Below are 115,343 nucleotides of genomic sequence, written 5' to 3'. Positions count from 1 at the left end.
GATGCCGCACCGGTAACCGCACCGGCAGCGCCTGCCGCCGCCGCAGCGCCAAGCAGTGCACCGAAGTACCTCAAGCCCAGCCGGGGCAGCGTCGCGGTGATGATCGTGGTGGCGTTGATCGGCATCGCGCTGATCCTGCGCGCCTGGTCATTGTGGCCGTTCAACAGCAGCTGGGTAAGCACCGACAACGCCTATGTGCGCGGCCAGATCACCGTGCTGGCGCCGCAGGTCAACGGCTATGTCACCGACGTGCTGGTAAAGGACTTCCAGCACGTCAGGCAGGGTGAACCGCTGCTGCGCATCGACGACCGCATCTACAAGGAAAAGGTGGCGCAGGCGCAGGCGAACCTGGACAGCGCGGTGGCCGCCTTGGCCAACTCCGACCAGGCGCAGGCACAGAACCGCGCGCAGATCGGCGCGGCCCAGGCGGCACTGTCGGCCGGCCAATCGGAACTGGCCCGCTCGCGCACCGAACTCAAGCGCTATGAAGAACTGGCCGACCAGCAGCTGGTGGCGCTGAACGACCGCGACAAGTTCCGCACCAGCGCGCAGGCCGCGCAATCCTCGGTGCAGCAGTCGCAGGCGCAGATCCGCATTGCCGAAGAGACACTGACCTCCACCCAGGTAGCGCGCAAAGGCCTGGAAGCCGGCGTGGAAACGGCCAAGGCGCAGCTCGAGCTCGCGCGGATCGATCTGGCCAACACGGTCATCCACGCCCCGCGCGACGGACAGGTCAGTGAAGCGTCGGTGCGCCTGGGCCAGTACGTCACCGCCGGTTCGCAGCTGCTGTTCCTGGTGCCGGACACGCTGTGGGTGGTGGCCAATTTCAAGGAAGGCCAGACCTGGAAGATGCGCATCGGCCAACCGGCCACTTTCGCGGTGGATGCCTTTGACGGGGAACGGTTGAGCGGCCACATCGAGCAGATCGCGCCGGCCACGGGCTCGGAATTCAGCGTGTTGCGCCCGGACAACGCCAGCGGCAATTTCACCAAGGTGGTGCAGCGTCTGCCGGTGCGGATCGCGATCGACCCGGATCAGGCGCTTGCTCCACGCCTGCGTCCGGGCATGTCGGTGGTCGTAAGAGTCGATACCGCCGCCGAGCCCAGAAGGTAGGGGCGGTTCCCGAACGACCGCCGACCCCGTTGATCGGCACTTGGACGCATGACCCCGGGCCGGAGCCGCGCCTTCGTTGCAGGTCATGCGTTACCGGACCCTGCACCTTTATCGGTGGTCGTTCGGAAACCGACCCTACCGTCAGCGCAGCGTCTTCACATTACCGGCGCGACCGGCGCCGTACTGCCGATCAACCCGCAGGCGGGTGCGTCATCCTGCGCAGCGGGCGCACAGGCCGTGCACTTCCAGGGTCTGCGCCTGCGGCTGGAAGCCCAGCTCCTTGGCGCGTTTTTCCAGCTGGCTGACGATGTCGCGGTCTTCCAGTTCCACCGCGCTGTGGCAGCTGTTGCAGATCAGGAACGGCACCGAGTGCTGCGCGCTGCTGGGGTGGTGGCAGGCCACGAAGGCATTCACCGATTCCAGCTTGTGCACGAAACCATTCGCCATCAGGAAATCGAGCGCGCGGTACACGGTGGGCGGGGCATCGGCGCCCACGCCCTTGCCGCTGCGCACCCACTCCAGCAGCTCATACGCCTTGACCGGCTTGCCGGCCTCGGCAATCAACCGCAGCACGTTGGCGCGGATCGGCGTCAGCCGCAGTCCGCGCTCCGTGCACACGCGCTCCACCACCTTCACGAAGTCCGAAGCGTCGTGAACGTGATGGTGTGGGGCGGTACAAGCGGTCTTGGCGGACATGCGGTCTCCTGTGGTCAGGCCGTCGGTACTTTAGTGAGTGCGACGTCGATGCGTTTCAAGGCCTCTTCACGCCCGGCCAGGAACACGGTCTGGGAAATGTCCGGGCTGACCTGGGTGCCGGTGATGGCCACGCGCAGCGGCTGGGCGACCTTGCCCATGCCGATCTCCAGCGCGGTGGCGGTATCGTGCAGCGCCACCGACACGCTTTCCGCGGTCCACTCGCTGGCCGCAGCCAGCAGCTCGCGGGCCTTGCCCAGCGCCAGTTCCGCGCCCGGCTTGAAGTGCTTGGCCACCGCCGCCTCGTCGTATTCGACCAGCGGCTGGTACCAGACCACGGCCTTCTCCGCCATTTCCTTCAGGGTCTGCACGCGGTCGCGCAGCGCCACCACCACGTCGGCCGGCGCCGGGCCGGCGCCCAGGTCCAGGCCCAGCTTGTTCAGCTGGTAGACCAGGTGCGGGGCGATGTCGGCCGGGTTTTCAGTCTTCAGGAAGTGCTGGTTGACCCAGCCCAGCTTGGCCATGTCCAGGCGCGATGCCTTGGAATTGCAGTTGGTCACGTCGAACAGGTCGATCAGCTCCTGGCGGCTGAACAGCTCCTGGTCGCCATGCGACCAGCCCAGCCGGGCCAGGTAACTCAGCAGCGCGTCGGGCAGGTAGCCGGCGTCCTTGTACTGCATCACGTCGGCCGCACCGGTGCGCTTGGACAGCTTGGCGCCCTGCTCGTCCAGGATCATCGGCATGTGACCGAACTTCGGCACCGGGGCGCCGATGCCCTCGTACAGGTTGATCTGGCGCGGGGTGTTGTTGATGTGGTCGTCGCCGCGGATGACCTCGGAGATGCGCATGTCCCAGTCGTCCACCACCACCGCGAAGTTGTAGGTGGGGAAGCCGTCCGGACGGAAGATCACCATGTCATCCAGCTCGCTGTTGGCGATCTCGATGCGGCCCTTGATCAGGTCGTCGAACACGACGGTGCCTTCCAGCGGGTTCTTGAAGCGGATCACCCGGTTCGGATCGTCGCGGTAAGGCAGGTTCAACTCACGCGCAGCGCCGTTGTAGCGCGGCTTTTCCTGCTTGGCCATGGCCGCCTCACGCATCGCATCGAGCTCCTCGCGGGTCTCGTAGGCGTAATAGGCCTTGCCGTCGGCAATCAGCTGCTCGGCCACTTCCTTGTAGCGGGCCACGCGCTGGGTCTGGTAGATCGGGCCTTCGTCGTAGTTCAGGCCCAGCCACTCCATCGCTTCCAGGATCGCGTCGATGGCGCCCTGGGTGCTGCGTTCACGGTCGGTATCCTCGATGCGCAGCACGAATTCCCCGCCACGGTGGCGCGCCTCCAGCCAGCAGTACAGCGCCGTGCGGGCGCCGCCGATGTGCAGGTAGCCGGTGGGACTAGGGGCGAAACGGGTGCGGCAGGTCATGGGGGGCTCGGGAGAACGGGAATCGGGACGATTTTACCTGCCCCGGCCAGCATTGGGGGCCGGGGCGTTCACGTTCCCCCACCCGCCGGCCCGACGTGCTCGTACAGCGCGGTCCAGCCGCGCGCGGCAGCCTGTTCCTGCATCCGTGCCGGGTGGATCTGGCGCAGGTGGAACTGCATCCGCTGGCTGCCCGGGGTCGGGATCGCCCCGTACATTTCAGCCAGCGTCTCGGCGTTGGCGTCGCCCAGGGTCCGCGACGACAGCCGGCTGAAATAGCGCGACCCGAACAGGTTGTTCACCCACTGGTTGAAGCGCGAGAGTTTCTTGAACACCATCAGCCCGAAGTTGGGATCGTAGAGCAGGTATTCGCGCCGCCCGTTGTCCAGCACGTTCACGCCGCAGGCCATGCTGTGCTGCGTGCCGCTGAAGACGAAATGGCTGCTGCGCGCGGTGTTGGCAAGGAAATCCGCCAGTGCATCGACGTGGATCAACGATGCCGCTGACATTGAACCGGGCTGCAGGGCCGCGCCCTGCGCGTCGCGGATCAGCGCACGCAGCGCGACCGCATGCCGGCTTTCGGGCTCGCGGATCGCCTGGCGCAGGTGCTCCAGCACGTGCAGCTCTTCGCCCTGCCCCATCGCCGTGGCCATGATCCGCGACAGCCCGGTGCACATGCCCGCCGCGGACAGTCCGTTGCCTTCGGCCAGCAGGCCCTGGGAGGCCTGGATGAACTGGCCGCCGGCGATGTAGACCGAGTCGTGCACCACCTCGTTGACCACGGTGTAGCGCTCGGCACGCAATGTATTGTCCAGCCGCTCGATGATCACCGACAGTGCGCCCTGCTGCACCGGGTCGAGATGGCCCGACACGAACAGCTCCTTCATCTGCTCCAGTGAGGCGCTGTCGCGCGCCTGTTCCGGCGTCATCACCCGCTCCCAGTGATTCACGCCCCACTGGAAATCCTGCGAGCTGCTGTCCACCGAATGGGAGTGGGTGCGTTCGACCAGGGAATTCAGGGAACCGCGATAGCTGCGTTCCACCGACTGCCTGCGCTTGCTGGATCGGCTGATCGGTGCGCCGCCGCGCAGGCCGACATCGCTGTGGGGTTCCCACGCCCCGTCGCCATTCAGCCGTACCGGCTGGTGGTAGAAGCTGCCCGGCTGCGGATTCTGCAGCCGCCAGGTGCCATGGGCACGGTCGAAGGCCACCTCGTAGGCGTGCCCGCCCTGGCTGATGTATCGCCGGCCAAGGTAGTCGTGGACGCCATTGTCGGCGGCGCGCGATCCGGACAGCGCCACCGGCCGGGCGTAGCGCTCGGCCAGCTGCGCCAGTGGATCATCCACCTGCTCCCACGCCGGCGTCTGTATCGCCGGTTGCAGTCGTGAACCATCGCGCGCGGCCACCGCCGCCAGCCGCGCCGTACCCAGCGGCGCCGACAACGCCAGCCCAAGGGCACCGCCTGCTGCCGTGCCAAGGCCAGCACGGCGTTGCCCGGGCGTATCGCCGTCGATCGTCTGCTCCACGCCCACCCCAAGCTGCAGCGCCGACAGTACCGCCACCACGGGCAGCGTTTCCGGCAGCACCAACGCGACCAGCCCCATTGCCTGCTCACAGCGCTCCAGACGCGGCATCCACCGGCGCCGGAAAGCCTCCCACTCCGAGGTCATCAGCGTCTGCGCATCGCGGCGCGCGCGTTGCCGCAGCCGCGCGAGCAGTGCCTGCGACGCCTCGCCGCTGATCGGCACCACCGCACCCCCGTGTCCGAAGATCGCCTGGGTGCCGGCACCGAGCGCGGTATGCACGCCGTTGGACATCCAGCCGTCCTGCAGGTCGGCCAGGTCGAATGCGGTCTCCAGCCATTGCCGCCCGGCGTCGGTGGCTGCGGCGCGCTCGATCCAACCCATCATGTCGGCCTCGCTGGCAAACTCGTGGAAGCGATTGCGGTCGTTGGGGAAGTACAGCAGTACCTCCGGCCCCACCTCGTCGCCAACGTGCAGCACGGTCGAGGCGATGCCATGGACCTGCAGCCAGCCGGTGCGCACACCGGCACGGGCAACCGGTCGGTAGGCGGGATCCTGCGACTCGGCCGCGGTCATCGTGCCGAACACACCGAGGGCCAGCTGCATGCCGCGTGCGGACAACGATCCGTCGGCATGCTGTTGCGCGCAGCCGTACAGGTAGCCGCCGCGCAGCGTGGTCAACACGGCCGGCGCGTGCGCCTGCCAGAACTGATCCAGCGCGCGCAGGTAGTCGCCCTGCACATCCAGCTCGCGCGCCATCGAGAGCAGCTGCGATGCGTCCAGTCCCACTACCTCGCTGTTCTCGTCGAACGCCGCGCTGTCGCTGCTGGTGTACAGGCCCAGCAGGCGCGCGGGCGTATCCTCGAAACCGGCCGCGCGGGTCATGGCACAGTCGGCGAAGCTGGCCGCCGCCTGCTTCTGCGCCCGGTTGTGGACCCACCCGCTTGGCGTCTGGTGGCTTGGATACCCGTCCCTGAAGGACACGATGTAACAACAGCTGCTGTCGAACGCGGTGCGGTAACGGCGCATGATTTCGTCATCCAGGCGCTGTTGCACGAACGGCACCAGCAGGGGATAGGCGTGCTCTACCAGGCTGCGGCCGGCACTCAGCGCGTGCAGCCAGCGCGCGCCGTCCATGCCGGCATTGCGCAGCGCACCCGGTGTGCCGGCCGGAAAGCGCGCCGTCCAGTGCGCCGCGCTGCGCGCGTTCAGACCGTCCATGTCCAGCGCGGCCAGCTCGCCTGCCGCGGCCAACACCGGCACGGGAACCGGCAGGTACGGCAGGGCCAGCGCCGAATCGAGCGCATTGAAGGCCTCGCGGATGCGCGAAGGCGATGACAGGCCGGCGGCGCGCAGCTGCGCATGCCGCAGCTCCAGCGCCTGCATGAACAAGGCCCAGCGGAAGTCGCCGTCGATCCCATAGGCCTTCACCACCGGCAGCGCGCCCTGCTGCCAGCGCGCGTGCTCGTTGACGGCCACCCGCACCGGCAACTGGTGGCGCACCTCGTTGGCAAGCTGCTGCAGCGCGGCGTCACTGCTGTTGAATGCCTCGATCAACGGAATCCGGGTGCTGCTGATCACCAGCGTGATCGGCGCCTGCAGCGACGCCGCCGGTTGCGCGGTGACCAGCAGCACGCCGTGCAGCGGTACCGCATGGCCACGGTCGTTGGCCGCCAGTGCATGCACGTCGATCTGCCAGCCCGGCAGGGCCAGCGCGCGGCCGTTGGCCGCTTCGGCAAGATCGAAACGCGACGGGAAGTCGGTCAATACCTTGACCGCTGCGGCCGCGTCGTCGCCGAGCTGGCCCGCTGCATTCAACAGCACCGCCGTGCCGGCGAGACGCCGGCCGATGCCCGAGACGAACCCTTCCGAACCCGGCGTCGGGCGGGCATGCCAGGCCTGTTCAAGGCACGCGTCGTACCGGCGGCGGAAGGCGCCCAGGTAATCGCGCCCCTGCACCCTCTTGAACTGCTCCAGGGTCAGCTCGCGGCACTCCTGCACCGGGAAGTAGGTTCCCGGTACGCAGCGGTAGTAGAGCCCTGCATGACCCGTGTCGGGGTCGACCGGCAGCAGTGCCGCCTTCACCAGGGTGTGGGTGCTGACCAGTCCGCTGCGTACCCGCCGGTCGGGCGGGAGCAGCCGATGCTGGTTGCGGAACAGCGCGCCGGGCGGGCGCAGCTGGTCGGCTTCCCAGGCGCGCCATTGCTGGCTGTCCTGGAAGGTGTTGAGGTAGATCGTGGTGGGATCGATCCGCTGGCCGGTAACGTTGAGCAGGTCGGCGGCGACCTGACGCGCGAGATCGGCGTCGAGATTCGGCAGCGCGGCGGCGGACAGGGTCAGCGCCCGCTCGGAGGCCACCACGTGGCGCCACGCCGCGGTCAGGCGCTGGTGCTGCTCGCTGGCGTTGCGACCCATCGACTGCACCCAGGTCAGCATCCGCGAGCGCGTCACCGCCAGGTCCACCCCGGCCGGTGGCGCGAGCGCGGCGGCGCCCGGCGGCGGCGCCTGCTGCGCCACGTCGACCAGCAGGCGGGTGGCCGCGTCGAGCCGGGTGCGCTCGATGGCATCCAGCCCTTCACCGCCGCTGCGTGGCACGGGGAGGGGGTGAAGCGCACGGCGCACACGTGCCCTGCCCTCCGCAGGCGGAGGTCCGCCCAACGCATCAATGACCTCGCGTGCGATCCCGTTGGACGCCAGCAGGGTGGCCACGGTGTAGCGCAGCGACGTCGCATCGCCTCCTGCGCTCTCGTGCACGCGTTGCCACAGCACGTCCCAGATCGATCCGTCGCCGTCGCGGTCGATCACAGTGTCCAGAAGCCGCACTACCTGCTGCGTGCGCTCGTCCACCCGCGTAGCGTCCGATTCCGGCCCAGGCTTCCGTTCCGGTTGCACTTCCGCCGTGGGCGCACTGGCCTGCGTGTCGCCGGATGCCCAGCGCCAGCCCAGCGCCGCCACGCCCAGCCCGCCGCCGACGAGGCTTGCGGCCAGCGCCAGCATGCTGCGGCCGCCCTGCCGCGCTGCGCCCGACGCCACCGCGGGCGGCGCACTGGCAATGACTGGGATGGGCGCAGCACTCCCTGTTGGCAACACAGCGTCCGCCGTACCCCAACGCAGCGCCTTGATCCCGGGCGCGAGCCCGGCAATGAACAGCACCGCATCGCCCAATGCGCTTCGCAGGCTGTGGCGCGTCGTGGCGGCCAGGGCTGCACGCTCGGCGACCGACAACAGCCACTGGCCCAGCCGGTCCCCGCGGCCACCCTGGGTAGCCAGCAAGGGGTCTGGCGCGCCGCCGGCCAGCTGATCCAGCGTCTCCAGTATCCGGGCGCGCTGGGCATCGCCGATCAACGGTACGCACGCATCGTCGACGCTGTCGAACAGCGACGGCAGCGCGCTGCGTGCATCGATGCAGGCGCCATTGAGCGCGGCGGCCGCAGCGGCCTGTGCCACCGCGCGGTCGACCTGCGCCGGGGTCAGTGTCGGCATCCAGTCGCACAGCTGCTGGCGCACCGCGTCACGCTGACGGGATGGCGACATGCTGCACATGTGCTGCGCAACCTCGCGGGCGTCTGCCATGCCGAGGGCGCGCTCGGCATCAAGTGCTGCGTTCCAGTCGCGTCGCGACTGGTCCAGCGGGCGGTACAGGGCATCGCGCATCGCCTGCAGCAGCGTATTGCGGCGAGCAACCGCGTGTGTGAGCAGCGCCCGCAACGGTGCGCACTGCACTTCCCAGTCCACCCGTGGCAGGGTCAGCAATGCCATCAGGCTGCTGCGCCAGGCGGCCCGCTGCGCGGGCGGAAGCGCCACGGGCAGCAGCCGGTCCAGCGCATCGTCCACCAGCCCCTGCGCCATCGGCGCGGCCAGCGCGGTGCGGTGGAAGTGCGGCTGCAGGGTCAGGAAAAAATGGGCATCCAGCGGCCCCTGTCGCAAGGCAGCGGCGAGCGCGTCCAGCTCGCCGCGCGGTATGCCGTCCAGCCACAGTCTGCGCGTCGGTGCGCACGCCGGCGTGTTGCGGACCGACAGCGGTGCGACAGCGGGCCGATGCCGCGACGATGGCGGGGACGACGGACTGGCCGGTGCGCCGCCAGCACGGCCCACCGGGGACAACGTAAGGTTCGCCATGGACGTGTGATGAGGTGACGAGGGGCTGGAACCTAGCGCGATCCACTGCGGTTACCAGCCGGCCCTTGTCCCAGCAGCGTCCGGTGGTCCCACACGAAGCCGGAAGCGTCGTGCAGGATGGCGAATAACGTCAGCGCCGCCTACTTGAGGCCCGCGCCCAGTTCGTACCAGTCGATCCGACGGGTGATCCACATCGCCGTGGCCAGCACCGCGAACAGCAGCAGCGAGCCCATCAGCAACGCATTGTTCTCCGACACCAGCAACCCGTACAGCGCGCCGTACAGCACCGTGAGCATCCCGGCGAAGCCCATGCCCCGCACCCAGCTGCGCAGCACGCCTGACAGGTACACCGCCTGCAATCCAATGCACGCCACCGCCGACACCACATACGCCACCCAGAACGGAATGTGCTCGGACAGGCTCAGCAGCAGCAGGAAGAAGATCGCCAGCGCCAGACCCACCATCAGGTACTGCAGCGGGTGGATGCGCAGGCGCTTGATCAGCTCGAACAGGATGAAGCCCACGAACGTCAGCACGATGAAGAGGATGCCGTACTTGCTGGCGCGGTCGGCCTGGGTATAGATGTCGACCGGGTTGACCAGCTCCACGCTTACCGTTTCCGGTTCCACATCGCGGTTGTCGCGCAGCTGGCGCTGGGCCTCCGATGCCAGCGAGGATACCGCCCACTCGGCGTCGAAGCCCTTCTCGCCCACCTTGCGCTCATTGGGCAGGAAGCTGCCACCGAACAGCGGGTGCGGCCACGGCGAGCGGATCGCGATGCGGCTGTCATCCCCGACCGGCACCACCGCCAGCGAACGGGTGCCATCGAGCACCAGCGACAGGTCCACCGTGCTGGACTTGAGCATGCCGCCGGTACTGTCGGCGAAGCCCTGCAGCGGTACGTGCAGGCCCTTGCCGATGCCGGTGACATCACCGATGCCCGGCTGCAGCGTGAGCGCCTCGCCATCCACCTTCAGATCGGGCGAGCCGACCAGGCCGCGCACGTCGGCAATGCCCACCGCCAGGTACGGTGTGCCGTACACGCGCCCCGCCTTCACCGGGTAGTCGTCATCGCTGAACTCGGCGCTGACCTTGGCCTTCCAGGTGTAGACCGGCACGCGGAACAGGCCAACCCGGCGTTCGTCGGGCAGCATGCCGCCATCGACGACCAGCTTGGACGGCATCTGCAGCCAGTAGCTCTGCTCCACCTGGGTTTCGATCTTCTTGGTACCGGCCGCGTCGACCACTTCGACCTGGCGGGTATCGGTCCACGGCACCACCCGGATCGGCCCGGTCAGGGTCTGCGCGCCGGCCCGGCTCTGCGCCACGCGCAGGTAGGCCTGGTCGCGGTATGCCTCGCGTTCGCTGATCACGCCCTTGATCATCATCAGCGGGATCAGCAGCAACAGGATCAGCCCGCCCACGATGGCGAACCGCAACAACATCTTCAGGGATTTCATCACCCGTCCTCGGTTGGGAAGGGTGCCAGCTTCAGCGCTGCCGGTGTGCGGGGTTTGTGGTCTATTTGAAGCGAATGTGAAGTGACGCGAGGGCGCCGCCGCCGTCGCGGTTGCGCAGGCTCGCGCGGCCGCCGTGAAGGCGCGCCACTTCCTGTACGAACGACAGGCCCAGGCCGGAACTGCGCTGGCCGGTGGCCGGCCGCGCCAGCGAGTAGAAACGCTCGAACACCCGCTCCAGTGCGTATTCCGGCACCCCGCTGCCACGGTCGGCCACCCGCAGCACCACGCCATCGCCTTCGCGCGAAGCGCCCAGCTGGATCCGGCTGCCCGGGCTGGAAAACGCCAGCGCGTTCTCCAGCAGGTTGTTCAGGGCCTGCCGCAGCAGGTAGGCGTCGCCCTGGATCTCCAGGCCTTCGGCAACTTCAATGTCCACCGCGACGTCGGCCGCCTGCGCCCGCATCGCCACGGCATCGCCAGCGGCCTGCAGCAGCGGCGCAAGCGCGATGCGTTCGCGCTTCTGCAGCCAGCCGTGCTGTTCCACTTCGGCCAGCGCCAGCAGCTTGTCGATGGTTTCGGTCAAGCGCTGTTCCTGGCCCTGGATGCTGCGTGCGAAATGCACCCGGTCAGCATCGGGCAGCGGCTCCTGCAGCAGTTCGGCCGCGCCGCGGATCGCCGCCAGCGGGCTCTTCATCTCATGGGTCAGCGACTGCACGTACTGCTCCACGTACGCCTTGCCTTCCAGCTTGCGGCGCATGGTTTCCAGCGCCTGGCCCAGGTCGCCGATCTCGTCGCGGCGCGGCCTGGGCGGCGGCACCGGTTCGCCGGCGCTGACCGCCTTGGCATAGCGGTTGAGCCGGTTCACGCCGTGCATCAGCCAGGCCGTCATCAACAGCCCGATCAGTGCCGACAATCCGATCAGCCACGCGCCGCGCTGCAGAATGGCGCGCTGGCTGGCGGCGATGAACGGGTCGATGCTGCGGTTGGGCTGGGCCAGGCTGAGCACGCCGATCAGTTTGCCCGGGTCGGCCGGATCATGGATCGGCGCGGCCACGTGCATTACCGAATGCACTTCATCACCTGGTTTCTCCGGGCTGGAGCGCGCGCCGTATTCGCCGCGCAGGGTGCGGTAGACATCGTTCCAGCGCGAATTGTCGCGGCCGATGTCCTGCCCGGTGGAGTCGTACACCACGAAGCCGCGCGCATCGGTGATGGTTACGCGGTAATCGAGGCTGCGCTTGGGAAAGCGCCACACCATCGCCTTGGGATCGCGGCGCTGTGCGCGTGCCAGGCTGGCCACGAACGGGCCATTGCGGATATGCCCGGCCTTGAGGTCGGCCGCGGCCATTTCCGCCAGCACGTTGGCCGCATCGACCAGGGTCGACTCCATCGCCTGGCGCACCCCAGGCTTTACTTCGTTGACGAACACGCGCATCACGAAGAATGCGGCGATGCCCACGATCAGGAAGAAGCCCAGGAACAGTTTCAGCCCGAGCCTCACGCTACACCTCCAGCGCGTAACCCACGCCGCGATGGGTGCGGATCGGGTCGGACTCGGCCCCGGCGGTGCGCAGCTTGGCGCGCAGGGTCTTTACGTGGGTGTCCACGGTGCGGTCGGCGCTGTCGGCATCGGTATCCCAGCCGCGGTCCATCAGCTGGGCGCGGCTGAGGATCGCGCCGGGGCGCTGCAGCAGTGCGGCCATCAGCGCGTATTCGTAGCGGGTCAGGTCCAGCAGCTGCCCGCCGAAGCGGATACGGCGGCCTTCGCGGTCGATCGCGAAGCGGCCGTGCTGCTGCCAGCCGGCCGCCTCCGCAGGGCCCGGTGCCACCGCGCGGCGCAACCGCGCCCGCACCCGCGCCACCAGCTCGCGCGGCGAGAACGGCTTGGCCACGTAGTCGTCGGCGCCCAGCTCCAGACCCAGCACCCGGTCGAATTCGTCATTGCGGGCGGTCAGGAAGATCACCGGCACGTCGCTGAAGGTGCGCAGCGTGCGGCACACCTCGAAGCCGCTCATGTCCGGCAGGCCCACGTCCAGCACCACCACGTCCACCGGCTCCTGGCGCAGCAGCTGCAGCGCCTGCCCGCCGAGCAGGCAGTGCCGGGCCCCGTAGCCCTCGCTGCGCAGCGCGTAGAGCACGGTATCGGCGATGGCGGCTTCGTCTTCGACGACCAGGACGTTGTGCAGGGGGCGGTTCATGCGCGCAGCATAGCCGCTGGGGCCGCCGCCCCGTACACTGCGCCGATGAATTACCGCCACGCCTTCCATGCCGGCAACCACGCCGATGTGCTCAAGCACATCGTCCAGCTTGCCCTGCTCGACACCTTCAAGCGCAAGGACAGCCCGTTCTTCGTGCTGGACACCCACGGCGGCGCTGGCCGCTACCTGCTGGCCAGCGAGGAAAGCCGCAAGACCCTGGAGGCCGAGGACGGGGTGATGCGGCTGATGGCCCAGCCCAAGCTGCCGGCCGTGGTCGAGCGTTACCTCAAGGCGGTGCAGGCCGACAACCCGGTCGGGGCGATGATCAGCTACCCCGGCTCGCCCCTGCTCAGCGCGCAGACCCTGCGCGAGCAGGACCGCATGGCCGTGTGCGAGCTGCAGGATGCCGAAGCGGCCTCGCTCAAGGCGCTGTTCGCGCACGACAGCCGGGTGGCGGTGCTGCACGCCGATGGTTACGCCCAGAACAAGGCACTGCTGCCGCCCAAGGCCAACGGCGTGAAGATCGGCCGTGGCCTGGTCCTGATCGACCCGCCCTACGAAGGCCAGGATGCCGAATACCAGCGCATCCTCGCCTCGGTGAGCGAGATCCTGGCGCGCTGGCCGCAGGCCAGCTTCGCCATCTGGTTCCCGATCAAGCAGCGCCGCACCATCCTGCACTTCCTGCGCAAGGCCTGCGCCCTGCCGGTGAAGTCGGTGCTTACAGTAGAACTACTGGTTCGGCCCGATGACTCTCCCCTTCGGCTCAATGGCAGTGGCATGCTGTTGCTCAACCCGCCCTGGCAGTTCGACCAGGTGCTGGCCCCGGCCATGCCTGCGCTGAAGCAGTATCTGGGCGAAGCCGGCGCCAGTACCCGCCTGCAGTGGCTCAAGCAGGCCGAGTAACGCCACGACCGCCCGCTGAACGGCGTGAGTGTTTCGTTCACGGAACGCGCCCCCGGGGATGCGAGAATCCGAAGACCACCAAGGAATCACCGGTATGGCTACCCGTAACCGCATGCCGCCCTGGCACGAAGTTTTCAAAGCGCCCAGCGGCCATGAGCTGCTGATCCGCCCGATTCGTCCCGAAGACGACGAACCCCTGAAGGGAGCGTTCAGTCTGTTCGGGCCCGCAGAAGTCCGCGACCGGCTGACGCAGTCGGTCGATGAGCTTTCTTCGGAGGCGGCGTATCGACTCACCCATCCCAACGTCAAGAACGAGATCGTTCTGGTCGCCGCCGAAAACGAGCAGGCAGGCGTTGCGGTGGTCGGTGCGCTGGCACGCGCGTCGATCATCCCGGGCACGAAGGATGCCGAATACTCGATCCTCATCAGCCGGTTCCTCATCGGCCAGGGCCTCGGCCGGCAGTTGATGCGCAAGCTGGTCAAGTGGGGCAAGGGCAAATACCTGGATCACCTGTACGGCGACGTGCTGGAAGCAAACGAACCGATGAAGCAGCTGGCCGCCTCGCTGGGCTTCAAGGCCGTGCCGCATCCGCAGGGCACGCCCGGCCTGGTGCGCATGGTGCTGGAACTCGATCCGGGCCAATAAGAGGTCATCACGTGGCGGTCTGCTAAAATCGACCGCTCATGTCACGCACCTCAACTCCCACACCGCCGCTGCCCCGTTCCGGGCAGCTCCGCGCCTGGTGGCGCGCTCCCGCCTCGCCCACGGCGCTGGCGTGGTACATCGCACGCGCTGCGGAAACCCATGACGGGCCGTTGCTGGTCATCGCGCGCGACAATCACGGCGCCAACCAGATCGAGTCCGACCTGCGCACCCTGCTGGGCGCCGCGTCGGACCTGCCGGTGGTGGCCTTCCCGGATTGGGAAACGCTGCCCTACGATGCCTTCAGCCCCCATCCGGACATCATTTCGCAGCGCCTGGCCGCACTGCACCAGTTGCCGACGCTGCGCCGTGGCATCGTGGTGGTGCCGGTGCAGACCCTGCTGCAGCAGCTGGCCCCGCTCAAGTACATCATCGGCGGCAGTTTCGACCTGAAGGTCGGCCAGCGCCTGGATCTGGATGCGGAAAAGCGCCGGCTTGAAGCGGCCGCCTACCGCAACGTGCCGCAGGTGATGGACCCGGGCGATTTCGCCGTGCGCGGTGGCCTGCTCGACGTGTTCCCGATGGGCGCGGAAGCGCCGTTGCGGATCGAACTGTTGGATGAGGACATCGATTCGATCCGCGCCTTCGACCCGGAAAGCCAGCGATCGCTGGACAAGGTCGACGCGGTGCGCATGCTGCCCGGCCGCGAAGTGCCGTTGGACGAACTGAGCGTGTCGCGGGTGCTGGCCACCCTGCGCGAGCGCTTCGACGTGGATACCCGGCGCAGTGCGCTGTACCAGGATCTCAAGTCCGGGCTGGCACCGGCTGGCGTGGAGTACTACCTGCCGCTGTTCTTCGACGCGACCGCTACGCTGTTCGATTACCTGCAGCCGAACGCGCTGCCGGTGATCGCGCCGGGCGTGGGCGAGGCGGCGGCTTCGTTCTGGGCGCAGACCCAGAACCGCTATGAGCAGCGCCGGCACGATGTGGAGCGCCCGTTGCTGGCACCCACCGAGCTGTACCTCAGCCCGGAAGGCCTGAGCGCGCGTTTGAACACCCTGCCGCGCATCGAGGTCTGGAGCGCCGACCACCCACGCATCGACGAAGCCACGCCGCTGGGTGACCAGCCGCTGCCGCCGCTGCCGGTGGCCGCGCGCGATGCGCCGGCCGGTGAAGCGCTGAAATCGTTCCTGGGCCACTACCCGGGTCGGGTGCTGATCGCCGCCGATTCGCCGGGCCGCCGCGAAGCGTTGCTGGAAGTGCTGCTGTCGGCCGAACTGAAGCCGCCGGTGGTGGCCGACCTGCCGACCTTCCTGGCCGATCCGGGCCAGCGCTTCGCCATCACGGTGGCGCCGCTGGAAGACGGCTTCGCGCTTGATGTACCGCCGCTGGCGGTACTGACCGAGCGCCAGCTGTTTCCCGAGCGCGCCGGCACCACCCGGCGCAGCCGTCGGGTCGGGCGCGAGCCGGAAGCGATCATCCGCGACCTGGGCGAGCTCACCGAAGGCGCGCCGATCGTCCATGAAGACCACGGCGTAGGCCGCTACCGCGGGCTGATCGTGCTCGACGCCGGCGGCATGCCGGGCGAGTTCCTGGAGATCGAATACGCCAAGGGCGACCGGCTGTACGTGCCGGTGGCCCAGCTGCACCTGATCAGCCGCTACTCCGGCGCCTCGCCGGAGACCGCGCCGCTGCACTCGCTCGGTGGCGAACAGTGGAGCAAGGCCAAGCGCCGCGCGGCCGAGAAGGTCCGTGACGTGGCCGCCGAACTGCTGGAGATCCAGGCCCGCCGCCGCGCGCGCGCCGGCCTGGCGCTGCACGTGGACCGCGCGATGTACGAGCCGTTCGCGGCCGGCTTCCCGTTCGAGGAAACCGCCGACCAGCTCGCCGCGATCGATGCGACCCTGCGCGACCTGGCCAGCAGCCAGCCGATGGACCGCGTGGTCTGCGGCGACGTCGGCTTCGGCAAGACCGAAGTGGCCGTGCGCGCCGCGTTCGCCGCCGCCAGCGCCGGCAAGCAGGTCGCCGTGCTGGTGCCGACCACGCTGCTGGCCGAACAGCACTACCGCAATTTCCGCGACCGCTTCGCCGATTGGCCGCTCCGGGTGGAAGTGCTGTCGCGCTTCAAGAGCACCAAGGAGATCAAGGCCGAGCTGGAAAAGGTGGCGGCCGGCACAATCGACGTCATCATCGGCACCCACCGCCTGCTGCAGCCGGACGTGAAGTTCAAGGACCTGGGCCTGGTGGTGGTGGACGAAGAACAGCGCTTCGGCGTGCGCCAGAAGGAAGCACTGAAGGCGATGCGGGCCAACGTACACCTGCTGACCCTGACCGCCACGCCGATTCCGCGCACGCTCAACATGGCCATGGCCGGCCTGCGCGACCTGTCGATCATCGCCACCCCGCCGCCGAACCGGCTGGCGGTGCAGACCTTCATCACCGTCTGGGACAACGCGCTGCTGCGCGAAGCCTTCCAGCGCGAACTGGCCCGTGGCGGACAGCTCTATTTCCTGCACAACGACGTGGAAAGCATCGGCCGCATGCAGCGCGACCTGGCCGAGCTGGTGCCCGAGGCACGCATCGGCATCGCCCACGGGCAGATGCCCGAACGCGAACTCGAGCGGGTGATGCTGGATTTCCAGAAGCAACGCTACAACGTGCTGCTGTCGACCACGATCATCGAATCGGGCATCGACATCCCCAACGCCAACACCATCATCATCAACCGCGCCGACCGGTTCGGCCTGGCCCAGCTGCACCAGCTGCGTGGCCGCGTCGGCCGTTCGCACCACCGCGCCTACGCCTATCTGGTGGTGCCGGACAAGCGCTCGATGACGCCCGATGCCGAAAAGCGCCTGGAAGCCATCGCCTCCATGGACGAACTTGGCGCCGGCTTTACCCTGGCCACGCACGATCTTGAGATCCGCGGCGCCGGCGAACTGCTGGGCGAAGACCAGAGCGGGCAGATGGCCGAAGTGGGCTTCAGCCTGTACACCGAACTGCTTGAGCGCGCGGTGCGCAGCATCCGGCTGGGCAAATTGCCCGACCTGGATTCGGGCGAGGAAGTGCGCGGTGCCGAGGTGGAGCTGCACGTGCCGGCGCTGATCCCGGACGACTACCTGCCCGACGTGCACACCCGCCTGACCCTGTACAAGCGCATCAGCAGCGCGCGTGACAGTGGCGAGCTGCGCGAACTGCAGGTGGAGATGATCGACCGTTTCGGGCTGCTGCCGGACGCGGCCAAGCACCTGTTCGCGGTGGCCGAGCTGAAGCTGCAGTGCAACGCACTGGGCATCCGCAAGCTGGAACTGGGCGAGAACGGCGGCCGCATCGTGTTCGAGGCCAAGCCGTCCATCGACCCGATGGCGGTCATCCAGATGATCCAGAAGCAGCCGAAGCTGTACACCATGGATGGCCCCGACAAGCTGCGCATCAAGGTGCCGCTGCCGTTGCCCGAAGACCGCTTCAACGCGGCCAAGGCATTGTTGACCACGCTGACGCCGGGCTGACCGCCCGCGACGGTAGAGCCGACTGTTAGTCGGCTACGCGGACCGGACCCGAGCGCGGACAGCAGCGGACTAACAGTCCGCTCTACCGTCCGCTCTACCGTCCGTTCTACCTCAGACGCCGCTTGTACAAAAAAAGGGCCCGGCATTGCCGGGCCCCTTCGCTTACCAGATCACCACGCGCTTGTCGTCGGCACGCACCATCGCATCGCCCGGCTTGCACTCGAACGCCTGCGCGAACGCCGGCATGTTCGACGGCGCGCCGTTGGCACGGAAGTTCGCCGGCGCATGCGGGTCGGTGTTCAGGCGCACGCGCAGTTCGCCGTCGGTGAAGTTGCGGCGCCACACGGTGGCCCAGTTCATGAAGAAGCGCTGGTCCTGGCTGTGCCCATCCACGGCGACATTGGCCTTGGGATTCTCCTTCAGCGCCATCTGCAGCGCGTCGTAGGCCACGGTCAGGCCGCCCAGGTCGCCGATGTTCTCGCCCAGGGTCAGCTTGCCCTTCACGTTCACGCCCGGCAGCGATTCATAGCCATCGAACTGCGCCACCAGCTGGTCGGTGCGACCCGTGAAGGCCTTGCGGTCGCTGTCGGTCCACCAGTTGTCGAAGTTGCCGTTGGCAGCGAACTGGCTGCCCGAATCATCGTAGCCGTGCATCATTTCATGGCCGATCACCGCACCGATGCCGCCGTAGTTCAGCGCCGGATCGGCCTTGGCGTCGAAGAACGGCGCCTGCAGGATCGCGGCCGGGAACACGATCTCGTTCTTGGTCGCGTTGTAATAGGCATTGACGGTCTGCGGGGTCATGCCCCACTCGGTCTTGTCGACCGGCTTGCCGATCTTGTTGAGCATGTAGCGGTAGTTGAACGCGCGCGCGGCCTGCATGTTGCCCAGGTAGCTGTCGGCGTTGGTCTCAAAGCCCGACCAGTCGCGCCACTTGTCCGGGTAACCGATCTTCGGGGTGAAGCTGGCCCACTTCTCCAGCGCCTTCTTGCGGGTGTCTTCGCCCATCCACTCCAGCTTCTCCAGGCGCGCCTTCAGTGCCACCGAGAGGTTTTCCACCAGGTGCTGCATCTGTTCCTTGGACTCGGCCGGGAACACCGCGTCCACGTACAGCTGGCCAAGGCCTTCGCCGATGGAGGTGTTGACCGACTCCAGCACGCGCTTCCAGCGCGGCTGCATTTCCTTCTGGCCACGCAGGGTGGTGCCGTAGAAGTCGAAGTTGGCCTTTTCGAACGCGCTGCTCAGGTAAGGCGCGGCGTCATCGACGGTGTGGAAGCGCAGATAGGCCTGCCAGGTCGAGGCCGGCACCTCGGTGAGCATCTTGTCCACTTCGCCGAAGAAGCCCGGCTGGGCCAGCGAGAATTTCTGTGCGGCCGGCACCTTCAGGGTGTCGAACAATGCAGTCCAGCTGAAGTTCGGAGTCAGCTTGTCCGCTTCAGCGGCGCTGACCGGGTTGTAGCGCTTGGCCGGGTCACGCAGTTCGATGCGCGACAGCGAGGCCTTGGCCAAGCGGGTTTCGAACTCCATCACCGCCTGCGCCTGGGTCTTGGCCTGCGCGGCGTCCACCCCGGACAGGGTCAGTGCCTGCGCGATGTAGGCCACATAGGCCTCGCGGATTTTGGCCTGCGATTCGTCGAAGTAGTAGCCCTTTTCCGGCAGGCCCAGGCCACCCTGGCCGACATAGACGATGACGTTGGCCGAGTCCTTGTAGTCGGCGTTGGCCGACAGCGAGAACAGCACGCCCTGGCCCTGCGCCTGGCTGTCGCGCAGGTACTGGGTAATGGCGGCGGTGTCGTTCAGCGCGGCGATCTTGTCCAGCTGCGGCTGCAGCGGGGCGATGCCGGCCGCTTCGATCTTGGCTTCATCCGAGCCGGTCTTCCAGATATCACCGATCTTGGCTTCCACCGAGCCGGCCTTGGCCTGGCTGGCGGCCGCCTGCTGCACCAGCGCGTGCTGCACTTCCAGCGAGCGCTCGCGCAGGATCTCGAAGCTGCCCCAGGTGGTCTGGTCGTTCGGCACCGGGTTGGCCTTGAGCCAGCTGCTGTTGACGAACCCGTTGAGGTCGGTACACGCGGCGATGGCCGGATCCAGGTCAGCGCTGTTGAGCGAGATCAGCGGCGTCTTGATCTGCGACAGATCGAACGCCGGCTTGGCATCGGCCACGGCGGCAGCCGGCGCGGTATCGGTCTTGCCACAGGCCGCCAGCGACGCGGCGATGGCAACGGTCAGGCCCAGCGGGACCAGCTTGGAAAACTTCATTCGACTCTCCGGCTACAGGGAAGCATCACCCGCAATGCGGGCAATCAGGCAGCGTAGCGCGGGTGAGCGGGTTCGGGACCGGCCAAAGGTCACAGGCTGTATCGACCAACGGTCGATACCTGCCTGCCCCCGCCCGGTAGGTGCGGACCGTTGGTCCGCACGCACGGAGCGCAGGGAAATCCACCAACGGTGGCTATTTACCGTGCTTTGCCCTGGTTCGCCACGGCCTCAGCGGCCTTGCGGGCTGCTTCCGGGTCGCCCAGGTAGCGGAACGACTGCACGGTCAGGTCTTCGTTGAGCTCGAACAGCAACGGAATGCCGGTCGGGATGTTGAGCTCCAGGATGGCTTCCTGCGAGACGTTGTTGAGGTACTTGTACAGCGCGCGCAGCGAATTGCCGTGCGCGGTGACCAGCACCGTCTTGCCGTCCTTCAGCTGCGGCGCGATCGCGTCGAACCAGTACGGCAGCACGCGGTCCAGCGTGGTCGCCAGCGACTCCGTGCCCGGCAGCGCATTGCGGTCCAGCGTCGAGTAGCGACGGTCGTGGATCGGGTGGCCCGGATCCTCGCGGTCCATCGCCGGGGGCGGGATGTCGTACGAACGGCGCCAGATCTTGACCTGGTCCTCGCCGTGCTTGGCCGCCGTCTCGGCCTTGTCCAGGCCCTGCAGCCCACCGTAGTGACGCTCGTTGAGGCGCCAGCTCTTGCTCACCGGCAGCCAGTCCTGGTCCAGCTCGGCCAGTGCGCCCTGCAGCGTGTGGATCGCGCGCTTCAGCACCGACGTGTGCGCCACATCGAACTGCAGCCCCTCTTCGCGCATCAGGCGGCCGGCGGCGGCGGCCTCGCGGCGCCCCTGCTCGGTCAGTTCCACGTCCACCCAACCGGTGAAGCGGTTGTCCAGGTTCCACTGGCTCTGGCCGTGGCGCAACAGTACGAGTTTCCGGGTCACTGCGGTTTCTCCGAGGGGATGGCGAGGCAGACGCCCATTGTAGCGGCAGCCGCCGGTTCAGGGATGTGGATGGCCGTGATGGCCCTGCGCGTCCGGGCCGCTGCGGCGTGGCTCATGCGTCCGCCCATGCGCGTGCCCCGCATGGTCATGGTCATGATCGCCGTGCCCCGCCTTCCCCGCCGGCGTGCTATCGCCGCAATCATCCCCGCAATGGTCCGCCTCGATCTGCAGCGTCACATGATCGATGCCGAACTCCTCGTGGAGCGCCGTGCCCAGCCGGCGGCGCAGCCCGTCCGCATCCACCCCTTCGGCGACCACCACATGCGCCGTCAGCGCCGGCGTGCTCGAGGCCAGCGCCCACACATGCAGATCGTGCACGTCCTGCACGCCCGCGTGCGCGCACAACCGCGCGCGCACCGCCTCCACCTGGATGCCTTTGGGCACGCCTTCCAACAACACGTTGATCGCCTCGCGCATCAGCACCCACGTGCGCGGCAGCACCCACAGCCCGATCAGCACCGCCAGGATCGGATCGATCGGCTTCCACCCGGTCCAGCGGATCAGCAGCGCGCCGATGATCACCGCCACCGAACCCAGCATGTCCGCCCACACTTCCAGGTAGGCGCCCTTCACGTTGAGGCTCTCACCGCTGCCCGCGCGCAGCAGACGCATCGAAATCAGATTGATCACCAGCCCGAAGGCCGCGATCACCAACATGCCGGTCGACGCGATTTCCTGCGGCTGGCGGAACCGCGCCACCGCCTCCCACAGGATGTAGGCGGCCACCACGAACAGCATGCCGCCGTTGATCATCGCGCCCAGCGCTTCCAGCCGCGCATACCCGTAGGTGCGCCGTGCATCCGGCGGGCGCCGGCTCAGCCGCACCGCCACCAGCGCGATCATCAGTGCCAGCGTGTCGGTGGCCATGTGCGCCGCATCGGACAACAGCGCGAGGCTGTTGGTCCAGAACGCGCCCACCACCTCGACGATGAGGAAGGTGGTGGTCAGCCCCAGCGCCCACCACAACGGCTTCTCGTGGCGGATCTCGCTCGGCAGGTGATCGTGGTCGTGACCCATGGCAACAGCTCCTGTGCAATGGGCAAAGCCTACTGCGGCAGCCGCCGGGGAGACTATTACGGTGTTTATAACATTGCAGGACGCGCGGCCTGGGCATGGGATGGGCCGGGAAACCGCTGCAGCACAAGGCTCGGCACGGCGCATCCCTCGATAGAGGGATTCGACAGGGTCGCCGACGTCAAATACTATTGATTCTCAATTGCTTTGCAGCTCCCCGCCGCCGTGTCCCGTTCGCAACCGCCCTCCTCCTCCCCGACCGTACCGGCCGGTGCCACCCCGCGCCGCGCGTCGCCGCGCAAGGCGGGCAACGGCGTGCTCTGGGCGCGCGGCGGGCTGGCCCTGCTCGGCGGCTACGCGGTTGCGGCCACCTGGGCTGCCGCGCTGGCGCGCCTGCTGCCCGGCAGCCTGGCGGACGCCGCACTGGCCGCGACCATGGCCTCGTTCGTGATCTACACCCTCGCGGCGATCTGGGCCTATGCGGCGCGCAGCGTCGCACGTGCGGCGGTGGGGCTGGCACTGGCAGCCGCCGTCGGCGTGGCCCTGTCCACCCTGCTGGCCGGGAGCGCGGCATGAGCCAGGGCTTCCGCCAGTCGCAGGCGGTGCTGCACACCTGGTCCGGCCTGGTGGTCGGCTGGGTGCTGTACCTGATCTTCATCGCCGGCACCGCCAGCTACTGGCGGGTGGAACTGACCCGCTGGATGCAGCCGGAACTGACCCTGCCGGCCACTACCGCGATCGCGCTGGAACAGGCGCAGGCCTTCCTGGCGCGCACCGCGCCAGACGCCACGCGCTGGTCCATCGAACTGCCCGGCAGCCGCAGCAACGCCACCGCAGTGCGCTGGCAGCCCAAGGATGCACCGGAACCCAAACGCGGCCAGCCCAACCCGTGGCAGGCCACGCTGGATGCCAACGGCACCCCGGTGCAGGCGCGCGAAACGCGCGGCGGCGATTTCTTCTACCGCCTGCACTTCGACCTGCACTACGTGCCGGTGATCTGGGCGCGCTGGTTCGTGTGCTTCTGCACCATGTTCATGCTGGTAGCCATCGTCAGCGGCGTGATCACCCACAAGAAGATCTTCGCCGACTTCTTCACCCTGCGCCGCGGCAAGGGCCAGCGCAGCTGGCTGGACGGGCACAACGCCCTGGCGGTGCTGTCGCTGCCGTTCCACCTGATGATCACCTACACCGGGTTGATCACGCTGATGACCGTGTACATGCCGTGGGCGGTGGATGCCAACTTCGGCGGGCGCGATGCGTTCTTCGCCGAGCTGTTCCCGCGCGAGGCCAAGGTCGAGCCGCTGGGCCAGGCCGCCACGCCACCGACGCTGGCGGCCCTGTTGCCGGTGGCCGCGCGGCAGTGGGGCGATGGCCATGCCGCCTCCGTGGTGGTTGACCAGCCCGGCGATGCGGCGATGCGCATCACCCTGCGCCGCGACAGTGGCGACCGCATTGCCGACAGCGGCGAACCGCTGCGCTTCGATGCCCGCGGCACGCTGCTGGGTGAGGCCCCGCGACGCTCGGCCACCGTGTACACCCGCGACGGCATGATCGGCATGCACGCCGGCCGTTTCGCCCCCACCGCGATGCGCTGGCTGTTCTTCCTGTCCGGCGTGGCCGGCACGCTGATGGTGGCCACCGGGCTGGTGCTGTGGACGGTGAAGCGGCGCGAACAGCTGCCCGATCCCGCCCGCCCGCATCTGGGTTTCCGCATCGTGGAACGCCTGAACATCGGCTTCGTGGCCGGCCTGCCGGTGGCGATGCTCGCGTTCCTGTGGAGCAACCGGCTGCTGCCGGCCGCACTGGAGCAACGCTCCAAGGCTGAAATCAGCGTGTTCTTCGCCGCGTGGGCGGTGTGCCTGGTGCATGCCACGCTGCGCCTGCCGCGCCGCGCGTGGGTGGAACAGCTCGCCTGTGCAGGCGTGCTCGCCGTGCTGCTGCCGGTGTTCAACCTGGCGGCCTGGCACGGCGGCATGTTCACGGCCTTCGCCACAGGCGACCTGGCCAAGGGCGGCATCGATGTCGGCCTGCTGCTGATCGGTGCAGGCCTGTTGTGGGCCGCGCGCAAGGTCAACCGGCATGTGCCGGCGCAGCGTCGTGTGCGTGCGCCACGCGCCAGCGCGGCCACCGCGACCGGGCCCAGCGCATGACCGCGCTTGCCCTGCTGCTGTCGCTGTTTGGCTTTTCGTGCCTGTCGCTGGCCATGGAACGCCACCATCGGGATGTCTTCGGTCCCGCCCCTGCGCCGGCGCGCCGCCGCCGGCTGCGGCTGCTCGGCTGGGTCGCGCTGAGCGCCGCCGTGGCCTGCAGCATCAGCGCCTGGGGCATTGCCTACGGCGTCATCGCCGGCTGCGGCATCCTCGCCGCCGGTGCCGCCCTGCCCCTGCTCTGGCTCAGCTACCGGACCGCGCCCACGGCGCGACCCTCGCCACGCTCCGCCGCACCGCGCGCGCCCGATTCCTGATCTTCGCTGCTACCGAGGCTTTCCCATGTCCCGCTTCCGCACCGCTGGCGCCCCGCGCCGGAACACCCTTGCCCTGTGTCTGGCGCTGGCCGCTACGGCACCCTTGCTGGCGCAGGCCCAATCCGTCGCCACGCCGGACGGGGACACCCCGAAGACCACCGAGCTGGACAAGGTGATGGTCACCCAGCGCACCGAGGGCTACCAGGTGTATGGCACCAACACCGCCACCAAGCTGCCGTTGACCCTGCGCGAAACCCCGCAGTCGCTCACGGTGTTCACCCGCCAGCGCATCGAAGATTTCAACCTCATCACCATCGCCGAAGTACTGCAGCAGACCCCGGGCGTGACCGTGCAGTCGTATGACAGCAACCGCACCCTGTTCAACGCGCGTGGCTTTGCGATCAACAACTTCATGTTCGATGGCGTGCCGACCAACTACACCACCGGTGCCGGCGGCAACTCGATCCTCAGCGACACCTCGATCTACGAGCGCATTGAAATCGTGCGCGGCGCCAGCGGCCTGGTAACCGGCTCGGGCAATCCCTCGGCCACGGTCAACATGGTGCGCAAGCGCCCGACCGACACCTTCCAGGCCAGTACCAGCCTCAGCGCCGGCTCGTGGGACTACCAGCGCGGCGAAGTGGATGTCTCCGGCCCGCTGACCGCCAACGGCCGTGTGCGCGGCCGCTTCGTCGGCGCTTACACCGACAAGGAAAGCTGGGTGCGTTTCCAGCATGACAAATCGCCCAGCCTGTACGGCGTGATCGAAGCCGACCTCACCGACAGCACCCGCCTGCGCGCCGGCATCGATTACCTCAAGACCGAATCCGACGGCGGCGCCTGGAGCGCCTCGCCGCTGTTCTTCCGCGATGGCAGCACCGCGAAGATGCCGCGCTCCTACAGCGCCGCAGCACGCTGGAACGAATGGAACCGCGAAAGCACCAACTATTTCCTCACCCTCGAGCAGCAGTTCGGGGCCGGCTGGAGCGGTCGCCTGGCCTACAACCGCCGCAACACCGACACCGACAGCCTGCTGCTGGCCGGCTCCAATACCGGCAACTGGGCCGACCCGGTCACCGGCCTGGGCCTGCGCATCGCCGATACCTATTCGGTGTCCGAAACCCGCGAAGATGCCTTCGACCTGTATGCATCGGGCCCGTTCCAGCTGTTCGGGCGCCAGCACGAACTGGTGGTGGGCGTGAACCATTACGACCGCGACCTGGACACGATCCGTGCCGGCATCAGCTCGCGCCCGTACAACGTGGCCGCCTTCCCCAGCATCTACAGCTGGGACGGCAACATCGGCAAGCCGACCACCTTCAACTACGGCATTCCCTCCAACACCACCACCACCACTGAAACCGGCTACTACGCCGCGGTGCGCCTGAACCCGATCGACCCGCTCAAGGTCATCGCCGGCGTGCGCTATTCGGACTACAAGAGCAGCACCGACAATTTCGACGTCAACGGTGTGTTCACCGGCCGCAGCGCGCGCACCACCGCGCACGAGCCGACCCCGTACCTGGGTGCCATCTACGACCTCAGCGCGAACATCTCCGCGTTCGCCAGCTATTCCGATGTGTTCCAGGCCACCGCGCTGCGCGACATCAACAACCAGCTGCTGGATCCGGTGACCGGCAGCAACTACGAATATGGCTTCAAGGGCGAGTTCTTCGGCGGCCGCCTGTACGGCTCGCTCAACGGCTTCTACATGAAGCAGGACAACGTGGCCACGCGCGACCCGGCCGGCGCCGACATCGTGCTGCCCGACGGCAGCGTGCCCTACATCGCCAGCAAGGGTATCGAAACCAACGGCGCCGAATTCGAACTGTCCGGTTCGATCACCGACACCTGGAGCATGACCGGCGGCTACACCTACGCCTACAGCACCAACCCGGACGGCAGCCGCTTCGCCAGCACCAGCCCCGTGCAACTGGCACGCTTCAACACGACCTGGCGCCACGGCAGGTGGATGGTCGGCGGTGGGTTCACAGTGCAGAGCGAGATCTACCAGATGCAGCCGATCCCGACCGGGCGCTACACCGTTGCCGGGGCCCCGATCACCGCCACCGGCAAGATGCGCCAGGGCGGGTATGTTCTGTTCGACCTGATGGGGCGGTACCGGATCACCGACAACGTGAGCGTGGGGGTGACCGTGACCAACCTGTTCGACAAGGTGTATTACCGGAATGTCGGGTTCTTCAATTCGGGCTACTGGGGCGAGCCGCGCCGGGTCTTGTTCAATCTGCGGGCCAGTTTCTGAGGGGCAGTCACGCAGGGCATGGCTCCATGCGGCGCGGTAGGCGACGACCGTTGGTCGTCGCGGCCACATTGCGCATGGTGGGCTGACCAATGGGGCATAGCTGAGGGGTGTGGCGGCGGTTAGGATCGGGTGGGCGGCGTATCGCCGCCTGCCCCGTTCCGCTGGAAGTTTCCGATGCCGCTTCGTGCCCGTTCCGCCGCCGCCCGCCTGATCCTGGCGGGGCTTGTCCTGGTTCCCCTGCTTGCCGCCGCCCGGGAGGTTCCCGCGCCGGCCGAACATGTGGATGCCGACGGCCCCTACGTGTTCATGACCAGCAAGGGCCACCAGGCGCAGTGGGTGTGCAATGACCACGTGGTCGAGCGTGACCTGCCGGCGCGCGGTGCCGGCACCGTGGTGCTGCCCGAATGCGGCTACCCGCATCCGTTGACGGTGGCTGCGCCTCAGCGGGCCAGCACCGCGCAGTACCCGGCCACGCCGCGCATCGTGGCGGTGTCAGACATCCACGGTCAGTACGGCCTGCTGGTGAAGCTGCTGCGCGCCCATCATGTCATCGATGACGACGACCACTGGTCACTGGGCACCGCCACCCTGGTGGTGGCCGGCGATGTATTTGATCGTGGCCCGCAGGTGACCGAGGCCTTCTGGCTGCTGTACAGCCTGCAGCAGCAGGCCGCTGCGGCCGGTGGCGCGGTGCACTTCGTGCTGGGCAACCATGAAACCATGGTGCTGTACGACGACCTGCGCTACGTGAACCCCAAATACCTCAAGAGCGCCCAGCTGCTGGGCCGCAGCTACCCGGCACTGTACAGCGCCGACTCGGTGATCGGCCAGTGGCTGCGGACCCGCCCGGTGATGCTGCTGATCGGCGATACGCTGTTCCTGCACGGCGGCATCGCGCCGCAGAACCTGGACCTGGTACGCGGGCTGGACGCCACCAACACCCTGTACCAGGCTTCGGTCGGCCTGCCCAAAGACCAGGTCAAGGCCGCACCGGACACGGCACGCCTGTTCGACGGCAAGACCAGTCCGATCTGGTTCCGTGGCTACTTTGACGGGCAGATGGCTACCGACCAGGTCGATGCCCTGCTCAAGGACCTCGAGCTCAAGCGCATCGTGGTCGGGCATACCTCGATGCCGCACGTGAGCAGCTTCCATGGCGGTCGCATCATCGCCATCGACAGCAGCATCAAGAACGGGGAGAACGGCGAACTGCTGTTCATCGAAGACGGTGCGGTCAGCCGTGGCCTGCTGGATGGCTCACGGGTGCCGCTGGCCGAAGGAAAGATGGGCCTGGAGGACTGACCGGCGATTCGTCTTCCAGCACGTGTGCCGTCATGCGCCCTGTTCGGCGGTAACCAGCGGCTTCACCCGCACCGGGCGGCTGGGGAAGGCGTGGCGCACGATCCGCCACATCACCTGGCCGAACTGCTTCGGCAGCGAACCGGTGTTGTAGTGCTGGCCATAACGCGCGCAGATCTCCTTCACCTCCACCGCGATGGCGGCGTAACGGTTGGCCGGCACATCGGGGAAGAAATGGTGCTCGATCTGGTGGCTGAGGTTGCCGGTCATTACGTTCATCGCCTTGCCGCCGGCAATGTTCGACGAACCGCGCAGCTGGCGCAGGTACCAGTGGCCACGGCTTTCATCGCGCACGCATTCCTTCGGGAAGGTCTCCGCATCGGCAGTGAAATGCCCGCAGAAGATCACCACATAGGTCCACACATTGCGGATCACATTGGCCACCACGTTGCCCAGCAGCACCGGCAGGAAGAACGGGCCGGCCAGCGCCGGGAACAGCAGGTAGTCCTTGAACATCTGCTTGCCCATCTTGCGCCCCACCGGGCGCGCCTGTGCCAGCAGCTGGCGGAAGGTGATCTTGCCGGCAAACCAACGGCCCAGGCGCAGGTCCTGGATGGCGATGCCCCATTCGAACAGCAGCGCGAACACCACCGCCACCACTGGCTGGGTCAGGTAGAACGGGCGCCAGCGCTGTTCGGGGAAGATCCGCAGCAGGCCGTAGCCGATGTCATCGTCCAGCCCGCGTACGTTGGTGTAGGTGTGGTGGCGGAAGTTGTGGGTCTTGCGCCAGTTGTCGGCGGTGCCGACGATGTCCCACTCGTAGGTGCTGCCCTGCAGCTGCGGGTCGCCCATCCAGTCGTACTGGCCATGGATGACGTTGTGGGCCAGCTCCATGTTTTCCAGGATCTTGGACAGCGCCAGCAACACCACGCCGGCAATCCAGGCCGGAATCAGCACGCTGTGCACGAATGCGCCCAGGAACAACAGCGCGCGGCCGGCCACGCCGGTCCAGCGCACGCCCGCGACCACGCGGCGGATGTAGCGCGCATCGGCGTCACCCAGCGTCGCCAGATGACGGGCACGCAGGGCGTCCAGTTCGTTGCCGAACGCGTCGAGTTCGGCGGCGGACAACACGCGGTTATGCACGGCAAGCATGCTCAGAGCTCCAGGATCAGGTCGGTGCTGGCGCTGTTCACGCACAGCTTCACTTGCGTGGCCGGTTCGGCCGCGTACTCGCCGGTCAGGGTGTGGCGGGTCACGCCACTGGCCTTGCCGCACACACAGGTATTGCAGATGCCCATGCGGCAGCCGCTGGCCGGGCGCAGCCCTTCGGCTTCCAGCGCCTGCAGCAGCGACGTACCGCGCGGCAGTTCCAGGGTGCGGCCACTGCGGCGCAGCTCCACGCGCACCGTGCCGGTTTCTGCATCAGGCAGCACCGGCGGGGTGAAGGCTTCGGATTGCAGCGAGGCGACCTGCCCCTGCAGCCGCGTGTTGGCGGCCTCGACGAAACCGCCCGGTCCGCAGGCCATCACCTGCGCGCTGGAAAGATCGCCCAGCGCGCTGAAATCGTAGTCGCCCACGCGAGCGGCCGGCGCAGTCTGATCGCGGGTCAGCGCAAGGTGCACGCGGAAACCGGGATGGCGGGCGGCGATATCGGCCAGCTCGTCGGCAAAGCACACGGCCTCGCGCTGCTGCGCCCAGTACACCAGGTCCACCTGCACCGGCATGCCGGCGGTCTCCATCTGGCGTACCAGCGCGCGCATCGGGGTGATGCCGCTGCCCGCAGCGAGCAGCAGCACCCGCGCCGCAGGCGTCGCCGCCAGGGTCATCTCACCGAAAGCCTGGCCCAGCTCGAACACCTCGCCCACCTGCGCATGCTGCGCCAGGTGCTGGCTGACCTTGCCGCCCGCGACCTTTTTCACGGTGATCGCCAGGCAGCCGTCATCCAGCAGGGTCGGGCTGTAGCTGCGCGACAGCCGGCGGCCGTCCACTTCCACGCCCAGGTTCACGTGCTGGCCCGGGGACACCCCGCGGAAATGGCGGTTCGGGCGCAGGACCAGAGTGACCGCGTCGGCGCTGGCCGCATTGCGGGACACCAGCCGTGCCCGCGCCCGGCGCAGGGTCCATAGCGGATGCACCCGGCCGGCCCAGAAGTCGAAAAGCTCCTCGGACACCCAGTGGCGGGGCGAGAGGGAGGAACGGCGGGCGGCAGGACGAGGAAGTGCGCTCATGCCGCCACTATACGGGCGAGCATACAGCTGTGTATACAGTTGTATATTGCCCAGACCGGCTATGATTCAGGGACTTGACCGTCTGGCCTCTGGATGACCCCGCCCGATTCGCACCTGACCGTCCACGACGACGCCCTGCCGGCCCGCAAAGCCTCGATTTCACGTGAGGATCTGCTGGCCGCCGCCCTGACCCTGATCGGCCCGCACCGCAGCGTGTCGACCCTGAGTCTGCGCGAGGTTGCCCGCGAAGCCGGGATCGCCCCGAATTCCTTCTATCGTCAGTTCCGCGACATGGATGAACTGACGGTGGCCCTGATCGACCTGGCCGGCCGTTCGCTGCGCACCATCATTGGTGAGTCGCGGCAGCGCGCGGCATCGTCGGATCGCAGTGTCATTCGCCTGTCGGTGGAAACGTTTTTTGAACAGCTGCGCGCCGACGACCGCCTGCTGCACGTATTGCTGCGCGAAGGCAGCGCCGGTTCGGATGCCTTCAAGCAGGCCGTCGAGCGCGAACTGAACTACTTCGAAGAAGAGCTCTGCGTGGACCTGATCCGGCTGGCGCATGCTGACAACGGCGCGCTGCTGCACGAGCCGCACCTGGTGGCCAAGGCGATCACCCGGCTGGTGTTCGCCATGGGCGGCACCGCGCTGGACCAGCCCCCCGAGCGCGACCCGGAAATGATCGAACAGACCGCGCAGATGCTGCGCATGATCATCACCGGAGCGCGGACGATCGCGGGATACCCGCCAACGCGCTGAGCCTTCACGGCTGCTCAGGGTGCGGCACCTGCCGCCGCGTCATATCCTCCGCCCACATGCTCGACACCCTTCCGTCAATGGCGGCGCCGTACACCTTGATGGTGTACGCGCCGTCAGGTCCGGTGACCGCGGTGTCGAAGCTGTCGATTCTGATTTCGCCCACACCGGCCTTGAGCACGCGGATGCAGGTGTGGCCGAGGCTGTGACTCTGCCCCTGCGCCCCGTAATAACAGACCTCCATCCCGGCAAGCGGGCGGTGCCAGATGGCGGACCTGGCCGTGTCGTTGGGGCACGCCGCGCCCTTGCCTTCACCCATGTTGAACTTCAGGTCATGCATGACCTGATGGGTGCATGCCAGGTCGGACTGGTTGTTGGAAGAGAACAGCTCGATGTAATTGTCCAGATGCATGGCCATGCTGGATATCTTTCCGTCGAGCACATCGGAGCCGAACTTTTTCGATCGCACACTTTCCGTCGAAATGCTGCGGTCGAAGCTGCCGACCAGCACGGGAGAAGCGATGTCCTTGAGCACGGTTGTGAAGTTGTAGCCCTGGTCCCTTTGGTGGTCCCAGTTGCCGAAGGTGCGGATCATGGTTCCCTTCTTCGCTTTCATGATCCGCATCGAACGTATCTCGTCGTTCTCGCAACCCCGGGGACCTGGCATGTTGAACGCCTCGAAGGGAAGGATGACATCGCACACCACGCTCCCTGACCCGTCGTTTTCTTCGTAGAACACCACGCGGGGCTCGGTGTAGTCGCCATCCTCGTCGCCCATGGCAATACTGGAGACCTTTCCGTCCAGCAGCGTCGACCCGACCTTTCTTACCGTGAAATCCGGGGAAGTGATGTCTCTGTCGAACCCGCGCACAGTGACCGGCAGCAAGATATCTCTGGTAGCCGTTATCGTCGCATGCCCTTCGGAGGGCTGATGGTCCCACGCCCCATACAGGGTAATCGCTGTACCCTTCGGCGCCTTCAGGATGCGCAGCGAACGGATTTCATCGTTGTCACATCCATAGGCGCCCTGCAGATTGAACGGCGAGAACGGAATAGGAACCCTGCACAGCTCATCCTGGGTCGCATCGTTCCCCTCATACCCCACCATCTCGCTGTCGGTGAAATCGACGGAAGGAAGTGTCGGCTCCGGATTCAACGGGTACTGGCCCACCAGCTCACGCCTGGCATGGCCCGCACCGGGGGTGACTTTGAACACGTTGAACGTCTTCGTGCCATACAGCATTTCTACGATGAGATAGCTCTGGTTGGCGAGTGCGCCACTCTGGAACACCCTGACTGTGCCAAATGTCGCTTCCGCATCCACCGCCCCAAGTTCGCTGTGGCGATGTCCGGCGAACGCCGCCTGTACGCCATAAGACTCGATAAGCCGCTTGAAGCGGGGTAGGTCTCCCTGCGGCCACCCGTCACGCCGATGCACGTTGAGGAATATCCGCTTGTCGGCCTGGCGTGCCGCGCGCAGCGCACCCTCCAGCCAACGCAGGGCGTTACGCACCTTGAATCGGGTGGCATACGTCTGGTCGCCGGAGTACGACAGGATGTCGCGCTCATACAGCGGTGACTCATTCAGCTGGATCATGGCCACATCGCCGATGTAGACCATGTAGGAGTAGCTCCCGTCATGAAGCTTGAGCGACCCGTCGTTCTCGTGTTCACCATGGTGGTAGTCCTGGGTAATCGGCTTGATTTCGCTCACCCACTGCAGGGAATCGCAGACGCTGTCCCGCACGCAGAAGTTCTCACCTTCCGCCAAGCAGTTGCCTGCGTTGTCGTTGTAGTCGCGGTTACCCAGCCCAGGAAGAAAGAGTGGCTCACCGTTTGCTCCTGCCAGTGCCGAGTACAGTCGCTGCATGGAGTAACGCTCGAAGTCCAGACCGCCGTCGGTATTGTCACCGTTGATGGCCAGCGGCACTGGGCCATCAATGGCCTTCGACTTCCGGAATGCTGCGATGTCCGCGAACACCGTCTGGAGGGCATCGAGCGCGGGATCGTCGAACGCGGCGCCGGGGTTCCAGTTTTGAGGGTGAACGCCGCCTTGCCGCGTACTGGCGTACTCCGTGTCGCTCGCGATCACCAGCCACCGCGGAGAGCGGCTGTTCCACCCCTCCCGGATATAGGATTTAAAGGGCGTCGTCCTGGTCAGACCGCACCCCGGAACGATATTGGTTGGCGGATAGGGAAACAGGTTCTCCGCCCACATGCTGGATATCTTTCCATCCACGTCCCCGTAGCTGCGGATGCTGTAACTGCCATCGGGTGCCGTGTAGTTGTGGTCGAACGAGCCGATGATGATCAAAGGCAGGTCCCGGTAGGCGTTGATGCAAGTGTGACCCTCGCTGTGACTTTGACCCCAAGCACCGTAATAGCAGACCTCCATGCCAGCCTTCACCTTGAACCATGCACCCGATCGCGCCTCGTCGTTGATGCATCCCTCGCCGTCACCGGATCCCATGTTGAATCGCACATTGTGCGCGATCGGCTTGGTGCAGATGGAGTGCTGGGTCAGGTTGTTTCCCTCGAACAGCGTAATCTCGCTGTTCCCGGCATTGAAATCCGGCAGCATGGACATGCTTGATACCTTTCCATCAAGCGTATCGCCGCCGAACTTCACCAGCCGCCAACCATTACCGGAGGCAGAGGTATCGAAACGGCCGACGGTCTGCGGCAGCGTGATGTCGCTGGTGATGTAGATGAAAGCGTACCCTTCCCCGCGAACGTGGTTATACCCGCCGAATAGACGGATCATGGTCCCCTTCTTCGCCTTGAGAATGCGCAGCGAGCGCGCTTCGTCGTTGATGCAGCCCGAATTCCCGCCGAGGTTGAACGCGCTGTAGGGAATCGATCGTCTACATACCACCTCCTGGGTTGCATCATTCCCCTCATAGAGCACCAGTGCCGCGTCGGAAAAGTCGATTGACGGCAGCGGAGGCGGCTCCTTCAGCGGGTACTCGCCGACCAACCGCTTGTTCGCGTGCCCTTGGCCGGAGTGGATGCTGTACACCAGGAACAACCCGCCGGCGTAATCCATCTCCACGACCAGGTAGGTTTCATTGAACAGGGCTCCGCTCTGGAACACGGGAACCGACCCAAAGTTCCCCGACGTTCCAGGAGCGAAACCCAGATCATTGTGGTAGTGGCCGGCAAACGCCGCCTGTACTCCATAGGACTGGATGAGGTGCTTGAAGCGCGCGGTATCGCCGCTGGGCCACGCGCTGCGTTTGTGCAGGTTGAGGAAAACATGCTTGTTGTCTTGTCGGGCCTTGCGCAACGCGCCTTCAAGCCAGCGTAACGAGCTGGTGATCCTGAACTTGATCTTGGGATCCAAGGGAAGACCGGTGCCGGATTCAAACTCACGCTCATAGAAGGGAGAGTCATTCAACTGGATCAGTGCCACCGAACCCACGTACACCATGTACGAATAGCTGCCCTCATGTACGGGCTTGGCATAGTGATAGTCCTCGGTTACCGGCCCTATCTCGTCCACCCAGTGAATGTGATCGCAGATGGCGTCGCGCGCGCAGCCGTTGTTGGCGCAATCATCGACATTGTTGCCGTAGTCGTGGTTGCCCAGGCCGGGCAGGATCAAGGCCTCTCCCGATCCGCCGGCGAGCTGCGGAAACAGGCCTTGGACGAAGGCGCGCTGGTCGCCATGGGCGTGCTCGGTGATGTCGCCATTCACCACCAGCGGCACCGGTCCGCTGACGCGCCGCCGGTAGTCGGCGATGTCGGCCACCACCTTGCGCAAGGCGGCCGCAGCGCCTGCTGGGTCATGAGGGTTGTCCAGCGTGCGTGGATACTGGCTGTCCGAGGCGAAAATCATCGCCTTGGGCGAGCTGGTATTCCATCCGGGCGACATGTACCCGCTGTAGTTCGCCGTGTTCGTTCGGTCACAGCCTTCCCGATAGCCTTGCGGCATTGAGTCGGCGGATGCAAGGCATGGGAGCGCCAGCAGGGCAGCGCAGCAGAGCAACCAAGGCAGAATGCGCATAGGAAGGACTCCCCAACGAGCGTATGCCCCAGCCAGCACTTGCGTAGCGCCAGCCGACGGGAATACCGCCCTTGATCAAATCCCCCGATTTGCGGGTGAAAAAATGCATCCTGCGGCGTTCAGCGCGCGTGAAGACCCCTGCGTGCTCGTTTCCCTCCATCCGTCAGCGGTGACACGCGGACATGGAAAAGGGCTGGCACTTGGCCAGCCCTTTTTGTGATGCTGACACCTACATTACTCCCGCGTCAGCGGCGATAGCACTGGCGCTCCACCACGCGGTCGCCGTTCTTGCTCTGCGAGTTGCCCTGGATCTGGCGACCGGCCGCGCCGCCGGCTACGGCGCCCGCCACGGTGGCGATCTTCTTGCCGCTGCCGCCGCCCACCTGGTTGCCCAGCAGGCCACCTACCACCGCACCGGTGGCGGTACCGGCAATGCGGTTCGGGTCACGGCTGTTGCGCTGCACTTCGACGTTCTTGCAGACCACCTTGGTGCCATCGTTGAAGCGGCGCCCTTCATCCTTCGGCCCGTAGGTCTGGGCGCTGGCGCTGAACACCGATGCCATCAGGGCGGCTGCACACAGCACGTTTCGGGTAGAGAGATTCATGGTTGGCTCCTCGCTTCATGACGTAGCGCCAGTGTCTGCGCGGTGCCGGGAACCCCTTGTGAAAAGCCGTGGATGTAGCGTCAACGCCGCACGGGCTGTTCAGCCGGCAGCCATTGCCGCATCGTCGGGGAGGATCAGTGGTTGCCCCCTGCATACTTCTTCTCCCCGGCCAGCACCGCCAGCCGCGTGCGTTCGCCGTTGCCATCCTGCAGCGCCAGGCGGTTTTCCGGCGGGGGCAGCGGGCACGTGGCGAACTCCGTGTACGCGCAGGGCGGGTTGTGCGCGCGGTTGAAGTCCACCACCACCGTGCCGTCCGCGGCAACCGGGTCGGTGCGCAGGTAGCGCCCCACCCCGTAGGTGAGCCTGCCGGTGGTCTGGTCCTGGAACATCAGGTTCAAGCCTTTGGCCGGATCGCCCAGTGCTTCCAGCCGCCACTCATGCCCATCTTTCTCGAACACCACATAGCCCGGGTTGGGATTGTCGGCGACCTCGCCGAGCACGTTGACGATGGGAAGCGTCCTGCCGGCCGGGTGCGGAACGAATCGCGCCTGCACGCGCCAAGCTTCATCGGCGGGGAAGAAATCCAGGCCTGCGAAGTCCCGCCGTGCCTGCGCGTCCGCATGGCGCACGCGCAGGGCAAGGCGCTGACCGCGCTTGATCGCGGTGATCTGGCCCCTGCCTTCGTCATAGGCCAGCTTGGTTCCACCGCCAGTCCCTTCCGGATCCAGGCGGACTTCGCCCTGTACCGGCTTGCCGTCAACCGTAATGGGTACGCCTTCGGCGACCTGGAAGTACAGGCCATCGGCGCGCTGCTCCACCTCGCCCAGTCGATCCGGCGCAATGGACAGGCGGATCGCATTGTCCTCGCCCCCACCCACGCTGCGCTTGCCTGCTTCGATCCAGTGCAGTCCGATCAGGCTGGTCCAGCCATCCGGCTTGCTCAGGTCCGCACTGCGTTCACGGACCCACTGCGTGTGCTGGTCCTGGAAATCCAGCGCCGCGGCTGCGGCCGCGGATGCGGATGGCACCCCTGTGGCCCGGTCCTGCGGACTGCACGCGGTTGCGAGCAGGGTGACCACGAACAGCGAAACGACTGCATGCGTCTTCATGATGTTCACCAGTTCTTCGAAATACCGAGGTGGAGGTAGCGTCCATAGGATTCGTGGAGCGCGCTCAGGTAGTTGCCGGTGGCGCTCAGCGGCGGCTCTTTGTCAAACAGGTTTCGCGCCCCCACTTCCACTGCGGTGCCACTCAACCGCCCTCGGGTGAACTCCTTCTTTACCGACAGCGCCCAGCGTTGCGTGGAGCCGACCACGAACGGCGTGCGGTCGGCGTAAGCACCGGCGGTCACGCTGTCGATGTAGTCATCGCGCAGGCGCACCGTCCAGTCCTGCAGGTTCCAGATCAAGGTGGCACTGGCCCGCCATTCCGGCTTCGCGCCGTTGATGCCTACTTCGTTGGCCGCCCCCAGGTCGGGCACGAGGATGTCCAGCTGCCCGCTGGCGATGGCCGCTGCCACCTGCTGTATTTCGGCAGGTTTCTGCTGGGTGTACTCCTTGAGCTGGCTGGCACTGATCAGCAGCGAGAAGTTGCCCCACGACGTTTCGGGCAGGCGCCAGCCGACGTTGTAGTCCACGCCCGACGCGGTGAGCGGCCGACGATTCTGGTAGCGGTTGTAGATGTGCGTCACCACGCCAGCCGGCGCCAGGCCGGAGCCTTCGAACTGCGCGATATCCTCTGCCGTCACCGCCGCCCGCACCACGTTCGGGTTGCTGCTGCCTTCCACCACGCGCAGGTACGCGTCGTACAGCAGTTCCTCACCCATGGTGCTGATGGGGTTCTCCACCTTCACCCGCCAGGCATCCACGCTCAGGCTGACAGCGCCCAGTCGTTCGGGCAGGAACTGCGGCTCGAACACCACGCCCCACGAGGATTGGCGGGTGGTTTCCGGTTCGACGTCGTCGCCGTACGAAGTCACGGAGCTCACTGACGGCTTCACCGACGAACCGCTGCTGAAGGCATTCAAGCAGGCGGTGTAATCGGGCTGCGCACCCTTGGTGACCAGCGCATGGCAGCGGACCGCGTCGTTGTTGAAGCCAAAGCCATAGGTCGGCGGCGAGTTCACCAGCTCCAGTCCCGGTGCACGGAAGCCGCCGCTTACCGAGCCACGTAGCAGCAGGCTGTCCACCACCTTCCAGGCCGCTGCCAGTTTCGGCTTGCCGACCTTGCCGGCGTCGCTGTAATCCTCCCAGCGGCCGGCAAGCTGCAGGTCGAGCGACTGCACCAGCGGGATGCCCTGTGCCGGCGACACCAGCGGCACCGCGAATTCGATCAGCGCCGATTTGACGTTGCGGCTGCCGCGCACATCCGGCCGCGGGCTGTGGGTGAAGAAATTGCTGGCCGCGACCGTACCGGTGTACCAGTCGGTATAGGGGTTGCTGCCATCGATGTTCTCGTCGCGGTCATCCCGGCGGCTTTCATACCGGTACTCCACCCCCGCTGCCATGCCGATGTCGCCCGCATACCAGGTCAGCAGGTCGGAGCGGTTCACCTTGAAGTCCCACAGCGCCAGTTCCGTGGTGCCTTCGCGGGTCGCTTCACCGATGAATGACGAGGTGTCGTACGGCGTGGCATCGCCCACCCGGATGCTGGCGGGGTCGCCGCCGCTGAAGGGGTTGTAGGCACCGGCGTCGGTGCGGTTCACCGCTTCGATGAAGGCATCGGTCAGCCCGCCCTGCTGCGTATCGGTACTGCGCGCGCGTGAGTACAGCAACGCGGTTTCCCAGTTCCAGCCGCCCTCGGTCCAGCCACGCACGCCCAGCAGTACCCGCGACTGGTCGTTGTCCACCTTTACCCGGCGGATGCCCGAATCGGCGAACTGGTAGTTGAGCAGCCGGATCGCATCGGCACCGCGCAGCGCTTGCGGAACCCAGTACGCATCCGGGCGGATATGCAGCAGGAAGCCATCACCGCCAAAGCCCGACTCGCTGCTCACCCAGGATTCGGAAGTGGCACGGTAATAGCCCAGCTCACCGAACAGCTGCACGCTGTCATTGACGTCGAAGCGTCCCGTGGCAAACACGTTGCCCTTGCGGATGGCCGGTGACGTGGTGATGCCCGGCTCGGCCGCCGAATCGTAGTGGTAGCGCGTGGGCACCGTGCCCGACGTCAACGCACCCGTGGTTGGATTGACGTACCAGCTGCCGGTGCGCCGGCTGCCGGTATAGGTATCGAAATGCCCCCACGGCGTTCGGGTGCTGAAGCCGGTGGTCCCGTTCGGGTCGGGCACGCTGGTGCCATCGCCCAGCGGGCGGCGGCCGTCGGTGGCGGTGAACCAGGCATCGGAATTGAGCTGCGAGGTCCGCCTGGAGAAGCCATAGAGCACCGAAAGGTTGCCGCGCCCTTCGCTGAAATCGCTGCCGAAGTACCCGTCCAGCGATACCTCCTCGCGGTGCCCATCGGCCACCTTGCCGTAGTTCAGGCGAACGCCGCCGCCATCTGCCAGGTTGCTCGGCATCACCAGGTCGACTACGCCGGCCACGGCATCGGAACCGTAGATGGAAGCCGCGCCATCCAGCAGCAGGTTGACCCGTTCCAGCCCGAAGACCGGAATGGCGTTGGCGTTGTAGGTGGTGTCATCGCCGCTGTTGCTGATCGGGTGCTGCACGGTGCGGCGGCCATTGACCAGCAGCAGCGTGTACTTCGAGCCCAGGTTGCGCAGGTTGATGGAGCCCACGTCACCGCGTGCGACGTTGGAGTTCCGGCCAGCGTTGGTGGTGCCTTTCTCCGTAATGGCCACGTCGCCAAACTGCTGCAGGCTGCGGAACAGCTCGTTGCCGTTGGTGGCAAGGGTGGCGTCTATCTGCTCGCGGTCCACAGCGACCACCGGTAGTGCCGCCTGCGCACCGCCGCCGGCAATCTGCGAGCCGAGCACGGAGACCTTGTCCAGCGTGCGCGCGTTGGAACCCTGTGACGGCGATCCCGTCGCAGCTGCTTCTTCAGCGGCCTCTGCGGGCTCGGCGGCCTCCGCTGCCCCGGTCGGTGCAAGCAGCGTGCACAGGGCAAGCGCCAGATGACTGCGCTTAGCGCGTAGCGTCCGCATATGCGCCTCGCACGATGCTGCCTTCCAGCTTCTGCTCGTCCTTCACCAGGTTGTACAGCGGGCACGTTGCCTCGACCGACTGGCGCAGCGCATCGATCTCCTGTTCCGACGCCGGCGATTCAATCCGCACCTTGTAACGGATGTCGCTGTACCGCGCCGGCGAACGCACGTTGCTGCCGAAGCGCGGGCTCACCTGGCCATCCACGGTCAGCTCCAGCGAATCCAGCAGCACGTTGCGCGAGGCCGCCTGCACTTCGAAGATGTGGGTCAGGCAGGTACCGGTCACGCCGAGCAGGTGTTCCTCCACCGTCGGGGCCAGGCCATAGCCGAGCAGTCCCGGCGCGCTGTCGTGCAGTTGCTGGTGGTAGCCATCCTTGCCCAAGAAGACGCGGCGCAGGCCGGTACGCGGTTCGACGTGGGCGCGGGCGACCAGGGTTTCCGGCTCGGCCGGCCTGGCCTTGCCGGCGCCCGGCTTCACCTGTCGGGCCAGCACCGCCGGCCGCTTCTCCTCGGTGATGAAGTCACGCAGGCCCGGCGGCAGCTTTGGATCGCGCTCTGCCGCACTGTGGATGTATTCCACGTCAGCATGGCTGACCTGTTGCGGACGGGTAACCAGGTCGATAGCCGAGGAGTTCTCATGCACCGCGCGCTTGAGCGCCTGCAACTGGGCGTCGGTGGCCGGTGAATCGATGTAGGCCACATAGGACAGGTTGTTGGGGTAGGCCAGCGTCTCGCTCTTGCGCTCGGGAATGCTGGTGAACACCACGTCCAGACCATCCAGCGGCACGCCCTGCACGGCCGCCTGCACGACGTACTCATCGGCCACCGAGCTGGCCAGCGTGCCTACCAGCGAATCCCAGGAGCCGGCGCCTAGGTTGTAGCCGGCGTAGTTGCGGCCGCTGTCGCTGATGTACTGGAATTCCCCGGTCGGCCCGATGCGCAGGCGGCGTACGCCGGAGCGGCTTTCGGCGGTGACTTTGGCGTGGATCGCCGTGGGCGTACCGGGTTTGGCCGACTGGTCCTGGATGGCCTCGCGCTTGGCCGCCAGGTAAGTGCGCAGCGGCGAGGACTGGTCCTCGGCCGAGGAAGCCAGCGGGGCCAGCGGGGCCAGCAGCAGCATGGCGGACAATGCGGTGGTGCCGATTACCTTGAACGGCGTCGTGCAGCGTGCGATGGACATGGGAGAACGGCCTCCGAAGTGGTTCGTGAATAGAAGTCCACTCTTTCATGTCGCATCGCCGCATTTAAATAACCGTTGGCAATTCCCATATACATGCCCGACGCCGCCGCGATTCGACGGATGGGATGCCACTGCTAGAGTCGGGTTGACCAGATACAGAGGGACAGGACTGAATGACCACCACCGATCCACTGGTACTGGTGCTGCAAGGCAGCGCGGTAAATGACATCCCAAGCTTCTATGCCGAGATCAACCGGGTCTTCATGGCCGGCGAAGATTGGCAGCTCGGGCACAGCCTGGATGCACTGGATGACATGCTGTACGGCGGCTATGGGGTGCTGGCCGGACACGAAGGCGCGACATTGATCTGGCGGGACATCGAACATTCCCGCAACGCGCTCGGCGAGGGAGCCACCCGCGCGTGGCTGCAGACGAAGCTGGATGCAGAAGCCAGTTTCAACGTACGCGCGATCACCGCTCAGCTCGAGGCCCTCGATGCCGGCGAAGGCAAGACCTACTTCCAGATCGTCATGGAGATCTTCGCGGCCCATCCCCGCATCCTGCTGGCCGATCGCTGAGCCTCGCTGGCCGAAGGGCCCCGATGGGTAGGGTCGATTCCCGAACGACCGCACGTAGACGAGAAACGCCCGGTGGCGCATGGGGCGCAAACGGAAGCGTCTCTCGGTTCGAAGGTCATGCGTTAACGGGCGTGATCACGCGATCGGCAGTCGTCTTGCGACCGACCCTACCATTCAGTCGGCTAACCGTTTAGGTCGGCGCAACCTCCAATTCGGCACAGGCGGCAGCCGCAGGTGCGACCCTCCCCTACAATGTGGAGTCCGGCCTGCCCAAGGCCCCGCCACCGATGGACCCCGCGTGACCCAGAAGCCCGCTGAACACACCCCGCTGATGAAGCAGTTCTTTGCCGCCAAGTCCGAATACCCAGACCTGCTGCTGTTCTTCCGCATGGGCGACTTCTACGAGCTGTTCTACGACGACGCCCGCAAGGCGGCGCGGCTGCTGGACATCACCCTGACCCAGCGCGGCAGCTCCGGCGGCGCGCCGATCCCGATGGCCGGGGTGCCCGTGCATGCCTACGAGGGCTACCTGGCGCGGCTGGTGGCACTGGGCGAATCGGTGGCCATCTGCGAGCAGATCGGCGACCCGGCGCTGGCCAAGGGCCTGGTCGAGCGCAAGGTGGTGCGGATCGTCACCCCGGGTACCGTCACCGACGAGGCGCTGCTGGATGAGCGCCGCGATACCCTGCTGATGGCGCTCTCGCGTGGCAAGCACGGCTACGGCCTGGCGTGGGCCGACCTGGCCGGTGGCCGCTTCCTGGTCAACGAGGTCGATTCCGACGACGCGCTGGAGGCCGAACTGGCCCGCCTGGAGCCGGCCGAACTGCTGGTGCCCGATGAAGAGAACTGGCCGGAATTCCTCAAGCATCGCAGTGGCATCCGCCGCCGCGCGCCGTGGCTGTTCGACGCCGACAGCGGCCGCCGCCAGCTGCTGGCCTTCTTCAAGCTGCACGACCTGACCGGCTTCGGCATCGACGACAAGCCGCGCGCCACCGCCGCTGCCGGCGCCCTCCTTGGTTATGTCGAGGAAACCCAGAAACAGCGCCTGCCGCACCTGACCTCCATTTCCACCGAAACGGCGAGCGAGGCGATCGCGATGAACGCGGCCACCCGCCGCCATCTCGAGCTGGATACGCGCGTGGACGGCGATACCCGCAATACACTGCTGGGTGTGCTCGACACCACGGTCACTCCCATGGGTGGGCGCCTGCTGCGCCGCTGGCTGCACCGTCCGCTGCGCCTGCGCGAGGTGCTGGTGCAGCGCCACGATGCGGTGGCCACGCTGATCGACCGCGGTGCCGACAGTGACGTGCGCGAAGCCTTCCGTGCGCTGGGCGACCTCGAGCGCATCCTTACCCGCGTGGCGCTGCGTTCGGCGCGCCCGCGCGATTTCTCCACCCTGCGTGATGGCCTGGGCCTGCTGCCGGAGGTGCGCGCGGTGCTGGCACCGCTGGATTCGCCGCGCCTGGTGGCCCTGCGCGAGGCGTTGGGCTCGCATGACGAATGCGCGCACCTGCTGGCCTCGGCCATCGCTACTGCCCCGCCGATGAAGCTCAGCGACGGCGGCGTGATCGCGGAAGGCTATGACGCCGAACTCGACGAACTGCGCCGCCTGTCCACCCATGCCGACCAGTTCCTGATCGACCTGGAACAGCGCGAGCGCGCCAGCAGCGGCATCGCCACGCTGAAGGTCGGCTACAACCGCGTGCACGGCTACTACATCGAAATCAGCAAGGGCCAGAGCGAAAAGGCGCCGGTGCATTACACCCGCCGCCAGACCCTGACCAATGCCGAGCGTTACATCACCGAAGAACTGAAGTCGTTCGAAGACAAGGTGCTGTCGGCGCGCGAACGCTCGCTGACGCGCGAAAAGCTGCTGTACGAACAGCTGCTCGATACCCTGGCGGGCGAACTGGAACCGCTCAAGCAGTGCGCCGCCGCGCTCAGCGAGCTTGACGTGCTGGCCGGCTTCGCCGAACGCGCGCAGGCGCTGGACTGGGCGCGCCCGGAGCTGGAAACCGCCCCATGCCTGCGCATCGAGCGTGGCCGCCACCCGGTGGTGGAAGCGGTGCGCGAGCAGCCGTTCGAACCCAATGACCTGGACCTGCACGCCGACCGCCGCATGCTGGTCATCACCGGCCCGAACATGGGCGGTAAATCCACTTACATGCGCCAGAACGCGCTGATCGTGCTGCTGGCCCACATCGGCAGCTTCGTGCCGGCCAGCCGCGCGGTGATCGGCCCGATCGACCGCATCCTGACCCGCATCGGCGCCGGCGATGACCTGGCACGTGGCCAATCGACCTTCATGGTCGAGATGAGCGAAACCAGCTACATCCTGCACCACGCCACCGCGCAGTCGCTGGTGTTGATGGATGAGATCGGGCGCGGCACCTCCACGTATGACGGCCTGGCGCTGGCCGACGCGGTGGCCCGCCACCTCGCGTACGAGAACCGCTGCTACACGCTGTTTGCCACCCACTACTTCGAGCTCACCGCGCTGGCCGACGAGCAGCACCAAGGCGGCATCAGTGGCATAGCCAACGTGCATCTGGACGCGGTGGAGCACGGCGAGGCGCTGGTGTTCATGCACGCGGTGAAGGACGGCCCGGCCAACCGCAGCTTCGGCCTGCAGGTGGCCGCACTGGCCGGCCTGCCCCGCGCCACCGTGGCGCAGGCCCGGCGCCGGCTGGCCGAGCTGGAGCAGCGTGGTGGCGAGACCGTGGCCGCCACCATGGCCCCGCAGGCGCTGGACGCGCCGCAGCAGTTCGGGCTGTTCACTGCGCCGTCCAGCAAGGCGCAGGAGGCGTTGGCCGCGATTGATCCGGATGAGCTGACCCCGAAGCAGGCGCTGGAAGCGCTGTACCGGTTGAAGGCGCTGGTGTGAAGCATCACGACCGACGGTCGTTATGCTCCGCCGGTCCCATCCCGGGTCGAAGGAGTCGATCGTGAATACGAACTCGCTCACCGCATCCCTTTTCTCGCAGTTGCAGGGCACTGGCGTCCAACAGGTCTCCCAGCAGCTCGGTCTGGACCAGAACCAGGCCACCCAGGCGGTCAGCGCCGCCCTGCCGCTGTTGATGGGCGCGCTCGGCAGCAACGCCAGCCAGCCGCAGGGCGCGCAGTCGCTGCTCAATGCGCTCCAGAAAGATCATCTCGGCGGCGGTAGCGGCGGCGGCGGTTTCGACCTCGGCGGAATCCTTGGGGCCGTGCTCGGGGGCGGCGGCGGAGGTGCCGCCACCAACGGCGCTGGCATCCTCGGCCACGTGTTTGGCGGCCAGACCGATCAGGCGGCCCAGGTGCTGGGCAACAAGACCGGCCTCGACAGCGGCCGCGCCGGCCAGCTGCTGGCGATCCTGGCGCCCATCGTGATGTCGTTCCTGGCCCAGCGGTTTGCCCAGCAGGGCAACGCCAGCAACCTCAGCCAGGCGCTCGGCGCCGAAGCGCCACCGGCCGCTGCTGGCGGCATTGGCGGCCTGCTCAACGCGTTCGACCAGGATGGCGACGGCCAGTTCGGCCTCAGCGATGTCATGGGCATTCTCAGCAAGCGCTGACCAGCCTGTCGGTCGCCGGCTTGCATGGCCGGCGACCTTTCAATAGTCCGTACCTATCACTTCGGTTAGATCAATTGAATTTACCAACCGCCGACCGGCGCATAGGGTAGTTGGGCTGCCCTCGCGTCCTTCCGCGGGGCCCATTCCACATTCGCCAGTCCACAGGTAACTGCCCATGAAAAGCGAAGCGAAGTGCCCGTTCAACCACGCCCTTGTCGGCGATGCCACCACCAACCGCGACTGGTGGCCCAACCAGCTCCGCGTGGACCTGCTCAACCAGCACTCCTCGCGCTCGCACCCGCTGGCTGCCGACTTCGATTACGCCAAGGCGTTCTCCCAGCTCGACTACGCCGCGCTCAAGGCCGACCTCACCGCGCTGATGACCGATTCGCAGGACTGGTGGCCGGCCGACTTCGGCCACTACGGCGGCCTGTTCGTGCGCATGGCCTGGCACAGCGCCGGCACCTACCGCATCGGTGACGGCCGCGGCGGCGGTGGCCGCGGCCAGCAGCGCTTCGCCCCGCTCAACAGCTGGCCGGACAACGTGAGCCTGGACAAGGCACGCCGCCTGCTGTGGCCGATCAAGCAGAAGTACGGCCAGGCCATTTCCTGGGCCGACCTGCTGATCCTCACCGGCAACGTCGCACTGGAATCGATGGGCTTCAAGACGCTGGGCTTCGCCGGCGGCCGCCCCGATACCTGGGAACCGGACCAGGACGTGTACTGGGGCCGCGAAACCACCTGGCTGGGCGGCGATGTGCGCTACGCGCACGGCTCCGAAGGTGTGGTCGAAGACCATGGCGTGCTGGTGTCCGATGACGATGCCGACGGTGACATCCATTCGCGCAACCTGGAAAACCCGCTGGCCGCCGTGCAGATGGGCCTGATCTACGTGAACCCCGAAGGCCCGGATGGCAACCCGGACCCGGTCAAGGCCGCCATCGACATCCGCGACACCTTCGGCCGCATGGCCATGGATGACGAGGAAACCGTGGCGCTGATCGCCGGCGGCCACAGCTTCGGCAAGACCCACGGCGCCGGCCCGGCCGACAACGTGGACGTGGAACCCGAAGCGGCCGGTCTCGAACACCAGGGCCTGGGCTGGGCCAACAAGTTCGGCAGCGGCAAGGGCGGCGACACCATCACCAGCGGCCTGGAAGTGACCTGGACGCGCACCCCGGCGCAGTGGAGCCACGACTTCTTCGAGATCCTGTTCGGCAACGAATGGGAACTGACCAAGAGCCCGGCCGGCGCCCATCAATGGGTGGCCAAAAATGCCGATGCAGTGATTCCCGACGCGCATGATCCGTCGAAGAAGCACCGCCCGACCATGCTCACCACCGACCTGTCGCTGCGGCTGGACCCGGCCTACGAAAAGATCTCGCGCCGCTTCCTCGAGAATCCGCAGCTGTTCGCCGATGCGTTCGCGCGGGCGTGGTTCAAGCTGACCCACCGCGACATGGGTCCGCGCGCCCGCTACCTGGGCCCGGAAGTGCCGGCCGAAACCTTCATCTGGCAGGACCCGGTGCCGGAAGCGTCGAAGACGCAGATCAGCGCGGCCGACGTAGCCGCCCTGAAGCAGCAGATCGCCGCTGCCGGGTTGAGCGTGGCCGAGCTGGTCTCCACCGCGTGGGCCTCGGCCTCCACGTTCCGTGGTTCGGACAAGCGCGGCGGCGCCAATGGTGCGCGCATCCGACTGGCCCCGCAGAAGGACTGGGCGGTGAACCAGCCGCAGCAGCTGGCCAAGGTGCTGGCTGCACTGGAGAAGATCCAGGCTGGCTTCAAGGGCGATGGCGGCGCGCAGGTATCACTGGCCGATCTGATCGTTCTCGCCGGCAATGTCGGCGTGGAGCAGGCGGCCAAGGCCGGTGGCCATGACGTCAGCGTGCCGTTCAACGCGGGCCGCACCGATGCCAGCCAGGACCAGACCGACGTGGAATCGTTCGCGGTGCTGGAGCCGTATGCCGATGGTTTCCGCAACTACGTGAAGGGCCGCTACAGCGTGCCGGCCGAGGCGCTGCTGATCGACAAGGCGCAGCTGCTGACCCTGACCGGGCCGGAGCTGACCGCGCTGGTGGGCGGGCTGCGCGTGCTGGGTGCGAACGTGGATGGCAACACCCAGGGCGTGCTGACCGAACGGCCGGGCACGCTGAGCAACGACTTCTTCGTCAACCTGCTGGACATGCGTACGCAGTGGAAGGCCAGCGGTGATGGCTATGAAGGCATCGATCGCAACGGTGGCGGCAAGCGCTGGACCGGCAGCCGTGCCGACCTGGTATTCGGCTCCAATTCGGTGCTGCGCGCCGTGGCCGAAGTGTATGCAAGCGCCGATGGCGAGAAGAAGTTCGTCAGCGACTTCGTGGCTGCCTGGGCGCGGGTGATGGAGCTGGACCGGTACGACCTGCACCGCTAACGCGGTTTTAGGGGCGCACGACCAACGGTCGTGCGCTACCTGTTACATCGCGCCCACGCACTACATTGCGTCGAGATCGCCCAATGCCTTGATCAGCCGCCGCGCGCGCTTGTCGGGGCGATGCTCCGGTGGGAGGTAGCCGTTCTTCATTGCCGCGCGCTGGGCACGCTGCTCCGCCCTGCGCGCGCGGGATGCTTCGCTTTCTTCATACAACTGCTGCGCCACCGGCGCCGGGCCGCGCAGGTCGCTCAGGCCGCGCACCTGCACGTCATACACCTCATCGCCGCGGCTGATCTGCAGCTGCTCGCCCACGCGTACCGCGCGCGAGGATTTCGGGCGCTGTCCGGCCACGTCCACCTTGCCCGTTTCCACGGCCTGCTTGGCCAGGCTGCGGGTCTTGAAGAAGCGTGCGGCCCAGAGCCACACGTCCAGCCGCACGGAGGCGGCCACCAACGGTTGTGCTTCGGTCATGCGGTTGGTTCAGCTCCCCGGCTCGGCCGGTCGTCGATTCAACGGTTGCGGCGCCGACGGGTTGCCCCGGCACCCGGTGCCACCGATCAGTACGGGTACCCCCGCATCCAGATCGCGGCGCTGGCTGCCGACCTGGCATTCCGGTCGGTCCATCGGCCGTACCTGCGCGTCGCGCAGGCGGTCGTCCGTAGACGAACATGCGGGCAGCGCGGCGGCAATCAAGAGCGCCAGCACGGCGGGGATGAACCGGTCAGCCGGGCGGGTCCGGCGCCGTCCCGTGCCGGGTATAGCTGTCGCGGCGATCATGCAGTGAGACGCGGAGGTGCGCATCGCGATGTCCCGTTGATGGGCGTGGTGCTAGTGTGCCGCTGTCCCGCCTTGATCTCCAGAGCCCATGGCCAAAGCGCCGCTTGACCTGACCACCGGCCCGATCGGGCGCAACCTGTTCCTGTTCGCCCTGCCGATCCTGGCGGGCAACATCGCCCAGTCGTTGAACGGCTCGGTGAATGCGGTGTGGGTGGGCCGCTTCCTGGGCGAGGCGGCGCTGACGGCTACCGCCAACGCCAACAACATCATGTTCTTCCTGATCGGTTCGGTGTTCGGCATCGGCATGGCCGCCACCATCCTGATCGGCCAGGCGATGGGCGCCAAGGACATCCCCCAGGCGCGGCGGGTAATGGGCACCAGTGCCACCTTCTTCATCGGGCTGTCGGTGGTGATCGCCATCGCCGGCTGGTGGCTGTCGCATCCGCTGCTGGCGGCGATGGGCACGCCGGCCGCGTCACTGCCGCTGGCCGAGGCCTACCTGCGCATCATCTTCCTGGCCATGCCCACGCTGTACGCGTTCGCTTTCCTCAGCTCGGCACTGCGCGGCGTCGGCGATTCGCGCACGCCGTTCCGCTTCCTGCTGCTGTCGGTGGTGCTGGATATCGGCTTCAATCCGCTGCTGATTTTCGGCATCGGGCCGTTCCCCAGGCTGGGCATCGCTGGCGCGGCGTGGGCCACGCTCATCGCGCAGACGCTGTCGCTGATCGGGCTGCTCTGGTACATGCGCAACAAGCGCCATGTGTTGTGGCTGGGGCGCAAGGACATGCGGCTGTTCAAGATCGACACGGAAATCCTGCGCGCACTGGTGGTCAAGGGCGTGCCGATGGGCCTGCAGATGGTGCTGATCTCGCTGTCGATGATCATGATGATGACCATGGTCAACAGCTACGGCACCGATACCGCGGCGGCCTATGGTGCGTCGCTGCAGTTGTGGACCTACGTGCAGATGCCGGCGATGGCGATCGGTGCGGCATGTTCGTCGATGGCCGCGCAGAACGTGGGCGCGGGCAACTGGTCGCGGGTGCGTGGCACCGCGCGCAGCGGCGTGCTGTACAACTTCCTGCTGACCGGCGTGTTGATCCTGCCGCTGATCCTGCTGGACCGTTACTCGCTGGCGCTGTTCCTGCCCAGCGGCAGCGAAGCGCTGGACGTGGCGCGCCACCTCAACCACATCGCGGTGTGGTCGTTCCTGTTCTTCGGCGTGAACTTCGTGATCTCCGGCGTGGTGCGCTCCACCGGTGCGGTGATTCCGCCGCTGCTGATCCTGGCCGCCTCGTTGTGGGGAATCCGGGTGCCGTTCGCCGAGCTGCTGCAGGATCGCTGGGGCGCCGATGCGGTGTGGTGGAGTTTCCCGGTGAGTTCGTTCTGCGCGATGCTGATGTCGCTGGCGTATTACCGCTGGGGCGGCTGGCGCAAGGCACGCATGTTGCCGGCGCATCGCCAGGAAGTGGCGGCGCCCGCGGAAATTCCCGCATCGCCGCCCTCGCCGGTCGCCGATCCTGCGCCGCCGATTGCCGCAGTCGAACGCGGGTAGATGGCGCAGAAACGCAAACGGCCACCCGAAGGTGGCCGTCTGGTGGGGTAGGTACCGACCCTTGGTCGGTACCCCACGCCGGAATTACTGGGCAGCCTTGGCAGCCAGGCGCGCGGCCTTGGCCTGCGCAGCAGCAGCCAGATCTTCCTTGATGCGGGCAGCCTTGCCTTCCAGGCCACGCAGGTAGTACAGCTTGCCGGCGCGGACCTTACCACGACGCTTCACTTCGACCGAGTCGATGATGGCGCTGTGGGTCTGGAAGACGCGCTCGACGCCGTAGCCGTGCGAGATCTTGCGGACGGTGAACGCGGAGTTCAGGCCGGCGTTCTTGGTGCCGATCACGACGCCTTCGTACGCCTGGACGCGCTCGCGGTTGCCTTCCTTCACCTTCACGTTCACGACAATGGTGTCGCCCTGGCTGAACTTCGGCAGCTCGCGGGTGATCTGGGCGGATTCGAAGTCCGAGAGGATGGTTTTGTTCAGCTTGCTCATGGGTGCACCGATTGTGTTCGTTCGGGTGGGCGTGTCGTTTCGACAACGTAGGCTCATGCAGTCACCGGACTGTGCTGCACGTTTTTTGTAGGGTTTCCACCGTCAGGCGTGAAAGGCCTGATGGGAATCCGCAATTCTAACCATTCTTCGGGGCAGTTACCACCCCAGCGGGCGTTACGGCAGTTCGGCCCTCGCCTGGTCCAGCAGGATCCGGTCGGCCTTGGACAGGCTGGCCTCGTCAAGCAGGTCCGGGCGCCGCAGCCAGGTCCGCAGCAGCGACTGCTGGCGGCGCCAGCGGGCAATGGCCGCGTGGTTGCCCGAGCGCAGCACGTCCGGGACATCGCCCCATTCATGATGCGCCGGCTGGCTGAAATGCGGGCAGTCCAGCAGCCCCTGCGGGCCTTCGAAACTATCCTGGGCGGCAGACTCGGCGTCGTTCAGGGCGCCTTCCTGCAGCCGGGTCACGGCATCCACGATCACCGCCGCGCCCAGCTCACCGCCGGACAGGACGTAATCGCCAATCGAGATTTCCTCGGTGACCTCGGCCGCCAGGAAGCGCTCATCCACGCCCTCATAGCGCCCGCACAGCAGGATCATGCGCGGCAATGCCGCCAGTTCCCGGACCTTGGCCTGGGTCAGCGGCTTGCCCTGCGGGCTCAGGTAAATGACCGGGGCCGGTGCCGGGTCGGCCGCCTTGGCCGCGGCCAGGCAGGCGCGCAGCGGCTCGATCAGCATCACCATGCCCGGGCCACCGCCGAACGGACGGTCGTCCACCCGGCGATAGTTGCCCTCGGCGTAGTCACGCGGATTCCAGCCATGCAGGTCCAGCAGGCCGCGTTCGGCCGCACGGCCGACCACGCCCAGCGCGGCCGACTGCGCCATGAACTCCGGGAACAAGGTGATGACGTCAATGCGCACCGGTCAGAACTCCGGGTCCCAATCAACGATGACCAGGTTGGCCTCGAAATCCACCGATTTGACGAAGTCCGGCTGCACGAACGGAATCATCCGCTCACGGTCGCCCTGCACCACCACCACGTCGTTGGAGCCGGTCGAGAACAGGTGCGATACCCGCCCCAGTTCGACGCCATCCACGGTGCGCACCTGCAGACCTTCCAGGTCAACCCAGTAATACTCGTCGGCCTTCGGCGGCGGCAGTGCGCTGCGTGCTACATAGACTTCGGTTCCGTACATCGACTCGACCACATCGCGGTCGGTGATATCGGGAAACACCGCAACCAGGTGCTTGCCGGACTGACGTCCGCGCGCGCCCTTGAGGGTGCTCTCCTGGCCGGCGGGCGTGCGCAGGATCCAGGGCTGATAGTTGAAGATGGCGGTACGCGGCTCGGTCCAGGACTCGAGCTTTATCTCGCCTCGCACACCAAAAGCGCCGACAATCCTGCCCAGCAGGATGCGGCGCTCGGTATCTTTCATCTGTATATGCCGACGGGCCGCGCCAGGCGCGGCCCTTCAGGATCAGGCCGCAGCGGCCTGGGCCTTGGTCGCTTCCTTGTACAGGTTGCGAACCTTGTCGGTCAGCTGGGCGCCATTGGCAACCCATGCGTCGACCTTCGGGATATCCAGCACGATGCGGGCTTCGGCGCCCTGGGCAACCGGGTTGTAGTAACCCACGCGCTCGATGTTGCGGCCGTCACGCGCGCTGCGCGAGTCGGTCACGATGATGTGGTAGAACGGACGCTTCTTGGCGCCGCCGCGGGTCAGTCGGATCTTGACCATGGTGTTGCTTCCTCTATTGCCCAGTCGCCAGGATGGCGCGGTAAGCCGGCGATTATAGCGGCCGGTCCGGGGCATTCCAAGCCCAGCGGGGCATTTGAAGCTGAACGGGGGCCCGGCCGCCGCGTTGCGGCGTCGCACGACCAACGGTAGTGCGCTACCGACGACCGACCATTGCGGGTGGCATCACCGGGGACCGCCTGCTATCTCCCCGAGGTAGGGCACGACCGTTGGTCGTGCCGCCTCACGCCAGGGGCTCCCATGGCTGCCCGGCAATGCTCGCGATGGCCTCGTGTACCAACGCCTCCGACCCAGTGAATCGGTGGCCATCGATACTCGTTATCGGCCACACCCCCGCCGCATTGCAGGCGATGGCCGCGTCGAACCCGGCCAGGTCGTCCAACCGCACCCGCGCCAGCTGCGGTTCCCCGCCCCACCCGGCCTGCAGCAGGCGCTCCTGCGTTCCGCGCAACGCTGGGGCCTGCGGCCACACCAGTTCGCCGCCACGCCCGAACGCGATGTTCCAGGTGGTGCCTTCGCTGATCGCACCCTGCGCATCCACGAATACTGCATCGTCGTACCCGGCCTGCAGCGCCTGCCGACGATGCTCGAACAACGGGAACGTGCCTACATGCTTGAGGTGAGGCAGCTCGCGCTGGTACACCACGCTGCGCACGCGGCGTGCCGTTGCCGGCAGCGTCACCGGCGCCGACACTGCCACCAGCACATCCACCGGCACGACCTGCAGCGGCTGGCGGAAATCGAACGCGCGCGAAAACACCGTTACCCGCAGCGAGGCATCTACCCTGCCTTCGGCCTGCAGCGCCGCCTGCATCCAGGCCTGCACCCGGGTGCCGTCCAGCGTGCTGCCAAACAGTTCCTCGGTGCCCTGGCGCAAGCGCCGCAGGTGCAGGTCGAGCCCCTGCACCGCACCGCCGCGCACCTGCAGCGAGGTGAAGTGGCCGTAGTTGACCAGCGCGCCGGCCAGATCGTCGGCGCTGGCGCGGTGGCCGTTGCAGTACACGCTCATCCCAGCAACCCGCGCGCGTCGGCCCACAGCGCCTGCAGCACTTCGGCCGCCGGCTTGTCGGGCGCCATCCAGGCCGATTGCCCGGCCCACGCCTGCATCGCGTCGATGCGGTGTTCGCGGTTGGCCTGGGCGCGCATCGGCGCGGTCAGGCCGCGCTGCACTGGGTACGGGCGCGGCGGCGGCGCGGTCGGGGCGGCGGCTGCACGCACATAGGGCGTCGCCAGGCCACGGCCGAGCCGGCCGCTGAAGGCACGGGTCGGCCAGGTGTCTTCCGGTTCGGCGGCCGCCAGCGCCTGCGACCAGGCCGGGTTGATCGCGCACTCGGGCGTGCGCAGGAACGCGGTGCCGATCTGCACCGCGCTGGCACCCAGCACCAGCGCGGCGGCGATGCCGCGACCGTCGGCGATGCCGCCTGCGGCAATCACCGGCACCTGCAGGCGGTCGGCCAGGCGCGGCACCAAGGCGAACAGGCCCACCAGCTGGCGCTCGGCAGCCGCCGGATCAAACGCGCCGCGATGGCCACCGGCCTCGAAGCCCTGCGCCACGACCGCATCGGCACCCGCAGCCTCGGCGGCCAGCGCTTCGGCCAAGGTGGTGGCGCAGGCGAACCAGGCGATGCCGGCGTCTTTCAGGCGCTGCACCTGGGCGGCGCTGAAGACGCCCATGATGGTGGAGGCGACCGCAGGCTTCGCGGCAATCAGTGCATCGAACTGCGCATCGAAATCGGCGGGGCCGGCGTCGGCGGCATCTGCCGGCACTTCCGGGCCCCACTGCGCGAGAAACGCCCGGGTGGCGGCTTCGGCGTCAGCATCGCGCGCGGGCGCAGCATCCGGGATCCACACATTGACCTGCGCCGGGCCTGTTGACTGGGCGCGGAAGGCGTCCATCCACGCCACGATGTCCTGCGGCTGCGAGAGAACCGCGCCCATCGCGCCCATGCTGCCGTGGTTGGCCAGCACGGCCGACAGCGTCACCGGACAGGCGCCAGCCATGGGGGCGAGCAGAATGGGAGACTGCAACGAGAAACGCCGACAGAAACTGTCGGCGCGTTCGAGGATTCGCGGGTCGGTCATGCGGGGCGCACCTTGGGGTCGACCTTTACAGTCTACGCCGGGCGGCCCGATGACCGGCGCCTTGATCAGCGGAACGGCATGCCGCCGCGGCCGCCCATGGCACCCATCATGCCCTTCATGCTGCGCATCATGCCCTTCATGCCGCCGCCGGCCATCTTGCTCATCATCTTTTCCATCTGCTGATACTGCTTCATCAGCTTGTTGACGTCGGCCGGAGTCAGGCCGGAACCACGCGCGATGCGGGCACGGCGCGAGCCGTTGAGCAGGCCCGGGTTGCGGCGTTCCTTCTTGGTCATCGAATTGATGATGGCGATCATGCGCGGCACTTCCTTGCCCTGGCTGACCTGCTGCTTGAGGTGCTCGGGGATCTGGCCCAGGCCCGGCAGCTTGTCCATCAGGCCGCCGATGCCGCCCATGTTCTGCATCTGCTCGAGCTGGTCGCGCATGTCGTTCAGGTCGAACTTCTTGCCCTTGGCGACCTTCTCGGCCAGCTTCTGCGCCTTGTCCTTGTCGACCTGCTGCTCAACCTGCTCCACCAGCGACAGCACGTCGCCCATGTCCAGGATGCGGCTGGCGATACGGTCCGGATGGAACACGTCCAGGCCGTCGGGCTTTTCGCTGACGCCGACGAACTTGATCGGCTTGCCGGTGATGTAGCGCACGCTCAGCGCGGCACCGCCACGGGCGTCACCGTCGGTCTTGGTCAGCACCACGCCGGTCAGCGGCAGCGCTTCACCGAAGGCCTTGGCGGTATTGGCCGCATCCTGGCCGGTCATGGCATCGACGACGAACAGGGTTTCCGCCGGGTTCACCGCCGCGTGCAGGGCCTTGATCTCGGCCATCATCGCTTCGTCGATGGCCAGGCGGCCGGCGGTATCGACCAGCAGCACGTCCACGAATGACTTGCGCGCATCGTCGATGGCCGCGCGCACGATGGCTTCCGGCTTCTGGTCGGCGCTGGACGGGAAGAACAGCACGCCCACCTGGTCGGCCAGGGTCTTGAGCTGCTCGATCGCGGCCGGACGGTAGACGTCGGCCGACACCACCATCACCTTCTTCTTGCGCTTCTCCTTCAGGTGCTTGGCCAGCTTGCCCACCGTGGTGGTCTTGCCCGCACCCTGCAGGCCGGCCATCAGGATGATGGCCGGGGCCGGCACATTGAGGTTCAGGTCGGAGGCGGCCGAGCCCATCACGGCGGTCAGCTCGTCGCGCACGACCTTGATCAGCGCCTGGCCCGGGGTCAGCGACTTGAGCACTTCCTGGCCGACCGCGCGCACCTTGATGCGCTCGACCAGGGCCTGCACGACCGGCAGGGCGACGTCGGCTTCCAGCAGCGCGATGCGGACTTCGCGGGTGGCCTCGCGGATGTTTTCCTCGGTGAGGCGACCGCGGCCACGCAGCCGCTCGATGGTGCCGGAGAGGCGCTGGGTCAGGGACTCGAACATGGAGGCAACCTGTTCAGAACGAAAGACAAAGAGACGCACAGTATAGCGGGTCCGCTGCACTCCCCCGACGGCCCGGGGGTATGCGAAACTGACACGATGACAATCGTTCTCATCGCGACCCTGCTGTACCTGGCCGCCACCGCCCTGCTGGTGCGCGCGGTGGTGCGCGATGACGCCAACCGCTCGCCCACCTGGCTGTGGCCGGCGGTGCCGGCGATGGTCCTGCACGGCAGCTACCACGCACTGGTGGCCCTGCACACCAGCGGCGGGCCGGACATGCACTTCTTCGCGGCGCTGTCCCTGGTCGGGCTGGGCATGGCCTGGCTGACCTCGCTGGTGGCCGCGCGCGGGCGCATGGCCGCGCTGGGCGTGCTGGTGTTCCCGATGGCCGCGGCGGTGCTGTGCGTCTACCACGGCTACGGGCATGCACCCAGCCGGCCGCTGGGCTGGCAGCTGGCCACCCACGCCTGGATGGCGCTGCTGGCCTACGCCACCCTGAGCGTGGCTGCGTTGCTGGCGATCATGCTGTGGCTGCAGGAACGCGCCCTGCGCCGCCGCGATTTCCGCCCGTGGCTGCGCGCCCTGCCGCCGCTGGCGGACCTGGAAGCCCTGCTGTTCCGCGTGATCGCGGTGGGCTTTGCCCTGCTCACGCTGACCCTGCTCACCGGCGTGCTGTTCGTGGACGACCTGCTCGCGCAGAAACTGGTGCACAAGACCGTGCTCAGCGTGCTGTCGTGGATCGTCTTCGGCACCCTGCTGATCGGTCGCCGCCGCTACGGCTGGCGCGGCGCCAAAGCGGTGCATTGGACCCTCACCGCCATGGCGCTGCTGCTGCTGGCATTCTTCGGCAGCCAGTTCGTCATCGAACTGGTGTTCGGGCGCGCGCGCTGATCAACCGCCGCGGCGCGCCCGCTGCATCGCTTACAGCCCGTAACGCGCGATCACATCAAGGTGCCGCTGTTCGTCCTGGCCGCAGGCTTCGGCCAGGCGCAGCCAGCACATCCGATGCGGCCAGCCGGCGGTGGCCTCAAGCAGGAACCGGTGCAGCGCCAGCGGGGGCGCTTCCTGAGGCTGGGCGAGGGTGAACAGCACCCCCGGCAGCGGCGCGCCGTCGGCCTGGGTGTCGGCAAGCTGGTAGTCGTCCGCGCTGTGGGTCCACAGCTTCCAGCCGCGGTCCTTGACCGCGTCGGAGAACGCCGCCCAGGCCTCCTCGCCCGGATGCACGCCATCCACCAGCCAGCTCGCCGCATGTCCCCCGCTTTCCAGCAGATGGACTTCGGCATAGGTAGGCATGAAGCGACGGCGTTCTTCTTCATCTTCCGGTGCCGGATGCACCAGTTCGGCGTCGAACACCACCCAGTCGTCCACGCGCTGGCGCCGGTTGGCTGGCGCGTTCTCGACGATGCGCGCGGTGACCGGGCCGGTCCGGCGCGCGTAGTACTCGATCGGGTCGCCACCGTCCATGCAGCGGATGATCACCCAGCCGAAGTTCTCTTCGACGGGGCCTTCGGTGCTGTCCAGTTCCATGCCGACCGCGGCGGCGGATGTCCGCACGGCAGCCCAGTCACGAGCCGCGCTGGCTGCCGTCATATGGTCCCAGTGTGCGCTGCGCGGTTCCTCCAGGACCTCGGTGAGGTGGCGGTACTGCGCGGCGGCGTCCGGGAAGCGCTGCATCGCCATCAGGGCCATCGCCAGCAGATTGCGCGCGCCGTGCGAACCGGGCGACAGCGCCAGCAGCGCCGAGCAGGCCTGCTCCAGCGCGGCCCAGTCGGACTGCTTCTGCGCGATCTGTGCCTGGCACCACAGCGCGAACACCGGCACCTGCGCCTGGTAGTGCTGCACCAGCCGTTCCAGCTCGCCCAGGTCGCCACGCTGCACCAGCAGCCGCATCAACGAATACGCCGGGGAGGCATCTTCGTGCGGGTGGCGCTGCACGAACGCCCACAGCAGGCCCAGCGCCTCCTCCTCGGCACCGCAGGCCGCAAGCGCCGAGGCGGCCACGTCCAGCACGGCCGCATCATCGGGCCGCGCCGCCACGGCCTGCAGCAACCACTGCGCCTCGCGCTCGGGGTCGCGCCCTTCGTTCTGCGCCCCCTCCCCGACCAGCCAGTCCAACAGGGCCTCGGCGGGCACGGGCAGGGCGGCCACAGCGGGGGCGGCCTCGATGCGCGCGGCCATCGCCGCCACGGCATCGCGGGCGCCCAGGTCCTGGCGCAGGCCATCCAGGTGTTGGCGGGCCAGCGCCAGGTGGCGTTGCGCGGTCCACACCGCGCCACGCTGCAGGGCCATGTCCACGCACAACCCGGCAATCTCGATCACGAAACGGTGCGCGCCCACCTGGGCGTAATGCGCCAAGGTGGCGCTCATCCGGCGCCCCAGGTCCCAGCCGTTGCGTTCGGGCGCGCTGCGCACCAGCAGCGCCGCCGTGTGCGCCCACATGCGCCGGTAATTCGGCGACACCTGGTTCCACGGCACCAGGGCCTCCAGCGCCTCTTCATCGCGCCCCAGCTGCGCCAGCGCCCAGGCACGCGACAGCCGACGTGGCACGGTGCAGTTGGCCGGCTCATAGTCGCCCTCGGCCTCCACCTCGGCCTGGCGCGCGTCGATCAAGGCCAGGGCCTCGGCGGCACGGCCGCTGGCCAGCAGGATCTTGATGCGCATTTCGGGGAAGCTGTCGTAGACCTTGCCGCCATGCGCCAGCACGGTACCGGCCTGTACGTCCAGGTAGTCCAGTGCGCCCTGGGGATTTCCATCATCCAGCAGCGCGTCGGCCTTCTCGCAACTCAGGCACTGGAAGCAGGCCCAGCTCGGGTCGATCCGCCCCAGGGTTTCTTCGCACACCTCGATGCGTTCGGGCACCCAGCCCGGGCCATCGATGTTGCCGTAACACGCGGCCAGGTCCTGGGTCACGCACACCGACTGTGGGCACTCCACCGTGTCGGCGCGGTGCGCGCGTTCGAACAACGCCACCGCATCACCCAGCGCCGACTCGCCCTCCAGCCGGTTGCCGACCCGGTTGCGCATCTCCCAGTGGCCCACGAACACGTCCAGCCATGGATTTCCAAGCGTCTTGCCGAGCGCACGCGCTTCGGGCAACAGCGCATCCACGCGATCGATGCGCAGCTCGCAGACCTCGTCGGTCAGCCGGGTGAGCAGCTGCGCGCTCTGCGCCTGCCCTGCCTCACCCAGATCGTCCTGCAGTTTTTCCACCCAGTTCCAGATATCCATGCGGTCGTGCCGTCCTGTAATGCGTAAAGAAAATCGAAATGTCAGCGCGGCTGCAGCATCTGCTGCAGGGCCTCGGCGATGTCGCCGAACGCGCGGTTGAGATCACTGCTGGCAGCGCCGCCGTCCTGCGCACGTCCCTGCGCGCTGACGATCACCTTCAGCGAGCGCAGCAGCCGCGCGGCGGCCTCGGCCTGGGGATTGCCGGCGCGCATGGCCGCCAGCAGCGCCTGCACGGCCGGGTTGTCCAGGTTGAGATACAGGCGCGAGGGTGCACGTGCGACGATGCGGGCAGTGAACTGCCGCGCCAGGCGCAGCGCGGCCATTGAAACGCGCTTGTCGTTCTCGTCGTCTTCGAGGCGGCGCTTCAGCTCGGCCTCGCGATCGGGCACCACCACCACCGGCAGTTCAGCCGGGCTGAAGTGCGCCGGCAGCAGCTGCTCGCCATCGCCCAGGTGGGTCTGCAGCCACGCCAGTTCGGCCTCGGGCAGCGTGTCGGTCTGGAACAGCGCGCGATTGCCCTGCTCGGTGCCCAGCTCCACCAGGCGCATGCCCTTGGCCTGGGTCCAGCGCCGCAGGAACGGCACCACGGCATAGCGGTTGCCATGCGCCACCGGCACGCCCATCGCGCGGAACAGCATTTCCTCGAAGCCGCCACCACTGTCCAGGATCACGTGGACCGCGCCACGCGACGGCAGTTCACTGGCGCGGATGTCGCCCTGCGAGCTGGGCACGCGCACGTGCTCGAGCAGCAGCTGGAACAGCCGGTCATCGCAGAGCGAGGCGCCAAGCAGCGCCTCGTTGTGCCGGGCCAGGATGCGCCGCCAGGCTTCGGGCTGCTGCCGGGCGATGTCGACCAGCCCATCGATGAGCGCCTCGCCGAGCGCATGCTGCACCGCGCTGTAGATGTCGTCGCGCTGCAGGTCCTCGCGGCTGGCGGTGGGAGTCAGCCGGCTTGATTCGATCACCCCGCCAATGAACCCGGCCCACGGGGGCAGCAGGTCGCGCGCATCGTCGTCGAGCAGCATCCCGCGCACGAACACCGACAGGTTGCGGTTGTCGCTGGTGCCGTAGGTAGCGCCATCCTGCACCCACAACAGCCCCACCGCATCGCTTCCGCCTTCGGCGCGCAGCGGCATGCAGGCAATCGGCTCGAAGCTGCGCTCGAAGTGCGCGGCAAATTCCAGTGCGCGGCGCTGCGCCTGCAGCGGATGCAGCGCCACGCCCGCCTGCGGGCGCCACGGCGGCGGCTCGGGATTGATCGCACGCGCGTCATGGCCGATATGGATGGGTTCGCCCAGCAGCGCGCAGTAGCGGCCCAGGATGTCGCGCAGGGTCTGCTCTTGGGCCAGGTGCGTGTAGCTGCCATGCAGTTCCAGCACCACCTCGGTACCCACCGCACGCGGAGGCATCGGCGATACCGTGTACTGCTCGGCATTGCTGGACACATAGCAATGGCCCAACCCGGGTTGTTGGTAGGACGTGGTGCGCACGGTGACCCGGCGCGCCAGCACGAACGCGGACAGGAAGCCCAGCCCGAACATGCCGATCAGCCCCTCGTCATCCTCGCCCGCCTGGCGCAGGCCACGGGTATAGCCCACGCCGACGGTGGCCAGATAGTCGTGGATTTCCTGCTGGGTCAGGCCCGCGCCGGTATCGACGATGCGCACGATGCCGTTCACCGGATCGCCATGCACCTCGATCCGCCCGGCCTCCTGCCAGTCCGCCTGTTCCAGCCGACGTCGCACCAGCGAATCATGCGCGTTCTGTACCAGTTCCCGCAGCGCCACCACCGGGGTGGAATACAGGTGTTTGCCAAGGACCGTCATCAATCCGTTGAGGTCGACACCAGCGCGACGGATCTCGCTGGCGCCCTGTGTGTCCAGGGGAGTCGCTTGCATGTAATCGTTTTCTCTGGCGGGAACGGAAAACTAGCACAGCCCGGCCACGGTTTGCCTGCGCGGCCGCATGCGCCGGAAATGCCCGATTCAGATCGCGTCGATCGCTTCGGACAAGCGCTCCACGGCGATGACTTCCATGCCCTTGACGCTGCCGGTCTTGGGCGCATTGGCCTTGGGCACGATGGCGCGCTTGAAGCCGTGCGTGGCCGCTTCGCGCAGGCGGTCTTCGCCGTTGGGTACCGGGCGGATCTCGCCGGACAAACCCACTTCGCCAAAGGCAATCGTCTTTTCCGCCAGCGGCCGGTCCTGCAGCGAGGACAACACGGCCAGCAGTACCGGCAGGTCCACGGCGGTTTCCTGCACGCGGATGCCGCCCACCACGTTCACGAACACGTCCTGGTCGCCCACCAGCACCCCGCCGTGACGGTGCAGCACCGCCAGCAGCATCGCCAGGCGGTTCTGCTCCAGGCCCACCGCCACGCGGCGTGGATTCGACAGCGGTGATGCATCCACCAGCGCCTGCACTTCCACCAGCAGCGGGCGGGTGCCTTCGCGGGTGACCATCACGCAGCTGCCCGGTTGCCGGGTGCTGCCGCCGGACAGGAAGATCGCCGACGGATTGGACACTTCCTTCAGCCCCTTCTCGCCCATCGCGAACACGCCCAGCTCGTTCACCGCACCGAAGCGGTTCTTGAACGCACGCAGCAGGCGGAAGCGGCTGCCGCTCTCGCCTTCGAAATACAGCACCGCATCCACCATGTGCTCGAGCACGCGCGGGCCGGCAATGCCGCCTTCCTTGGTCACATGCCCCACCAGGAACACGGCCGTACCGGTCTCCTTGGCAAAGCGCACCAGCCGCGCCGCGCTCTCGCGCACCTGGCTGACCGAGCCCGGGGCGGCGGTCAGCGATTCGGTCCACAGCGTCTGCACCGAATCGGCCACGATCAGCTTCGGCCGCGCCGCGCTGGCGTGCTGCAGGATCGCTTCAACCTGGGTTTCGGCCAGTGCGTTGACGTTGTCCAGTGGCAGGTCCAGCCGCACCGCGCGGCCGGCCACCTGCGACAGCGATTCCTCGCCGGTGATGTACAGCACCGGCAGCGTGGCGGCCATCTTCGCCACCGCCTGCAGCAGCAGCGTCGATTTGCCGATGCCCGGGTCACCGCCCACCAGCACCACCGCACCTTCGACCAGGCCGCCGCCGAGCACGCGATCGAATTCGCCGATGCCGGTGCTTACCCGCAGGTGCTCGGTCTGCTGCACGTCCTTGAGCGCCATGATCTTCGGCGCATCGACCTTGCCGGCCCAGCCCGAGCGGCGCGCGGCCGGCGACTTGGTGGCCGCGGCGCTTTCCAGCGTGATCTCGCTCAGCACGTTCCAGGCGCCGCACTCGGTGCACTGCCCCTGCCACTTGCTGTATTCCGCGCCGCACTCGCTGCACACGTAGGCGGTAAGCCGCTTGGCCATGTCAAATCCAATTCATCGTCTGTCGGGCAGGATAGCCGAGCCACGTCGCAGCAACCGAGACGCGCGCCCAACCGCCGGCTGAACGCCCCCGCTCAACCTTGCCCCGCCCCGGCCGATACCGTGGCGGGCGCCCGCGCCTTTCCCTTCCCCATGTACATCCAGGCTTTTCCATGACCGGCACCTACAGCCAGAGTCTCGTCGTTTTCTCGCTGCTGGTTGCCATCCTCGCCTCGTATACCGCGCTGGACATGGCCGGCCGGCTGGCCAGTACCGAAGGCCGCGTGGCCCGCTGGTGGCTGGCCGGTGGCGCCGCCGCCATGGGCCTGGGCATCTGGTCCATGCACTTCGTGGCCATGCTCGCCTTCCACCTGCCGATCCCGGTCGGCTACGACCTGGCGATCACCCTGTATTCGCTGGCCGCGTCGGTGGGAGCCTCGGCCTACGCGCTGTGGCTGGTCTCGCGCCCGGAGCTGCCGTGGCCGCGCCTGATCGCCGGCGCGGTGCTGATGGGCCTGGGCATTGCCTGCATGCACTACCTGGGCATGGCCGCGATGCGCATGGAGCCGGGCATCGAGTACGACCCGCTGTGGTTCGGCGCCTCGCTGCTGATCGCCATCGTCGCCGCCGGCGCCGCCCTGTGGATCGCCTTCCGGCTGCGCACCCAACAGCGCCGCACCGGACTGCTGCGCGGGCTGGCCTCGCTGGTGATGGGCCTGGCCATCGTGGGCATGCACTACACCGGCATGGCCGCCGCCAACTTCCCGGAAGGCAGCATCTGCGGCGCCGTGTACGCCAACGGGCTGGATACCAAGTGGCTGGCGGTGCTGGTCATCGTCACCACCCTGGCCACGCTGGGCATCGCGCTGATCGCCTCGCTGTTCGACCGCCAGATGCGTACCCGCACGGGCCTGCTGGCCGATTCGCTGGCCCAGGCCAACGAAAAGCTGCTGCAGGCCGCGCTGCACGATCCGCTCACCCAGCTGCCCAACCGCATGCTGCTGCAGGACCGCATCGAACAGACCATCGAAAAGGCCAAGCGCCGCAACTTCAGCTTCGCGGTGATGTTCTGCGACCTGGACGGCTTCAAGGCCATCAACGATGCCTACGGCCACCAGCTGGGCGACAAGCTGCTCATCGAGATGAGCAGGCGGGTCAACGGCCTGCTGCGCGCGCAGGATACCTTCGCCCGGCTGGGCGGCGATGAGTTCGTCATCGTGTTCCAGCTGGATGTGCCCGAAGACGCCGCCGTGGTGGCCGAGCGGATCATCGCCACCGTGGCCGAGCCGTTCGAGATCGACACGCTGGACCTGCAGGTCACCGCCAGCCTGGGCATCGCGATGTACCCCACCGATGCCACCACCGAGCGCGAGCTGATGGCCCACGCCGATGCGGCCATGTACCACACCAAGGACTCGGGCCGGAACGGCTATACGTTCTTCACCGAATCCATGCACGTCAGCGCCAACCGTCAGCTCAAGCTGCTGCAGGAGCTGCGCCGCGCCCTGCAGCGCGACGAGATGGTGCTGCACTACCAGCCCAAGTTCCGCGCCGATGGCGGCGGGGTGATCGGTGCCGAAGCGCTGGTGCGCTGGCAGCACCCGGGGCTGGGCCTGCTGGGGCCGGACACCTTCATTCCGATTGCCGAACGCAGCGGGTTGATCCTGCCGCTGGGCGACTGGGTGCTGGACCAGGCCTGCGCGCAGCTGCGGCAGTGGCATGACGCCGGGCACGCAACGTGGTCGATGGCGGTGAACCTTTCGCCGCTGCAGTTCTCGTCCACCACGCTGCTGGACACGGTAAAGGCGACGCTGGAGCGGCACGGCCTGGCCCCGCACCACCTGACCCTGGAAGTGACCGAGACCACGGCCATGCAGGACGTGGAAGCCAGCCTGCAGATCCTGCACGGGCTGACCGCGATGGGGGTGAAGATTTCCATTGATGATTTCGGCACGGGCTATTCGAGCCTGCTGTACCTCAAGCGCATGCCGGCGACCGAACTGAAGATCGACCGCGCGTTCGTGCGCGACCTGGAAGACAACGCGGAAGATGCGGCGATCGTGTCCTCGATCGTGGCGCTGGGGCGTTCGCTGCAGCTGCAGATCGTGGCCGAGGGCGTGGAAACCGCCGGGCAGCGTGACTACCTCAACGAACTCGGCTGCGACCTGCTGCAGGGGTACCACCTAGGCAAGCCGGTGGACGCCGAGGCGTTCCTGCGCAACGCCGCATAACCGACCAATAGATCCGACTGGTAGAGCCGACTGGTAGAGCCGACTGTTAGTCGGCTGCCCTTCGCGCGGACCCGCCCTGCATTCTTCATGCATGGCGTTGCCGACTAACAGTCAGCACTACCGTCCGGGGCGGCGTTGCCATCCACGGCGGCGTTGCCGTCCGGGGCGGCGTTGCCGTCCAGGGCGGCGTTGCCGTCCGGGTAGCGTTACCGTCCAGGGCGGCGTTGCCGTCCGGGTAGCGTTACCGTCCGGGGTGCGTTGTCCACAATGCAGGTTGCAAAAAAAAGGCCGCCCTTCCGGGCGGCCTCTTCGTTTGCATCACCCGCGAAGGGTCAATGCATCATGTGCACGTTCATGTTGTGCATGACCCACAGCGTGCCGGCGACGATGATGCCGATCACCACCACGGTGAAGGCCGCCGCGCTGACGTTCCAGCGCTGTTCCGACGAGCGGTTCAGGTGCAGGAAGAAGATCAGGTGCACGAAGATCTGCAGGATCGCCGCCACCACGATGATGACGCCCGTGGTGAAGACCGGCAGGCCACCCTTCATCACCGCCCAGAACGGGATGATGGTGAGGACGGCGGCCAGCAGGAAACCGACCAGGTACGACTTGACGCTGCCGTGGCTTTCGCCCGCGGCGCCATGGCCGTGGTCGTGTGCGTGAGTGTCATGTGCCATTACAGCGCTCCCTTCAGGTAGACGACGGAGAACACGCCGATCCAGATCAGGTCCAGGAAGTGCCAGAACAGGCTCAGGCACGCCATGCGGGTCTTGTTGGTCGGGGTCAGGCCGTTCTGCTTGATCTGGATGAACATGATCAGCAGCCACAGCAGGCCGGCGCTCACGTGCAGGCCGTGGGTGCCCACCAGCGCGAAGAACGCCGACAGGAACGCGCTGTGGTCCGGACCGAAGCCCTCATGGATGAGGTGGTTGAACTCCCACACTTCCATGACCATGAAGCCGAAGCCCAGCAGCCAGGTCAGGCCCAGCCACAGGTACATCTGGCCAACCTTGTGCTTGTGCAGCGCGATCATGCCCAGGCCGAAGGTCAGCGAGGACACCAGCAGCAGCGTGGTTTCCCACGCGACGAAGGTCAGGTCGAACAGGTCCTTCGGACCCGGGCCACCGTTGGTGCCGCCGGCCAGCACGATGTACGTCGCGAACAGGCTGGCGAAGATGAGGCAGTCGCTCATCAGGTACACCCAGAAACCGAAGACGGTGTTCTCGCCGGTGTCGTGGTGTTCGTGGTCATCATGGCCATGGGCCGCCGCGTGCGCGGCGTGCCCGTGGTTCACGTTGTTGGCGATAGTGCTGCTCATGCCTGCAACTCCGATTTCACCAGACCCTGCGCCTGCAGGTGACGGCGGTGCTCATTTTCGATCCGCTCCACTTCGGCAGCCGGCACGTTGTAATCCACGTCCTTGTCGAAGGTGCGCCAGATGAAGGTGCCGATCATGCCGACCAGGCCAACGATGGCCAGCCACCAGATGTGCCAGATCATCGCGAAGCCGAAGACCAGGCTGAAGGCACCAATCACCACACCGGTACCGGTGTTGCGCGGCATGTGGATGTCGGTGTACTTGGCCGGGCGTTCCCACGCCTCACCACGCTGCTTGCGTTCCCAGAAGTCGTCCAGCTCGGTGACCTTGGGCAGCGAACCGAAGTTGTAGAACGACGGCGGCGAAGAGGTTTCCCACTCCAGCGTACGGGCATCCCACGGATCGCCGGTCAGGTCGGCGGTCTTCTTGCGGTCGCGGATGGACACGGCCACCTGGATGATCTGGCACAGGATGCCGGCGCCGATGATGAACGCACCGACCATCGCAATGACCAGCAGCGGCTGGTATTCCGGGTTCGGGTAGCTCTGCATGCGGCGGGTCATGCCCATGAAGCCCAGGATGTACAGCGGCATGAACGCCACGTAGAAGCCGATGAACCAGCACCAGAACGCGCGCTTGCCCCAGGCCTCGTTGAGGCGGAAGCCGAACATCTTCGGCCACCAGTAGGTGATACCGGCGAACATGCCGAACACCACGCCGCCGATGATGACGTTATGGAAGTGGGCGATCAGGAACAGGCTGTTGTGCAGCACGAAGTCGATGGCCGGGATCGCCAGCATCACGCCGGTCATGCCGCCGATGGTGAAGGTGACCATGAAGCCGATCGTCCACAGCACCGGGCTGGTGAACTGCACGCGGCCGCGGAACATGGTGAACAGCCAGTTGAAGATCTTCACGCCGGTGGGAATGGAGATGATCATCGTCGTGATGCCGAAGAAGGCATTGACGTTGGCACCCGAACCCATGGTGAAGAAGTGGTGCAGCCACACGATGAACGAGAGCACGCCGATGGTGGCCGTGGCGTACACCATGCCCTTGTAGCCGAACAGCGCCTTGCGCGAGAACGTGGCGATCACTTCGGAGAACACGCCGAAGGCCGGCAGCACCAGGATATAGACTTCCGGGTGACCCCAGATCCAGATCAGGTTGATGTACAGCATGGCGTTGCCGCCACCGTCATTGGTGAAGAAGTGCGTGCCCAGGTAACGGTCCAGGGTCAACAGCACCAGGGTGACGGTCAGCACCGGGAAGGCGGCGATGATCAGCACGTTGGTGACCAGCGCGGTCCAGGTGAACACCGGCATGTGCATCAGCTTCATGCCCGGGGTACGCATCTTCAGGATGGTAATGAAGAAGTTGATACCGCTCAGTGTCGTGCCTAGACCTGCTACCTGCAGGCCCCAGATGTAGTAATCCACACCTACCCCTGGACTGAACTCCTTGCCCGACAACGGCGGGAAGGCCAGCCAGCCGGTCTGCGCGAATTCACCCACGCCCAGCGAGATCATCACCAGGCCCGCGCCCGCCACGAACAGCCAGAAGCTGAGCGAGTTGACGAACGGGAAGGCCACGTCGCGCGCGCCGATCTGCAGCGGCACCACCACGTTCATGAGGCCGGTGATCAGCGGCATCGCCACGAAGAAGATCATGATCACGCCGTGGGCGGTGAAGATCTGGTCGTAGTGGTGCGGCGGCAGGAAGCCTTCGGCGCCGTTGGCGGCGATGGCCTGCTGGGTACGCATCATGATGGCGTCGGCAAAGCCGCGCAGCAGCATGACGAAGGCGACGATGAGGTACATCGCGCCGATCTTCTTGTGGTCAACCGAGGTGAACCACTCTTTCCAGAGATAGCCCCACAGCTTGAACTTGGTGATCAGGGCCAGCACGAGCAGGCCACCGATCCCCGCGCCAACCAGCGTGGAGATGATGATCGGGTCGTGCGGGATGTCAGCGAATGTCAGTTTGCCCAACGGATTCATGCTTATTCTCCCGAGCCTGCGTGGCCGGCGTGACCGGCGGCGGCGTGCTCGTCTGCAGTGTGTTCGGCATGGTCGGCCGGCATGTCATGGGCACCGGCCGGCATGTCATGGGCACCGGCCGGCATCTCGTGGCCTTCGTGGCTTTCGCCCGCAGCGCCGTGCGACATGCCCTTGTGATCCATGGCCTTGTGGTCCATGCCGTAGTGCTGGTTGTCACCCATGTGGCGGGCAACGACCCAGTCGAACAGACCGGTTTCGGTGGTACCGAAATAGGTCACCGGGTGCCAGTCGTGGTTCTTCTCGGCCACCAGCGCGCCAAAGGCGGCCTGGTCCATCGGGGTGCTCTGCGCACGCACCTTGGCCAGCCATGCCTGGTATTCGGCTTCGGTCACCGAGTTGGCGTCGAAATGCATCTTGCTGAAGCCCGCGCCGCTGTAGTGCGAGGACATGCCCGGGAAGGTGCCGGTCTCGTTGGCGATCAGATGGAGCTTGGTCTCCATGCCGGTCATCGAGTAGATCATGCTGCCCAGGTGCGGGATGAAGAAGGCATTCATCACCGAATCGGACGTGATCTTGAAGTTCAGCGGGGTGTTCACCGGGAAGGTGATTTCGTTGACCGTCGCGATGTTCTCTTCCGGGTAGATGAACAACCACTTCCAGTCCAGCGAAATGGCTTCAATCACCACCGGCTTGGTCTGCGAGTCCAGCGGACGGTACGGATCCAGCGAGTGCGACGAACGCCAGGTCAGCACGGCCAGCACCAGCACGATCATGCAGGGGATCGACCAGACAACCACTTCGATCGCGGTGGAGTGCGACCACTTCGGCTCGTAGCGGGCCTTGGTGTTGGAGGCACGGTACTTCCAGGCGAAGGCGAGGGTCATGATGATGACCGGCACGACGACCAGCAGCATCAGCACGGTGGCCGTGATCAGAAGGGTCTTCTGGTCGTGGCCGACCTGGCCCTTCGGGGCCAGAATGGCCGAGCTGCAGCCCGTCATGAACACGGACAACGCGAACAGCAGGCCCGGGCGCAGCCAGCGCCCAAGGGATTTCAACGGAATCATCGGTCGATCCAATTGCGTAGGGAATGCCTTCTCAAGCGCGCCCCTCCGGCCAAAGCCGGGTGTACCGCTCCCAAGGGGGCGGCACGGAGGACGTTCATGTCAGCCCCCTAATTTTATGCCGTCACGCACCATTTAAGAAAGGCATTGACAATGATCTGGCGCAGGAAAGGCCCGAAAACGGCTGCGACACGTTGTCGCACTGCGCGCAGGCCGCCCGGATCAGCACAGCCGGAGCGACATGTATAGACATGAATCGTTCACGGCAGCGATCGGTGCAACTGGCCCTGCCCGGCCGCCCGACCCACCCGAACCCGACCTCGCGCGCACCCGGGTGCACCCCGAACGAACACCGGACTGCCGGGCCGGGCACACGTCCGTCGGACACCGGGCCGCCACGCGCCGTAGGGTCGGTTCCCAAACGACCGCCCTTGCACCCCCCACACCCGGTAACGCATGAAACCTGATCAACACCGCTCTTGATCTCCCCCGCCCCACCCGCCACTCCGCGCCCACCGGACCGATTACGACGCCACGAACCACCCTCCAAACCAAATGATGCACATCGGCGAAAAATAATTTTTGTGCCTTGGCTCACACACAAACGCCGCAATTCCCGTAATTCCGTGCCACACCCGACAACCAGTAGATACAGCCTACTGAAATCGCAAACCCAACAGACACAAACGATTTCGCTTCTTCGTCGACCGCGGGCAAGGTTCTCCCCGGAGCTCAAAACTCCGGTGAGCCAAAATTATGGATGTCCCATGTCGGGAGGGTGGCTAATACAAGACCCCTCACGGGGGAATACACCCGCCGTCTGGCTTGCACGGTTTTGACCTCCCGACGCCCTCGCCCTCACCGGCGAGGGCCATTCCCTGTTGGAGGAGCGAAGATGAAACCCAAACCCGTCCAGTGGCCCGAAGACGAAGAAGAAGTCGTCCTGCTGCTACCCCGCTGCGCACCCAGCTATTCCCCCAGCTACTTCCACAACGTGCGCGCCGTGCCCCAGATCGGCGAACAGGACCGCGATCACTTCGGCCCGCTCCCCTTGGTGACCCTGCGCGGCGCCTGGCTGCGCAAGTTCGGGTTCGAAGTAGGCGTGCACGTAAGAATCGAAGCCACTCCCGGGCAGATTCTCCTGCGCCCGCTGTGGAATGACGATCCGCCCGTCCGCGAGAATGTCGAGAAGCCCGTCGTGCGCTATGTCGAAGTGGAAGATCGGTAACCTGGGACGAATTGACAGCCACCAGATACTGACCTAGCGTCCCAGCTGCCGTTCCCGCGTCCAGACACCAGGAAGTCTCAATGAACGTAATGTTGATTGGCGGTTCGCTTTTGATTGGAACGATTCTGCTGAGCTCGATTCCGCAGGCGGCCACGGCCGCCGCACCGGTTGAACAGACCTCGCTCGCAGTGACGCAGATTTCAACGGACGTCGACAAGGCGTCGTTTGTCGAGCGGCTTACCGCGACCTTCCAGACAATGGCCGCCTCGGAATCCACCGAGGCACGTGCCGCAGGCATCCAGTATCTGGACGCAATCAAACAGCCGGGCATTTCCGGCCTTATCGAGCAGTTTTCCTACCCGCTCGATGCAGGCGGATCGAGCGTGATTGCGAAAGCCACGGATGCTCCCTGGCAGCCGGGATCGACCCGAATAAGCCAGTGGTGCGGAAAGAGCAGTGGCTACCTCCGTGTCTACCAGGTGACAGAGAAGTACATGGAAACCACGCGAAACGGCAGTTCACGCTCCTGGGTACCGGTGCAGAACAGCGCGACGATGGTTGCTACCTGTCCGGACAAGCTGGCCTGAGCCCTGCGGGGCCAGCCTAGGCAGCCACCAACCTGTTCTGGCATTCCGCCCCATTGGCGAAATCGCACAGGTTGCGCAGGGTGATGCTGCAGATTTCCTGTAGGGCTTCAACCGTAAAGAAGCCCTGGTGCCCGGTGACCAGCACATTCGGGAAGGTCATCAGGCGCTGGAAGAGATCGTCATCGATGATCTCGCCGGACAGATCCTGGAAGAACAGCGCGCTTTCCTGCTCGTACACATCAATGGCCAGGTGGCCAAGATGCCGCGACTTCAGCGCGCGCACCACCGCATCGGTGTTCACCAAGGCGCCGCGCGAGGTATTGACCAGCATCGCGCCGGGCTTCATCAACCCCAGCGATTCCTCGTTGATCAGGTGATGGGTCTGCGGCGTAAGCGGGCAATGCAGCGACACGATGTCCGAGCGGGCCAGCAGTTCCTCCAGCGCCACGTAGTGGCCCACCGCCGAGAAGTCTGGCGACGGGTAAGGATCGCTGCCCAGCACGGTGCAACCCATCCCGTTGAAAATGCGCGCCGTCGCCAGCCCGATCTTGCCGGTGCCCACGATCCCGACGGTCTTGCCGTGCACGGTGCGGCCCAGCAGCCCATCCAGCATGAAGTTGCCCTCGCGCACCCGGTTGTAGGCACGGTGGGTCTGCCGGTTGAGGGTCATGACCAGCGCCAGCGCATGCTCGGCCACGGCCTCGGGCGAGTAAGCCGGCACCCGGGCCACCAGCAGCCCCAGTTCCGCGGCAGCCACCAGATCCACGTTGTTGAACCCCGCGCAGCGCAACAGGATCGCCCGCACGCCCAGCCCATGCAGGGCCCGCAGCACGGGCGCATCCAGGCGGTCGTTGACGAACACGCAGACCGCATCGAAACCCTGGGCCAGGCCGGTGGTCGTGGCGTCCAGCGCCGCATCGAAATAGGCCAGCTCGAACCCCTGCCCGGCGTGGTCGCGCGCATTCGCTTCATCCAGGAAACGGCGGTCGTAAGGGCGGGCACTGAAAACGGCGGTTTTCATGGGGGTAACCTTGGGCAAGCGTGATGCCCAGTAGACCAGAACCCCGCCCTGGATAGAAACGCCCATGCAAATCCCTCTGGAGGAAGGGGCTGCTGACTGCCGCCACCACCGTGCTGGACCCTCCTGGTCGCCTGCAATCCAGGCCTGCTGCCGCTGGTTCCTGTCGTCGATGCGATGGGTCTGGATGTCGTGGTGATGCTACTCATCGCACAGGTCGCCGCCGCGTGGCCGGGGAGGCCCGCTGCTGTTGCCTGCGATAGCTTCAAAACTCGATGGCCGTAGAGCTCGGGTTCGGCGCCGGTGCCCCGCACGTCACCCGTCTCAACCTGTGACTCTGGCCGACACTACGATCTGCGCGATGAGCACAGTTCACGACCACAGCACCCCCAACGAACCATCGAACCGCCGCGCCGAGCGCCCGGAGATGTTTGGCCACCTGTTCATGGGGCCGGACCAGCGCTCCCCCCTTGAGCAACGGGAGGCCGAGCGCAGGGAGCGTGCGCGTCGCACCGGGAAAGGACGTCGAGACTGGTGGAAGCGCGAACCAGCGCCAAGCGGTTGAGGATGCAGCTTGAAGGACAGGCGCCAACGGCGCAGCATCCACATGCCCCTGATCAGGCATCGGCTAAGCTTCCTGCCTGACCTGAAGACGGACCCCACTGCATGCCCTCTCCCCCCTCACGAGCCGGATGTGCCTTGTGCCGTGATGCGGAGCCGCTGCAGTTCGACTTCAGCTACGCGTTCCAGCCCATCGTCGACATACAGGCGCGCGAGGTGTTCGCGCACGAAGCGCTGGTACGCGGTCCATCGGACGAACCTGCCGACACGGTGCTGTCGCGCGTGACCGCCGAGAACCGGTATTCGTTCGACCAGGCGTGCCGTGAGAAGGCCATCCGGATCGCGGCCGGGTTGCAGCTGCCGTCCTGTCTTTCGATCAATTTCCTGCCCAATGCCATCTATCGGCCGGAAGTATGCATTCGCTCCACCCTGCAGGCGGCCGAGCGGTATGGCTTTCCAGTAGAGCGGATCATCTTTGAGACCGTGGAGGGCGAGCAGGTCAGCGACGGCAAATGGCTGGCCGAGATCCTGAGCGAGTACAAACGTATCGGCTTCAAGACGGCGATTGATGATTTCGGCGCTGGCTTTGCCGGCCTCAACCTGCTGGCCGATTTCCACCCGGATATCGTCAAGCTGGACATGGCGTTGATCCGCGGCATCGACCATAGCCGGTCACGACGCGCCATCGTGGCCGGGGTGATCTCCATCTGCGACGAGTTGGATATCGAGGTGATCGCCGAAGGAATCGAAACCGCGGATGAGGCGCGATGCCTGTCCGATCTCGGCATCCGCCTGATGCAGGGCTACTGGTTCGGCCGCCCACTATTCGAGCAGGCCGCGGGCGAGGCCGACATTCCCTGGGGCGCCTGACGGCGCGGTTCGCCCTCGGACACCGGCCCTGACGCCGAGGTTAACAGCAGTCGCTCCAAGCCGTTGCGCACGCCGATGCGTCATGGACCCGCATGCCAGCCTGGCCTAGTATCGGCAGCTGCCGAATGCCCATGACTGGATGTGCGTGAACAGCTTTGAAAGATTCAACGGCCGCCGTAGCGGCAAGGGCAGTCAGGTCGCCATCCTTGCCCACGGCTTCGGAACTGACCAGACGGCCTGGAGCGCCCTGCGACCGTGGTTCGAGGCGCGCTACGACGTAGTGTCGTTCGACCTCGCCGGTTGCGGACCCAACGGCGCGGACACCTACGATTTCGACCGGCACGGTTCGTTGTTCGGCTATGCCGACGACCTGCTGGAGTTCATGGACGACCTGGCGCTACGCGACTGCGTGTATGTCGGCCACTCCATGAGCGGCATGATCGGTGCGGTGGCCGCGGTGGCCCGCCCGGAACTGTTCGACCGGCTGGTCACCGTGGGGGCCTCGCCGCGTTACCTGGATGGCACCGACTACACCGGCGGCTTCCAGGCAGCGGATCTGGAGAACCTGTTCGACAGCATGAGCGCCAACTACCAGGCCTGGGTGGCCGGGTTCGCGCCGATGGTGGTGGGTGTGGACAACGGGCAGGTGGTGGCCGACTTCTCACGCACACTGTTCCAGATGCGTCCGGACATCGCGCTCAATACTTCGCGCACGATCTTCAATTCCGATATGCGATCGCTGGCCGCGCAGCTGACCCGACCTGTGCACGTGATCCAGACCGCGGTCGACATGGCCGTACCGGTGCAGGTCGGTCATTGGCTGGCAGCGGCCATTCCGACCGCCACGCTGGATATCATCGATGCCGAGGGGCATCTTCCCCACATGACGGCCCCCGATGAAGTCGTCCGTATCCTCGAGCGCCGCCTGGCGGCAAACGTGGCATGAGCACTACCGACAGCGACGCCCTCGCCAGCCTGTGCCACTTCGCCCAGCTCGCTTCCGGTGCGGACCTGGTCATGGCCGTGGAGATCGAAGCCAATGGCTGGGCGGGTTGGGCCGCTTCATTCCCGGCCATGCCTTTTTCCGGATTCAGCCTGGCCCGTAGCGGCATCCTGGAGCACGGCTGGTCGGGCGAACCTGCGGCCGCCGCCGGATTCCGCCTGCCCACGGCCCTGCTGCATGGATTGAACGGTCCACCGGCGCGGCTGCTGTTCGTGCCCGCGCCATCCCTCGGCGCACCGCTGAGCGGCCTGCTGGTGCTGTGGAAAGGCGAGCCGTCCGCCACGCATTTGACCCCACAGGTTCCGCTGCTGGCCACGAGCGTCGCCCGGCTGCTGTCTGCCCGGCGCGAAAAGCTGCGCGAAGTGACCGTGCAGAACCAGTTCATCGATCTGGTCGAAAGCGTGCCCGCCGGCATCGTGCTGATGGAAGGCGATGGCGTGAGCGCGGTGATCAACGAGCGTGCCGCCGACCTGCTGGGCTGCCCGCCCGGTAACCACCGCGCGCGCGACCTTGCCGAACCCATGCGTACCCTGCGGCAGCGGTGCGACAACCACGCCGAGCTTGAGCAGGCTTACGGCGCGCAGGTGGGCAATATCAGTTTTGCTTCCACTTTGAACTGGGCGCTGGGCGAACGCACGCTCGAGGTGGATACCCATCCGGTACGTGGGAACGGCGAATATGGGCGCATCTGGCTGTTCACCGACGTGACCGCCGAACTGCTGATGGCTGCAGAGCTGCGCCGTCTGGCCGCCTCCGACCCGTTGACCGGCATTCCCAACCGGCGCCACTTCGAAGAGCGCTCCGCGCAGATCATCGCCGCGCGGGAAGCCACCGGTCATTCGGTGGCCGTGCTGATGGTCGACGTCGACCATTTCAAGAAAATCAACGACAGCCACGGTCATCCTGCGGGCGATGAAGTGCTGAAGGTAGTAGCCAAGCGCTGCCGGGAGGCGCTGCGCGAGCGCGACCTGTTCGCCCGCTTTGGCGGGGAGGAGTTCGTCGCGCTGCTGGCGGCTCCTGCCGTCGAGGACGCGCCCGCGGTGGCCGAACGGATGCGCCAGGCCGTGGCCGCCACGCCGATTGGTGTCGGCGATGCATGGATCAATGTGACGGTAAGCATCGGCGCCGCGCTGGGTGAGGCGCTGCCGGGCAGTGACCAGCCGCTGCTGGCCGAATTGATCGCGCGCGCGGATGAGGCGCTTTACCGGGCCAAGGCGGGCGGGCGTAACCGGGTCAGCATGGCGGTGGAACAGGATTAATCGCTCGTTGATGCAGTTGTTGGATAGATTTACTCCGACCGGCCATTGAAGGCCCTCCATCTGCCCCCACTGCTGTATCACCGCCTTGGGAAGCTCCTGATGCCGTTGACGCGCCTGACCGTTGGAGCGGTGATCGCGGGCTCTGTGGTAGGGCACCTTCGGCAACTGCAGCGCGGCTGGAAACCGCGACGCTCGTGATGTCACGGGGTGGTCGGCGGCGAGCCTCTTACCAAAGAAAACCGGAATGATGGCCGATCCGGTATCGACCGAGCCCAAGCGGGACCGCCCAAGATAGAAGCGGCTTAAAGCGCCTTTACATCGGGGGCCGCCGACTGCGGTCGGCGCAGCCTATCGCACGCAGGGGCCGCTTGCGGGTTGACGTTCTTCAGTCGCTTCTGAAGGTCTGCCTGCGCACGGCACATGAACGCCTGGAACTCATCGGCTGACACCCGGGTGAATCTGAACGTTGCCATCTTTGCGGAATCGTCCGGGAAAACTTCGGCAACGTAATACCCGCCCGCTTCGAAATCGCTCTCAAATTCGACATCGCTGATATACATTCCGCCCGTGTAAAACAACCTGACCGTATTCTTGCCCGGACGAATCAGCATCTCCCGTCCAAGGACAGCGCCTGACTTACTACCGTTGATGCCAAGGATATAGACCGGCGTACCACTCGCCCGGTTGAGTCCCGAGACCAGATGCGCCACAGGTTCATTGGGTGGAGCCACGCGGATTGCCGAGTAATCCACCTTGCAGGAAGCAAGAAGCAGGCACAGTACCACTACGCACAGCCGAAGCGCACTTGTCATGGCGTCCCCGCGATTATGGGTGAAAAGGGGCCAACGGGACTTGGGTAACTCGGCACCGATCCCCACCAGGCCTATCTGCGAATCATAGCCATCATTCATTCAGCCGCATACCGCGCCTTCCCGGCCTCAAGCGCTGGCCGCTCGACTTGGTCTCCACCATTGCGCGAACCTTGGCCGAGCGTATTGGTCGGAGCCGCAGCGACGCGCTGCCCATATCGGAATCCGCTTTCCTGCTCTGAGGTACGAGCGGACAAAAAAAAGGCCAAACCGTCACTGACGCTGGGTCAGGAGGGGATTTGGCTCTGTTGGCCGGGATGCTATGTTGGGTGCACCTGCCTGTCAACGTTCATTGTGACTATAAGGAGCGCAGCATTTTTGACAGGACAAATGCGACCTTGTGCAAGTGACGAGGCGGTTTCCGACGTAGCCCAATGAGGCCGAAACACCGAAAACAAAAAGCCCCGACCAAGGCCGGGGCTTTCTGGTGTATCTGGTGCCGGAAATAGGAATCGAACCTACGACCTACGCATTACGAATGCGCCGCTCTACCAACTGAGCTATTCCGGCTGAGCAGGCGATTCTAAGGGGGTGGGCGCCGGGGGTCAATCTGCCTTGGCGGAACCGCCCCGGCCGGCTGAACGGGCCCTACCGAGCCGCAGGGCGGTCAAGCCTGCCCCCTCCCCTCACTGCGCGGAGAACTCGACCTTCCAGCTGCCATCCCGCAGCGCGAAGATGCTGGAATCGGCGGCCACGCACAGCACCGGTGCCTCGACACCCACTCGCATGGGTTTGCAGTTGAAAGGCGCTTCGCCGGTCATGTCCCAGTCGTTCTTCTGCGACGAATAGGCATAGAGCTCCCAGACCCCACCCCAGGTATTGACGTTCCAGCGAGTCGCCCAGCCTGTGGCAGCGGTATCCATCTGCACATCGTGGATGACATAGGGCGGCCGGCCGATTTGCTGCCAGCTCTCGCCACGATCCGTCGAGTAATAGACCTTCGAGAAGGCTCCCTGGCTCCAGAGCGCCGCGAGCACCCCCGTGGAAGGGTTGACCCGTAGTGAGGACGTCCGCTCCCTGGGCGCGATGGACTTCCAACGCCCGGTGGCCAGATCGAGTCGCTGCGGCGTGTTGCCCGCCAACAGATAGTAGTCGCTGCCCGCCAGTTGTCCCTGCGCGCCCAGCCAGCCCCACATGTCTTTTCCCTCCAACGACAACTCGCGGGAGAGCGTCAGGTCACCCAGGTCATCGCGCTGCGCGACGTACACGCGAAGGCGCACTGCCTTGGCCGGTGGCTGCAGTCGCGGCGCCAGCGGGATGCGCCCTGGTACAAAAGCATCGGCATTTTCTGCGGTGGTCACGACCCAACGGCCGCCCGCGTGATCGATGTCCACAACCGAGCGCATGCTGCCCAGCGCCGCGAGCTCGGCCCAGGTGGCGCCGCCATCGCGGCTTTCGCGGATGTAGCCGTCATCGCTCCCGCTAACCAGGCGTCCGTCGTACGCCTCCACCGCCATGATCTTGCGCACGGTGTCCATGCCGACGTTGCTCCACTGGCCGTCCCGCGTGCGCTTGCGCAGCTGCCCGAAGTCGGCAGGGAAATACATGGTGCCGTCGGCGAGAGTGGCCGGCTCGTCCTGTACCGGTACGGTGACTGTTCGGATCAGGCGGAGAAACGCATCAGGATCCTTGGCCGATGTCAGCGCTTCAATCGTGGACGTCTTGTTGACCTTGCGATCATAGGCCATCAGCAGATTGACGATGGGGCCCAGCCCGGTATCCGGATTACCCGCCTCCATGGCCGGCGACAGCGACAAGGTGGCAGGGCGGAGCGGTACGGGGTCGGTCAGCAGCGAGGCGAACGGTTGCGCCGCTGCGGCCACCCTTCCCGGATGCTCGTCATGGGTGAGAGGGACGACCACGGTCTTGTAACCACCCACATTCACGGCAACGTAGTCGCCCAGATCCGTGACCCGGCCAGGCTTGACCTCGAAGGTCGGGCCGTCCTTCCACGGCAGAAAGCCCCATCCCGTAATACGATAGTTGCCCGCCGGCAACCACATGCCCAGCGCCTGCATGCTGGCAACGGCCGGAACGGCGGCCGCCATGTCGATACGGATCTCGCGCTTGCTGCCCACCGGGCTGACAACGAGTACATCGCGCCCGCCCTTGGAGAACGACGCATAGGCATAGCCATGGGTCGCCACCAGTTTGGCCGGTTCCTGTGGTGCACTCACTGCGATACCCGGCACTGCGAACAGCAGAACCGCCGTCAACAACGTGCTGCGCATACGATCTCTCCCTGAAGTCCGGTCACACCGACCGGCAGGCTCAAACGACACTGGAATGAGCGACATCCTTGAAGGCACGACGCTCCCCAGCGACGTGCCCACGCGAGATGGTAGCGGGTTCGTCTGACTGCGTGAAGATCGCGCATCGAGGCGCGACGGTTCAGCCCGAGCCACCCCGCGTTGACGTGACCGCCCGTAAAGTGCGTGGACCATCATCTGGAGGCCCCGCATGTCCCCCTGTGCCCGCCTGCCCGGCCTGCTGATCGCCTCATTGCTGTTCGCCACCACGGCTGCGGCCGAGGTCACTGTGCCTGCGCCGCCTGACCAGCAGTGGCAGCCCCTGTTCCAGCAGGTGCAGCGCGGCCACCTGTTCAAGGACCAGAAGACGTTCGCCGATGCGGTGCCGAAACTGGATACCGACGCACTGCTGGCCGAATGGGGCCAGGCCCAGGCGCAGCCCGGCTACGCCCTGCCCGCCTTCGTGGCCACGCACTTCACCGTTCCCACGGAGTCAGCCGCCTACGTGCCGCCCGCCGGGGAAACCCTGCGCGCGCATATCGAGGGACTGTGGCCGGTGCTGACCCGGACCACCGACACCGTGGACCCGCGTGGTTCGCTGCTGCCGCTGCCCAAGCCGTATGTGGTGCCCGGCGGGCGCTTCCGCGAGGTGTACTACTGGGACAGCTACTTCACCCTGCTCGGCCTGGCCTCCAGTGGCCGCTGGCAGCAGGTGCGCGACATGGTGGACAACTTTGCCTGGCAGCTGGACCAGTACGGGCATATTCCCAACGGCAACCGCAGCTATTACCTGAGCCGGTCGCAGCCGCCGTTCTTCAGTTTGATGGTGGATCTACTGGCGATGCATGAGGGGGATGACGCGTATCGAAGGTATCTGCCGCAGCTGCGCACCGAGCATGCGTTCTGGATGCGTGGGGCGGAGGGTTTGGCGCCCGGTGCGGCCAGTGAGCGGGTGGTGCGGATGAATGATGGGAGCCTGCTCAACCGGTACTGGGATGCGCGGGCGGTGCCGCGTACCGAGTCGTGGACGGATGATCTGGCGACGGCGGCTACGGTGCCGGATCGCGCGCCTTCGCAGGTGTATCGCGATCTGCGGGCCGGGGCGGAATCGGGGTGGGATTTCAGTTCGCGGTGGCTGGTGCATCCGGCGGAGCTGGGGAGCATCCATACCACCGAGATTGTGCCGGTGGATCTGAACAGTCTGCTGTTCCATCTTGAGACGACGATTGCGCGGGCGAGTCGTGCGTCGGGGGAACGTTCTGTGGCGCGGGAATTCGCGCGGCAGGCGGAACAGCGCAAGCAGGCGATCAATGCGCTGCTGTGGGATGAGCGGCAGGGGTGGTATGCGGATCGGGATCTGGAGCGCGGGACGCCCCGCCCTGCCCTGACGGCAGCGGCGTTGTTTCCGTTGTGGTTGGAGGTGGCGAGCCCGGTGCAGGCGAGGCGTACTGCGGAAGCCGTGGAGACGCAGTTGGTGCGTGCGGGTGGGTTGTTGACCACCACCGAGAACACCGGGCAGCAGTGGGATGCGCCGAATGGGTGGGCGCCGTTGCAGTGGGTGGCCGTGGATGGATTGCAGCGTTACAAGCAGGATGCGTTGGCGCGACAGGTTGGCGTGCGGTTCCTGCGGACGGTGCAGACGGTGTATGACCGTGAGGGGAAGCTGGTGGAGAAGTATGTGGTGGATGGGTCGGCTGGCGGGGGCGGCGGTGGTGAGTATCCGTTGCAGGATGGGTTTGGGTGGAGCAATGGGGTGGCGTTGGCGTTGTTGGATCGGTTGTGTGATGAAGGGAAGCGGTGTGAGTCGGCGAGGGATGTTGGGGAGTGATCACGCGAAGAGCGCATCTCCGGCCGGGGTCATGCGTTACAGCAGTGATTGGCAGGGTCGGCGGTCGTTTGGGAACCGACCCTACCAGAGCCGTGCCGTGCCGGCAGCACAGGTAAAGCCGCCGCTACGGCCGCGTCCTGCAGACAGTAATGCCAGTCGTCCAACCCCGGTCATGCCAACAGGTGCGTGCGAGCCGTTATGGGACCGAGCGGGCTATGCAGTATTGCGCTGCGTAGTAGGTGCTTAGTACGCACAGGGTTGCGGCTGGGAGGCCGCCGCCGAAGCGGTCCCACGCCAGTACGGAGTCGCTGATGACGAACAGGACTGCGCCGATTGCGGCCCAGCGGGCGCTTGTGGGTGCGGATGGGGTTGCTGCATTGTTCGTCCATGCGCGCGCCAACGCGAGTGTAGCCATCAGCGCGAGCACTACTACGTAAACCACTACCGGGATGCGCAGGTCGTTGGGGAGCAGCGGCCATAGGCCGGCCAGGTTGATGCCGGCGAATACGGCAAGCAATGCGGCTGAGAACAGCAGTCCCTGCCCTGACCTGAAGCCTGCGCGGAAGGCGACTATGTAGCAGACGTGCGCGAGCAGGAAGGCGATCAGCCCCGGTACGAAGGCGTCGAAGGGCAGCATCAGAAAGATGTCGCCGATGCAGGAAAACGCCATGCCGAGCAGGATCGCGCGGGCGTAGGTGCGGTGGGCGGAGGGTGTGTCGGTTGCCGACCAACGGTCGGCACTACGGAACGCCATGGCTGCTATCAGCAGCGTGGCCAGCGGTTTGGCGATCCAGTGCAGCCAGCGGCCGTCGCCGTCGAGCGACGCGCCGACGATGGCGGCAGTTGCCGCCAGCAGGATCGGCACGTCGCGGCGCAGGTTCATCGCGCTTTCCAGAGCTCGGCCAGGCGGTCGGGCTTGCCGGCGATGCGCTGCAGCGAGGGGTATTGCAGGCCGCCGTGGTAATCGAGCTTGATGGTGTCGATACGGTCGAAGTTGCGCACCAGCAGGGTGAGCGGTGCCTTGTCGGTCTTGGCCGCGGCCACCGCGTCCTTCAGGTCCTCGCCCTTGAACACGCGGCCGTTGAGCGCGAGTACGCTCATGCCCGGGGCCAGGCCGGCGTTGAAGGCGGGGCTGTCCCACAGCACGTCGGTGATGGCGCCGCCGTCGGTGACCGCCACGCCCAGCGAGTACAGCAGGTTGGTGTTCTTGGCGCGGGTTTCCTGCGCCTTGAAGGCATCGTTCGGGGTATCGGTGTAGACCAGCTTCCAACCCGCCGCTTCCAGCCCGCCGATGAGCGGGCCGTGGCCGTCCAGGCGCTCACGCAGGAAGCTGGCCCAGTCGTACGGGGCGATGCCGTTCAAGGTGCTGACCACTTCATCGAACGTATACGGATTCACGTTCCAGTCGCCGTCGTGCATGCCGAAGAAGGCCTTGGCGAAATCATCGATGCTGCGCTTGTTGCCGGTCAAGGCGCGCAACTTGCCTTCCACGTCCAGCCACACCATCTGCCCGCCGGAGTAGTAGTCCTCGCTCATCTGGTAATTGCGGAACGCCAGGGCGCGGCGCTGGGCGATGGTGGGGTCGTTGGTGGTGTCCTGCAGGTTGCGCCAGGCCAGGCCGGGGCGGCCGCGGTCGTAGGTCGCCGCCACGTTCGCCAGCATGTCGCGGGTCTGGTCGGTGCTCCACAGGCCCGAACGCGCGGCCAGCACGTGGCCCCAGAACTGGGTCTGGCCTTCGTACAGCCACAGCAGGCTGTCGCCCATGGGCACGTTGAAGTTGGCGGTGGTCAGGTCGGCGCCACGGCGGTACTTGCCGTTCCAGGAGTGGTTGAATTCGTGCGGCAGCAGGTCGCGGCCGAGCCAGGTCTTGTCCCACTCGGTGAAGTAGCCAGTATCGCCGCTGTTCTCGCTGGAGCGCTGGTGCTCCAGGCCGATGCCGCCGAGCTTGCTGGTGAGCGCGAGCAGGAATTCGTAGCGGTCGAAGTGGCGTGCGCCGTAGAGCTTGTACATCTGCTGCACCAGCGCGCGATGCGCCTGCAGCTGTTCGGGCTTGGCCACCAGTGATTTGGCGTCGTCGGCGAACACGTTGAGGTGCACGGGCACCTTGGCGCCGGGGTCGAGGTCGAACTGCTGGTAGTGGCGGCCGGCGAACAGCGGCGAGTCCACCAGGTGGTCGTAGCTGATCGGCTTGAACACCACGGTGTCGCCATCGCGGCGCTCGGTGTCCAGCGCGGTGGCGTAGGCCCAGCCCGGCGGCAGGGTGACGCTGGCCTGGGCCTGGATGTTGCGGGTGATCACGCCGGCCGGGTATAGGGAGTTGGCGTTCCACTGCAGGTTGAGCATTTCCGGGGTCATCACCACGCGGCCCTGCCCTGCGCCCTGCGAGGAAAGGAAGTTGAAGTTGGCGACGACTTCACTGGCGCCCTGCGGCACGTCCACGGTGAAGGCGTACACGTTGTACGGGTCGCGCTTCCACGCCAGCGGTTTGCCGTTGGCGGTGACCACCAGGCCGGCGAGCTTGTCGATGGGGCCGCTGGGGGAATGCGCGCCGGGCAGCCATTGCGGGTACAGCAGGGTCAGCGGGCCCGGTTGCGCCGGCACGGTGGCCTTGACCTTGAAGATGCGGCGGCCGATGTCGCGTGCGTCCACGTCGATGCGCAGCGTGCCCGGGAAGGCGACGTCCTGCGGCGGGGGTGTCTGCGCGTGCACGCCGGTGGTAGTGGCGGCGAGAAGCACGGAGAGGACGGCGGCACGCAGTTTCATCGAAGACGGTTCCGGCATACGAAAGGATCGATGCTAGACCTGCGGGGAGGTGCAGCCCCATGGCCAAAGGTCATGTCTTCGGTACGAAAGAGCGTACCGACCAACGGTCGGTACCTACCGGGCAATTTCCGCCACGAACGGCAAAGGCACGCACCGTTCGGTAGGTGACGACCGTTGGTCGTCACGCCAGGAACGGTAGGTGACGACCGTTGGTCGTCACGCCAGGAACGGTAGGTGACGACCGTTGGTCGTCACACCGATCAGGAGATGAGGCGCAGCCTCAGCTCCTTGGGCAACGCAAACACCATCGATTCGGGCTCGCCTTCCAGCTCGCCCACGTTCCCCGCGCCCAGTTCCTTCAAGCGCGCGATCACGCCGTCCACCAGCACCTGCGGTGCGGAGGCACCCGCGGTGAGGCCGATGTGCTTCTTGCCCAGCACCCACGCCGGGTCGATCTCGTCGGCGCCGTCAATCAGGTAGCTTTCCACGCCATCGCGGCGCGCCAGTTCGCTGAGCCGGTTGGAGTTGGAGCTGTTCGGCGAGCCCACCACCAGCACCAGGTCGCAACGCTTGGCCAGGTCGCGCACGGCGTCCTGGCGGTTCTGGGTGGCGTAGCAGATGTCGTCGTTCTTCGGGCCCTGCATGGCCGGGAAGCGCGTGCGCAGGGCTTCGATGATGCCGCGGGTGTCGTCCACCGACAGCGTGGTCTGGGTGGTGTAGGCGAAGTTGTCCGGCTGGTTGAGTTCCAGCGTGGCCACCTGCTCCACATCTTCCACCAGGTAGATGGTGCCGCTGCCGGCTTCCTGCTTCCACTGGCCCATGGTGCCTTCCACTTCCGGGTGACCGGCGTGGCCGATCAGCACCACGTCGCGGCCGGCCCGGCAGTGGCGCGCCACTTCGAAGTGCACTTTGGTCACCAACGGGCAGGTGGCGTCGAACACCTTCAGGCCACGACGGTCCGCTTCCTGGCGCACGGCCTGGGAAACGCCATGGGCGCTGAAGATCACCGTGTTGCCATCGGGCACTTCGTCGAGTTCTTCGACGAAGATCGCGCCGCGCTGCTTGAGGTCGTCCACCACGAAGCGGTTGTGCACCACTTCATGGCGCACGTAGATGGGCGCGCCCAGCGTTTCGATCGCGCGCTTGACGATCTCGATCGCACGATCGACACCGGCACAGAATCCACGCGGGTTGGCGAGCAGCACATCCATCAGACAGGTCTCCCGGCAGCGGCCGGCGGTGGGTTACGGGTTGGCATTATCCGCCTTTTTGGCGGCCTTGCCGTCGAACAGGCCGAACACCGCGATGCCGATGGCGCCGACCACGATGGCGGCGTCGGCGATGTTGAACGAGGGCCAGTAGTGCTCACCCACGTACCACTGGATGAAATCGACCACGTGGCCGTGCACCTGGCGGTCGATGACGTTGCCGATGGCCCCGCCGATCACCAGCGCGTACGGCACGGCGCTGCGCCAGTGCGCACGCGGGGTGCGCGACAGCCAGAACGCCATCAGGCCGCTGATGCCCACCGCCAGCGCGGTGAAGAACCACAGCTGCCAGCCACCGGCATCGCTCAGGAAACTGAACGCTGCGCCGGTGTTGTAGGTGCGGTACCAGTTCCAGAAGCCGTCGATGACGGCCACCGGCTGGTACTCGGGCAGGCTGGAGAGGACCCAGGCCTTGCTCCACTGGTCGAGGATGATGATGGCGGCCGACAGCACCAGCCACACCAGCGCGCTCGGGCGCGGACGCGGGGCCGCCATCAGAACCACTTCCGGTCTTCGCCGGCACCGTCGACGTTGCTTGCGCAACGACCGCACAGTTCCGGGTGGGCGGCCACGCTGCCGATGTCGGCACGGTAGTGCCAGCAGCGCACGCACTTCTGCTTGGTGGTCGGCTGGGCGCTGACGAACACCTCGTCGGTGGTCGCCGGGCGCACGCTGACATCGCCACTGATGAACAGGAAGCGCAGTTCCTCGGCAAGCGGCTGCCAGCGCGCAGCGGTTTCCTCGCTGGCGGCGACGGTGATTTCCGCTTCGAGCGCGGCACCGATGGCACCGTTGGCGCGCATCGGCTCGAGCACCTTGGCCACCTGCTCGCGCAGGGCCAGCAGCTGGTCGAAGTCGGCAGCGTTGATCGCGGCATCGGCCGGCAGCGGCACCAGGCCTTCGTACCACGTGGCAAACAGCACGTTTTCCTTGCGCTCGCCCGGCAGGTAGCCCCACAGCTCATCGGCGGTGAAGGTCAGGATCGGCGCGATCCAGCGGGTGAACGCTTCGGCGATGTGGTACATCGCGCTCTGCGCCGAACGGCGGCCGCGCGAGTCGGTCGGCATGGTGTACAGCCGGTCCTTGGTGACGTCCAGGTACAGCGAACCGAGGTCCACGCTGCAGAAGTTCAGCAGCAGCTGCACGATTTCGGCCATGTTGTAGCCGGTGTACGCCGCCTTGATCTTCTCCTGCACCTCCCAGGCGCGATGCACGATCCAGCGGTCCAGCGCGACCATGTCGGCGGGAGCGACCAGGTGCTGGGCGGGATCGAAGCCGTCCAGGTTGCCGAGCAGGAAGCGCGCGGTGTTGCGCAGGCGCCGGTAGGCGTCGGCGTTGCGCTTGAGGATTTCCTGCGACAGCGACATTTCGTTGCTGTAATCGGCCGAGGCGATCCACAGGCGCAGGATGTCCGCGCCCAGGGTCTTCATGATGTCCTGCGGTTCGATGCCATTGCCCAGCGACTTGGACATCTTGCGGCCCTTCTCATCCACGGTGAAACCATGGGTGAGGCACTGCTTGTAGGGCGCGTGCTTGTCGATGGCCACGCCGGTGAGCAGCGAGGACTGGAACCAGCCGCGGTGCTGGTCGGAACCTTCCAGGTACAGGTCGGCCGGCTTGCCGAAGCCACGCTCCAGCAGCACGCCTTCATGGGTGACGCCCGAGTCGAACCAGACATCGAGGATGTCGGTGACCTTCTCGTACTGCGCCGCTTCTTCGCCCAGCAGTTCGGCCGCGTCCAGCGCGTACCAGACGTCGATGCCGCCCGCCTGCACGCGGTCGGCCACCTGCTGCATCAACTCGACGGTGCGCGGGTGCGGCTCGCCGGTTTCGCGGTGGGTGAACAGTGCGATCGGTACGCCCCAGGTGCGCTGGCGGCTGATGCACCAGTCCGGGCGGCCATCGACCATGCTGCCGATGCGCGCCTTGCCCCAGCTCGGGAACCAGCCGACGTTGTCGATGGCGGCCATGGCATCGCTGCGCAGGTTGGCCTTGTCCATCGAGATGAACCACTGCGGGGTGGCGCGGAACACCACCGGCGTCTTGTGGCGCCAGCAGTGCGGATAGCTGTGCACGATTTCCACGAACGCCAGCAGCGCACCGGAGTCGCGCAGCACGTCCACGATCAACGGCTGCGCCTTCCACAGGTGCACGCCTGCCAGCACCACCTCGCCGGCCGGCGGGGTGGACGGCCGGTACACGCCACGGCCATCCACCGGGTTGATCTGGGCGGCGGTGTAGTTGTCCATCAGCCCGTACTGCTGGCTGACCACGAAATCTTCCTGGCCGTGGCCGGGGGCGGTATGCACCGCGCCGGTACCGTCTTCATCGGACACGTGCGCGCCGTTGAGCAGCGGGATGTCGCGCTGCGGGTAGAACGGATGGGCCAGCAGCAGGTTTTCCAGTGCGGCACCGGCGGCATGGCCGTGCGCGACGACGTCTTCCACGCCATAGCGGCGCAGGGCGCGCTCGGCCAGGCTGGCGGCGATCACCAGCCAGCGGCGCTTGCCGGCATGGGCCGGGCCTTCAACCAGGGCGTACTGGATATCCGCGCCCAGCGACACCGCCAGCGAGGCCGGCAGCGTCCACGGGGTGGTGGTCCAGATCGGCACGGCGACCTCGACATCGGCCGGCAGGCTCACGCCGAAGCGCGCGGCGAGCTGCGCCGAATCGCGCGCTACGTAGGCCACGTCGATGGCCGGCGAGGTCTTGTCCTGGTACTCGATTTCCGCTTCGGCCAGGGCCGAGCCACAATCGAAGCACCAGTGCACGGGCTTGGCGCCGCGCACGATGTGGCCGTTGGCGAAGATCTTGGACAGCGCGCGGATTTCATTGGCTTCGAAATCGAAGCTCAGGGTCTTGTACGGGTTGTCCCAATCGCCGATCACGCCCAGGCGCTTGAAGTCGCGGCGCTGCAGGTCGATCTGCTCTTCGGCGTACTCGCGGCACTTCTGGCGGAACTCGACGGCATCGAGCTTGACGCCAACCTTGCCCCACTTCTTTTCGACCGCGATCTCGATCGGCAGGCCGTGGCAATCCCAGCCGGGCACGTAGGGCGCATCGAAGCCGGCCAGGTAGCGCGACTTGACGATGATGTCCTTGAGGATCTTGTTGACCGCATGGCCCAGGTGGATCTGGCCATTGGCGTACGGCGGGCCGTCGTGCAGCACGAACAGCGGGCGACCCTGCGCGTTTTCGCGCAGGCGGGCGTACAGGCCCTCGTCTTCCCAGCGCGACAGAATGCCCGGCTCGCGCTTGGGCAGGTCGCCGCGCATCGGGAATTCGGTGGCCGGCAGATGAAGGGTGGCTTTGTAGTCCTGGCTCACGCAGTGGCTCGCAATCTGTGTTCGGAAAGGATGTGACGGGCCTGATCGGCGTCACGGTGCATCTGGTCGGTCAATGCCGCCAGATCATGGAACTTTTCTTCGTCGCGCAGCTTGGCGACGAACTCAACCTGGATATGCCGACCGTACAGGTCGCCCTGGAAATCGAACAGGTGCGCTTCCAGCAGCGGCTCCACCCCGTCCACGGTCGGCCGGGTGCCGAAGCTGGATACCGACGGCCACGGCTGGTCGAACACGCCGTGCACCCAGGTGGCATAGATGCCCGCCAGCGCCGGCGTTTTCGGGAAGCGCAGGTTGGCGGTGGGGAAGCCGAGGGTGCGGCCGAGCTGGCGCCCGCGCACTACCCTGCCCCCGATCGCATACGGGCGCCCGAGCAGATCGGCCGCATGGGCGAAATCGCCCTCGCGCAGCAGCTGGCGGATGCGGGTGGCGGAAATGCGCTCGCCGTGGAAATCCACCGGGTCGATCTCGCCGGCGCTGAAGCCGCGTTCGGCGCCCATGGCCCGCAGCAGGGCCAGGTCACCGCGGCGGCGGTTGCCGAAGCAGAACTCCGGCCCGATCCACACTTCGCGCGCGCCCAGCCGGTTGACCAGCAGCTGTTCGACGAAGGCTTCGGCGGGCATGGCGGCCATGGCCGCATCGAAACGCAGCAGGCCGATGGCATCCACGCCGAAATCGCGCAGGATGGTGACCTTGTCGCGGGCCAGGGTCAGCCGCGGCGGCGGCTCGCCCTGGGCGAAGTATTCGCGCGGCAGCGGTTCGAACGCGACCGCCACGGCGGGCACGCCCAGCGCGCGGGCACGCGCGGCCGCATGCCGCACCAGCGCACGATGGCCAAGGTGCAGGCCGTCGAATGCGCCGATGCAGACCACGCTTCCGTACGGGAACAAAGGCCCGCCTTCGATGCTTCTGAACAACCTGGTCATCTACTGGGAATCCGGCCCGTCAGGACCGATGCGTTGCAAGGGATAGCCATGAAGTATAGCCGGGGTGCCCATGGATCAATGCTCGCGCAGGTGACGCGGGCGGAAGCCCATGGCGACCAGGGCCAGCAGGTAGGTCAGGCCACCGCCGCCGACCAGCAGCGCGAGGTTGCCGATCCGGTGCCATTTGTCCATGTCGGTGAAGTCGGTCATCAGCTGCAGCAGGCCCAACAGGACCGCCACCATGGCCGCGCAGGCCAGGCCCAGGCGGGTCACGTAGCCGCCCCAGCCGGCCTTGGGCTGGTACACGTCGGTCTTGCCCAGCCAGTACCAGAGCAGGCCGAGATTCAGGTAACTGGACAGCGCGCTGGCAATGCCCAGCGCCAGGTGCAGGCCCGGCTGCTTGCCCAGCGCCACCCACACGCCCTGCGCCTTCAGCGCCTCGGGCACCATCACGTGGTACAGCACGGCCAGCAGGATGAAGTTGAAGACCATGTTGGCCACCAGCGCGACCAGGCCGGCGCGCACCGGGGTACGGGTGTCCTGGCGGGCATAGAACGCCGGCAGCACCACTTTCAGCAGGGCGAAGGCCGGCAGGGCGAAGCTCAGGCCGTATACCGACAGCGCGGTCATGCGGGTATCGAAGGCGGTGAACTGGCCATGCTGGAAGATCGTGGCGATCAGCGGCTCGGCGCACAGCATCAGGCCGAGCATGGCCGGCACGGCGATCAGCAGCGTGGTGCGCAGGCCCCAGTCCAGCGCGCTGGAGAAGCCGGCCTTGTCGGTACTGACATGGTGGCGGGCCAGCGCCGGCAGGATCACCGTACCCAGCGCCACCCCGAACACGCCCAGCGGCAGCTCCAGGAAGCGGTCGGCCAGCGACAGCCAGGACTGCGAGCCATCGGTCAGCTTGGCCGCGATCACGGTATCCAGCAGCAGGTTGATCTGGGCCACCGAAGAGCCAAACAGGGTCGGCACCATCAGGGTCAGCACCTTGCGCACGCCGGGGTGGGTCCAGCCCCAGCGCGGCAGCGTGAGCAGGTTGATGCCGTGCAGCGACGGCAGCTGGAACAGCAGCTGCAGCACGCCGGCGGCCAGCACGGCCCAGCCCAGCGCCAGGATCTGCTTTTCCGGCGTGCCGCCCAGCCGCGGCGCCAGCCACAGCGCGCCGGCGATCATGCACAGGTTGAGGATCACCGGGGTCAGCGCCGGCATGGCGAAGCGCTGGAAGCTGTTCAGCGCGCCACCGGCCAAGGCGGTGAGCGAGACGAACAGCAGGAACGGGAAGGTCAGCCGGAACAGGTCCACCAGCAGGCCGTGCTTGGCCGGGTCGGTGTCGACCCCGCTGGAGAACAGGGTGGCCAGCTGCGGGGCGAAGATCAGCGCCAGCGCGGTGACCAGCAGCAGCACCGCGCCCAGGGTGCCGGCCACGCGCGACATCAGCTCGCGCAGCTCCTCATGTGAACGGGTTTCCTTCACTTCCGTGAACACCGGCACGAAGGCGGTGGCGAACGAGCCCTCCGCGAACAGGCGGCGCAGGAAGTTGGGCACCCGGAAGGCCACCCAGAAGGCGTCCGTCACCGCATTGGTGCCGAACGTGGTGGTGACGGCCAGATCGCGGACCAGCCCCAGCACCCGTGAAATCATGGTCATGCTGCTGAAAGACAGCAGCCCGCGCAACATCCTTGGTGAACTCACCCGTGTTTCCTCTTGACAATTGACTTGACGTACATTTTTCGAGCCATCATACTTTCCAGCTTGCTGTTCCCATTACACCGATTTTTCAGGAAACCACCACTGTGGCCAATATCAAGTCCGCCAAGAAGCGCGCCAAGCAGACCGTCGTGCGCAACGCGCGCAATACGGCTCAGCGTTCGATGCTGCGCACCGCTGTCAAGAAGGTGATCAAGGCGCTCGACGCCAACGATGCCGCCGGCGCCGAGGCAGCCTTTGCCGTCGCCCAGCCGATCCTCGACCGTTTCAGCTCGCGTGGTCTGATCCACAAGAACAAGGCCGCTCGCCACAAGAGCCGCCTGACCGCGCGCATCAAGGCCCTCAAGGCCGCCTGATACGGCACTGCGACGCCGCGCCCCGCGCGGCGTGCAGGAAAAGAACCCGGCCCCGGCCGGGTTTTTTGCGTGCCCCGCCCCACAGAAAAACCCGGCCGAAGCCGGGTTTCCCGAGGAAGCAACGTCAGCGTCAGAGCGCGTTGCGCGCATCCGCTTCGTCTTCCTTCTGGCGGTCGAAGAAGGCCATGATGTTGGTCATGATCGGCCAGGTGCCTTCACGGCCCAGCGCCGAGACCAGGTACCACGGCTGGGTCCAGCCCAGCTCGGCGATGATCTTCTCGGCCGCCGCCTTGGCCTCGTCCTCGAACATCAGGTCGGCCTTGTTCAGCACCAGCCAGCGCGGCTTTTCCAGCAGCTCCGGGTCATGCTTGGCCAGCTCGCGCTCGATCGCACGGACCTGCTCGATCGGCGAGATTTCCACCCCGCCTTCCATGGGGGAGATGTCCACCAGGTGCAGCAGCAGGCGGGTGCGCTGCAGGTGGCGCAGGAACTGCGCGCCCAGGCCGGCACCATCGGCGGCACCTTCGATCAGGCCGGGAATGTCGGCAATCACGAAGCTGCGGTAGTTCTCCACGCGCACCACGCCCAGGTTGGGGTAGAGGGTGGTGAACGGGTAATCGGCCACCTTGGGGGTGGCAGCGGACACGGCGCGGATCAGCGTGCTCTTGCCCGCATTGGGGAAGCCCAGCAGGCCCACATCGGCCAGCAGCTTCAGCTCCAGCTTGAGCAGGCGCTCCTCGCCCTCCTCGCCCGGCAGCGACTGGCGCGGCGAACGGTTGGTGGAGCTCTTGAAGTGCATGTTGCCCAGGCCGCCCTTGCCGCCCTTGGCCACCAGCAGGATGTCGTCGTGCTGGGTCAGGTCACCGATCACTTCGTCGGTGGCCACGTTCATCACCACAGTGCCGACCGGCACGGTGATGACCAGGTCTTCGCCGCCCTTGCCATAGGCCTGGCGGCCCATGCCGTTCTCGCCGCGCTGCGCCTTGAAGATGCGCTCGTGGCGGAAATCGACCAGGGTATTGAGGTTTTCGTCGGCGCGGATGTACACGCTGCCGCCATTGCCGCCGTCGCCGCCGTCCGGGCCGCCCAGCGGAATGAACTTCTCGCGACGGAAACCGACGCAGCCGTTGCCGCCATTGCCGGCGGTAACCTGGATTTCTGCTTCGTCTACAAGTTTCATGATTCTGGTTGCCAACTGGAGGCGGTGGGCAACGGGTGCGCCCGACCGCAGAGTCTAACGTGAAAAACAAAAACCCCGCCGAAGCGGGGCTTTCGTCAGCGGCCCCACGCCTAGGCGGGGGCGCCTGCGTGCCGCGAAGCTCAGGCTTCGGCGACGACGCTGACGGTACGACGCTTCTTCGGGCCCTTCACCGAGAACTCCACCTTGCCGTCGACGAGCGCGAACAGGGTGTGGTCACGGCCGAGGCCGACGCCGGTACCCGGATGGAACTGGGTGCCGCGCTGACGCACGATGATGTTGCCGGCATCGATGGCCTGGCCACCGAAGATCTTGACGCCGAGGTACTTCGGGTTGGAGTCGCGACCGTTGCGCGATGAGCCTACGCCCTTCTTATGTGCCATGACTGCTTCTCCTTATTACTTCTTGCCACCGGCGATGCCGGTGATCTCGATTTCGGTGTAGTACTGACGGTGACCCTGGCGCTTCATGTGGTGCTTGCGGCGACGGAACTTGATGATCCGGACCTTGTCGGCACGACCCTGCGACACGACCTTGGCGGTGACCGAAGCGCCGCTCAGAGCGTCGCCCAGCTTGATGCCATCGCTGTCACCCAGCATCAGGATTTCTTCGAACTTGATCTCGTTGCCGACTTCGACTTCGAGCTTTTCAACGCGGAGCGTTTCGCCCTGCGCCACGCGGTATTGCTTACCGCCGGTTACCAGTACTGCGTACATGACCAGACTTCCTCTGTAGTTATTGTGGTCTATGGACTGCCGCCATCGAGGGCGGACAGAAGCGGGATTTTAATGACTCACCCCAGCCCGGGTCAACCCACCCCCAGCTTTGAGCCGTCCTCCCCTGAACCCCGTTCAGGTTCAGGGCCCGCCGGTCTCAATAGATGAGACAAGGGGCTGGCAATGTCGCTGATTGCCCCCAAATCCCAAGCTCGGTAGGCTGACCGATTGCCGTCTCCGCTTGCCCCACTTTCAACGGATCCCCCATGGCGATGGATTTCATCCGCATCCGCGGCGCGCGGACGCACAACCTCAAGAACATCGATCTCGACCTGCCCCGCGACAAGTTGATCGTCATTACCGGCCTGTCCGGCTCGGGCAAGTCCTCGCTGGCCTTCGACACGATCTACGCCGAAGGCCAGCGCCGCTACGTGGAGTCGCTGTCGGCCTATGCCCGCCAGTTCCTGAGCGTGATGGAAAAGCCGGACCTGGACCATATCGAAGGCCTGTCGCCGGCGATCTCCATCGAGCAGAAGTCGACCTCGCACAACCCGCGTTCGACCGTGGGCACCATCACCGAGATCTACGACTACCTGCGCCTGCTGTATGCCCGCGTGGGCAGCCCGCGCTGCCCCGACCACGGCTACCCGCTGGAAGCGCAGACCGTGAGCCAGATGGTGGACCACGTGCTGACCCTGGACCCGGAACAGCGCTACATGCTGCTGGCCCCGGTGATCCGCGAGCGCAAGGGCGAGCATGCCCAGGTGTTCGACCAGCTGCGCGCGCAGGGCTTCGTGCGCGTGCGGGTGGACGGTGCGCTGCATGAAATCGATGCGGTGCCGCCGCTGGCGCTGCGCCAGAAGCACACCATCGAAGCGGTGATCGACCGGTTCCGTCCGCGCGAGGACATCAAGCAGCGCCTGGCCGAAAGCTTTGAAACCGCGCTGAAGCTGGGCGACGGCATGGTCTCGGTGCAGTCGCTGGACGTGGAGGACGCCCCGGCCCACCTGTTCTCGTCCAAGTACAGCTGCCCGGTCTGCGATTACTCGCTGCCGGAGCTGGAACCGCGCCTGTTCTCGTTCAATTCGCCGGTGGGCGCCTGCCCGGGCTGCGATGGCCTGGGCATGGCCGAGTTCTTCGACCCCTCGCGCGTGGTGGTGCACCCGGAGCTGTCGCTGTCGGCCGGTGCCGTGCGCGGCTGGGACCGCCGCAACGCGTACTACTTCCAGCTGATCGCCTCGCTGGCCAAGCATTACAAGTTCGACACCGACGCGCCGTGGCAGAGCCTGTCCGAGCCGGTGCGCAAGGCGGTGCTGTACGGCAGCGGCGATGAAACCATCACCTTCACCTACTTCACCGAAGCCGGTGGCCGCACCCAGCGCAAGCACCGCTTCGAGGGCATCATTCCGAACCTGGAACGCCGCTACAAGGAAACCGAATCGGCGGCGGTGCGCGAAGAGCTGGCCAAGTACATCAGCGAACGCAACTGCCCCGAATGCCAGGGCCAGCGCCTGAACCGTGCCGCGCGCAACGTGTTCGTGGCCGACCGCGCGCTGCCGGAACTGGTGGTGCTGCCAATCGATGAAGCGCTGAAGTTCTTCAGCGGCATGACCCTGCCCGGCTGGCGCGGCGAGATCGCCGGCAAGATCGTCAAGGAGATCGGCGAGCGCCTGGGCTTCCTGGTCGACGTGGGCCTGGATTACCTCACCCTGGAGCGCAAGGCCGACACCCTGTCCGGTGGCGAAGCCCAGCGCATCCGCCTGGCCAGCCAGATCGGCGCCGGCCTGGTCGGGGTGATGTACGTGCTCGACGAGCCGTCCATCGGCCTGCACCAGCGCGACAACGAGCGCCTGCTGGGCACCCTCACCCGCCTGCGCGACCTGGGCAATACGGTGATCGTGGTCGAGCATGACGAAGATGCGATCCGCCTGGCCGACTACGTGCTGGACATCGGTCCGGGCGCCGGCGTGCACGGCGGCGAGATCGTCGGCCAGGGCACCCTGCAGGACATCCTGGACGCGCCGCGTTCGCTTACCGGCCAGTACCTGTCGGGCAAGCGTGCGATCGAGATTCCCGCGCGCCGGCACAAGCCGAACCCGAAGATGACCCTGCACCTGCGTGGTGCCAGCGGCAACAACCTCAAGGGCGTGGACCTGGACATTCCGTCGGGCCTGCTGACCTGCATCACCGGTGTGTCCGGTTCGGGCAAGTCGACCCTGATCAACGACACCCTGTTCTCGCTGGCCGCCAACGAAATCAACGGCTCCTCGCACCCCATCGCGCCGTACAAGGACGTGGAAGGCCTGGACCTGTTCGACAAGGTGGTGGACATCGACCAGTCGCCGATCGGCCGTACCCCGCGTTCGAACCCGGCCACCTACACCGGCCTGTTCACCCCGCTGCGCGAGCTGTATGCGCAGGTGCCCGAAGCACGTGCGCGCGGCTATTCGCCGGGCCGTTTCAGCTTCAACGTGCGCGGCGGCCGCTGCGAAGCGTGCCAGGGCGATGGCCTGATCAAGGTGGAGATGCACTTCCTGCCGGACGTGTACGTGCCCTGCGATGTGTGCCACGGCAAGCGCTACAACCGCGAAACGCTGGAGATCCTGTACAAGGGCTACAACATCAACGACGTGCTGCAGATGACCGTCGAAGATGCGCTGAAGCTGTTCGAACCGGTGCCGAGCATCGCGCGCAAGCTGGAAACGCTGGTGGACGTGGGCCTGAGCTACATCAAGCTGGGCCAGAGCGCGACCACGCTGTCCGGTGGTGAAGCGCAGCGTGTGAAGCTGTCCAAGGAGCTGTCGCGCCGCGATACCGGGCGCACGCTGTACATCCTGGACGAGCCGACCACCGGCCTGCACTTCCACGACATCGAAGCGCTGCTGGGCGTGCTGCACAAGCTGCGCGACGAGGGCAACACGGTGGTGGTGATCGAACACAACCTGGACGTGATCAAGACCGCGGACTGGATTGTCGACCTGGGCCCGGAAGGCGGCCACCGCGGCGGCACCATCCTGGTCACCGGCACGCCCGAGGACGTGGCCGCGCACCCGGCGTCGTACACCGGCCAGTTCCTGGCCAAGATGCTGCCCTCGGTCAGCGCGCGCCCGGAACGCCCGGCCGCGGTGGCCAACAAGCCCGACGCCCGCCCGCCGCGCAAGGCCAAGCCGGAAAAGCCGGCCAAGGTGGCCAAGAAGGCGGTGGCCGCCAAGCGCGCCACCACCCCCAGCAAGACCAGCCCTGCCAAGACCACGAAGGCGAAGAAGAAGTAATGAGCGACGAACACAAGATCCTGGCCCGCGTACCGATCAGCGTGCGCTGGCGCGACATGGACAGCATGGGCCACGTCAACAACGCCAAGTACATCTCCTACCTGGAAGAGGCGCGCGTGCGCTGGATGCTGGGCGTGGAAGGCGTTGCCATGACCGACCGGATCGCGCCGGTGGTGGCGGCGACCAACGTCAACTACCGCCTGCCGATCGTGTGGCCCAACGACATCGTGGTGGAGCTGTTTGTCGAGCGCCTGGGCAACAGCAGCGTGACCATCGGCCACCGCATCGTGGACCAGAAGAACGACAGCACGCTGTATTCGGACGGCAACGTGGTCGTGGTGTGGATGGATACACAGACCGGCAAGAGCGCCCCGCTGCCGGACGCGCTGCGCGCGGCCTGCAGTTGAGCATGTGCCGACCAACGGTCGGTACCTACCAGGGCGTACCGACCAACGGTCGGTACCTACCAGGGCGTACCGACCAACGGTCGGCACCTACCGAGGCGTACCGACCAACGGTCGGTACCTACCCCTCCTGGGTAGCGCCCGACCGTTGGTCGGGCGGCGGCGCAACGCGCCGAACGCCATGATCAACGCGTGCGCACAACCAGCGTTGCGTCGACCTTGCTGCCGTCTTCCAGGCTGAGTCGCAACGGCAACGCCTTGCCAACGCCCAACGCCACTTCCGGCTGCATCAACATCAGGTGCAGGCCACCGGGCTTGAGCACCACGCTCGCACCCGGCGCAATCGGCAACCGCTCCACCGCGCGCATCCGGCTCACGCCGTCGATCAGCGTGGTTTCATGCAGGGAGACGTCGCCAAAGGCCTTGCTGCCGGCGGCAACCACGGTCACCGGCGTCCTGCAGCCGTTGTGGATCTCGCCGTAACCGGCCGCCATCGTTACCCCCGGCGGCGGCAACCGCACCCAGCCCTCGCGCACCGTCACACACGACGGCTCCGCCGCTGTGGCCGATGCTGCGGCCGCACACATCGCCAACAATACGCACACGAATGGTTTGGTTATCATCGCCTCAGTTCCCTGCCCGCAACGAGATCGCAGCATGACGACGCTTATCGAGGTGATCAACCATGGCCCCATCCGCGAGCTGCGGCTGGCCCGCCCGCCGGTCAATGCGCTGGACACCGAGTTGTGCCGTCAGCTGATCCACGACATCAACCAGGCCATGGCCGATGACGTGCACGGCATCGTGCTGTCGGGCAGCGAGCGCATCTTCAGCGCCGGCATGGACGTGCCGCACCTGCTCAGCCACGGCGAGGACCGGCACAAGCTGCTGGACAGCTGGCAGGCGTTCTTCGGCGCAGTGCGCACCCTCGCCGAGAGCCGCGTGCCGGTGGTGGCCGCGCTGACCGGCCACGCCCCAGCCGGCGGCTGCGTGCTGGCGCTGTGCTGCGATTACCGGATCCTGGCGCGCAGCCCGGACCCGGCCCAGCCCACGGTGATCGGCCTGAACGAGGTGCAGGTGGGGCTGGTGGCGCCGGAAGGCATCCAGCGCCTGATGCGCCGGGTGGTCGGCCACCACCGCGCCTCGCAGCTGCTGATCGGCGGTGAAATGGTGCCGGCCGAACGCGCCCTGGAGATCGGGCTGGTGGATGAGCTGGCCGCCCCGGCCGACGTGGTGCCGCGCGCGGTGGCCTGGCTGGGTCGCCTGCTCAAGCTGCCGCGCCAGCCGATGCTGCTCACCCGCGCCATTGCGCGCGAAGACCTGCATGAAGCACTGCACGCCGACCTGATCCGGCTGGACCGGTTCGTCGAGGCCTGGTATGCCCCGGATGCGCAGCAGGCGTTGCAGACGCTGGTGGCACGGCTGGGAAAAGCGTAAGCCAAGGCCACCCGACCAACGGTCGGGTGCTACCGGCGATGGGGCGGTGTCCCCGGTAGCGCCCGACCGTTGGTCGGGCGGCGGCGCACGGCGCCGGCAGTTGGCGACTGGCCACCACCGGTATAATTCCCGTCCGCCCCAACGCCAGGCCGCCGCCTTGTCCCAGCCGCAAGAACCCGTCGTTTCCGAGCTGATCGACCTGCTCACGCTCGAGCGCCTGGAAGACAACCTGTTCCGGGGCCAGAGCCGCGACATCGGCACCAAATACGTGTTCGGCGGCCAGGTGCTGGGCCAGGCTCTCTCGGCGGCCCAGGCCACGGTCGAGAACGGCCGGCATGTGCATTCGCTGCATGCCTACTTCCTGCGCGCCGGCAACATCGACCACCCGATCGTGTACGACGTGGACCGCACCCGCGATGGCGGCAGCTTCTCCGTGCGCCGGGTCACCGCGATCCAGCACGGCAAGGTGATCTTCTTCTGCGCCGCCTCGTTCCAGCAGGCCGAAAGCGGGGCCGAGCACCAGCACAAGATGCCCGAAGTGCCGCAACCGGAAGACATCGAACCGAACCGCCCGCTGCCGCCGGAAGTGCTGGAACGGCTGCCGATCAAGGTGCAGCGCTGGCTCTCGCGCGGCGGCCCGTTCGAGTTCCGCCACGTGTACCCGCGCGATGAACTGCACCCGCCCAAGCGCCCGCCCTACCACCAGGTGTGGCTGCGCCTGAATGAAACGGTGGGCGATGCGCCCGAACTGCACCAGGCGCTGCTGGCCTATGCGTCGGACTTCCACCTGCTCGGCACCGCGACCTTCCCGCACGGCATCAGCTATTACCAGCCGCACGTGCAGATGGCCTCGCTGGACCATGCGATCTGGTTCCACCGCCCGTTCCGCGCCGACGACTGGCTGCTGTATTCGCTGGACAGCCCCAGCGCGCAGGATTCGCGCGGGCTCGCCCGTGGCCAGTTCTTCACCCGCAACGGCATACTGGTTGCCAGCACCGCGCAGGAAGGCCTGATCCGCGTGGTGGATGACAGTGCCGCGGCCGCCGCCGTACCGGCCAAGGAATAATTCGATATGCGTCAGATCTTCACCAGCCAGCGCGTGGAAACCGTGGAAGGCGTGGCCAAACTGCTGCGCGATGCCGGCATCGAGGTGCGCATCACCAACGGGCGCTCGTACCACAGCAAGCGCGGCAGCCAGTTCAGTTACCTGGACACCAGCAAGGCCACCACCCACCCCACCCTGTGGGTGGTACACGCCAACGACCAGCCGCGCGCGCGCGAAATCCTGCGCGATGCCCGCCTGCTGGAAACCACCCGGCGCGACCACCCCACCGCCGAATTTGCCTTCCGCGACCAGGCCGACGACGTGGCCCCACGGCGCAACTGGGCCTGGCGCATCCGCATCGGCCTGCTGCTGATCATCGCCGCCGTGGCAATGGTGGTGGTGATGCGCCACCGCAGTGCCCCGACGGCTGCGCCGGTACAGACGCAACAGGCACAACCCCAGGCCCCGGCAGCCGAACCGGCGCCAGCGCAGGAAGAAGAAGAAGAGGTCCGAGTCCGGATCACACCTCCGACCCAACAACCGTGAGCCGACCCGACGTATCCGGATCTCCCTGCGCACGTAAAAATTCGTAGTGCCGACTGTCAGTCGGCAACCGCGCGCCAGCGCGGCCCAAGCGTCCGAAGACCGTAACGCACCACGCCGATGGTGTGGTCGACGTTTACCGCCTGCCGAAGCCACCTGTCAGGCGCTCATGATGCCGGAACGAAGAGCAGCCGACTGACAGTCGGCTCTACCGCGCCCCTCGCGCGAGCCCGCCCCGCCCCCCGGTCACATTCCCCGCCCCACCCCGTCATGATGTCACCACCCACAGGGACCGACGCCATGACCACGCTGCCGCTGATCGACACGCTGGACCGCGAACTGCCTGCCGCCGCCGGCGGCTGCCAGCAGTCGTACGGGCGCATCGTCCTGGCCTGCCAGAACACCGTGACCGCGATCGCACTGGCGATCACCCGCGACGTGCAGGCCAGCGAGGACATCGCGCAGGAAGCCTTCATCAAGGGCTGGCAGCAGCTCAACCAGCTGCACAACCACGGCAGCTTCCTGCCCTGGCTGCGCCAGATCACCCGCAACCTGGCCCGCGACTGGCTGCGCGCCAACCGCGGCCGGCCGCTGTCGGGAGAGGCCGCCGAGATCGCCATCAGCATGGCCGCCGACCCGGGCCCCTCCGCGCCGGAATACCTGCAGCGGGCAGAGGAGGAAGTGGCCGCCGAAGAGATCATCTCCGCGTTGCCCGAGGACAGCCGCGAAACGCTGCTGCTGTACTACCGCGAAGGCCAGAGCTCGCAGCAGGTGGCCAACCTGCTGGGGCTGAGCGACGCCGCCGTGCGCAAGCGCCTGTCGCGGGCACGCGCCAGCGTGCGCGAGGAAATGCTGCGCCGCTTCGGCGAGTTCGCGCGCGGCAGCGCGCCCAGCGCCGCCTTCGCCACTGCGGTGGTTTCCATGGTGATGGTGGCCGCACCGGGCACGGCCAGCGCGGCGATCCTGCTGGGCACCAGCGTTGGCGTGGGCAGCAGCAAGCTCGGCCTGGGCGGTGCCAGTCTGTCCGGCGGTGCGGCAATGGGGTCGCTGGGCGCGGCGGCCAGCCAGAGCCACCTGCTCGGCCCGGAGTTCAACTGGACCATCGCCATCGGCGCGATGGCCGGCGGCGTGATCGGCAGCTACCTCGGTGGCCGCTACCTGCTCTGCTACACCGAGACACTGGCCGAGCGCGCGGCGGTGCATCGCTTCGTGCACTACAGCACGTTCACCGCGATGCTGGTCTGCGCGGCGGTGCTGGCGCTGACGGTGCTGCATGCACCGGTGTATCTGTCGCTGGCCGCGATGGTGCTGGGCACCGCCCTGGTGAACTACCAGATCCTGGTGCCGCTGCAACGGATCATGGCGCCGATGATCGCGCGTGATGCCGCACGCAAGGGACGCACGGGACCCAGCTGGGTGTACCAGTCGATGTACGGACGACCTGCTTTGCTGATCACCAACCTGGTGATCGTCGGCCTGATCCTGACCGTGGCCGGCGAGCGCGGGTTGATCTGACGCATGAAAAAAGCGCCGGTCGGTGACCGGCGCTTTTCTGGTTGCCGGGCAGGGCCCGACGCTACGTTACTTTGCCTTCGGCGGCATCGGCGGCTTGTCGCCGCGGTGTTCGCCGCGCGGGCCACCGAACGGGCCCTTGGCCGCGTCGAATTCGGCCTTGCTCAGCTGGCCGTCCTTGTTGGTATCGGCCGCAGCGAACCACGCATCACGGTGCTGCTTCATGCCCAGCTCGCGGTCGGCCTTGTCCAGGTAGCCGTCCTTGTTGAGGTCCATCTGCTCGAAGCGCGCGGCCAGCTTCGGGTCGGCCTTGGCTTCGTCGCGGCTGATCCGGCCGTCCTTGTTCGCGTCCAGCTTTTCCAGGCGCGCATGCCCGCCACCCGGACCACGGCCGTGGCGCTTGCCCTGCCAGCGCGGCAGTTCCTCGCGGGACAGCTTGCCGTCCTTGTTGGTGTCCAGGCTGTCGAACTTCTCGGCCAGGCGCGGCGCCTTGGCGGCCTCGGTACGGTCGACGAAACCATCGCCGTTGGTGTCCAGCGTCGCGCGGGCCGGCTTGGCGGGCGTGGCCGGGGTATCGGCGGCCACCGCCAGGCCGGCAGCGCCGGTGGTCATCAGCAGGGCCAGCAGCAGAAGGGGTTTGCGGTTGCGCATGGGTCACTCCGGTATTGGGGGGATGCTTCGTGCGGTGCGTTGGCACCCACGGGAGAGAAAACGCGCGGGCGCCCGCCGCGTTGACAGCGCCACCGGCCGTGTTCATTCGCCAGACAGTCGCGCCGCCTGCGACGCCCCGGCGCTATGCTGTGGGCATGGCGATCCACACCGACCGCGACGACGAGCTGCGCCTGTTCCAGACCGGGGACCATCCCTGTGGCTACTGGCCGGAGCGGGCTGCGCGCGACCTGGTGCTGGACCCGCACGACCAGCGGCTGGGCACGCTGTACCCGATGGCGCTCAGCTGGGGCTTCCGCCGCTCCGGCGACCTGGTCTACCGCCCGCACTGCGCCAACTGCCATGCCTGCGTGTCGGTGCGGGTGCCGGTGGCCCGTTTCGCACCCGACCGCAGCCAGCGCCGCTGCCTGGCGCGCAACGACGACCTGGAAGTGCGGATCGTGGCTGCCGAGCAGACCGATGAGCAGTTCGCGCTGTACCACCGCTACCTGACCCATCGCCACGCCCAGGGCGGCATGGACGAACACGGCCCGCACGAGTTCGACCAGTTCCTGATCGGGCAGTGGTCGCAGGGGCGCTTCCTGGAAATCCGCGGACCGGCCGAAGATGGCCATCGAGGCCCGCTGCTGGCGGTGGCAGTCACCGATGTCACCCCGCAGGGGCTGTCGGCGGTGTACACCTTCTTCGACCCGGACCACGCCCACCGTGGGCTGGGCACCTTCGCGATCCTGCAGCAGATCGCCTGGGCCCGGCGCGAGCAGTTGCCGCACCTGTACCTGGGCTACTGGATCCGCAACCACCGCAAGATGGACTACAAGCGCCGCTTCCGGCCGCTGGAGGCCTACGACGGCCGCCGCTGGCACGAGTTCGACGAGGCGCTGGACGGCATCTGACCCGCCATTGCAATGCCCGCCCGTGCAGAATAGCGGGATGAAAGCCCATCCCCTGATCCTCGCCCTGGCCCTGCTCTGCGGCGCCTGCGCCCAAACCCCGACCAAGACCGCCGCCATGCCGGAAGCCACCTCCGCGCCGCTGCGGATCGCCACCTACAACACCTCGCTGTACAGCGACGAGACCGGCGGGCTGATCGCCGAACTGGAAGGCGACAGCGCGCACGCGCGCAAGATCGCCGCGGTGCTGCAGCAGGTGCGCCCGGACCTGGTGCTGCTCAACGAATTCGACTACGACGACGCCCACCGCGCCGCCGACCTGTTCCAGCAGCGCTACCTGGAAGTGGCCCAGCCCGGCGGCGGTGAGCCGCTGCACTTCGCCTACCGCTACCTGGCCCCGGTCAACACCGGCGTGCAGAGCGGGCTGGACCTGGACAACAACGGCCAGATCGGCGGCGACGGCCGCAACCGCGGCAACGATGCCTGGGGCTACGGCCTGCACCCGGGCCAGTACGGCATGCTGGTGCTGTCGCGCTACCCGATCGACGAGGCCAAGGTGCGCAGCTTCCAGCTGCTGAAGTGGAGCTCGCTGCCGGGCGCGCTGCGCCCGATCGACCCGCGCAGCGGCAAGTCGTTCTACAACGACCACGTGTGGTCGCAGCTGCGGTTGTCGTCCAAGTCGCATTGGGACGTGCCGGTGCGCACCCCCAACGGCGTGGTGCACGCACTGGTCTCGCACCCCACCCCGCCGGTGTTCGACGGCCCGGAAAAGCGCAATGCGGCGCGCAACCACGACGAACTGCGGCTGTGGCAGGAATACCTGGCGGCCGGCGACAAGACCTGGCTGTGCGATGACAAGGGCACCTGCGGCGGGCTCGCACAGGACGCGCGCTTCGTGATCCTGGGCGACCTCAACAACGACCCGGCCGACGGCGATGGCCGCCATGACGCGATCGTGGAGCTGATCGAAAACGCGCGCGTGCTGCGCTACCCGACCCCGCGCAGCGTGGGTGCCGAGCAGACCAGCCTGGCCTATGCGGAAAAGGGCATCGTGCGGAAGGGTGCGCCGTTCCACGCCACCGGCGATTTCGGGCCGAAATCCGGCACCATGCGCCTGGATTACGTGCTGCCGTCAGTGGGCTTCGAGTACATCGGCAGCGGCGTGTTCTGGCCGGCCAACGAAAGCCCCGAAGCGAAGATCGCCGACGGCAGCGACCACCACCTGGTGTGGGTGGACGTGCGGTAAGAGCGTATCGACCAACGGTCGATACCTACCGGGTTGATGATTGCAATGCGTTAGCGGCCATGCTTGCCGTTCGTTCCGCGCAACGCCATCTCTCGGGGGCGGCCCGACGGCCGCCCCAGCACGTAGAAACGAAGACGCCAACGCCTTACGCGGGCAACTCGATCGTGATCGCTTCCGCCGCCTCGCGCGCGATCTTCCGCGCCTCGTCGATGGACTCAGCCCGCGCCAGCGTCACCCCAACCCGGCGGTGCCCATGAACGCTCGGCTTGCCGAACAGGCGCAGCGCCGTGTCCGGATGCGCCAGTGCCGCCTCTACGTTGCTGAAGACCGGCACGCCTTCGCCGTGCGCCAGCATCGCGCAGGAGGCCGACGGGCCACTCTGGCGGATCAGCGGGATCGGCAGGCCCAGGATGGCGCGGGCGTGCAGCGCGAATTCGCTCAGTTCCTGCGAGGCCAGCGTGACCAGACCGGTGTCATGCGGGCGCGGCGAGACTTCGCTGAACCACACGTCGTCGCCCTTCACGAACAGCTCTACGCCGAACAGGCCCCAGCCGCCCAGGTCATCGGTGATCGCCTGCGAGATCTCTTCGGCACGCGCCAGCGCGGCCGGCGACATCGGCTGCGGCTGCCAGCTTTCGCGGTAGTCGCCATCCTTCTGCCAATGCCCGATCGGCGCGCAGAACGAGGTGCCCCCGGCATGGCGCACGGTCAGCAGGGTGATCTCGTAATCGAAATCGATGAAGCCTTCCACGATGCAGCGGCCGGCACCGGCACGACCACCGGTCTGTGCATATTCCCAGGCCGGCGCGATGTCGGCCTCGTCGCGCAGCGTGCTCTGGCCCTTGCCCGAGGAGGACATCACCGGCTTGACCACGCACGGCAGCCCGATCGCCGCCACGGCGGCGCGGTACTCGGCCTCGGTATCCACGAAGCGGTACGGCGAGGTCGGCAGGCCCAGGGTTTCGGCGGCCAGGCGGCGGATGCCTTCACGGTCCATGGTCAGGCGCGCCGCGCGCGCGGTCGGCACCACCCGCTGGCCGGTTTCCTGCTCCAGCTGGACCAGGGTTTCGGTGTGGATGGCTTCGATCTCGGGCACGATCAGGTGCGGTTTTTCCTCGGCGATCAGCGCGCGCAGCGCCATCGCATCGAGCATGTCGATCACGTGCGACCGGTGCGCCACCTGCATGGCCGGGGCGTCGGCATAGCGGTCGGCAGCAATCACCTCCACCCCCAGCCGCTGCAGCTCGATGGCGACCTCCTTGCCCAGTTCGCCCGAGCCCAGCAGCAGGACACGGGTGGCGGAGGGGGACAGCGGCGTGCCGAGCGTGATCATGGCGATATTCCGGACATCAGAGGCGGGACGCCATTTTATGGGATGGGGCCCTTGCAGGAGTGATATCAATTTGATATCACTATTCCAAACCCACCCGCAAAGGATGCCCCCATGAAAGAAAAGCCCGTCCCCTCCCTCTCCGGCATCCCCTTCCTGCTGGCCGTGCTGGCCCTGCTGGTGGTCTCCGCATGGCTCTTCTTTTCCGGGATCGAGCCCGGCAACGTCAACCTGCTGCTGATGCTCGGCGGCGTGCTGCTGGGCCTGATTTCCCTGTTCAGCCTGACCGGCCTGTACACCGTGCAGCCCAACCAGGCGGCGGTGCTGAGCCTGTTCGGCAAGTACGTCGGCACGGTCAAGGACAACGGCCTGCGCTGGAACAACCCGTTCTTCAGCAAGAAGAAGGTCAGCCAGCGCGTGCGCAACTTCGAAAGCGGCAAGCTCAAGGTCAACGAACTGGACGGCAGCCCGATCGAAATCGCCGCGGTCATCGTCTGGCAGGTCGTGGACGCCTCCGAGGCGGTCTACAACGTGGACGACTACGAAAGCTTCGTGCACATCCAGTCCGAATCCGCCCTGCGTGCGATGGCCACCAGCTACCCCTACGACCAGCACGAGGACGGCCAGCTCTCCCTGCGCAGCCACGCCGCCGAGATTTCCCAGCACCTCAAGGACGAACTGGCCGAACGCCTGGCCGATGCCGGCGTGCAGGTGCTTGATGCGCGCATCAGCCACCTGGCCTATGCGCCGGAAATCGCCCAGGCGATGCTGCAGCGGCAGCAGGCCAATGCGGTAATCGCCGCGCGCACGCGGATCGTCGCCGGTGCCGTGGGCATGGTCGAGATGGCGCTGAACGAACTGCAGAAGAACAACGTGGTGCAGCTGGATGAAGAGCGCAAGGCACAGATGGTGGGCAACCTGCTGACCGTGCTGTGCTCGGACCGTGGCACGCAGCCTATCGTCAACGCCGGTTCGTTGTACTGAGCATGAGCGAAAAGAAAGCCTACCCGCTGCGCATCAATGCCGACGTACTGGCGGCGGCGCAACGCTGGGCCGATGACGAGCTGCGCAGTTTGAACGCGCAGATCGAGTACGTGCTGCGCGACGCACTGCGCAAGGCTGGACGCCTTCCCAAACCCGCACCTGATCCGGAGAGCAAGGAATGAGCAAGCGCTGGAGCTACCTCACCGTCGAAGTTAAGCCCTCGTGGACCGGCTTGAAGCCGGAAGACCTGCAGGCCGAACTCAACCGCCAGGGCCAACTCGGCTGGGAGCTGGTGAACGTGATGCAGGGCACCCCGATGGGCGTGGCGTTGCTGTTCTTCAAGAAGGAGCTCTGACGTGGCAGCCCGGACGACGGCCGTGCCCGCCACTGAATTCGCGGTGGCGCCCGCCCCGCTGTGGCGCCTGCTCTGGCTGTGGCTGCCGCTGCTGGGCGTGGCCGTGCTGCTGGTCACCACGCACCTGCAGGAACAACGCACACCGATGGACATGGCCATCACCCTGCCGTTCCTGCTGGTGCTGGGCGGTGTGCTCAGCTGGGCGTTCCTCCGTCGCCGCATCACGCTGGAACATGGCGAGCTGCTGGTGACCTCCACCTTCTACCGCCGTCGCACGGCGGTATCGTCGATGCTGCTGGACCAGGCGCGCATCGTCGACCTGGCCGAACACAGCCAGTTCAAGCCGGGCATGAAGATCAACGGGTTCGGCATGCCGGGGTTCCAGTCCGGCCATTACCGGATGGGCAAGCACAAGGCGTTCTGCCTTGTCACCGATCCCAGCCGCGTGCTGTACCTGCCGCTGCGCGACGACCGCGTGCTGCTGCTCAGCCCCGAGCACCCGCGCGCGCTGCTGGATGCGCTGAACGCGCAGGCTGCGCGCTAAGCTGTACGCATGCGCCGACACCCTGCCCTGCTGATCAACACCGCCGATATCGAACTGTGGCCCGGCGGGCTGCTGCGTGCGCGCAGCAACGCCGATGCACGGGCGCTGGCTCGGGCCCGCTGGGTGCTGCGGCGCAAGCGTGATGGGCAGTACCTGGCCGCCGCCACCGCGCACGGCCTGTTGCCGCTGGTGCCGCACCTGATGCGCGAGCCAGGGATCGAGGAAGCACTCGATGCCTTGGACCTGGCGCTGCATGGCACGCAGCGCGCGCACGCGGCCGATGCGCTGCTGCCGCTGAGCGGGCTGCAGGACCGGCTGGAACAGCTGGGCATCGATTCGGCGCGCTATGAGCAGGACACCGCACTGGCGCTGGAAGCCGAACCGGAACGGCTGGCCCTGGCCGGCTTCGACCGTTACCGCCGGCCGCTGTGGCTGCAGCAGGGCGCCGCGCGCGCCTGGCAGCGCATGCAGCAGCAGGCCGCGCGCGAGGGCATCGTGCTGGAGGCCATTTCAGGCTACCGCAGCCACGATTACCAGCTGGGCATCTTCGCGCGCAAACGCGCGCGCGGGCTGGAGGTGGATGCGATCCTGCAGGTCAATGCCGCGCCGGGGTACAGCGAACACCACAGCGGGCGTGCGCTGGATATCAGCAGCCCGGGGGAACCGCCGGCCGAGGAGAGCTTCGAGGCCACCGCTGCGTTCGCGTGGCTGCTGGAGCACGCGGGAAGCTACGGCTTCCACTTGAGCTATCCGCGCGACAACCCCCACGGCATCGTGTACGAGCCGTGGCATTGGTGCTGGTCTGGACCGTAGCGCCACGCCCTGCGTGGCTCAGTCCTGGGAGCGGTTGGTGCTGGCCTTCGGGCTTTCGGTGAAATCGGCGATGCGCCACAGGTACAGGCTGGCGTAGGTCCGGAACGGGCCCCACTTTTCGCCGCGGGCGGCCAGTTCCTTCGGGGTCGGCATTGCTTCTGCCTTGTCCACCCGCTGGGCGCCCTTGCGCACCCCGAGGTCGTCGATGGGCAGGATGTCGGGGCGGCCGAGCCGGAACATCAGCATCATTTCCACGGTCCAGCGGCCGATGCCGCGGATCGGCACCAGTGCGTCGATGATCGCGTCGTGCGGCATCACCGACATCCGCCGCAGGTCGGGAATCTCGCCGGCCGCCTCGCGCCGGGCCAGGTCACGCAGGGCCAACGCTTTGTTGCCGGAGACACCGCAGCTGCGCAGGCCGGGGTCGTCGATGCGTGCCAGGGTGTCGGCGTGCAGGCGGGTGCTGCCGATGGCGGTCTCCACCCGGCCCACGATGGTGGAGGCGGCCTTGCCGCTGAGCTGCTGGAACAGGATCGCGCGGGCCAGGGCATCGACCGGGTCGAAACTGCGCGTCCAGCCGGGCGGCGCCGCCACCGGCCCGAGCCGCTTCATCCAACTGCCCAGCCGACGGTCGCGGCGCGACAACCAGTCGTGCGCCTCGTCTACATCAAAGCCCCGGCGGAAGCGCGGCATGTCAGCGCCTCAGGGCATTGAACGCGTACACCACCCACCCGATCATCAAGGCCGTGCCACCCACCGGGGCCAGCCCGGTGCGCAACTGCCACAACGCGCCGGCCACCAGGCTGCCGGAGAACAACAGCGTGCCCAACAGCAGCACGTACAACGCCAGCTTGCCCACGCTGTTCTGCTGGGTGGGGCCCAGCACGGCCAGGGCCACGCCATGCCCGAAGGCGAACAGCGCCGCAGTGTTCACATGCGACTGCGCCAGCGGTTCGGCGATACCGTGCGAGGCATAGGCCGACAGGCCCACGGCGGTGGCCGCCAACAGGCCCCCCAGGCAGGCCAGCAGCGAAGGTTTACGCGCGCGTCGTTCCAGGTTGAGCATGGCTGCATCTTCCTCCAAAAAAAAACGCGCCGCAGGAAGCGGCGCGTTTTCTGTTCTACGTTACATCCGTGGCAACCGTCGGTTTACTTGACGGCCCAGTAGATGTCGTACGTACCTTCCTGCGTGAACGACTTCTCCAGACCGCCGTTCCAGGTTTCGTACGGACGATCGATCACTTCGTTGCCGCCGGTCACAGCCCAGGCACGGAGGGCGTTGCGGGCGATGTCCAGGCCAGCCATGTGGCCGGTGTACTTGGCGTGGGCGGTACGGTGCGGGGCAACGTGCACGTACTTGACCGGGGCACCACCATCGATCTTCACCGTCAGGGCTTCAGCCGAAGCGCCTGCAGTACCCTTCTTCTTGACCGGCTGGGCCACGTCGAAGGCGTACTTCTCCTGACCGAAGTCAGTGGTGATGATGCGGAACGGACCGGCGGCTTCGAGGTCATTGGCCTCCATCACGCGCTTGATCCACTCCTGGTTGTCCTTGATGGACTTGGTGATGGTCGCTTCGCCGCGATCAACGTTACCGGCGGTGACGACCAGCAGGTCTTCGGCCGGGGCATCGACGATGGCCAGGTCGACCAGCGGGGCTTCGGCGGTGCGGTAGTCGATGTTCGGCACGGTAGCCAGCATGTTGGCCATGCGCGACAGACCCAGCTTCAGGTCGTCACCGACGTGGCGGCTGACGTACAGACCGGCGTAGCGACCAAACAGGTTCCAGCCGTACTTGATGCTGTAGTCCTGGGTGATCTTGACGTTGCGGCCACCCTTGCCGGTCGGCTCAAGCGTGAAGCTGGTCTTCTTGTCGTGGCCCTTGGTCTGGTCCTCGATGGCGATGGCCACGCGCTTGTTCGGCTCGGACTCGGTGATCGTCCAGCTGCCCTGGCCCAGCGACGATTCCTTGGAGGAATAGTCCAGGCGGGCACCCACGCCGGCGGCGGGGCCGGAGTGCTTCAGTTCAACGGCGGGATCGCGCAGGACGAGCGGGTTCCAGTCCTTGAAGCGGCGCAGGCTGTTGACCGTGTCGTACACGATCGTCATCTTGCGGTTGGTCTCGATGCTTTCGGTAATGTGACGCTCGCCCGGCAGCACAACGCCAATGATGACGAACAGGCCAGCCACGATCCCCAAGGCGATCAGGAACTCGATAATACGGGTCATTCAGGAGTCTCCGGGGCCGATCCCACGGCCGGGTTGATTGAAGCGAAGCGCCAATCCTAGCAGGCTTCGCGGGTGTTGTTGATCAGGATTGGCGCACCGGTTTCCATACCAGCAGCGGTTTTGAATAGACAAGGAGCGGAAAGATAGCGCATCGCGCGGGCCAGCATGTGGCCGTTGGCCATATTTATTTGCCGGTTTCGGCAAGGAGGCCTGCGACGACCGCCGCAGGCCTTGCCCCACAATGCTTTCAACTGGCGTTCATGTTCACACCAGTTGCAGCTCGAATGCCTTCAGCACGGCCCGGGTGCGGTCGCGCACGCCCAGCTTGGACAGGATGTTGGACACATGGTTCTTGATGGTGCCTTCGGCCACGCCCAGCGAATTGGCGATCTCCTTGTTGGAGAACCCGCTGGCCATCAGCCGCAGGATCTCGGTCTCGCGGTCGGTGAGCGGGTCGGGCCGGTCCAGGCTCACGAACTCGTTGCGCATGTGCTCCAGCCCGGACAGCAGGCGCTGGGTGACCGCCGGCTGCACCAGCGAACCGCCATCGGCCACGGTGCGGATGGCACCGACCAGCTGTTCCAGGGTCACGTCCTTGAGCAGGTAGCCCTTGGCGCCGGCCTTGAGCCCGGCCAGGACCAGCTGGTCATCGTCGAAGGTGGTGAGGATGATGGTCGGCGGCAGCTGCCCCAGCCGCGACAGCGACTGCAGCGCCTCCAGCCCGGACATCACCGGCATGCGCATGTCCATCAGCACCACGTCGGGGCGGATCTGCGGCACCACCTCGACGGCCTGGCGGCCATCGGCGGCTTCGGCCACCACTTCGATCCCGTCATCCAGGGCGAGCAGCGAGCGGATTCCCTGCCGCACCAGGGTTTGGTCGTCGACCAGGCAGACGCGAATCATCAACGCACTCCTTCCAGGATGGCACCCAGCATCAGCACTGGCACGCCGGGAACCGAGGCGCGCAGGCGGAAGCCCTGACCCCGGTGGGTTTCAATCTGCAGCTCACCGCCGCATTGTTGCAGGCGTTCCCGCATGCCACGCAAGCCGTTGCCGATCACGATGCCATCGGCGCCGACGCCATCGTCGTGCGCCTGCACCACCACCTGCCCCGGCGGCTCGCGGAATACCTGGATCCACAGGTTGCGGGCGCGCGCATGGCGCACCGCGTTGGTGATGATCTCCTGGGTGCAGCGCAGCAGGACGTGGGCCTGCTCTGGGTCTTCCACGCTCAGCGGTTCTTCGATGTCCAGGTGGATGTCCAGCGAGGGCACCTGCTCGGTCAGCGGGCGCAGCGCGGCGGCCAGGTCGATGGCGCCGCTGTCGCGAAGCTGGCTGACCGCTTCACGCACGTCGGTGAGCAGCAGCTTGGCCAGGGTATGGGCCTGGTGCACATGCTCCTGGGCCTGGCCCTCGGTGATGTGGCCGGCCACTTCCAGGTTCAGGCTCAGCGCGGTGAGGTGGTGGCCGAGCAGGTCATGCAGCTCGCGCGAGATCCGGGTGCGCTCGTTGACCCGTGCGCTTTCGGCCAGCAGCACGCGGGTGGCGCGCAGCTCGGTATTGAGCCGGCGCTGCTCTTCGCGGGCGTCGGTCTGCTGGCGGGCGACCAGGCTGGTCACGAAGATGAACATGGAGAAGCCGCCATACAGCAGCGACTGCATCACCGCCTCGAACAGGGAGAACGGCAGGAACAGGTAATAGACCGGGGCGACCGCCAGCTGGCTGACCAGCAGCCAGATCACCCCGACCCGGGCCGGCAGCATCCACGGGATGACCCCGGCGGCCACCATCATCAGGATGCTGCCCAGGCCCGAGCCGCTCAGGAAGCTCACGGCCAGGGCGGAAATGGTCAGCAGGACCAGGATGGCGCGGTCGTACCAGGCCGAATGGCCGCCGTTGCGCAGGCCGCGGGTCAGCCACAGGTAGCCGCCGCCGAAGGCCAGGTAGGACACGAACAACAGCAGGGGCGGCACGTCGATGCCGCCGCTGCGGCGGACCGCTTCGTACTGGGAATAGACCAGCGGCAGGCCAAGCATGACCCAGGTGAACAGGCCGGCCAGTCGCAGTACTCGGGTTTGGCTGAGGTATCCCAACATGGACGCATCTTAGGCTGAACCTGCGCCGCTGCACCCGGACATAAGTCATGGCTGGCCTGTGCCCTGCCCGGCCACCCATGCAATAATCACCGGCAGGGCCCCTAGACGGGCCAACCGCGTTACCCCACGGAGTCACAATGTCGATTGTCATCCGCGACGTGCGCGAGCACGAGCTCGATTCCGTCCTGGCCCTGAACAACAACGCCGGCCTGGCCATCCTTCCGCTGGATGCCGCCCGCCTGCGCCTGTTCTATGAAACCGCTGAATACTTCCGCGTCGCCGAGCGCGACGGCAACCTGGCCGGCTTCCTGATCGGTTTCGGCAGCGACAGCCAGCACGACAGCAGCAACTTCGCCTGGTTCAAGCAGCACCTGACCAGCAAATTCTTCTACATCGACCGCATCGTGGTGGCCAGCCGCCGCCGTGGCGGTGGTGTGGGCCGGGCGTTCTACGCCGATGCCCAGAGCTACGCCGAGCTGCGCTACCCGCAGCTGACCTGCGAGGTGTTCCTGGACCACGGCGCCGATGCGGCGCTGCTGTTCCACGGCAGCTTCGGCTTCCGCGAGGTCGGGCAGAACAACATGCCGCACGTGGATGTGCGGGCCAGCATGCTGCTCAAGGACCTGTGCAGTTACCAGTGGGTGCACGACACCTACGGCGACGCGCTGCCGGACGTGCCCTGGGTGGGCCAGCGTCGCGAGCCGCTGCGCGCGCATCGACCGACGGGGACCTGAGGTGGCGGCGAACATGGATTTTGAACAGGCCGGTGAACTGAAGATCGGCCAGGTGGGCATCGCCAACCTGCGCATCCGCACCCTGGATGTGGAACGCCTCACCCGCGAAATGCACGACCGCGTGGCCCGCGCGCCGAAGCTGTTCGGCCGCGCTGCGGTGATCCTGGACTTCGGCGGCCTGAGCCAGATGCCCGACGTGGCCACGGCCCAGGCGCTGCTGGACGGCCTGCGCAGTGCCGGCGTGCTGCCGGTGGCGCTGGCCTACGGCAGCAACGAAACCGACCTGCTCTCGCAGCAGCTGGGGCTGCCGCTGTTGGCCAAGTTCCGCGCGCAGTACGAGCGCGCCGAGGCTGAGCCGGCACCTGCGCCGGTTGCAGCCGCACCGGCCCCGGAACCGGCACGCCGCGCGCGTGCCGCCGCACCGGCCCCTGCCGCGGCGGTGGACGCGGGCAATGCGCCCAAGCCCGGCCGCATGCAGACCAGCAACGTGCGTTCGGGCCAGCAGCTGTACGCGGAGAACTGCGACCTGACGGTGATGGCCACGGTCGGCGCGGGCGCCGAAGTGATCGCCGATGGCAGCATCCATATTTACGGTACGCTGCGGGGCCGTGCCCTGGCAGGTGCCCAGGGCAACACCACGGCGCGCATTTTCTGCCGTGACTTCCACGCTGAACTGGTCGCCATTGCCGGCCATTACAAGGTACTGGACGATGTCCCGGACAACCTGCGCGGCAAGGCCGTGCAGGTGTGGCTGGAAAACGACCAGATCAAGATCGCTGCGCTGGACTGACGCGGCAACCCAACAGAATCATCAGGAGAAGTCCTTTGGCTGAAATCATCGTAGTCACCTCCGGCAAGGGCGGCGTCGGCAAGACCACTTCCAGCGCAAGCCTTGCCTGCGGCCTTGCGCGCAGGGGCAAGAAGGTGGCGGTGATCGACTTCGACGTCGGCCTGCGCAACCTTGACCTGATCATGGGCTGCGAGCGGCGCGTGGTGTACGACTTCGTGAATGTCGTGCACGGCGAGGCCACGCTCAAGCAGGCCCTGATCAAGGACAAGCGCTTCGACAACCTGTACGTGCTGGCTGCTTCGCAGACCCGCGACAAGGATGCGCTGACCCAGGAAGGCGTGGGCAAGGTGCTGAAGGACCTGGCCGCTGACGGTTTCGATTACATCATCTGCGATTCGCCGGCGGGTATCGAAAAGGGTGCGTTCCTGGCGATGTATTTCGCCGACCGCGCGGTGGTGGTGGTGAACCCGGAAGTGTCGTCGGTACGCGACTCGGACCGCATCATCGGCCTGCTGGATTCGAAGACGCACAAGGCCGAATCGGGCCAGAACGTGCCGGCCTTCCTGCTGCTGACCCGTTACAGCCCGGTCCGGGTGGAGTCGGGCGAGATGCTGAGCATCACGGACGTGGAAGAGGTGCTGGGGCTGAAGGCGATCGGCGTGATCCCGGAATCGGGGGATGTGCTGAACGCGTCCAACAAGGGCGAGCCGGTGATCCTGGATGCAGAATCGCCCGCAGGCCAGGCATACGATGATGCGGTGGCCCGCATCCTCGGCGAAGAGCGCCCGATGCGCTTCACCGTTGTTGAGAAGAAGGGCTTCTTCAGCAAGCTGTTCGGAGGGTAAGCATGGGCCTGTTCGATTTCCTCAAGACGAAGAAGACCACCGCCGAAACGGCCAAGAACCGCCTGCAGATCATCATCGCGCAGGAACGCAGCCACCGTGGCGGCCCGGATTACCTGCCGCTGCTGCAGCGCGAGCTGCTGGAAGTGATCAAGAAGTACGTGAACATCGACGCGGACGCGGTCAAGGTAGACCTGGTCAAGGACGGCGAGCACGACGTGCTGGACATTTCGGTGGCGCTGCCGGAAGGCCCGCAGCAGCCCTGATCGTAAAGGCCCCTTCCCCACCGGGAAGGGGCGCAGGACGCACACGCCATGAACACCGCCGCCGAAGCAGAACCGCAGGTCACCCGGGTGGGCGACATCGCCTTCGAGGATGCGGCGGCGTTGCTGGCCCGCCACGCGCTGCAGCTGCACCACGTGGCCGATGGCGCACCGATTCCGGGCAGTTACTGGGGCGAGCCCGAGGCGGGCATCATCGCCAGCGACGTCTACGTGCGTAACGACACGCCGGTGCACTCGATGCTGCACGAGGCCTGCCACCTGATCGTACTGCCGCCCGAACGCCGCGCGCTGGTGCACACCGACGCGACCGATTCGGTCCCCGAAGAAGACGCCACCTGCTACCTGCAGATCGTGCTGGCCGGGCAGTTGCCAGGTGTAGGCAGCGCGCAGCTGATGGCCGACATGGATGCGTGGGGCTACACCTATCGCCTCGGCTCCACGCGCGCCTGGTTCGAGCAGGATGCCGAAGACGCAAAAGCCTGGCTGATCGAACGCGGCCTACTCGCCACGTAAAACGGTGTACGAGCGCACGCGCGCATGAGCGCGGTAGGGTCGGTCGTCAGACGACTGCCGATACGAACGATCGGCACGGCGACGCATTGCGCCTCGGCGGAGAAACGCTCTCGGCGGTGCTGGATCCACGCGTAGAGCGCTGGCTGTTCGGTTTTCACTGCGCGGTGCGAGGACGGGATACAAGGTCAAAAGCATCGCGCGAGCCCGGACATTCTGGTTGCCGCTCAGCCACGCATGGCGTGGCTCTACGGCGAAACAATTCGATCGACCTGACGCCATCTGCCTTTGACTTCCTGTCCGCTGACGCATGCCTGTCTGGGGGAGCGGGGGGGGGGGGGGGGGGGGGGGGGGGGGGGGGGGGGGGAGAGGGGGAGAACCCCCCGCGGGGTGGGTGGGCGCGGCCCCACCCCCCCCCCCCCCCCCCCCCCCCCCCCCCCCC

Annotated in this window: 94 protein-coding genes, 1 tRNA gene and 1 pseudogene (1 of these 96 running past the window's edge); 42 read left to right on the top strand and 54 right to left on the bottom strand. The window is 66.6% G+C overall.

The genetic code is table 11. From position 1 onward, the window contains the following. Positions 1-1,113, top strand: the 3' portion of a protein-coding gene (locus tag ACQG3P_RS03645) for an HlyD family secretion protein (RefSeq protein ID WP_426804228.1). The gene continues 60 nt to the left of window position 1, outside the view; only the last 1,113 of its 1,173 coding nucleotides appear in the window; the start codon falls outside the window, past its left edge; it ends in the stop codon at positions 1,111-1,113. Positions 1,114-1,323: 210 nt separating this feature from the next. On the opposite strand, the gene ACQG3P_RS03640 is transcribed toward ACQG3P_RS03645, so the two are convergent. The 6 genes from ACQG3P_RS03640 to creB form a co-directional block, all read right to left on the bottom strand. Beyond that, positions 1,324-1,809, bottom strand: a complete 486-nt coding sequence (locus ACQG3P_RS03640) for a Fur family transcriptional regulator (RefSeq protein WP_068850345.1) — start codon at positions 1,807-1,809, stop codon at positions 1,324-1,326. Between the two features lie 14 nt (positions 1,810-1,823). Beyond that, a complete protein-coding gene (gene gltX, locus ACQG3P_RS03635; protein ID WP_426804227.1) occupies positions 1,824-3,227 on the bottom strand; it encodes a glutamate--tRNA ligase in 1,404 nt (467 codons plus the stop codon). A gap of 68 nt (positions 3,228-3,295) precedes the next feature. After that, positions 3,296-8,866 carry a dermonecrotic toxin domain-containing protein gene (locus ACQG3P_RS03630; RefSeq protein ID WP_426804226.1) on the bottom strand — a complete coding sequence of 1,857 codons (5,571 nt, stop codon included), beginning with the start codon at positions 8,864-8,866 and terminating at the stop codon, positions 3,296-3,298. A 140-nt stretch (positions 8,867-9,006) separates the two neighbouring features. Further along, entirely contained in the window at positions 9,007-10,326 is a 1,320-nt protein-coding gene (creD, locus tag ACQG3P_RS03625) for a cell envelope integrity protein CreD (RefSeq protein WP_426804225.1), read from the bottom strand. Positions 10,327-10,387: 61 nt separating this feature from the next. Beyond that, entirely contained in the window at positions 10,388-11,824 is a 1,437-nt protein-coding gene (gene creC, locus ACQG3P_RS03620; protein WP_426804224.1) for a two-component system sensor histidine kinase CreC, read from the bottom strand. Between the two features lies 1 nt (position 11,825). Next, positions 11,826-12,521 (bottom strand): two-component system response regulator CreB, encoded by a 696-nt coding sequence (gene creB / locus ACQG3P_RS03615; protein WP_426804223.1) that lies wholly within the window; start codon positions 12,519-12,521, stop codon positions 11,826-11,828. Between the two features lie 45 nt (positions 12,522-12,566). Between creB and ACQG3P_RS03610 the strand changes: the two genes are divergently transcribed. The 3 genes from ACQG3P_RS03610 to mfd all read left to right on the top strand — a co-directional run bounded on the left by ACQG3P_RS03610 (position 12,567) and on the right by mfd (position 17,576). Then, the gene (locus tag ACQG3P_RS03610; protein ID WP_210131498.1) at positions 12,567-13,424 is read left to right on the top strand and encodes a 23S rRNA (adenine(2030)-N(6))-methyltransferase RlmJ; all 858 of its coding nucleotides are present in this window, start codon (positions 12,567-12,569) and stop codon (positions 13,422-13,424) included. Between the two features lie 94 nt (positions 13,425-13,518). Then, entirely contained in the window at positions 13,519-14,070 is a 552-nt protein-coding gene (locus ACQG3P_RS03605; RefSeq protein WP_068850327.1) for a GNAT family N-acetyltransferase, read from the top strand. A 38-nt stretch (positions 14,071-14,108) separates the two neighbouring features. Further along, positions 14,109-17,576: a transcription-repair coupling factor gene (gene mfd, locus ACQG3P_RS03600; RefSeq protein WP_184125377.1), complete on the top strand. Its 3,468-nt coding sequence runs from the start codon at positions 14,109-14,111 to the stop codon at positions 17,574-17,576. 162 nt (positions 17,577-17,738) lie between these two features. Here the strand turns inward: mfd and ACQG3P_RS03595 are convergent, their stop codons facing one another. From ACQG3P_RS03595 to ACQG3P_RS03585, 3 genes are all read right to left on the bottom strand, one after another. After that, positions 17,739-19,835 carry a M13 family metallopeptidase gene (locus ACQG3P_RS03595; RefSeq protein ID WP_426804222.1) on the bottom strand — a complete coding sequence of 699 codons (2,097 nt, stop codon included), beginning with the start codon at positions 19,833-19,835 and terminating at the stop codon, positions 17,739-17,741. Positions 19,836-20,032: 197 nt separating this feature from the next. Further along, complete coding sequence (gpmA, locus tag ACQG3P_RS03590) at positions 20,033-20,782, bottom strand: 2,3-diphosphoglycerate-dependent phosphoglycerate mutase (protein ID WP_093533129.1); 750 nt, start codon at positions 20,780-20,782, stop codon at positions 20,033-20,035. 57 nt (positions 20,783-20,839) lie between these two features. Further along, positions 20,840-21,859 (bottom strand): cation diffusion facilitator family transporter, encoded by a 1,020-nt coding sequence (locus tag ACQG3P_RS03585; protein WP_426804221.1) that lies wholly within the window; start codon positions 21,857-21,859, stop codon positions 20,840-20,842. 222 nt (positions 21,860-22,081) lie between these two features. Here ACQG3P_RS03585 and ACQG3P_RS03580 point away from each other — a divergent pair, with 222 nt between their 5' ends. The 5 genes from ACQG3P_RS03580 (at position 22,082) to ACQG3P_RS03560 (ending at position 27,885) form a co-directional block, all read left to right on the top strand. Beyond that, positions 22,082-22,432, top strand: a complete 351-nt coding sequence (locus ACQG3P_RS03580) for a hypothetical protein (RefSeq protein WP_426804220.1) — start codon at positions 22,082-22,084, stop codon at positions 22,430-22,432. Further along, positions 22,429-24,006, top strand: a complete 1,578-nt coding sequence (locus ACQG3P_RS03575) for a PepSY-associated TM helix domain-containing protein (RefSeq protein ID WP_426804219.1) — start codon at positions 22,429-22,431, stop codon at positions 24,004-24,006. The genes ACQG3P_RS03580 and ACQG3P_RS03575 overlap by 4 nt, the downstream gene beginning before the upstream one ends. Then, positions 24,003-24,320 (top strand): DUF3325 domain-containing protein, encoded by a 318-nt coding sequence (locus tag ACQG3P_RS03570; protein WP_426804218.1) that lies wholly within the window; start codon positions 24,003-24,005, stop codon positions 24,318-24,320. Before ACQG3P_RS03575 ends, ACQG3P_RS03570 begins: the two co-directional genes overlap by 4 nt. A gap of 25 nt (positions 24,321-24,345) precedes the next feature. Next, on the top strand, positions 24,346-26,583 hold the full coding sequence (locus tag ACQG3P_RS03565) for a TonB-dependent siderophore receptor (protein ID WP_426804217.1): 2,238 nt from the start codon (positions 24,346-24,348) through the stop codon (positions 26,581-26,583). A 174-nt stretch (positions 26,584-26,757) separates the two neighbouring features. Further along, entirely contained in the window at positions 26,758-27,885 is a 1,128-nt protein-coding gene (locus ACQG3P_RS03560) for a metallophosphoesterase (protein ID WP_426804216.1), read from the top strand. Positions 27,886-27,915: 30 nt separating this feature from the next. Here ACQG3P_RS03560 and ACQG3P_RS03555 read toward each other — a convergent pair whose 3' ends face one another. Then, entirely contained in the window at positions 27,916-29,037 is a 1,122-nt protein-coding gene (locus ACQG3P_RS03555; protein ID WP_426804215.1) for a fatty acid desaturase family protein, read from the bottom strand. Between the two features lie 2 nt (positions 29,038-29,039). Then, entirely contained in the window at positions 29,040-30,113 is a 1,074-nt protein-coding gene (locus ACQG3P_RS03550) for a ferredoxin reductase (protein WP_426804214.1), read from the bottom strand. A gap of 93 nt (positions 30,114-30,206) precedes the next feature. On the opposite strand from ACQG3P_RS03550, the gene fabR reads away from it, so the two are divergent. Further along, a complete protein-coding gene (gene fabR, locus ACQG3P_RS03545; protein ID WP_068850302.1) occupies positions 30,207-30,872 on the top strand; it encodes an HTH-type transcriptional repressor FabR in 666 nt (221 codons plus the stop codon). A gap of 4 nt (positions 30,873-30,876) precedes the next feature. Here the strand turns inward: fabR and ACQG3P_RS03540 are convergent, their stop codons facing one another. The 5 genes from ACQG3P_RS03540 to ACQG3P_RS03520 all read right to left on the bottom strand — a co-directional run bounded on the left by ACQG3P_RS03540 (position 30,877) and on the right by ACQG3P_RS03520 (position 40,762). Then, entirely contained in the window at positions 30,877-34,875 is a 3,999-nt protein-coding gene (locus ACQG3P_RS03540; RefSeq protein ID WP_426804213.1) for a hypothetical protein, read from the bottom strand. 245 nt (positions 34,876-35,120) lie between these two features. Further along, entirely contained in the window at positions 35,121-35,480 is a 360-nt protein-coding gene (locus ACQG3P_RS03535; protein WP_068850298.1) for a glycine zipper 2TM domain-containing protein, read from the bottom strand. A 134-nt stretch (positions 35,481-35,614) separates the two neighbouring features. Further along, entirely contained in the window at positions 35,615-36,589 is a 975-nt protein-coding gene (locus tag ACQG3P_RS03530) for a DUF1684 domain-containing protein (protein ID WP_426804212.1), read from the bottom strand. Positions 36,590-36,594: 5 nt separating this feature from the next. Continuing rightward, entirely contained in the window at positions 36,595-39,582 is a 2,988-nt protein-coding gene (locus ACQG3P_RS03525; RefSeq protein WP_426804211.1) for a TonB-dependent receptor domain-containing protein, read from the bottom strand. After that, positions 39,563-40,762, bottom strand: coding sequence for an OsmC family protein (locus ACQG3P_RS03520; RefSeq protein WP_426804210.1), 1,200 nt, complete (start codon positions 40,760-40,762; stop codon positions 39,563-39,565). Before ACQG3P_RS03520 ends, ACQG3P_RS03525 begins: the two co-directional genes overlap by 20 nt. Before the next feature lie 173 nt (positions 40,763-40,935). Between ACQG3P_RS03520 and ACQG3P_RS03515 the strand changes: the two genes are divergently transcribed. The 4 genes from ACQG3P_RS03515 (at position 40,936) to katG (ending at position 47,307) form a co-directional block, all read left to right on the top strand. Continuing rightward, the gene (locus ACQG3P_RS03515) at positions 40,936-41,340 is read left to right on the top strand and encodes a barstar family protein (protein ID WP_217539082.1); all 405 of its coding nucleotides are present in this window, start codon (positions 40,936-40,938) and stop codon (positions 41,338-41,340) included. Positions 41,341-41,671: 331 nt separating this feature from the next. Next, positions 41,672-44,227: a DNA mismatch repair protein MutS gene (mutS, locus tag ACQG3P_RS03510; RefSeq protein ID WP_426804240.1), complete on the top strand. Its 2,556-nt coding sequence runs from the start codon at positions 41,672-41,674 to the stop codon at positions 44,225-44,227. Between the two features lie 61 nt (positions 44,228-44,288). Beyond that, positions 44,289-44,894, top strand: a complete 606-nt coding sequence (locus ACQG3P_RS03505) for a DUF937 domain-containing protein (RefSeq protein ID WP_426804209.1) — start codon at positions 44,289-44,291, stop codon at positions 44,892-44,894. Positions 44,895-45,069: 175 nt separating this feature from the next. Further along, positions 45,070-47,307, top strand: coding sequence for a catalase/peroxidase HPI (katG, locus tag ACQG3P_RS03500; protein WP_426804208.1), 2,238 nt, complete (start codon positions 45,070-45,072; stop codon positions 47,305-47,307). A gap of 60 nt (positions 47,308-47,367) precedes the next feature. On the opposite strand, the gene ACQG3P_RS03495 is transcribed toward katG, so the two are convergent. Both ACQG3P_RS03495 and ACQG3P_RS03490 read right to left on the bottom strand, forming a co-directional pair. Beyond that, entirely contained in the window at positions 47,368-47,778 is a 411-nt protein-coding gene (locus ACQG3P_RS03495) for an RNA-binding S4 domain-containing protein (protein ID WP_068850289.1), read from the bottom strand. A 9-nt stretch (positions 47,779-47,787) separates the two neighbouring features. Next, positions 47,788-48,012: a hypothetical protein gene (locus tag ACQG3P_RS03490; protein WP_256947675.1), complete on the bottom strand. Its 225-nt coding sequence runs from the start codon at positions 48,010-48,012 to the stop codon at positions 47,788-47,790. 160 nt (positions 48,013-48,172) lie between these two features. Here ACQG3P_RS03490 and ACQG3P_RS03485 point away from each other — a divergent pair, with 160 nt between their 5' ends. Next, the gene (locus ACQG3P_RS03485; RefSeq protein ID WP_068850286.1) at positions 48,173-49,639 is read left to right on the top strand and encodes an MATE family efflux transporter; all 1,467 of its coding nucleotides are present in this window, start codon (positions 48,173-48,175) and stop codon (positions 49,637-49,639) included. An 84-nt stretch (positions 49,640-49,723) separates the two neighbouring features. Here ACQG3P_RS03485 and rplS read toward each other — a convergent pair whose 3' ends face one another. The 7 genes from rplS to ffh form a co-directional block, all read right to left on the bottom strand. After that, positions 49,724-50,131, bottom strand: coding sequence for a 50S ribosomal protein L19 (gene rplS, locus ACQG3P_RS03480; RefSeq protein WP_068850284.1), 408 nt, complete (start codon positions 50,129-50,131; stop codon positions 49,724-49,726). Positions 50,132-50,305: 174 nt separating this feature from the next. Beyond that, positions 50,306-51,049 carry a tRNA (guanosine(37)-N1)-methyltransferase TrmD gene (gene trmD, locus ACQG3P_RS03475; protein ID WP_426804207.1) on the bottom strand — a complete coding sequence of 248 codons (744 nt, stop codon included), beginning with the start codon at positions 51,047-51,049 and terminating at the stop codon, positions 50,306-50,308. Between the two features lie 3 nt (positions 51,050-51,052). After that, on the bottom strand, positions 51,053-51,565 hold the full coding sequence (rimM, locus tag ACQG3P_RS03470) for a ribosome maturation factor RimM (RefSeq protein WP_095363379.1): 513 nt from the start codon (positions 51,563-51,565) through the stop codon (positions 51,053-51,055). A 42-nt stretch (positions 51,566-51,607) separates the two neighbouring features. After that, entirely contained in the window at positions 51,608-51,868 is a 261-nt protein-coding gene (gene rpsP, locus ACQG3P_RS03465; protein WP_068850278.1) for a 30S ribosomal protein S16, read from the bottom strand. 241 nt (positions 51,869-52,109) lie between these two features. Then, on the bottom strand, positions 52,110-52,895 hold the full coding sequence (locus tag ACQG3P_RS03460; protein WP_426804206.1) for an aminotransferase class IV family protein: 786 nt from the start codon (positions 52,893-52,895) through the stop codon (positions 52,110-52,112). Then, the gene (locus ACQG3P_RS03455; protein ID WP_426804205.1) at positions 52,892-53,968 is read right to left on the bottom strand and encodes an NAD(P)H-dependent flavin oxidoreductase; all 1,077 of its coding nucleotides are present in this window, start codon (positions 53,966-53,968) and stop codon (positions 52,892-52,894) included. The genes ACQG3P_RS03460 and ACQG3P_RS03455 overlap by 4 nt, the downstream gene beginning before the upstream one ends. A gap of 65 nt (positions 53,969-54,033) precedes the next feature. Next, positions 54,034-55,413 carry a signal recognition particle protein gene (ffh, locus tag ACQG3P_RS03450; protein ID WP_068850272.1) on the bottom strand — a complete coding sequence of 460 codons (1,380 nt, stop codon included), beginning with the start codon at positions 55,411-55,413 and terminating at the stop codon, positions 54,034-54,036. Between the two features lie 96 nt (positions 55,414-55,509). Between ffh and ACQG3P_RS03445 the strand changes: the two genes are divergently transcribed. Then, positions 55,510-56,304, top strand: coding sequence for a cytochrome C assembly family protein (locus tag ACQG3P_RS03445; RefSeq protein ID WP_068850270.1), 795 nt, complete (start codon positions 55,510-55,512; stop codon positions 56,302-56,304). A 30-nt stretch (positions 56,305-56,334) separates the two neighbouring features. Here ACQG3P_RS03445 and ACQG3P_RS03440 read toward each other — a convergent pair whose 3' ends face one another. From ACQG3P_RS03440 to radA, 3 genes are all read right to left on the bottom strand, one after another. Further along, positions 56,335-58,641 (bottom strand): hypothetical protein, encoded by a 2,307-nt coding sequence (locus ACQG3P_RS03440; protein ID WP_426804204.1) that lies wholly within the window; start codon positions 58,639-58,641, stop codon positions 56,335-56,337. Between the two features lie 41 nt (positions 58,642-58,682). After that, positions 58,683-60,539, bottom strand: a complete 1,857-nt coding sequence (locus tag ACQG3P_RS03435) for an ATP-binding protein (RefSeq protein WP_068850266.1) — start codon at positions 60,537-60,539, stop codon at positions 58,683-58,685. Between the two features lie 87 nt (positions 60,540-60,626). Beyond that, positions 60,627-62,003, bottom strand: coding sequence for a DNA repair protein RadA (radA, locus tag ACQG3P_RS03430; protein WP_093533108.1), 1,377 nt, complete (start codon positions 62,001-62,003; stop codon positions 60,627-60,629). A 170-nt stretch (positions 62,004-62,173) separates the two neighbouring features. Between radA and ACQG3P_RS03425 the strand changes: the two genes are divergently transcribed. Next, entirely contained in the window at positions 62,174-64,231 is a 2,058-nt protein-coding gene (locus tag ACQG3P_RS03425) for a putative bifunctional diguanylate cyclase/phosphodiesterase (RefSeq protein ID WP_426804203.1), read from the top strand. A 332-nt stretch (positions 64,232-64,563) separates the two neighbouring features. On the opposite strand, the gene cyoD is transcribed toward ACQG3P_RS03425, so the two are convergent. Genes cyoD through cyoA form a run of 4 tightly spaced genes read right to left on the bottom strand, consistent with a single transcriptional unit; the run spans position 64,564 to position 68,619 of the window. Beyond that, the gene (cyoD, locus tag ACQG3P_RS03420; protein WP_093533106.1) at positions 64,564-64,911 is read right to left on the bottom strand and encodes a cytochrome o ubiquinol oxidase subunit IV; all 348 of its coding nucleotides are present in this window, start codon (positions 64,909-64,911) and stop codon (positions 64,564-64,566) included. Then, a complete protein-coding gene (gene cyoC / locus ACQG3P_RS03415) occupies positions 64,911-65,552 on the bottom strand; it encodes a cytochrome o ubiquinol oxidase subunit III (protein WP_068850257.1) in 642 nt (213 codons plus the stop codon). The genes cyoD and cyoC overlap by 1 nt, the downstream gene beginning before the upstream one ends. Beyond that, a complete protein-coding gene (gene cyoB / locus ACQG3P_RS03410; RefSeq protein WP_426804202.1) occupies positions 65,549-67,552 on the bottom strand; it encodes a cytochrome o ubiquinol oxidase subunit I in 2,004 nt (667 codons plus the stop codon). The genes cyoC and cyoB overlap by 4 nt, the downstream gene beginning before the upstream one ends. A gap of 2 nt (positions 67,553-67,554) precedes the next feature. Further along, positions 67,555-68,619 carry a ubiquinol oxidase subunit II gene (cyoA, locus tag ACQG3P_RS03405; protein ID WP_426804201.1) on the bottom strand — a complete coding sequence of 355 codons (1,065 nt, stop codon included), beginning with the start codon at positions 68,617-68,619 and terminating at the stop codon, positions 67,555-67,557. Between the two features lie 892 nt (positions 68,620-69,511). On the opposite strand from cyoA, the gene ACQG3P_RS03400 reads away from it, so the two are divergent. After that, the gene (locus tag ACQG3P_RS03400) at positions 69,512-69,844 is read left to right on the top strand and encodes a SymE family type I addiction module toxin (protein WP_068850250.1); all 333 of its coding nucleotides are present in this window, start codon (positions 69,512-69,514) and stop codon (positions 69,842-69,844) included. Positions 69,845-69,924: 80 nt separating this feature from the next. After that, positions 69,925-70,431, top strand: coding sequence for a hypothetical protein (locus ACQG3P_RS03395; protein ID WP_426804200.1), 507 nt, complete (start codon positions 69,925-69,927; stop codon positions 70,429-70,431). A 16-nt stretch (positions 70,432-70,447) separates the two neighbouring features. Here the strand turns inward: ACQG3P_RS03395 and ACQG3P_RS03390 are convergent, their stop codons facing one another. Next, positions 70,448-71,452, bottom strand: a complete 1,005-nt coding sequence (locus ACQG3P_RS03390) for a 2-hydroxyacid dehydrogenase (protein ID WP_426804199.1) — start codon at positions 71,450-71,452, stop codon at positions 70,448-70,450. Positions 71,453-72,115: 663 nt separating this feature from the next. Between ACQG3P_RS03390 and ACQG3P_RS03385 the strand changes: the two genes are divergently transcribed. The 3 genes from ACQG3P_RS03385 to ACQG3P_RS03375 all read left to right on the top strand — a co-directional run bounded on the left by ACQG3P_RS03385 (position 72,116) and on the right by ACQG3P_RS03375 (position 75,142). Beyond that, positions 72,116-72,880, top strand: a complete 765-nt coding sequence (locus ACQG3P_RS03385) for an EAL domain-containing protein (RefSeq protein ID WP_426804198.1) — start codon at positions 72,116-72,118, stop codon at positions 72,878-72,880. Positions 72,881-73,019: 139 nt separating this feature from the next. Then, entirely contained in the window at positions 73,020-73,826 is an 807-nt protein-coding gene (locus ACQG3P_RS03380; protein WP_426804197.1) for an alpha/beta fold hydrolase, read from the top strand. After that, on the top strand, positions 73,823-75,142 hold the full coding sequence (locus ACQG3P_RS03375; protein WP_426804196.1) for a diguanylate cyclase: 1,320 nt from the start codon (positions 73,823-73,825) through the stop codon (positions 75,140-75,142). Before ACQG3P_RS03380 ends, ACQG3P_RS03375 begins: the two co-directional genes overlap by 4 nt. 302 nt (positions 75,143-75,444) lie before the next feature. Here the strand turns inward: ACQG3P_RS03375 and ACQG3P_RS03370 are convergent, their stop codons facing one another. The 3 genes from ACQG3P_RS03370 to ACQG3P_RS03360 form a co-directional block, all read right to left on the bottom strand. Beyond that, positions 75,445-76,053, bottom strand: a complete 609-nt coding sequence (locus ACQG3P_RS03370; protein ID WP_426804195.1) for a hypothetical protein — start codon at positions 76,051-76,053, stop codon at positions 75,445-75,447. Between the two features lie 392 nt (positions 76,054-76,445). After that, positions 76,446-76,521: transfer RNA gene (locus tag ACQG3P_RS03365), tRNA-Thr, on the bottom strand. Between the two features lie 116 nt (positions 76,522-76,637). Beyond that, the gene (locus ACQG3P_RS03360) at positions 76,638-78,242 is read right to left on the bottom strand and encodes a hypothetical protein (RefSeq protein ID WP_426804194.1); all 1,605 of its coding nucleotides are present in this window, start codon (positions 78,240-78,242) and stop codon (positions 76,638-76,640) included. Positions 78,243-78,471: 229 nt separating this feature from the next. Here ACQG3P_RS03360 and treA point away from each other — a divergent pair, with 229 nt between their 5' ends. Beyond that, entirely contained in the window at positions 78,472-80,088 is a 1,617-nt protein-coding gene (gene treA, locus ACQG3P_RS03355; protein ID WP_426804193.1) for an alpha,alpha-trehalase TreA, read from the top strand. Between the two features lie 196 nt (positions 80,089-80,284). On the opposite strand, the gene ACQG3P_RS03350 is transcribed toward treA, so the two are convergent. From ACQG3P_RS03350 to murJ, 7 genes and pseudogenes are all read right to left on the bottom strand, one after another. Next, positions 80,285-80,971, bottom strand: a complete 687-nt coding sequence (locus tag ACQG3P_RS03350) for a lysoplasmalogenase (protein WP_426804192.1) — start codon at positions 80,969-80,971, stop codon at positions 80,285-80,287. Further along, positions 80,968-82,851, bottom strand: a complete 1,884-nt coding sequence (locus ACQG3P_RS03345) for a M61 family metallopeptidase (RefSeq protein WP_426804191.1) — start codon at positions 82,849-82,851, stop codon at positions 80,968-80,970. Before ACQG3P_RS03345 ends, ACQG3P_RS03350 begins: the two co-directional genes overlap by 4 nt. Before the next feature lie 260 nt (positions 82,852-83,111). Continuing rightward, a complete protein-coding gene (gene ispH, locus ACQG3P_RS03340) occupies positions 83,112-84,062 on the bottom strand; it encodes a 4-hydroxy-3-methylbut-2-enyl diphosphate reductase (RefSeq protein WP_426804190.1) in 951 nt (316 codons plus the stop codon). Between the two features lie 33 nt (positions 84,063-84,095). Then, positions 84,096-84,614 (bottom strand): signal peptidase II, encoded by a 519-nt coding sequence (gene lspA / locus ACQG3P_RS03335; RefSeq protein ID WP_068850210.1) that lies wholly within the window; start codon positions 84,612-84,614, stop codon positions 84,096-84,098. Further along, positions 84,614-87,445 (bottom strand): isoleucine--tRNA ligase, encoded by a 2,832-nt coding sequence (gene ileS / locus ACQG3P_RS03330; protein WP_426804189.1) that lies wholly within the window; start codon positions 87,443-87,445, stop codon positions 84,614-84,616. The genes lspA and ileS overlap by 1 nt, the downstream gene beginning before the upstream one ends. Before the next feature lie 23 nt (positions 87,446-87,468). Then, positions 87,469-88,389: pseudogene (locus ACQG3P_RS03325) on the bottom strand (bifunctional riboflavin kinase/FAD synthetase); the annotation flags it as partial. A 75-nt stretch (positions 88,390-88,464) separates the two neighbouring features. Beyond that, positions 88,465-90,069: a murein biosynthesis integral membrane protein MurJ gene (murJ, locus tag ACQG3P_RS03320; protein WP_068850200.1), complete on the bottom strand. Its 1,605-nt coding sequence runs from the start codon at positions 90,067-90,069 to the stop codon at positions 88,465-88,467. 116 nt (positions 90,070-90,185) lie between these two features. On the opposite strand from murJ, the gene rpsT reads away from it, so the two are divergent. Next, complete coding sequence (gene rpsT, locus ACQG3P_RS03315; RefSeq protein ID WP_017354922.1) at positions 90,186-90,455, top strand: 30S ribosomal protein S20; 270 nt, start codon at positions 90,186-90,188, stop codon at positions 90,453-90,455. 130 nt (positions 90,456-90,585) lie between these two features. On the opposite strand, the gene cgtA is transcribed toward rpsT, so the two are convergent. The 3 genes from cgtA to rplU all read right to left on the bottom strand — a co-directional run bounded on the left by cgtA (position 90,586) and on the right by rplU (position 92,369). Beyond that, a complete protein-coding gene (gene cgtA / locus ACQG3P_RS03310) occupies positions 90,586-91,635 on the bottom strand; it encodes an Obg family GTPase CgtA (protein ID WP_068850197.1) in 1,050 nt (349 codons plus the stop codon). Between the two features lie 140 nt (positions 91,636-91,775). Next, positions 91,776-92,036 (bottom strand): 50S ribosomal protein L27, encoded by a 261-nt coding sequence (gene rpmA, locus ACQG3P_RS03305; RefSeq protein WP_019184517.1) that lies wholly within the window; start codon positions 92,034-92,036, stop codon positions 91,776-91,778. 15 nt (positions 92,037-92,051) lie between these two features. Continuing rightward, the gene (gene rplU / locus ACQG3P_RS03300; RefSeq protein WP_068850193.1) at positions 92,052-92,369 is read right to left on the bottom strand and encodes a 50S ribosomal protein L21; all 318 of its coding nucleotides are present in this window, start codon (positions 92,367-92,369) and stop codon (positions 92,052-92,054) included. A 266-nt stretch (positions 92,370-92,635) separates the two neighbouring features. On the opposite strand from rplU, the gene uvrA reads away from it, so the two are divergent. After that, entirely contained in the window at positions 92,636-95,641 is a 3,006-nt protein-coding gene (gene uvrA / locus ACQG3P_RS03295) for an excinuclease ABC subunit UvrA (protein WP_068850190.1), read from the top strand. Next, on the top strand, positions 95,641-96,048 hold the full coding sequence (locus tag ACQG3P_RS03290; protein ID WP_093533084.1) for an acyl-CoA thioesterase: 408 nt from the start codon (positions 95,641-95,643) through the stop codon (positions 96,046-96,048). Before uvrA ends, ACQG3P_RS03290 begins: the two co-directional genes overlap by 1 nt. Before the next feature lie 182 nt (positions 96,049-96,230). On the opposite strand, the gene ACQG3P_RS03285 is transcribed toward ACQG3P_RS03290, so the two are convergent. Continuing rightward, the gene (locus ACQG3P_RS03285; RefSeq protein WP_426804188.1) at positions 96,231-96,668 is read right to left on the bottom strand and encodes a copper chaperone PCu(A)C; all 438 of its coding nucleotides are present in this window, start codon (positions 96,666-96,668) and stop codon (positions 96,231-96,233) included. Between the two features lie 34 nt (positions 96,669-96,702). Here ACQG3P_RS03285 and ACQG3P_RS03280 point away from each other — a divergent pair, with 34 nt between their 5' ends. From ACQG3P_RS03280 to ACQG3P_RS03265, 4 genes are all read left to right on the top strand, one after another. Continuing rightward, a complete protein-coding gene (locus ACQG3P_RS03280; RefSeq protein WP_068850181.1) occupies positions 96,703-97,482 on the top strand; it encodes an enoyl-CoA hydratase/isomerase family protein in 780 nt (259 codons plus the stop codon). Between the two features lie 157 nt (positions 97,483-97,639). After that, positions 97,640-98,548: an acyl-CoA thioesterase II gene (gene tesB, locus ACQG3P_RS03275; RefSeq protein ID WP_068850178.1), complete on the top strand. Its 909-nt coding sequence runs from the start codon at positions 97,640-97,642 to the stop codon at positions 98,546-98,548. 6 nt (positions 98,549-98,554) lie between these two features. Then, positions 98,555-99,073, top strand: a complete 519-nt coding sequence (locus tag ACQG3P_RS03270; RefSeq protein ID WP_093533080.1) for a putative signal transducing protein — start codon at positions 98,555-98,557, stop codon at positions 99,071-99,073. A gap of 297 nt (positions 99,074-99,370) precedes the next feature. Continuing rightward, on the top strand, positions 99,371-100,585 hold the full coding sequence (locus ACQG3P_RS03265) for an RNA polymerase sigma factor (RefSeq protein ID WP_426804187.1): 1,215 nt from the start codon (positions 99,371-99,373) through the stop codon (positions 100,583-100,585). Between the two features lie 66 nt (positions 100,586-100,651). On the opposite strand, the gene ACQG3P_RS03260 is transcribed toward ACQG3P_RS03265, so the two are convergent. Next, positions 100,652-101,233 carry an EF-hand domain-containing protein gene (locus ACQG3P_RS03260; protein ID WP_426804186.1) on the bottom strand — a complete coding sequence of 194 codons (582 nt, stop codon included), beginning with the start codon at positions 101,231-101,233 and terminating at the stop codon, positions 100,652-100,654. 155 nt (positions 101,234-101,388) lie between these two features. On the opposite strand from ACQG3P_RS03260, the gene ACQG3P_RS03255 reads away from it, so the two are divergent. Then, positions 101,389-102,144: an arginyltransferase gene (locus ACQG3P_RS03255; protein ID WP_068850166.1), complete on the top strand. Its 756-nt coding sequence runs from the start codon at positions 101,389-101,391 to the stop codon at positions 102,142-102,144. Between the two features lie 37 nt (positions 102,145-102,181). Next, positions 102,182-103,387, top strand: a complete 1,206-nt coding sequence (locus ACQG3P_RS03250; protein WP_426804185.1) for an endonuclease/exonuclease/phosphatase family protein — start codon at positions 102,182-102,184, stop codon at positions 103,385-103,387. A gap of 145 nt (positions 103,388-103,532) precedes the next feature. Here the strand turns inward: ACQG3P_RS03250 and purT are convergent, their stop codons facing one another. Next, complete coding sequence (gene purT, locus ACQG3P_RS03245) at positions 103,533-104,720, bottom strand: formate-dependent phosphoribosylglycinamide formyltransferase (RefSeq protein WP_426804184.1); 1,188 nt, start codon at positions 104,718-104,720, stop codon at positions 103,533-103,535. A gap of 111 nt (positions 104,721-104,831) precedes the next feature. Between purT and ACQG3P_RS03240 the strand changes: the two genes are divergently transcribed. Genes ACQG3P_RS03240 through ACQG3P_RS03220 form a run of 5 tightly spaced genes read left to right on the top strand, consistent with a single transcriptional unit; the run spans position 104,832 to position 107,413 of the window. After that, complete coding sequence (locus ACQG3P_RS03240) at positions 104,832-105,701, top strand: SPFH domain-containing protein (protein ID WP_426804183.1); 870 nt, start codon at positions 104,832-104,834, stop codon at positions 105,699-105,701. Between the two features lie 2 nt (positions 105,702-105,703). Continuing rightward, positions 105,704-105,883 carry an Arc family DNA binding domain-containing protein gene (locus ACQG3P_RS03235; RefSeq protein ID WP_070206839.1) on the top strand — a complete coding sequence of 60 codons (180 nt, stop codon included), beginning with the start codon at positions 105,704-105,706 and terminating at the stop codon, positions 105,881-105,883. Then, a complete protein-coding gene (locus ACQG3P_RS03230) occupies positions 105,880-106,056 on the top strand; it encodes a DUF4177 domain-containing protein (protein WP_083214084.1) in 177 nt (58 codons plus the stop codon). The genes ACQG3P_RS03235 and ACQG3P_RS03230 overlap by 4 nt, the downstream gene beginning before the upstream one ends. A gap of 1 nt (position 106,057) precedes the next feature. Continuing rightward, on the top strand, positions 106,058-106,600 hold the full coding sequence (locus tag ACQG3P_RS03225; RefSeq protein ID WP_426804182.1) for a PH domain-containing protein: 543 nt from the start codon (positions 106,058-106,060) through the stop codon (positions 106,598-106,600). Between the two features lie 9 nt (positions 106,601-106,609). Then, entirely contained in the window at positions 106,610-107,413 is an 804-nt protein-coding gene (locus ACQG3P_RS03220; RefSeq protein ID WP_426804181.1) for a M15 family metallopeptidase, read from the top strand. 18 nt (positions 107,414-107,431) lie between these two features. Here the strand turns inward: ACQG3P_RS03220 and ACQG3P_RS03215 are convergent, their stop codons facing one another. From ACQG3P_RS03215 to ACQG3P_RS03195, 5 genes are all read right to left on the bottom strand, one after another. Continuing rightward, positions 107,432-108,106 (bottom strand): DNA-3-methyladenine glycosylase family protein, encoded by a 675-nt coding sequence (locus ACQG3P_RS03215; RefSeq protein WP_426804180.1) that lies wholly within the window; start codon positions 108,104-108,106, stop codon positions 107,432-107,434. Position 108,107: 1 nt separating this feature from the next. Beyond that, the gene (locus ACQG3P_RS03210; protein WP_426804179.1) at positions 108,108-108,479 is read right to left on the bottom strand and encodes a DUF423 domain-containing protein; all 372 of its coding nucleotides are present in this window, start codon (positions 108,477-108,479) and stop codon (positions 108,108-108,110) included. An 83-nt stretch (positions 108,480-108,562) separates the two neighbouring features. Next, positions 108,563-109,642, bottom strand: a complete 1,080-nt coding sequence (locus ACQG3P_RS03205) for an SRPBCC family protein (protein ID WP_068850143.1) — start codon at positions 109,640-109,642, stop codon at positions 108,563-108,565. Between the two features lie 264 nt (positions 109,643-109,906). Next, complete coding sequence (locus ACQG3P_RS03200; RefSeq protein ID WP_068850140.1) at positions 109,907-110,548, bottom strand: response regulator; 642 nt, start codon at positions 110,546-110,548, stop codon at positions 109,907-109,909. After that, the gene (locus tag ACQG3P_RS03195) at positions 110,548-111,741 is read right to left on the bottom strand and encodes a sensor histidine kinase (protein ID WP_068850134.1); all 1,194 of its coding nucleotides are present in this window, start codon (positions 111,739-111,741) and stop codon (positions 110,548-110,550) included. Before ACQG3P_RS03195 ends, ACQG3P_RS03200 begins: the two co-directional genes overlap by 1 nt. Positions 111,742-111,878: 137 nt before the next feature. Here ACQG3P_RS03195 and ACQG3P_RS03190 point away from each other — a divergent pair, with 137 nt between their 5' ends. The 5 genes from ACQG3P_RS03190 to ACQG3P_RS03170 are packed head-to-tail and all read left to right on the top strand — an operon-like array spanning position 111,879 to position 114,904. Beyond that, a complete protein-coding gene (locus tag ACQG3P_RS03190; RefSeq protein WP_068850131.1) occupies positions 111,879-112,475 on the top strand; it encodes a GNAT family N-acetyltransferase in 597 nt (198 codons plus the stop codon). 13 nt (positions 112,476-112,488) lie between these two features. Beyond that, a complete protein-coding gene (gene minC / locus ACQG3P_RS03185) occupies positions 112,489-113,265 on the top strand; it encodes a septum site-determining protein MinC (protein WP_306989443.1) in 777 nt (258 codons plus the stop codon). Positions 113,266-113,300: 35 nt separating this feature from the next. Beyond that, positions 113,301-114,110 (top strand): septum site-determining protein MinD, encoded by an 810-nt coding sequence (minD, locus tag ACQG3P_RS03180; protein WP_184125282.1) that lies wholly within the window; start codon positions 113,301-113,303, stop codon positions 114,108-114,110. Positions 114,111-114,112: 2 nt separating this feature from the next. Then, positions 114,113-114,373, top strand: a complete 261-nt coding sequence (minE, locus tag ACQG3P_RS03175) for a cell division topological specificity factor MinE (protein ID WP_068850125.1) — start codon at positions 114,113-114,115, stop codon at positions 114,371-114,373. 48 nt (positions 114,374-114,421) lie between these two features. Then, on the top strand, positions 114,422-114,904 hold the full coding sequence (locus tag ACQG3P_RS03170; protein WP_217536817.1) for a hypothetical protein: 483 nt from the start codon (positions 114,422-114,424) through the stop codon (positions 114,902-114,904). Positions 114,905-115,343 lie beyond the last annotated feature (439 nt).

Source organism: Stenotrophomonas sp. SrG (assembly GCF_050031795.1).
Lineage (GTDB): Bacteria > Pseudomonadota > Gammaproteobacteria > Xanthomonadales > Xanthomonadaceae > Stenotrophomonas > Stenotrophomonas rhizophila_A.
The sequence above is the reverse complement of the archived record's forward strand: the minus strand, read 5'-3'. Positions and strand labels throughout refer to the sequence as shown.

Bases quoted from the DNA above. Each gene is read 5' to 3' on its own strand.
- ACQG3P_RS03640 (WP_068850345.1), bottom strand. From the start codon at position 1,809: ATGTCCGCCAAGACCGCTTGTACCGCCCCACACCATCACGTTCACGAC.
- gltX (WP_426804227.1), bottom strand. From the start codon at position 3,227: ATGACCTGCCGCACCCGTTTCGCCCCTAGTCCCACCGGCTACCTGCAC.
- ACQG3P_RS03630 (WP_426804226.1), bottom strand. From the start codon at position 8,866: ATGGCGAACCTTACGTTGTCCCCGGTGGGCCGTGCTGGCGGCGCACCG.
- creD (WP_426804225.1), bottom strand. From the start codon at position 10,326: ATGAAATCCCTGAAGATGTTGTTGCGGTTCGCCATCGTGGGCGGGCTG.
- creB (WP_426804223.1), bottom strand. From the start codon at position 12,521: ATGAACCGCCCCCTGCACAACGTCCTGGTCGTCGAAGACGAAGCCGCC.
- ACQG3P_RS03610 (WP_210131498.1), top strand. From the start codon at position 12,567: ATGAATTACCGCCACGCCTTCCATGCCGGCAACCACGCCGATGTGCTC.
- ACQG3P_RS03605 (WP_068850327.1), top strand. From the start codon at position 13,519: ATGGCTACCCGTAACCGCATGCCGCCCTGGCACGAAGTTTTCAAAGCG.
- mfd (WP_184125377.1), top strand. From the start codon at position 14,109: ATGTCACGCACCTCAACTCCCACACCGCCGCTGCCCCGTTCCGGGCAG.
- ACQG3P_RS03595 (WP_426804222.1), bottom strand. From the start codon at position 19,835: ATGAAGTTTTCCAAGCTGGTCCCGCTGGGCCTGACCGTTGCCATCGCC.
- ACQG3P_RS03585 (WP_426804221.1), bottom strand. From the start codon at position 21,859: ATGGGTCACGACCACGATCACCTGCCGAGCGAGATCCGCCACGAGAAG.
- ACQG3P_RS03575 (WP_426804219.1), top strand. From the start codon at position 22,429: ATGAGCCAGGGCTTCCGCCAGTCGCAGGCGGTGCTGCACACCTGGTCC.
- ACQG3P_RS03570 (WP_426804218.1), top strand. From the start codon at position 24,003: ATGACCGCGCTTGCCCTGCTGCTGTCGCTGTTTGGCTTTTCGTGCCTG.
- ACQG3P_RS03565 (WP_426804217.1), top strand. From the start codon at position 24,346: ATGTCCCGCTTCCGCACCGCTGGCGCCCCGCGCCGGAACACCCTTGCC.
- ACQG3P_RS03560 (WP_426804216.1), top strand. From the start codon at position 26,758: ATGCCGCTTCGTGCCCGTTCCGCCGCCGCCCGCCTGATCCTGGCGGGG.
- ACQG3P_RS03555 (WP_426804215.1), bottom strand. From the start codon at position 29,037: ATGCTTGCCGTGCATAACCGCGTGTTGTCCGCCGCCGAACTCGACGCG.
- ACQG3P_RS03550 (WP_426804214.1), bottom strand. From the start codon at position 30,113: ATGAGCGCACTTCCTCGTCCTGCCGCCCGCCGTTCCTCCCTCTCGCCC.
- fabR (WP_068850302.1), top strand. From the start codon at position 30,207: ATGACCCCGCCCGATTCGCACCTGACCGTCCACGACGACGCCCTGCCG.
- ACQG3P_RS03540 (WP_426804213.1), bottom strand. From the start codon at position 34,875: ATGCGCATTCTGCCTTGGTTGCTCTGCTGCGCTGCCCTGCTGGCGCTC.
- ACQG3P_RS03535 (WP_068850298.1), bottom strand. From the start codon at position 35,480: ATGAATCTCTCTACCCGAAACGTGCTGTGTGCAGCCGCCCTGATGGCA.
- ACQG3P_RS03530 (WP_426804212.1), bottom strand. From the start codon at position 36,589: ATGAAGACGCATGCAGTCGTTTCGCTGTTCGTGGTCACCCTGCTCGCA.
- ACQG3P_RS03525 (WP_426804211.1), bottom strand. From the start codon at position 39,582: ATGCGGACGCTACGCGCTAAGCGCAGTCATCTGGCGCTTGCCCTGTGC.
- ACQG3P_RS03520 (WP_426804210.1), bottom strand. From the start codon at position 40,762: ATGTCCATCGCACGCTGCACGACGCCGTTCAAGGTAATCGGCACCACC.
- ACQG3P_RS03515 (WP_217539082.1), top strand. From the start codon at position 40,936: ATGACCACCACCGATCCACTGGTACTGGTGCTGCAAGGCAGCGCGGTA.
- mutS (WP_426804240.1), top strand. From the start codon at position 41,672: ATGAAGCAGTTCTTTGCCGCCAAGTCCGAATACCCAGACCTGCTGCTG.
- katG (WP_426804208.1), top strand. From the start codon at position 45,070: ATGAAAAGCGAAGCGAAGTGCCCGTTCAACCACGCCCTTGTCGGCGAT.
- ACQG3P_RS03495 (WP_068850289.1), bottom strand. From the start codon at position 47,778: ATGACCGAAGCACAACCGTTGGTGGCCGCCTCCGTGCGGCTGGACGTG.
- ACQG3P_RS03485 (WP_068850286.1), top strand. From the start codon at position 48,173: ATGGCCAAAGCGCCGCTTGACCTGACCACCGGCCCGATCGGGCGCAAC.
- rplS (WP_068850284.1), bottom strand. From the start codon at position 50,131: ATGAGCAAGCTGAACAAAACCATCCTCTCGGACTTCGAATCCGCCCAG.
- rimM (WP_095363379.1), bottom strand. From the start codon at position 51,565: ATGAAAGATACCGAGCGCCGCATCCTGCTGGGCAGGATTGTCGGCGCT.
- rpsP (WP_068850278.1), bottom strand. From the start codon at position 51,868: ATGGTCAAGATCCGACTGACCCGCGGCGGCGCCAAGAAGCGTCCGTTC.
- ACQG3P_RS03460 (WP_426804206.1), bottom strand. From the start codon at position 52,895: ATGAGCGTGTACTGCAACGGCCACCGCGCCAGCGCCGACGATCTGGCC.
- ACQG3P_RS03455 (WP_426804205.1), bottom strand. From the start codon at position 53,968: ATGACCGACCCGCGAATCCTCGAACGCGCCGACAGTTTCTGTCGGCGT.
- ffh (WP_068850272.1), bottom strand. From the start codon at position 55,413: ATGTTCGAGTCCCTGACCCAGCGCCTCTCCGGCACCATCGAGCGGCTG.
- ACQG3P_RS03445 (WP_068850270.1), top strand. From the start codon at position 55,510: ATGACAATCGTTCTCATCGCGACCCTGCTGTACCTGGCCGCCACCGCC.
- ACQG3P_RS03440 (WP_426804204.1), bottom strand. From the start codon at position 58,641: ATGGATATCTGGAACTGGGTGGAAAAACTGCAGGACGATCTGGGTGAG.
- ACQG3P_RS03435 (WP_068850266.1), bottom strand. From the start codon at position 60,539: ATGCAAGCGACTCCCCTGGACACACAGGGCGCCAGCGAGATCCGTCGC.
- radA (WP_093533108.1), bottom strand. From the start codon at position 62,003: ATGGCCAAGCGGCTTACCGCCTACGTGTGCAGCGAGTGCGGCGCGGAA.
- ACQG3P_RS03425 (WP_426804203.1), top strand. From the start codon at position 62,174: ATGACCGGCACCTACAGCCAGAGTCTCGTCGTTTTCTCGCTGCTGGTT.
- cyoD (WP_093533106.1), bottom strand. From the start codon at position 64,911: ATGGCACATGACACTCACGCACACGACCACGGCCATGGCGCCGCGGGC.
- cyoC (WP_068850257.1), bottom strand. From the start codon at position 65,552: ATGAGCAGCACTATCGCCAACAACGTGAACCACGGGCACGCCGCGCAC.
- cyoB (WP_426804202.1), bottom strand. From the start codon at position 67,552: ATGAATCCGTTGGGCAAACTGACATTCGCTGACATCCCGCACGACCCG.
- cyoA (WP_426804201.1), bottom strand. From the start codon at position 68,619: ATGATTCCGTTGAAATCCCTTGGGCGCTGGCTGCGCCCGGGCCTGCTG.
- ACQG3P_RS03400 (WP_068850250.1), top strand. From the start codon at position 69,512: ATGAAACCCAAACCCGTCCAGTGGCCCGAAGACGAAGAAGAAGTCGTC.
- ACQG3P_RS03395 (WP_426804200.1), top strand. From the start codon at position 69,925: ATGAACGTAATGTTGATTGGCGGTTCGCTTTTGATTGGAACGATTCTG.
- ACQG3P_RS03390 (WP_426804199.1), bottom strand. From the start codon at position 71,452: ATGAAAACCGCCGTTTTCAGTGCCCGCCCTTACGACCGCCGTTTCCTG.
- ACQG3P_RS03385 (WP_426804198.1), top strand. From the start codon at position 72,116: ATGCCCTCTCCCCCCTCACGAGCCGGATGTGCCTTGTGCCGTGATGCG.
- ACQG3P_RS03380 (WP_426804197.1), top strand. From the start codon at position 73,020: ATGTGCGTGAACAGCTTTGAAAGATTCAACGGCCGCCGTAGCGGCAAG.
- ACQG3P_RS03375 (WP_426804196.1), top strand. From the start codon at position 73,823: ATGAGCACTACCGACAGCGACGCCCTCGCCAGCCTGTGCCACTTCGCC.
- ACQG3P_RS03370 (WP_426804195.1), bottom strand. From the start codon at position 76,053: ATGAATGATGGCTATGATTCGCAGATAGGCCTGGTGGGGATCGGTGCC.
- ACQG3P_RS03360 (WP_426804194.1), bottom strand. From the start codon at position 78,242: ATGCGCAGCACGTTGTTGACGGCGGTTCTGCTGTTCGCAGTGCCGGGT.
- treA (WP_426804193.1), top strand. From the start codon at position 78,472: ATGTCCCCCTGTGCCCGCCTGCCCGGCCTGCTGATCGCCTCATTGCTG.
- ACQG3P_RS03350 (WP_426804192.1), bottom strand. From the start codon at position 80,971: ATGAACCTGCGCCGCGACGTGCCGATCCTGCTGGCGGCAACTGCCGCC.
- ACQG3P_RS03345 (WP_426804191.1), bottom strand. From the start codon at position 82,851: ATGAAACTGCGTGCCGCCGTCCTCTCCGTGCTTCTCGCCGCCACTACC.
- ispH (WP_426804190.1), bottom strand. From the start codon at position 84,062: ATGGATGTGCTGCTCGCCAACCCGCGTGGATTCTGTGCCGGTGTCGAT.
- lspA (WP_068850210.1), bottom strand. From the start codon at position 84,614: ATGGCGGCCCCGCGTCCGCGCCCGAGCGCGCTGGTGTGGCTGGTGCTG.
- murJ (WP_068850200.1), bottom strand. From the start codon at position 90,069: ATGTTGCGCGGGCTGCTGTCTTTCAGCAGCATGACCATGATTTCACGG.
- cgtA (WP_068850197.1), bottom strand. From the start codon at position 91,635: ATGAAACTTGTAGACGAAGCAGAAATCCAGGTTACCGCCGGCAATGGC.
- rpmA (WP_019184517.1), bottom strand. From the start codon at position 92,036: ATGGCACATAAGAAGGGCGTAGGCTCATCGCGCAACGGTCGCGACTCC.
- rplU (WP_068850193.1), bottom strand. From the start codon at position 92,369: ATGTACGCAGTACTGGTAACCGGCGGTAAGCAATACCGCGTGGCGCAG.
- uvrA (WP_068850190.1), top strand. From the start codon at position 92,636: ATGGCGATGGATTTCATCCGCATCCGCGGCGCGCGGACGCACAACCTC.
- ACQG3P_RS03290 (WP_093533084.1), top strand. From the start codon at position 95,641: ATGAGCGACGAACACAAGATCCTGGCCCGCGTACCGATCAGCGTGCGC.
- ACQG3P_RS03285 (WP_426804188.1), bottom strand. From the start codon at position 96,668: ATGATAACCAAACCATTCGTGTGCGTATTGTTGGCGATGTGTGCGGCC.
- ACQG3P_RS03280 (WP_068850181.1), top strand. From the start codon at position 96,703: ATGACGACGCTTATCGAGGTGATCAACCATGGCCCCATCCGCGAGCTG.
- ACQG3P_RS03270 (WP_093533080.1), top strand. From the start codon at position 98,555: ATGCGTCAGATCTTCACCAGCCAGCGCGTGGAAACCGTGGAAGGCGTG.
- ACQG3P_RS03265 (WP_426804187.1), top strand. From the start codon at position 99,371: ATGACCACGCTGCCGCTGATCGACACGCTGGACCGCGAACTGCCTGCC.
- ACQG3P_RS03260 (WP_426804186.1), bottom strand. From the start codon at position 101,233: ATGCGCAACCGCAAACCCCTTCTGCTGCTGGCCCTGCTGATGACCACC.
- ACQG3P_RS03255 (WP_068850166.1), top strand. From the start codon at position 101,389: ATGGCGATCCACACCGACCGCGACGACGAGCTGCGCCTGTTCCAGACC.
- ACQG3P_RS03250 (WP_426804185.1), top strand. From the start codon at position 102,182: ATGAAAGCCCATCCCCTGATCCTCGCCCTGGCCCTGCTCTGCGGCGCC.
- purT (WP_426804184.1), bottom strand. From the start codon at position 104,720: ATGATCACGCTCGGCACGCCGCTGTCCCCCTCCGCCACCCGTGTCCTG.
- ACQG3P_RS03240 (WP_426804183.1), top strand. From the start codon at position 104,832: ATGAAAGAAAAGCCCGTCCCCTCCCTCTCCGGCATCCCCTTCCTGCTG.
- ACQG3P_RS03235 (WP_070206839.1), top strand. From the start codon at position 105,704: ATGAGCGAAAAGAAAGCCTACCCGCTGCGCATCAATGCCGACGTACTG.
- ACQG3P_RS03230 (WP_083214084.1), top strand. From the start codon at position 105,880: ATGAGCAAGCGCTGGAGCTACCTCACCGTCGAAGTTAAGCCCTCGTGG.
- ACQG3P_RS03220 (WP_426804181.1), top strand. From the start codon at position 106,610: ATGCGCCGACACCCTGCCCTGCTGATCAACACCGCCGATATCGAACTG.
- ACQG3P_RS03215 (WP_426804180.1), bottom strand. From the start codon at position 108,106: ATGCCGCGCTTCCGCCGGGGCTTTGATGTAGACGAGGCGCACGACTGG.
- ACQG3P_RS03210 (WP_426804179.1), bottom strand. From the start codon at position 108,479: ATGCTCAACCTGGAACGACGCGCGCGTAAACCTTCGCTGCTGGCCTGC.
- ACQG3P_RS03205 (WP_068850143.1), bottom strand. From the start codon at position 109,642: ATGACCCGTATTATCGAGTTCCTGATCGCCTTGGGGATCGTGGCTGGC.
- ACQG3P_RS03200 (WP_068850140.1), bottom strand. From the start codon at position 110,548: ATGATTCGCGTCTGCCTGGTCGACGACCAAACCCTGGTGCGGCAGGGA.
- ACQG3P_RS03195 (WP_068850134.1), bottom strand. From the start codon at position 111,741: ATGTTGGGATACCTCAGCCAAACCCGAGTACTGCGACTGGCCGGCCTG.
- ACQG3P_RS03190 (WP_068850131.1), top strand. From the start codon at position 111,879: ATGTCGATTGTCATCCGCGACGTGCGCGAGCACGAGCTCGATTCCGTC.
- minC (WP_306989443.1), top strand. From the start codon at position 112,489: ATGGATTTTGAACAGGCCGGTGAACTGAAGATCGGCCAGGTGGGCATC.
- minE (WP_068850125.1), top strand. From the start codon at position 114,113: ATGGGCCTGTTCGATTTCCTCAAGACGAAGAAGACCACCGCCGAAACG.
- ACQG3P_RS03170 (WP_217536817.1), top strand. From the start codon at position 114,422: ATGAACACCGCCGCCGAAGCAGAACCGCAGGTCACCCGGGTGGGCGAC.